77 protein-coding genes, 1 tRNA gene and 1 pseudogene are annotated in these 81,090 nt (G+C 61.1%); 32 read left to right on the forward strand and 47 right to left on the reverse strand.

Annotated features, from left to right (window positions below; translation table 11 throughout):
• Window positions 1-240: 240 nt before the first annotated feature.
• The 4 genes and pseudogenes from AC1RT4_RS13670 to AC1RT4_RS13685 form a co-directional block, all read right to left on the reverse strand.
• Window positions 241-1,122 carry a methyl-accepting chemotaxis protein gene (locus AC1RT4_RS13670; RefSeq protein ID WP_493086351.1) on the reverse strand — a complete coding sequence of 294 codons (882 nt, stop codon included), beginning with the start codon at window positions 1,120-1,122 and terminating at the stop codon, window positions 241-243.
• 27 nt (window positions 1,123-1,149) lie between these two features.
• A pseudogene (locus AC1RT4_RS13675) lies at window positions 1,150-2,205 on the reverse strand (methyl-accepting chemotaxis protein); the annotation flags it as partial.
• 108 nt (window positions 2,206-2,313) lie between these two features.
• The gene (locus AC1RT4_RS13680; protein ID WP_493085708.1) at window positions 2,314-3,714 is read right to left on the reverse strand and encodes an aminotransferase-like domain-containing protein; all 1,401 of its coding nucleotides are present in this window, start codon (window positions 3,712-3,714) and stop codon (window positions 2,314-2,316) included.
• A 195-nt stretch (window positions 3,715-3,909) separates the two neighbouring features.
• The gene (locus AC1RT4_RS13685) at window positions 3,910-4,671 is read right to left on the reverse strand and encodes an SDR family oxidoreductase (protein WP_007917441.1); all 762 of its coding nucleotides are present in this window, start codon (window positions 4,669-4,671) and stop codon (window positions 3,910-3,912) included.
• Window positions 4,672-4,899: 228 nt separating this feature from the next.
• Here AC1RT4_RS13685 and AC1RT4_RS13690 point away from each other — a divergent pair, with 228 nt between their 5' ends.
• Window positions 4,900-5,904, forward strand: coding sequence for an NADP-dependent oxidoreductase (locus tag AC1RT4_RS13690; RefSeq protein ID WP_493085711.1), 1,005 nt, complete (start codon window positions 4,900-4,902; stop codon window positions 5,902-5,904).
• A 52-nt stretch (window positions 5,905-5,956) separates the two neighbouring features.
• Here the strand turns inward: AC1RT4_RS13690 and pyrF are convergent, their stop codons facing one another.
• Window positions 5,957-6,655, reverse strand: coding sequence for an orotidine-5'-phosphate decarboxylase (pyrF, locus tag AC1RT4_RS13695; protein ID WP_007960372.1), 699 nt, complete (start codon window positions 6,653-6,655; stop codon window positions 5,957-5,959).
• Window positions 6,656-6,950: 295 nt separating this feature from the next.
• Here pyrF and AC1RT4_RS13700 point away from each other — a divergent pair, with 295 nt between their 5' ends.
• The 3 genes from AC1RT4_RS13700 (at window position 6,951) to xopAW (ending at window position 9,717) form a co-directional block, all read left to right on the forward strand.
• On the forward strand, window positions 6,951-7,700 hold the full coding sequence (locus AC1RT4_RS13700; protein ID WP_064384157.1) for a response regulator: 750 nt from the start codon (window positions 6,951-6,953) through the stop codon (window positions 7,698-7,700).
• On the forward strand, window positions 7,700-8,749 hold the full coding sequence (locus AC1RT4_RS13705; protein ID WP_493085713.1) for a sensor histidine kinase: 1,050 nt from the start codon (window positions 7,700-7,702) through the stop codon (window positions 8,747-8,749). The genes AC1RT4_RS13700 and AC1RT4_RS13705 overlap by 1 nt, the downstream gene beginning before the upstream one ends.
• Before the next feature lie 110 nt (window positions 8,750-8,859).
• Window positions 8,860-9,717 (forward strand): XopAW family type III secretion system calcium-binding effector, encoded by an 858-nt coding sequence (gene xopAW, locus AC1RT4_RS13710; protein WP_493085715.1) that lies wholly within the window; start codon window positions 8,860-8,862, stop codon window positions 9,715-9,717.
• Window positions 9,718-9,930: 213 nt separating this feature from the next.
• Here xopAW and AC1RT4_RS13715 read toward each other — a convergent pair whose 3' ends face one another.
• The 10 genes from AC1RT4_RS13715 to AC1RT4_RS13760 all read right to left on the reverse strand — a co-directional run bounded on the left by AC1RT4_RS13715 (window position 9,931) and on the right by AC1RT4_RS13760 (window position 18,325).
• Entirely contained in the window at window positions 9,931-10,056 is a 126-nt protein-coding gene (locus AC1RT4_RS13715) for a hypothetical protein (protein WP_493085717.1), read from the reverse strand.
• 395 nt (window positions 10,057-10,451) lie between these two features.
• A complete protein-coding gene (locus AC1RT4_RS13720; protein ID WP_179694084.1) occupies window positions 10,452-11,492 on the reverse strand; it encodes an AI-2E family transporter in 1,041 nt (346 codons plus the stop codon).
• 70 nt (window positions 11,493-11,562) lie between these two features.
• Entirely contained in the window at window positions 11,563-12,369 is an 807-nt protein-coding gene (locus AC1RT4_RS13725; protein ID WP_179694083.1) for a DUF4892 domain-containing protein, read from the reverse strand.
• A 127-nt stretch (window positions 12,370-12,496) separates the two neighbouring features.
• The gene (locus tag AC1RT4_RS13730; RefSeq protein ID WP_493085720.1) at window positions 12,497-13,351 is read right to left on the reverse strand and encodes an alpha/beta hydrolase; all 855 of its coding nucleotides are present in this window, start codon (window positions 13,349-13,351) and stop codon (window positions 12,497-12,499) included.
• Complete coding sequence (locus AC1RT4_RS13735; protein WP_085683559.1) at window positions 13,348-14,154, reverse strand: alpha/beta fold hydrolase; 807 nt, start codon at window positions 14,152-14,154, stop codon at window positions 13,348-13,350. Before AC1RT4_RS13735 ends, AC1RT4_RS13730 begins: the two co-directional genes overlap by 4 nt.
• Before the next feature lie 118 nt (window positions 14,155-14,272).
• Window positions 14,273-14,716 carry a hotdog fold thioesterase gene (locus tag AC1RT4_RS13740; RefSeq protein WP_007957810.1) on the reverse strand — a complete coding sequence of 148 codons (444 nt, stop codon included), beginning with the start codon at window positions 14,714-14,716 and terminating at the stop codon, window positions 14,273-14,275.
• 31 nt (window positions 14,717-14,747) lie between these two features.
• Complete coding sequence (locus tag AC1RT4_RS13745) at window positions 14,748-16,403, reverse strand: AMP-binding protein (RefSeq protein ID WP_493085722.1); 1,656 nt, start codon at window positions 16,401-16,403, stop codon at window positions 14,748-14,750.
• Window positions 16,404-16,484: 81 nt separating this feature from the next.
• Window positions 16,485-16,937, reverse strand: coding sequence for a phosphohistidine phosphatase SixA (gene sixA / locus AC1RT4_RS13750; RefSeq protein WP_007957806.1), 453 nt, complete (start codon window positions 16,935-16,937; stop codon window positions 16,485-16,487).
• A complete protein-coding gene (locus AC1RT4_RS13755) occupies window positions 16,934-17,281 on the reverse strand; it encodes a DUF4389 domain-containing protein (protein ID WP_493085724.1) in 348 nt (115 codons plus the stop codon). Before AC1RT4_RS13755 ends, sixA begins: the two co-directional genes overlap by 4 nt.
• A gap of 18 nt (window positions 17,282-17,299) precedes the next feature.
• Window positions 17,300-18,325 (reverse strand): NAD(P)H-dependent glycerol-3-phosphate dehydrogenase, encoded by a 1,026-nt coding sequence (locus AC1RT4_RS13760; RefSeq protein WP_007957803.1) that lies wholly within the window; start codon window positions 18,323-18,325, stop codon window positions 17,300-17,302.
• 196 nt (window positions 18,326-18,521) lie between these two features.
• Here AC1RT4_RS13760 and AC1RT4_RS13765 point away from each other — a divergent pair, with 196 nt between their 5' ends.
• The 6 genes from AC1RT4_RS13765 to AC1RT4_RS13790 all read left to right on the forward strand — a co-directional run bounded on the left by AC1RT4_RS13765 (window position 18,522) and on the right by AC1RT4_RS13790 (window position 25,936).
• The gene (locus AC1RT4_RS13765; protein WP_493085726.1) at window positions 18,522-20,645 is read left to right on the forward strand and encodes a TonB-dependent receptor plug domain-containing protein; all 2,124 of its coding nucleotides are present in this window, start codon (window positions 18,522-18,524) and stop codon (window positions 20,643-20,645) included.
• Window positions 20,646-21,578 carry an ABC transporter substrate-binding protein gene (locus tag AC1RT4_RS13770; protein WP_102688133.1) on the forward strand — a complete coding sequence of 311 codons (933 nt, stop codon included), beginning with the start codon at window positions 20,646-20,648 and terminating at the stop codon, window positions 21,576-21,578. It begins immediately after the preceding gene.
• Window positions 21,575-23,476 (forward strand): ATP-binding protein, encoded by a 1,902-nt coding sequence (locus AC1RT4_RS13775; RefSeq protein WP_493085729.1) that lies wholly within the window; start codon window positions 21,575-21,577, stop codon window positions 23,474-23,476. Before AC1RT4_RS13770 ends, AC1RT4_RS13775 begins: the two co-directional genes overlap by 4 nt.
• Window positions 23,477-23,723: 247 nt before the next feature.
• Window positions 23,724-24,239, forward strand: a complete 516-nt coding sequence (fabA, locus tag AC1RT4_RS13780) for a 3-hydroxyacyl-[acyl-carrier-protein] dehydratase FabA (protein WP_003227150.1) — start codon at window positions 23,724-23,726, stop codon at window positions 24,237-24,239.
• A gap of 11 nt (window positions 24,240-24,250) precedes the next feature.
• On the forward strand, window positions 24,251-25,471 hold the full coding sequence (gene fabB / locus AC1RT4_RS13785) for a beta-ketoacyl-ACP synthase I (protein WP_493085731.1): 1,221 nt from the start codon (window positions 24,251-24,253) through the stop codon (window positions 25,469-25,471).
• A gap of 276 nt (window positions 25,472-25,747) precedes the next feature.
• Window positions 25,748-25,936 carry a hypothetical protein gene (locus AC1RT4_RS13790; RefSeq protein ID WP_007957795.1) on the forward strand — a complete coding sequence of 63 codons (189 nt, stop codon included), beginning with the start codon at window positions 25,748-25,750 and terminating at the stop codon, window positions 25,934-25,936.
• Between the two features lie 90 nt (window positions 25,937-26,026).
• Here the strand turns inward: AC1RT4_RS13790 and AC1RT4_RS13795 are convergent, their stop codons facing one another.
• The 7 genes from AC1RT4_RS13795 to AC1RT4_RS13825 all read right to left on the reverse strand — a co-directional run bounded on the left by AC1RT4_RS13795 (window position 26,027) and on the right by AC1RT4_RS13825 (window position 34,358).
• On the reverse strand, window positions 26,027-26,569 hold the full coding sequence (locus AC1RT4_RS13795; RefSeq protein WP_007957793.1) for a DUF2058 domain-containing protein: 543 nt from the start codon (window positions 26,567-26,569) through the stop codon (window positions 26,027-26,029).
• 26 nt (window positions 26,570-26,595) lie between these two features.
• Window positions 26,596-27,429: a nucleoside triphosphate pyrophosphohydrolase gene (gene mazG / locus AC1RT4_RS13800; protein WP_493086353.1), complete on the reverse strand. Its 834-nt coding sequence runs from the start codon at window positions 27,427-27,429 to the stop codon at window positions 26,596-26,598.
• A gap of 5 nt (window positions 27,430-27,434) precedes the next feature.
• Window positions 27,435-29,678 (reverse strand): GTP diphosphokinase, encoded by a 2,244-nt coding sequence (gene relA / locus AC1RT4_RS13805; protein WP_007957789.1) that lies wholly within the window; start codon window positions 29,676-29,678, stop codon window positions 27,435-27,437.
• A gap of 88 nt (window positions 29,679-29,766) precedes the next feature.
• The gene (rlmD, locus tag AC1RT4_RS13810) at window positions 29,767-31,152 is read right to left on the reverse strand and encodes a 23S rRNA (uracil(1939)-C(5))-methyltransferase RlmD (RefSeq protein ID WP_492620006.1); all 1,386 of its coding nucleotides are present in this window, start codon (window positions 31,150-31,152) and stop codon (window positions 29,767-29,769) included.
• Window positions 31,152-32,054, reverse strand: a complete 903-nt coding sequence (gene cysM, locus AC1RT4_RS13815) for a cysteine synthase CysM (protein WP_085704789.1) — start codon at window positions 32,052-32,054, stop codon at window positions 31,152-31,154. The genes rlmD and cysM overlap by 1 nt, the downstream gene beginning before the upstream one ends.
• A 170-nt stretch (window positions 32,055-32,224) precedes the next feature.
• Window positions 32,225-33,649 (reverse strand): histidine kinase sensor domain-containing protein, encoded by a 1,425-nt coding sequence (locus tag AC1RT4_RS13820; protein ID WP_493085734.1) that lies wholly within the window; start codon window positions 33,647-33,649, stop codon window positions 32,225-32,227.
• Entirely contained in the window at window positions 33,636-34,358 is a 723-nt protein-coding gene (locus AC1RT4_RS13825) for a response regulator transcription factor (protein ID WP_493085736.1), read from the reverse strand. The genes AC1RT4_RS13820 and AC1RT4_RS13825 overlap by 14 nt, the downstream gene beginning before the upstream one ends.
• A 215-nt stretch (window positions 34,359-34,573) precedes the next feature.
• Here AC1RT4_RS13825 and AC1RT4_RS13830 point away from each other — a divergent pair, with 215 nt between their 5' ends.
• Window positions 34,574-37,327 carry a response regulator gene (locus AC1RT4_RS13830; RefSeq protein WP_493085738.1) on the forward strand — a complete coding sequence of 918 codons (2,754 nt, stop codon included), beginning with the start codon at window positions 34,574-34,576 and terminating at the stop codon, window positions 37,325-37,327.
• An 83-nt stretch (window positions 37,328-37,410) separates the two neighbouring features.
• Window positions 37,411-38,400 carry a 2-hydroxyacid dehydrogenase gene (locus AC1RT4_RS13835; RefSeq protein WP_493085740.1) on the forward strand — a complete coding sequence of 330 codons (990 nt, stop codon included), beginning with the start codon at window positions 37,411-37,413 and terminating at the stop codon, window positions 38,398-38,400.
• A 10-nt stretch (window positions 38,401-38,410) separates the two neighbouring features.
• Here AC1RT4_RS13835 and AC1RT4_RS13840 read toward each other — a convergent pair whose 3' ends face one another.
• Entirely contained in the window at window positions 38,411-38,851 is a 441-nt protein-coding gene (locus AC1RT4_RS13840) for a hypothetical protein (RefSeq protein WP_493085742.1), read from the reverse strand.
• Window positions 38,852-38,984: 133 nt separating this feature from the next.
• Here AC1RT4_RS13840 and AC1RT4_RS13845 point away from each other — a divergent pair, with 133 nt between their 5' ends.
• Window positions 38,985-39,419 (forward strand): hypothetical protein, encoded by a 435-nt coding sequence (locus AC1RT4_RS13845; RefSeq protein WP_493085744.1) that lies wholly within the window; start codon window positions 38,985-38,987, stop codon window positions 39,417-39,419.
• Window positions 39,419-39,823 carry an META domain-containing protein gene (locus tag AC1RT4_RS13850; protein ID WP_007957769.1) on the forward strand — a complete coding sequence of 135 codons (405 nt, stop codon included), beginning with the start codon at window positions 39,419-39,421 and terminating at the stop codon, window positions 39,821-39,823. Before AC1RT4_RS13845 ends, AC1RT4_RS13850 begins: the two co-directional genes overlap by 1 nt.
• A gap of 140 nt (window positions 39,824-39,963) precedes the next feature.
• Here AC1RT4_RS13850 and AC1RT4_RS13855 read toward each other — a convergent pair whose 3' ends face one another.
• Window positions 39,964-40,431 carry a TlpA disulfide reductase family protein gene (locus tag AC1RT4_RS13855; RefSeq protein WP_085610707.1) on the reverse strand — a complete coding sequence of 156 codons (468 nt, stop codon included), beginning with the start codon at window positions 40,429-40,431 and terminating at the stop codon, window positions 39,964-39,966.
• A 114-nt stretch (window positions 40,432-40,545) separates the two neighbouring features.
• Between AC1RT4_RS13855 and arsC the strand changes: the two genes are divergently transcribed.
• The 3 genes from arsC to AC1RT4_RS13870 are packed head-to-tail and all read left to right on the forward strand — an operon-like array spanning window position 40,546 to window position 41,919.
• The gene (gene arsC, locus AC1RT4_RS13860) at window positions 40,546-40,899 is read left to right on the forward strand and encodes an arsenate reductase (glutaredoxin) (protein ID WP_011335489.1); all 354 of its coding nucleotides are present in this window, start codon (window positions 40,546-40,548) and stop codon (window positions 40,897-40,899) included.
• On the forward strand, window positions 40,896-41,492 hold the full coding sequence (gene wrbA, locus AC1RT4_RS13865) for an NAD(P)H:quinone oxidoreductase (RefSeq protein ID WP_007957765.1): 597 nt from the start codon (window positions 40,896-40,898) through the stop codon (window positions 41,490-41,492). Before arsC ends, wrbA begins: the two co-directional genes overlap by 4 nt.
• Window position 41,493: 1 nt before the next feature.
• A complete protein-coding gene (locus tag AC1RT4_RS13870; RefSeq protein ID WP_011335491.1) occupies window positions 41,494-41,919 on the forward strand; it encodes a DUF2069 domain-containing protein in 426 nt (141 codons plus the stop codon).
• Window positions 41,920-41,983: 64 nt separating this feature from the next.
• On the opposite strand, the gene AC1RT4_RS13875 is transcribed toward AC1RT4_RS13870, so the two are convergent.
• On the reverse strand, window positions 41,984-42,658 hold the full coding sequence (locus AC1RT4_RS13875; protein WP_085683575.1) for a DNA-3-methyladenine glycosylase I: 675 nt from the start codon (window positions 42,656-42,658) through the stop codon (window positions 41,984-41,986).
• Between the two features lie 69 nt (window positions 42,659-42,727).
• Window positions 42,728-43,552: a tRNA 2-thiocytidine(32) synthetase TtcA gene (gene ttcA / locus AC1RT4_RS13880; protein ID WP_064598661.1), complete on the reverse strand. Its 825-nt coding sequence runs from the start codon at window positions 43,550-43,552 to the stop codon at window positions 42,728-42,730.
• Between the two features lie 289 nt (window positions 43,553-43,841).
• On the opposite strand from ttcA, the gene AC1RT4_RS13885 reads away from it, so the two are divergent.
• Window positions 43,842-44,444: a Yip1 family protein gene (locus AC1RT4_RS13885; protein WP_493085748.1), complete on the forward strand. Its 603-nt coding sequence runs from the start codon at window positions 43,842-43,844 to the stop codon at window positions 44,442-44,444.
• 159 nt (window positions 44,445-44,603) lie between these two features.
• Complete coding sequence (locus AC1RT4_RS13890; protein WP_007957760.1) at window positions 44,604-45,098, forward strand: SprT family zinc-dependent metalloprotease; 495 nt, start codon at window positions 44,604-44,606, stop codon at window positions 45,096-45,098.
• 8 nt (window positions 45,099-45,106) lie between these two features.
• Here AC1RT4_RS13890 and AC1RT4_RS13895 read toward each other — a convergent pair whose 3' ends face one another.
• Window positions 45,107-46,288, reverse strand: coding sequence for a CaiB/BaiF CoA transferase family protein (locus tag AC1RT4_RS13895; RefSeq protein WP_493085750.1), 1,182 nt, complete (start codon window positions 46,286-46,288; stop codon window positions 45,107-45,109).
• Window positions 46,289-46,433: 145 nt separating this feature from the next.
• Complete coding sequence (locus AC1RT4_RS13900) at window positions 46,434-47,768, reverse strand: dicarboxylate/amino acid:cation symporter (protein ID WP_273905002.1); 1,335 nt, start codon at window positions 47,766-47,768, stop codon at window positions 46,434-46,436.
• Between the two features lie 353 nt (window positions 47,769-48,121).
• Here AC1RT4_RS13900 and AC1RT4_RS13905 point away from each other — a divergent pair, with 353 nt between their 5' ends.
• Complete coding sequence (locus AC1RT4_RS13905) at window positions 48,122-49,120, forward strand: AraC family transcriptional regulator (protein WP_493085753.1); 999 nt, start codon at window positions 48,122-48,124, stop codon at window positions 49,118-49,120.
• Between the two features lie 9 nt (window positions 49,121-49,129).
• On the opposite strand, the gene AC1RT4_RS13910 is transcribed toward AC1RT4_RS13905, so the two are convergent.
• The 4 genes from AC1RT4_RS13910 to AC1RT4_RS13925 all read right to left on the reverse strand — a co-directional run bounded on the left by AC1RT4_RS13910 (window position 49,130) and on the right by AC1RT4_RS13925 (window position 53,896).
• Window positions 49,130-51,028 (reverse strand): hypothetical protein, encoded by a 1,899-nt coding sequence (locus AC1RT4_RS13910; RefSeq protein WP_493085755.1) that lies wholly within the window; start codon window positions 51,026-51,028, stop codon window positions 49,130-49,132.
• A 137-nt stretch (window positions 51,029-51,165) separates the two neighbouring features.
• Window positions 51,166-52,512 carry an ATP-binding protein gene (locus AC1RT4_RS13915; RefSeq protein ID WP_493085757.1) on the reverse strand — a complete coding sequence of 449 codons (1,347 nt, stop codon included), beginning with the start codon at window positions 52,510-52,512 and terminating at the stop codon, window positions 51,166-51,168.
• Window positions 52,509-53,186, reverse strand: coding sequence for a response regulator transcription factor (locus AC1RT4_RS13920; RefSeq protein ID WP_007957754.1), 678 nt, complete (start codon window positions 53,184-53,186; stop codon window positions 52,509-52,511). The genes AC1RT4_RS13915 and AC1RT4_RS13920 overlap by 4 nt, the downstream gene beginning before the upstream one ends.
• A gap of 104 nt (window positions 53,187-53,290) precedes the next feature.
• On the reverse strand, window positions 53,291-53,896 hold the full coding sequence (locus tag AC1RT4_RS13925; RefSeq protein WP_007957751.1) for a hypothetical protein: 606 nt from the start codon (window positions 53,894-53,896) through the stop codon (window positions 53,291-53,293).
• Window positions 53,897-54,036: 140 nt separating this feature from the next.
• Between AC1RT4_RS13925 and AC1RT4_RS13930 the strand changes: the two genes are divergently transcribed.
• Window positions 54,037-54,828: a dienelactone hydrolase family protein gene (locus tag AC1RT4_RS13930; RefSeq protein ID WP_102688145.1), complete on the forward strand. Its 792-nt coding sequence runs from the start codon at window positions 54,037-54,039 to the stop codon at window positions 54,826-54,828.
• A gap of 180 nt (window positions 54,829-55,008) precedes the next feature.
• The gene (locus AC1RT4_RS13935) at window positions 55,009-55,734 is read left to right on the forward strand and encodes a 4'-phosphopantetheinyl transferase family protein (RefSeq protein ID WP_493085760.1); all 726 of its coding nucleotides are present in this window, start codon (window positions 55,009-55,011) and stop codon (window positions 55,732-55,734) included.
• Window positions 55,735-55,740: 6 nt separating this feature from the next.
• On the opposite strand, the gene AC1RT4_RS13940 is transcribed toward AC1RT4_RS13935, so the two are convergent.
• Both AC1RT4_RS13940 and AC1RT4_RS13945 read right to left on the reverse strand, forming a co-directional pair.
• Window positions 55,741-57,351, reverse strand: a complete 1,611-nt coding sequence (locus AC1RT4_RS13940) for an ATP-binding protein (protein ID WP_011335503.1) — start codon at window positions 57,349-57,351, stop codon at window positions 55,741-55,743.
• Window positions 57,348-58,070 carry a response regulator gene (locus AC1RT4_RS13945; protein WP_273901749.1) on the reverse strand — a complete coding sequence of 241 codons (723 nt, stop codon included), beginning with the start codon at window positions 58,068-58,070 and terminating at the stop codon, window positions 57,348-57,350. The genes AC1RT4_RS13940 and AC1RT4_RS13945 overlap by 4 nt, the downstream gene beginning before the upstream one ends.
• Before the next feature lie 735 nt (window positions 58,071-58,805).
• Between AC1RT4_RS13945 and AC1RT4_RS13950 the strand changes: the two genes are divergently transcribed.
• Complete coding sequence (locus AC1RT4_RS13950; RefSeq protein WP_096818053.1) at window positions 58,806-61,700, forward strand: ribonucleoside-diphosphate reductase subunit alpha; 2,895 nt, start codon at window positions 58,806-58,808, stop codon at window positions 61,698-61,700.
• A gap of 227 nt (window positions 61,701-61,927) precedes the next feature.
• On the opposite strand, the gene flgE is transcribed toward AC1RT4_RS13950, so the two are convergent.
• The 6 genes from flgE to AC1RT4_RS13980 form a co-directional block, all read right to left on the reverse strand.
• Window positions 61,928-63,253 carry a flagellar hook protein FlgE gene (flgE, locus tag AC1RT4_RS13955; RefSeq protein ID WP_493085763.1) on the reverse strand — a complete coding sequence of 442 codons (1,326 nt, stop codon included), beginning with the start codon at window positions 63,251-63,253 and terminating at the stop codon, window positions 61,928-61,930.
• Between the two features lie 30 nt (window positions 63,254-63,283).
• Complete coding sequence (flgD, locus tag AC1RT4_RS13960) at window positions 63,284-64,012, reverse strand: flagellar hook assembly protein FlgD (RefSeq protein WP_493085765.1); 729 nt, start codon at window positions 64,010-64,012, stop codon at window positions 63,284-63,286.
• 15 nt (window positions 64,013-64,027) lie between these two features.
• Window positions 64,028-64,471, reverse strand: coding sequence for a flagellar basal body rod protein FlgC (gene flgC, locus AC1RT4_RS13965; protein WP_007960329.1), 444 nt, complete (start codon window positions 64,469-64,471; stop codon window positions 64,028-64,030).
• Window positions 64,472-64,474: 3 nt separating this feature from the next.
• Entirely contained in the window at window positions 64,475-64,882 is a 408-nt protein-coding gene (gene flgB, locus AC1RT4_RS13970; protein ID WP_007960328.1) for a flagellar basal body rod protein FlgB, read from the reverse strand.
• A gap of 239 nt (window positions 64,883-65,121) precedes the next feature.
• Window positions 65,122-65,949 carry a protein-glutamate O-methyltransferase CheR gene (gene cheR, locus AC1RT4_RS13975; RefSeq protein ID WP_493085767.1) on the reverse strand — a complete coding sequence of 276 codons (828 nt, stop codon included), beginning with the start codon at window positions 65,947-65,949 and terminating at the stop codon, window positions 65,122-65,124.
• 47 nt (window positions 65,950-65,996) lie between these two features.
• Window positions 65,997-66,929, reverse strand: a complete 933-nt coding sequence (locus AC1RT4_RS13980) for a chemotaxis protein CheV (RefSeq protein WP_007960326.1) — start codon at window positions 66,927-66,929, stop codon at window positions 65,997-65,999.
• A gap of 82 nt (window positions 66,930-67,011) precedes the next feature.
• Between AC1RT4_RS13980 and flgA the strand changes: the two genes are divergently transcribed.
• From flgA to AC1RT4_RS14000, 4 genes are all read left to right on the forward strand, one after another.
• Window positions 67,012-67,773 carry a flagellar basal body P-ring formation chaperone FlgA gene (flgA, locus tag AC1RT4_RS13985; protein WP_493086356.1) on the forward strand — a complete coding sequence of 254 codons (762 nt, stop codon included), beginning with the start codon at window positions 67,012-67,014 and terminating at the stop codon, window positions 67,771-67,773.
• A 207-nt stretch (window positions 67,774-67,980) separates the two neighbouring features.
• Entirely contained in the window at window positions 67,981-68,307 is a 327-nt protein-coding gene (flgM, locus tag AC1RT4_RS13990) for a flagellar biosynthesis anti-sigma factor FlgM (protein ID WP_007960324.1), read from the forward strand.
• 48 nt (window positions 68,308-68,355) lie between these two features.
• Window positions 68,356-68,823, forward strand: a complete 468-nt coding sequence (locus AC1RT4_RS13995; protein WP_221615379.1) for a flagella synthesis protein FlgN — start codon at window positions 68,356-68,358, stop codon at window positions 68,821-68,823.
• Window positions 68,824-68,918: 95 nt separating this feature from the next.
• Window positions 68,919-69,653: a flagellar brake protein gene (locus AC1RT4_RS14000; RefSeq protein ID WP_493085770.1), complete on the forward strand. Its 735-nt coding sequence runs from the start codon at window positions 68,919-68,921 to the stop codon at window positions 69,651-69,653.
• A 59-nt stretch (window positions 69,654-69,712) separates the two neighbouring features.
• Here the strand turns inward: AC1RT4_RS14000 and AC1RT4_RS14005 are convergent, their stop codons facing one another.
• The 4 genes from AC1RT4_RS14005 to AC1RT4_RS14020 all read right to left on the reverse strand — a co-directional run bounded on the left by AC1RT4_RS14005 (window position 69,713) and on the right by AC1RT4_RS14020 (window position 74,894).
• Window positions 69,713-71,071: an MFS transporter gene (locus tag AC1RT4_RS14005; protein WP_493085772.1), complete on the reverse strand. Its 1,359-nt coding sequence runs from the start codon at window positions 71,069-71,071 to the stop codon at window positions 69,713-69,715.
• 68 nt (window positions 71,072-71,139) lie between these two features.
• Window positions 71,140-72,381 (reverse strand): glutamine synthetase family protein, encoded by a 1,242-nt coding sequence (locus AC1RT4_RS14010; protein WP_162831797.1) that lies wholly within the window; start codon window positions 72,379-72,381, stop codon window positions 71,140-71,142.
• Window positions 72,382-72,600: 219 nt separating this feature from the next.
• Window positions 72,601-73,293, reverse strand: a complete 693-nt coding sequence (locus tag AC1RT4_RS14015) for a sensor histidine kinase (RefSeq protein WP_085668006.1) — start codon at window positions 73,291-73,293, stop codon at window positions 72,601-72,603.
• Window positions 73,290-74,894, reverse strand: coding sequence for a response regulator (locus tag AC1RT4_RS14020; protein ID WP_493085774.1), 1,605 nt, complete (start codon window positions 74,892-74,894; stop codon window positions 73,290-73,292). The genes AC1RT4_RS14015 and AC1RT4_RS14020 overlap by 4 nt, the downstream gene beginning before the upstream one ends.
• A gap of 158 nt (window positions 74,895-75,052) precedes the next feature.
• On the opposite strand from AC1RT4_RS14020, the gene AC1RT4_RS14025 reads away from it, so the two are divergent.
• A complete protein-coding gene (locus tag AC1RT4_RS14025; RefSeq protein WP_493085777.1) occupies window positions 75,053-76,480 on the forward strand; it encodes a lysozyme inhibitor LprI family protein in 1,428 nt (475 codons plus the stop codon).
• A gap of 69 nt (window positions 76,481-76,549) precedes the next feature.
• Here AC1RT4_RS14025 and AC1RT4_RS14030 read toward each other — a convergent pair.
• A tRNA-Arg gene (locus AC1RT4_RS14030) sits at window positions 76,550-76,626 on the reverse strand.
• A gap of 284 nt (window positions 76,627-76,910) precedes the next feature.
• On the opposite strand from AC1RT4_RS14030, the gene AC1RT4_RS14035 reads away from it, so the two are divergent.
• Both AC1RT4_RS14035 and AC1RT4_RS14040 read left to right on the forward strand, forming a co-directional pair.
• Window positions 76,911-77,138: a hypothetical protein gene (locus tag AC1RT4_RS14035; protein ID WP_085701582.1), complete on the forward strand. Its 228-nt coding sequence runs from the start codon at window positions 76,911-76,913 to the stop codon at window positions 77,136-77,138.
• Window positions 77,139-77,158: 20 nt separating this feature from the next.
• Window positions 77,159-77,338, forward strand: coding sequence for a PA3371 family protein (locus tag AC1RT4_RS14040; protein WP_493085779.1), 180 nt, complete (start codon window positions 77,159-77,161; stop codon window positions 77,336-77,338).
• On the opposite strand, the gene phnN is transcribed toward AC1RT4_RS14040, so the two are convergent.
• Window positions 77,313-77,882 carry a phosphonate metabolism protein/1,5-bisphosphokinase (PRPP-forming) PhnN gene (phnN, locus tag AC1RT4_RS14045; protein WP_493085781.1) on the reverse strand — a complete coding sequence of 190 codons (570 nt, stop codon included), beginning with the start codon at window positions 77,880-77,882 and terminating at the stop codon, window positions 77,313-77,315. The genes AC1RT4_RS14040 and phnN overlap by 26 nt on opposite strands.
• Window positions 77,883-78,271: 389 nt before the next feature.
• Between phnN and AC1RT4_RS14050 the strand changes: the two genes are divergently transcribed.
• The gene (locus tag AC1RT4_RS14050; RefSeq protein WP_003178899.1) at window positions 78,272-78,598 is read left to right on the forward strand and encodes an Arc family DNA-binding protein; all 327 of its coding nucleotides are present in this window, start codon (window positions 78,272-78,274) and stop codon (window positions 78,596-78,598) included.
• Between the two features lie 115 nt (window positions 78,599-78,713).
• Here the strand turns inward: AC1RT4_RS14050 and mgtE are convergent, their stop codons facing one another.
• On the reverse strand, window positions 78,714-80,156 hold the full coding sequence (gene mgtE, locus AC1RT4_RS14055) for a magnesium transporter (RefSeq protein ID WP_007960287.1): 1,443 nt from the start codon (window positions 80,154-80,156) through the stop codon (window positions 78,714-78,716).
• A gap of 320 nt (window positions 80,157-80,476) precedes the next feature.
• Between mgtE and AC1RT4_RS14060 the strand changes: the two genes are divergently transcribed.
• Entirely contained in the window at window positions 80,477-80,995 is a 519-nt protein-coding gene (locus tag AC1RT4_RS14060; protein ID WP_493085784.1) for a cell envelope protein SmpA, read from the forward strand.
• Window positions 80,996-81,090 lie beyond the last annotated feature (95 nt).

The raw sequence follows: 81,090 nt of genomic DNA on the forward strand, positions 1-81,090 counted from the left end.
GCATCGAGAGGAGGTGCAGCGAAGCAAACCGTAGGCGATGCCCCCGGATGAATCCCGGAACGAAGGAACACCGAGCCCAAGCGAGGGGCCGAACGCCGGGGCCCAGCCTTTTGGTTCCTTTTTGGCGTTTGAAAAAGGGACTCGCCGTAAGGGCGAAACCGCCAGCGGCAGCACCCGCAGAAACGGATATGAACGCAATAAAACGGGAACCTGGTCGGCCCAAAGGCCGCCAAGTCCAAATCAAAGCCGAAAATGCCCAACCATCCCCCGCAACTCACTCCCCAACTGCGCCAGCTCAACACTCGAAGCCGCATTCCCCCGCATCGCAATCGAAGACTGATCCGCACTCGCCCGAATACTCGTCACACTGCGATTGATCTCCTCAGCCACCGAACTCTGCTCCTCAGCCGCCGCCGCAATCTGCTGATTCATTTGTTGAATCAACGAAACCGCCGCCGCAATACTCCCCAACGCACTTTCGGTCTGCAACGCATCACTCACCGCCAGCTTCACCAGTTCGCCACTGCTCTGAATCTGCTGCACTGACGAATGCGCCGCCGAACGCAAGGCACTGACCAGCCGCTCGATCTCCTCGGTCGACTGCTGCGTGCGCCGGGCCAGCGCCCGCACTTCATCGGCGACCACCGCAAAGCCCCTGCCCTGCTCGCCCGCCCGCGCCGCTTCGATCGCCGCGTTGAGCGCCAACAGGTTGGTCTGCTCGGCGACACTCTTGATCACCCCCAGCACCGTGCCGATGTTCTGGATTTCCGCACTGAGGCTTTCGATACTCGAACTGGCCGACGTCGCCGAATCCGCCAGTTGCTCGATCCGCGCCATGCTCTGGCGCACCACCTGCTGGCCACTTTCGACTTTGCCATCGGCAGTCTGCGCCGCGAGCGCCGCTTCTTCTGCATTACGCGCAACATCGTGCACGGTGGCGGTCATCTGGTTCATGGCCGTGGCGACCTGTTCGGTTTCCTCTTTCTGGCTGCTGACCTCAAGGTTGGTCTGTTCGGTCACCGCCGACAGCGATTGCGCCGAACTCGCCAGCTGTTCGATCCCCGCCTGCAACCCGCTGACAATCGCGCTCAAGCCCGCGCCCATCTGCTGCATGGCCAGCATCAGCTGGCCGATTTCGTCACGGCGGGAGACCTCGATCGTTGCGCTCAGATCACCGGCCGCAATCTGTTGCGCCACGTGAATCACGCTGCGCAACGGTGCAACGATCAGCCGGGTAATCACCCACGCCGCAATCAGCCCGACCAGCAACGCCAGCGCCGATGAGCCAATGATCAGCACCGAATTCTTTTTCAGTTCGCCCTGCATCGCGCCGTCTTGCGCGACATACGCCTGATCGACCCGCGCCACGACTTCATCGGCCCGTTGGTGCAACTGTTGATAGACCGTTTTTTCCTGAGCCAGCAACCCGGTGTACTCGGCAAGCTTGTCGCTGAAACCGGCAATGTGCCCGGAGACCTCATTGAGCACCGTCAGGTAACCCTCGTCCTTGACCGTGGATTTGAGCTGCTCGGCCTGGGCCTGAGCCTGGGCAGCCTGCTCGATATTGCCCTGGCCCGCGCTGTCATCACCCTTGCGGCTTTGATCCAGGCGTACCCGCGCTTCGTTCATTGCCTGCAACATCAACCGCGAAACCTGGCTGACCTGACCGGCCTGTTCGATGAATTGCGCCCCATCCTTGCCTTCGCTGTCTTTCAGGGTGTAAGCGCCGTCGTCGGCCAGACCGGCCTGCAACACATCGAGATTGTTGGCGACGCTGGACACCGACCAACTGGCCATTTCCAGCGCCAGATCCTTGGCCTGGGACAACGAGACGAATTCATCGAACGCCTTGCGGTACGCGCCCAATGACTGTTGGACGTCGTTCATGACCGACTCATTGCCCGGCGACAAAATCTTGAGTTGGTCGGCCATGGCGATCAGACCGTCGACACCTTCGTGCAAGGCATCGACGGTTTTCGGGTTGCCGTGCAGGGCGTAGTCCTGCTCCAGCAAACGCACCTTGAGCAAGCCACTGTTGAGCGATGACATCTGCTTGAGGCCGTCGAAGCGCTGACTGATGGTTTGCAGGGACCAGACGCCAATCGCCGCCACCAGTGCAGTCAGCAACAACACCAGCACAAACCCGATACCCAGTTTTTTTGCCATACCGAGGTTGGCAAAACGTCCTTGCACGGCCGAAATCATTGCGCGTAGTCCCCTGCCATAGTCTGTTGTCGAAGATTCGCAACGGCCTTGAACCAGCACAAGTCTCTGGCGTCGGAATAATGGCAAAAAGCTACGCACGCGTCGTTTTCAGAACGTTCGAGGTCGATCCATGGCTGTATCGCAAAAAAACTGCCGTGCCCGTGGATCACAGGCGTAAGCAACGTTGATCCGCTGCCAGTCGCACGCTTCGCCACTGGGGCTGAACGAGGTTGCACAAGACAGCTGCACCCCGCAGCGCGAGGCATGCCTGCGCAAGTGCGCTTCATCGGCCAACGGCGCGCGCGCCCAGATGAACAGGCCGCCCGTGGGCTTGCCGAACACTTCCCAGTCGGCATCCTCCAGGGCCTGCAACGCAGCCGCACGATCTGTATTAAGCCGCTGGCGCTGTCGCTGCACCAGCTTGCGATAGGCGCCACTGGCGAGCATTCCGGCCAGCACCGCCTCACAGAACCTCGAGGTCCCCATGCAACTGATCATCTTGACCCGCGCCATCCGCTCGATCAGTTCGCCATCGGCCAGCACGAAACCCACCCGCAGCGAGCTGCTCAGGGTCTTGGAAAAACTGCCGAGGTAAATCACTCGCCCCTCGTCATCCAGCGCTGCCAGGCGAGTGCCGTTGCCGTTGTGCAGGTCGGCGTAGACATCATCTTCTATCAGGCGCAGATCGTAGATCCTGCTCAACTCCAGAATACGTCGAGCGACCGCCGGCAGCAGGCAACTGCCCGTGGGATTGTGGTGGTGACTGTTAATGAATAGCGCGGTGGGCCGAAATTGGTGCAGCAACGCCTCGAGCGCCTCGAGATCCGGCCCGCCCGGTGTGCGGCGAACCTCCAACATGCGCACGCCGTGCAAACGCAGCAGTTCGAAAAGCGGCGCATAACCGGGGGTCTCGACCACGACACAATCACCGGCCTTGAACAGGGTACGCACGATCAGGTCCAGTCCGTGGCTCGCGCCGGCGGTGGTCATCACCTGTTCTTCAACAGCCTTGATACTCAGCAATCCCAGGCGCTTGACGATCTGCTCGCGCAACGCCGGCAGCCCCAGAGGCGTGCTGTAGTTGAACAGGCTGGCCATGTCGGCGCGCGTCACCTCGCGGATCGCATAACCGAGATCATCGGGCTCGCGCCAACTCTCTGGCAGGACGCCACTTCCCAGCGTCAAACCGACGCGCCATCGGGACGCTGGATCGCCCCCGCTGCGCTCCCCTTCACACCCTGAGCCATCAATCGCCTTGCAGCAACCGGGCAACGAAGCCGCCACCATGAATCCCGAGCCCTGACGCGAGGCCAGAACCCCTTGCGCCACCAGACGCTCGCAAGCCTCCATCACGCATGACTGGCTGAGCAGATTGCACCGTGCGATCTCTCGCACGGAGGGCAGACGCGTCGTCGGCGGCACCTGCCCCTGCATGATCCACTCGGTCAACCCGTCGACAATCTGCTGTACGACCGGCACCATTGCCAGTCGGTCAATTCTCAATTCCATGAGCACGCAAACTCCTGTCCGTTTTTGCTGGCGGCAGTAAATCACAGCCAAGCCCTTGAGGCTGTGCGACAAAACCGCCAAAAGCCTCCGTTCTCACCATTTGAAACACATTGTTTAGCGGATTCACGAAACCACTCCCGAGGCGAAAAAAACCCGCCGGTGGGCGGGTCCTTTTTTGTATCAGCCGACGCCACCTCAGAAAGCGGTCACGCCACCGTCCACGGCCAGCGAGTGACCGGTGGTAAATGCCGCACCATCGCTGCACAGGTACAGCACGGCGCTGGCAATTTCCTCGACCTTGCCGATGCGCCCGACCGGGTGCATGGCGTTGGCGAATTCGCCTTTCTTCGGGTCCGCTTCATAGGCGCGACGGAACATGTCGGTGTCGATCACTGCCGGGCATACGGCGTTGACGCGGATTTTCTTCTTGGCGTACTCGATGGCGGCAGATTTGGTCAGGCCGATCACCGCATGCTTGGAAGCCGCGTAGATGCTCATCTTCGGCGCGGCGCCCAGTCCTGCCACCGAAGCGGTGTTGACGATCGCCCCGCCGCCCTGGGCCAGCAGCAACGGCAGTTGATATTTCATGCACAGCCACACGCCCTTGACGTTGACGCCCATGATCGCGTCGAACTCATCCATCGAACCTTCGGCCAGTTTGCCCTTCTCGATCTCGATCCCGGCGTTGTTGAAGGCATAGTCGAGACGGCCGTAGGTATTGATCACCTCGTCCATCAGATTTTTAACTTCGCTTTCGACGGTCACGTTGCAGCGCACGAAGGTCGCTTCGCCACCGGCTGTACGAATCAGCGCCACGGTGCCCTCGCCCCCGGCCGCATCCAGATCGGCCACCACCACTTTCAGACCTTCGGCGGCGAATGCCTGGGCCGTCGCGCGGCCGATGCCGTTGGCCGCGCCGGTGACGACGGCTACCTGACCGGAAAACGTCATGCTCATTGTTATGTCCTCGAATGCGGGGGGATTGATGAAGGCAGCATAGCCACAGGGGCCTGAGTGACGTCAGCACTATCAAAAGGCCGGTTAGGCTTTCATGAATCGCAGTGATGAAACCCCGCCGGGGACTATCACCGTACTGGATCAACCTGCATTCGCCCCATGAGCCGACCTTGCGGCATCGCGCCTGAAGGTCTATCAACAAGGCTTCATTCAATTCGAGTGCCTGTCATGACCAACCAGACCAATCGCCAGTTCCTGCTCGCCAAACGCCCGGTGGGCGCCGCCACCCGCGAGACCTTCACCTATCAGGAAGTACCGGTCGGCGAGCCGGCGGCGGGGCAGATTCTGGTCAAGAACGAATACCTGTCCCTCGACCCGGCCATGCGCGGCTGGATGAACGAAGGCAAATCCTACATTCCGCCGGTGGGTCTGGGCGAAGTCATGCGCGCGTTGGGCGTAGGCAAAGTCGTCGCGTCAAACAATCCGGGGTTTGCCGTCGGCGACTACGTCAACGGTGCCATTGGCGTGCAGGATTATTTCCTCGGCGAGCCAAGAGGTTTCTACAAGGTCGATCCGAAACTGGCACCGCTGCCGGTTTATCTGTCCGCACTGGGTATGACCGGCATGACCGCCTACTTCGCCCTGCTCGATGTCGGCGCACCGAAGGCCGGCGACACCGTGGTGCTGTCCGGCGCTGCCGGCGCGGTGGGTAGCATCGCCGGGCAGATTGCCAAGATCAAAGGCTGCCGGGTGATCGGCATCGCCGGTGGCGCCGACAAGTGCAAGTTCCTGATCGATGAACTGGGTTTTGACGGCGCCATCGACTACAAGAGCGAAGACGTGCTCGCCGGCCTCAAGCGCGAGTGCCCGAAAGGCGTGGACGTGTATTTCGACAACGTTGGCGGCGACATCCTCGACGCGGTGCTGAGCCGTCTGAACTTCAAGGCGCGCGTGGTGATCTGCGGCGCCATCAGCCAGTACAACAACAAGGAAGCGGTCAAAGGCCCGGCCAACTACCTGTCGCTGCTGGTCAACCGCGCGCGAATGGAAGGTTTCGTGGTGATGGATTACGCCGCGCAGTACGCCGGTGCCGCCCAGGAAATGGCCGGCTGGATGGCCAAGGGTCAGCTCAAGAGCAAGGAAGACATCGTCGAAGGCCTGGAAACCTTCCCGGAAACCCTGGGCAAACTGTTCAGTGGCGAGAACTTCGGCAAACTGGTGTTGAAGGTCTGAAAACAAAGAAGGGAGCCATCGGGCTCCCTTCTTTGATGCTTCAGCTGTTCGCTCAGGCCAGTTCGGCAACCACCGAGGCCAGTGCCTTGGCCGGATCCGCCGCCTGGCTGATCGGACGGCCGATCACCAGATAGTCGGAACCGGCATCCAGCGCCTGACGCGGGGTCAGGATGCGACGCTGGTCGTCCTGGGCGCTGCCGGCCGGACGAATTCCCGGGGTCACCAGTTGCAGCGACGGATGCGCGGTTTTCAGCGCCGTGGCTTCCAGCGCCGAGCACACCAGACCGTCCATCCCGGCCTTCTCGGCCAGTGCCGCCAGACGCAACACTTGCTCCTGCGGCTCGATATCCAGACCGATTCCCGCCAGATCCTCACGCTCCATGCTGGTCAACACGGTCACGCCGATCAGCAACGGCTGCGGGCCGCTGCGCTTGTCCAGCTCTTCACGGCAGGCCGCCATCATGCGCAGGCCGCCGGAGCAGTGAACGTTGACCATCCACACGCCCATCTCGGCAGCGGCCTTGACCGCCATCGCCGTGGTGTTGGGAATGTCGTGGAATTTCAGGTCGAGGAATACTTCGAAACCTTTGTCACGCAAGGTGCCGACGATTTCCGCGGCGCAACTGGTGAACAGTTCCTTGCCCACTTTGACCCGGCACAGTTTCGGGTCCAACTGGTCGGCCAGCTTCAGTGCGGCGTCACGGGTAGGGAAATCCAGGGCGACGATGATAGGAGTCTGGCAGGCGGACATGGATGGGCTCTCAGGCAAGTCGAAATCGGCGCGCATTGTAGCGGAACCGGCGACGGCGCGGCACCCGATGATCGGTAAATCGTCGCGCCAACCGTGATCAGCATAGCCTTGCAGGGTATTGTGTCGAACCCGATACACAACCGACACGCCGGCAACATGCGCCCGCGCTAGCCTCGCCAGCCGCAACAAGTCCTTACAGCAGCCCTTCCCGCCTCACGGCCGGACGCCTATGCTGAAACCACAACCTCGCAGCCTATCTTTGTGGTTGGCGGCCTACTGGCAGATGAACAGCCTCATGCACAACTCCCAAGTCTCCGTGAACGACGAGCAGAAAGACGACAAGCGCTGGAGCATCCGTGCCCTGATCGTCGACGATGACGTGCCGATCCGCGAACTGATGATCGACTACCTGGCCCGCTTCAACATTCACGCCAGCGGCGTCACCGACGGTGCGGCGATGCGTCAGGCGATGCAGGCCGAACATTTCGACGTGGTGGTGCTCGACCTGATGCTGCCCGGCGAAGACGGTCTGTCGCTGTGCCGCTGGCTGCGCGCTGAATCGGACATCCCGATCCTGATGCTCACCGCCCGCTGCGAACCCACCGACCGGATCATCGGCCTGGAACTGGGCGCCGATGACTACATGGCCAAACCGTTCGAACCTCGTGAACTGGTGGCGCGGATCCAGACGATTCTGCGCCGGGTGCGCGACGATCGCACCGAACAGCGTGCGAACATTCGCTTCGACAACTGGCGCCTGAACAGCGTCCTGCGCCAGTTGATCGCCGACGATGGCCTGGTGGTGCCGCTGTCCAACGCCGAATTCCGTCTGCTCTGGGTGTTCATCGAACGTCCGCGCCGGGTGCTCAGCCGCGAACAGTTGCTGGACGCTGCCCGTGGCCGCTCGATCGAAGCCTTCGACCGCAGCATCGACCTGCTGGTCTCGCGCCTGCGGCAAAAACTCGGCGACGACCCGAAAGCCCCGCAACTGATCAAAACCGTGCGCGGTGAAGGCTACCTGTTCGACGCGCGAGACATCGGCTGATGCGGGCGCGCTTCGACACGCTGTTCGGCCGCCTGTTTGGCGTGCTTTTAGTGGCGATCGTCCTGGCGCACTTGCTGGCCTTCGCCTGGTTCCGCCTCTACGGCCCGCCGCCCCCGCCACCGCCGCCGGAGTTCTCGCAAAGCCTCGACGGCAAACAGCCACCGCAGGATCCACGCTACCCGCCCCGTCCGCCGCGTCCCTGGTTCGGCGGGCCGATCGTGCCGCTGACCTTCCAGTTCATCTCGCTGATCATTGCCGCCTGGTACGGCGCCAAGCTGCTGACCCGGCCGATCCAGCGCCTGAGCGATGCAGCCGAACGCCTGAGCGAAGACCTCGACAGCCCGCCGCTGGACGAAACCGGCCCCCGGGAAGCCCGGCAGGCCGCACACACGTTCAACCTGATGCAACACCGCATCCGCGAACAGGTGCAGCAACGCGCGCGGATGCTCGGCGCCGTCTCCCACGACCTGCGCACCCCGCTGTCGCGGCTGAAACTGCGCCTGGAAAACATCAACGACGACAAGCTGCAGGGCCAGATGCGCCAGGATCTGGACGACATGATCGGCATGCTCGACGCCACCCTCACCTACCTGCACGAACAACGCACCAGCGAAGCCTTGCAGTTGATGGACGTCCAGGCGCTGGTCGAATCACTGTGTGAAAACGCCCAGGATCAAGGCGCCGACGTGCAGGTCAGCGGCCACTGCGCCCCGATGCAGGTGCAACCGATGGCATTGCGCTCGTGCATCAACAACCTGATGGACAACGCCTTACGCTACGCCGGCCAAGCGCACATCGAACTGCAGGACCAGCGCGAACAACTGCTGATCCGCGTCATCGACCACGGCCCGGGCATCGCGGCGGACAAGCGTGAAGCCGTGTTCGAACCGTTCTTCCGCCTCGAAGGCTCACGCAACCGCAACTCCGGCGGCGTCGGTCTGGGCATGACCATCGCCCGGGAAGCGGCGCAACGCCAGGGCGGACAACTGACCCTGGCAGAAACACCCGGCGGCGGCCTGACCGCCGTGATCCAACTGCCCCGCCACTGATCCCGACTGTGTACCGGCCGGTACAAACCCCACATACCCACGACACCTTGCGCCTCGAGGCTGCATAAGCCGGTACACCCACCGGTTTTCCAGTCCAAGGAGTGAGCCCGATGATCGGTAGCGTCAGCAACTACACGAGCTATACCAGCACCAGCAGCACCTCCACCCAAAACGCCCGCAGCCAGCAACTGCAAAAGGAACTGTTCGCCAAGCTCGACAGCAACGGCGACGGCGCGGTGGATCAGGACGAACTGGGCAGCGCCCTGTCACAAAAGTCCAACGACGGCCTGCTGGTCAGCCTGAGCAAACAATTCGGCGATCTGGACAGCGATTCCAGCGGCAGCCTCAGCGCCGAAGAAATGACCGCCATGGCCCCACCCCCACCGCCCCCTGGCGACCAGGCCCCCAACACCGAACTCGCCGACGCCCTGATCAGCGCCCTGGACGCCGACGGCGACGGCGCCATCAGCAGCGACGAACTGAGCAACGGCCTGACCAGCGCCGGCAGCACCGCCGACAGCAGTAAAATCTTCTCGGCCCTGGACAAGAACGAAGACGGCGTCGTCAGCCAGGACGAACTCGCCGCCAGCCTCACCCCACCGCCACCCCCACCACCGCAAGCCTCCAGCGACGAACTGTTCAGCCAGCTCGATGCAGACGGCGACGGCACTGTTACCGCCACCGAACTGAACAGCGCGCTGCAGACCAACGACAGCACCTCCTCAAACAACACCGACACCGCCGCCGCCCTGCTCAAGGTGCTGGACAGCGACAGCAGCGGAGGCGTCAGCAGCGACGAACTGAAAGCTGCACTGCATGCAGGTCGCGAACGCCCGGATGACGAACAGACCGCCAGCAATACTCAAACCACCACCGAAGCGCTGAACCGGATGATTGCCAATCTGAGCAAGCAGTACTCGCTCGAAAACACTGCGTCGGTGGGCAAGTATTTGAATGTGGCGACTTGAGATTGGGTGAAGAGGATCGCTCTCGGGTCAAGACTTAAGGGGCGATTAACTCTGGCTGGGTGAGTGGTTTGCTTTGGCTCTGCGGTGTGTCATCAAAGCGGCCCTCACCCTAGCCCTCTCCCAGAGGGAGAGGGGACTGACCGAGGTGATTGGGAGAGATACGCCGACGTGAGATACCGAGGTGAACTCAGGTTTTGAAGCACATAAGTCCACTCATACCTGCGCGCCAACACCAGCGCCAACACCAACACCAACACCAACACCAACATCGGCATCGGCATCGGCATCGGCATCGGCATCAGCATCCACTTCCGCACCAGCACCAGCACCAGCTTCCACATAAACCTCCGCTTTCGCTTCGGCTTCTCACCACTCAACACAATGAGCGTTAGCTCGAGTACCGCTTTTGACGTACCGGCCCCGTTGGAAGGCTGAGTGGAGGGATTTATCCGGGGGTGGGAGCGCAGCGACCGTGCGGCGCAGCCGCATGCATCGAGAGGAGGTGCAGCGAAGCAAACCGTAGGCGATGCCCCCGGATGAATCCCGGAGCGAAGGGACGCCGAGCCACAGCGAGGCGCCGAACATTGGGGCAAGCCCTTTTGGTTCCTTTTGGGGCGTTTGCCAAAAGGGACTCGCCGTAAGGGCGAAACCGCAAACCGCAACACCCGAAGCAACGGATATTCACCCCAAACAACCAACAACCTGGTCGGCCCAGAGGCCGCCAAGGCAAAGCCTCAAACCCGAGCCTGACTCTTGCTCCAATCCGTCAACAAACTATAAGCAACAGCCAAAAGCGTAGGCCCAATAAACAACCCGATAAACCCAAACGCAATCAACCCGCCAAACACCCCAAGCAACACAATCACCAACGGCAGATTCCCGCCCCGGCTGATCAGATACGGCTTGAGCACGTTATCCACACCACTGATGACGAACGTCCCCCAGATCCCGAGAAACACCGCCATCCCATACTCGCCCTTCCAGGCCAGCCACGCCGTGGCCGGAATCCACACCAGCGGCGGCCCCATCGGAATCAGGCTGAGCAGAAACGTCACGATCCCCAGCACCAGCGCCCCCGGCACCCCGGCAATCAGGAACCCGATCAGCGCCAGCACCGCTTGCGCCGCCGCCGTACCGATCACCCCGTTGACCACCCGCTGCACGGTACCGGCCACCAGATCGATGTAGTACCCGGCCCGGTCACCGATCAGGCGCTCCAGCAGACTGTGCACGAACGCCGCCAATCGCGGCCCGTCACGGTAGAAAAAGAACACGAAGACAATGCTCAGGGTCAGTTCGAGAATCCCGCTGCCGATCTGCGCACTGCGCGCCAGCAACCAGTTGCCGACCTGCCCCAGATAAGGTTTGACCGTCACCATCAGGGCCGCGCCCTGCTGATCGATGCTGTTCCAGATCCCGACAAGCCGTTCGCCCACCACCGGCACGCCGCCCAGCCAGCTCGGCGCCTCGGGCAGTCCGTCGACCTGCACATCCTTGATAAACGCTGTGGCATCACGCACGTGATCGGCCAAGTTAAAGCCGAGCCACACCAGCGGCCCCGCCACCAGCAACATCCAGCCCATGGTCAGCAACAGCGCCGCGAGGGATTCCCGGCCATTGAGCCAGCGGGTCAGCAGGCGCATCAGCGGCCAGCTGGCAAACGCCAGCACCGCGCCCCAGAACAGCGCCGACCAGAACGGCGCCATCACCCAGAAACTGGCGCCAAACAACACCAGCAACAGGATCTGCACCAGCAGACGATCATTATTGGGCATGTGAAATCTCGAAAAAAATCAGTCAGGCAAAGAGTAGGCGAACACGCCGAGCGTGTCCGCCAAAGACACCTTATCGCAACAGATCGATGCGCAGACCTTCGCCGTCGACACTGCCGGTTTCCATTCGCGCGGCGCGCACGCCCTGCCCGATCAGCGCTTGACGCCAGGCCTCGGCCTTGGGCCCGGAGACCGTCACCCGCAAGGTGGTGTCGAGGTTCAAACCACGAGACAGCAAACGCAGCCAGGTGTCATCCGGATCGCCGGCGAGCTTTGGAAAGTCCAGCTCGCCGGTGCTTTTCAATTCCCGCAGCAGCGTGGCCGAGGTCGGCAGCAGGTCACCGAGCGGTGCCAGCGCCTCGAACTGTTCGACGTGCAGATAGGCTTTGCGATTACCGCGGGTGATGCTGTACAGCGCCACCAGCGTGTTGTCACGCGGAGCCGCGAGCCTCAGCAGCAAATAGGCCTGCTGCTCGTCGGCACCGTACAGTTTGGCATTACCGAACACCTCATTGGCCCACAGGCTGCTCTCGCCGCAATCCCGGGCCTGGCACCAGAACAACAGCTGCGCATCCTGCTTTTGCAGGGCTTCGCGAGCGAGAGTGAAGGCTTCAGTAGCGGAATGTTCCGGCGGCAACTCGTAGGTCACCGAGGTGGTTTGCCCCCGGGCGCTGACCTGGCCGTCGAAACGCAACTGGCCGCTGATCTTGCGGATCGAGCCGAGCGGGTAGATCCGCTCCAGCTCCATGGCGGGGCGATAGTCGACGATCTGCGCATCGGCCACACGCGGCACGATCGGCAGATCCTGACTGCCCGGCAGATCGGCAGCGAATAGAAAGGGACTGAAACAGCACAGCGCCAGCAGACTGATAGATCGCATGGACAGGCTCATCGCAGGGGCATGGCCTGGGTGCCTTTGGGGCAGTTCGAAGTCGCAGCGGTGTAGAAATCCATCTTGGTTGTCTCCCATTTCAACCTGCCCAGCCTCGACAGTTGCCGGGAGCAAGTCAAGGAATGGCGAAGAACCGATTGAAACAGTCTGCGACAAGGTCGGCCCCGGCCTCATCATTCAGGTGCAGATGATGCCCGCCCGGCAGCTGTTCCCGGTCAAAGGGTAGACGCTCCAGCAGCTCCGGATGTTTGGCCAGCATGCCGTCGGCGGCGACCACCAATTGCGCGGGACAGGCAATGCGCTGCACGAACGCCATCGCCTGTTCCTGGGTAAGACGCAGCGGCGACGGCAACGTCAGACGATTGTCGGTGCGCCAAGTGTAACCACCGGGCACCGGCATCAACCCACGCTGCGCCAACAGTTCGGCGGCTTCACGACTGACCGCCACCAGCCCTTTCATCCGCGCCTCGATGGCCCGGTCGAGGGTGTTGTAGACCGGTTTGCGCTTTTCCCGAAGATCGAGTTGCGCCTGTAAGGCCATGCCCATGCGCTCGGCGGCGTTTTCGCCTTTGTCGGTAGGAGGAATCACCCCGTCGATCAACGCCAGATGGGTGATGCGTTCGGGCAACGATCCCGCGAGCACCAGCGAAACAATCGCACCCATGGAATGCCCGAGCAGGCCGAAACGTTTCCAGCCCAATTGCTCGGCGACCTGCAGCACGTCATGGGCGTAATCCCACAGTGCGTAACCGGCGCCGTTCGGGCGGTGCCCGGAATGCCCGTGACCGGCCATGTCCAGCGCCACGATGCGCAAGCCTTTGAGCTTCGGTGCCAGACGCGCGAAGCTGTTGGCGTTGTCCAGCCAGCCGTGCAGGGCGATCACCGGCAACCCGTCTTCCGGGCCGAACAGGTGCGCCGCCAGTTCGATATGCGGCAGGCTCAGGCGCACTTCTTCGACGGCGGGCTTCATGCGCAATCCTTGTCTTGCCGGCGCTCCCAGCGATCGAACAGGTTTTTCAGTAATTGCGCAGTGTCCTGTGGGCGCTCAAGCGGAAACATATGGCCGCCAGGCACGGTCAGCGACTCGCCCTGAGGCAGGCGCCCGACGAAGCGGGTGTGATGGTTCATCACCACACGGCTCTTGTGCCCGCGCACCACCGCCAGCGGCACTTTCAATTGCCGGGTATGCGCAGGACTGGTATGCGGCACGCCGCGATAGATGCTGATCTCGGTCGCAGGATCGAAGCGCAGGCGCAGCTTGTCGCCGACCTTGTGCAGACCGTGTTGCAAGTAGGCATCGAAGCATTCCGGATCAAAGCTGCGGAACAGGGTTTTGCCGGCGAAATAACCACGGGCACTGTCCAGGTCGGCAAACTCTTCGCGGCGCCCCAGCGTGCGGCCGGCCGGGGTCAGTTTGTCGATGAAACCAAAGCGCTTGGCGGCGCGGATCACCCATTGATCAGTGCGGGTCAGCACCGGCGAGTCGAGCATCACCACCCCTCGATACAACTCAGGGCAACGCAGTGCGGCGTGCAGATGCAGCATGCCGCCGAAGGAATGGCCGACGCCCCACACCGGTTCATCTTGCTGTTGCAGGTGATGGATGAGTTCGTCGACCAGGTGGTACCAGTTGTCACCCGCCGGGAAACGCGGGTCATGGGCGTGTTGTTCCAGATGCGCGACCCGGTACTCGGGCGCCAGCGCCGCGAACAGTTTGCCGTAGGTGCCCGAAGGGAAACCGTTGGCGTGGGCGAAGAAGATCGGTTGCGACATACCGGCAAATCCATGAGCGGAAAACAGGCGTTGATTGTCCGTAAGACCGCGTCCCACAGCAATGACCGTAACTGCCAGGAATGATGACAGTCCGGTCAGGGCTATGACGCTTCGGCCATCAACGCGCCGGCGGTTGTTCTCCCAGCGGCACCACTGCCATGGTCAGGCGCGACACACAACTGGCCTTGCCTTCATCGCTGGTCAGGCGAATGTCCCAGACGTGGGTGGTGCGGCCGATGTGGATCGGTTTGGCCACCGCCGTCACCCGTCCGCTGCGCAGTCCGCGCAAGTGGTTGGCGTTGATTTCCAGGCCCACGCAATAGAACTTGCTGGCGTCGATGCACAGGTAACTGGCCATCGAGCCGACCGTCTCGGCCAGCACCACCGAGGCGCCGCCGTGCAGCAGGCCGTAAGGCTGATGGGTGCGATGGTCGATGACCATGCTGGCCGTCAGCGATTCCTCGTCGAAGGACTCGAAGCGAATGTCCAGCACTTCGCCGATGGTGTTTTTCTGGATTGCGTTCAACTGCTCGATGTTCGGAGTGGTGCGCCACAAGGTCATCGCAGGCTTCCTTTGTTGTTTTGATCGACGCTCAATCCTGCCACAGCACCGCCTCGCTGCGCTCGCTCCATTCTTCGAAACGTGCCCCGTAGGTGTCTTCGATGATGTTGCGTTTGATTTTCAGGGTTGGTGTGAGGAAGCCGTTCTCCACCGCCCAGCTGTCTTTGACCACCACCAGCCGGCGCAGACGCTCGTGCTTGTCGAGGACGGCGTTGACCTCCTCCAGCAATTTTTCCAGGCTCGAATGCAGCGGCGCGCGGGCCTCTTCCCGGCCCACGGCCGACAGCACGCACAACCCCAGCGGCGCGCTCAGGCCATCGCCGACCACGCAGACCTGTTCGATCCGCGAATGCACCGCCAGACGATTTTCGATCGGCGCCGGGGCGACGTACTTGCCCTTGCTGGTCTTGAAGATTTCCTTGAGCCGCCCGGTCAGGCGCAAACGCCCTTCGGCGTCCTGCTCACCTTTGTCGCCAGTGCGCAGGAAGCCGTCTTCGGTGAGAGTCTCGGCGGTTTTCTGCGGCTCCTTGAAGTAACCAAGCATGTTCGCCTGGCTGCGCACCTGCACTTCGCCGGACTCATCGATGCGCACTTCCACGTCAGGGCATGGCCGGCCGATCCAGCCTTCCTTGTATTGCCCCGGCAGGCAGATGTGCGAATAACCGCAGCTTTCGGTCATGCCGTAGACCTCCAGCACGTCGAGCCCGAGTTTCTGATACCAGCGCAACAGGGTCAGCGGCACCGGCGCCGCACCGGAAAGCGCGACGCGCAGAGCATCCAGCCCCAATCCGGCCAACACCTTGTGACCGATCCGCTTGCCGATGAAGGGCAGACCGAGGAGGAAATCCAGGCGTTTCGCCGGGATCTTGCTGTAGACGCCCATCTGGAATTTGGTCCAGATCCGCGGCACACCGAACATCGCCGTCGGCCGCGCCCGCTTGAGATCGGCGAGGAAGGTGTCGAGGCTCTCGGCGAAAAACACTGTCTGGCCGGTATAGATCGACGCCAGTTCAACGAACATCCGCTCGGCGACATGACACAGCGGCAGATACGACAGCAGCCGGTCGTTCTCATTGAGCCCGAACAACTGCGTGCCGCGCGTCGTCGCGAACCCGAGATTGGCGAAGCTGTGCATCACGCCCTTGGGCAGGCCGGTGGTGCCGGAGGTGTAAATGATTGTCGCCAGCTGCTCGGCGGCGGGACGCGGATCGTCCTGGATCGGCGAGCTGCGCTGCACATCGTTCCAGTTGAAATCGAACGTGCCCGGTGGGTGCAGCGGCAGGCTGACGGTGGTCAGGCCGTCCGGTACACCCGGCGACATGCCCGGCCAGTCATCGAGTTTGCCGATGAACGCCAGCACGCTTTCCGAGTGGGTGAGCACCTGATTCACCGATTCGGCAGTGAGGTTCGGATAGAGCGGCACCGAAACGTGTCCGGCCATCCAGATTGCCAGGTCGGCGATGATCCAGTGCGCGCAGTTTTTCGAGATCAGGGCGATGTGGCTGCCTTGCGGCAATTCCCGGGAGCGCAGCCAGTGCGCGGCGCAGCGGGCCTGATGGCCGACATCGGCCCAGGTCAGTGTCTCGACCTGCCCGCCACCGATCGGCTGCACCAGAAAACGCTGACGCGGGTGCCGGGCCTCGCGTTCGTAAAACACGTCCAGCGGCAAACGGAAGGCGGAAGACATTCGACTCGCTCCTGTTTTTTGGTCTGGAGCAAGCGTAGTCAACCAAGCAAGTGCTTGGTTGACTATTTCGTACAAAAAATTTCAGGGATGTTTAAGGCTGTTGAGCGTCATCGAACCGATCAGCAATTCGCTGTGTTCAAGCTCGGCCAGCCCGGCGGTGCTGACTTTTTCCGGCGGGTAGCCCGCACCGTGTTGCAGGTAGCTGAGCAGATTGCCTACCAGCGGATTGTGGCTGACCAACAGCACGTTGCTCACCGAGACCAGTTGCTCGGCCACACGGTCCGGGTCAACTTCCGGGGTCAGCCACTCGACTGTACGGATCTCCGGCTCGAAGCCGAGAGCTTCGCGCACCAGTTGCGCCGTCTGCTGCGCCCGCAGGTACGGGCTGGCGTAGATGGCGGTCAGCGGCTGGCCCATCAAACGGGCCGCGCTGCTCAACACTTCCTTGCGACCGTGGGCGGTGAGTTCTCGCTCGGAGTCGGGGCGCGAGCCATAGGGCTCGGCCTCACCGTGACGCAATACCCAGAGTTTCATAGCTTGGGTTCCTCATCCCGGGCCGGATGCGGTGCCGGCGCGACAACGTGTGGCGCTTCACCTTCCGGGGTACGCGGCGTCGGCCAGTCGGCGAACGGCCAGGGTTTCTGGTCGCTGTGGAAGCTGCCGAAACGACCGATCTGCGCCAGAAACTGGCTCAGGCTGTCGCCGAAATTCATCAGGCTGGCGCTCGGGGCGCCATAGATCAAACGATAGATCAACTGCACCAGCACCACCGCGCCGAGGATGAACTGCGCTACCTGCCAGACCAGCACGTAGACGATCATCCACAACACCCGCAGGAGGATGGATTCATATTTGGCTTCGGTTTTCGGATCGCTCATGCCCTGCTCCCTGCTGAATCAGTTGAAACCACTGGTGGAAATAAAGTCGACGTCGGTTTTCGGCTCGCCTCTCATCAGAAGACCGATTACCTGCTCAAGCGTGCGCCCTTCGAACAGGATCGCATGCAATCCGGCGACCAGCGGCATGTACACGCCGACGTCCTGGGACTTGGCCTTGAGCACTTTCAGGGTGTTGACCCCTTCGGCGACTTCACCGAGGCGCGACACCGCTTCGTCCAGGCTCAAGCCCTGGCCGAGGGCGAAACCGACCTGATAGTTGCGGCTTTTCGGCGACGAGCAGGTAACGATCAGATCGCCGACCCCGGCCAGACCGAGGAAGGTCATGGGGTTGGCGCCCTGATTTACCGCAAACCGGGTCATCTCGGCCAGGGCGCGGGTGATCAGCATGCTCTTGGTGTTCTCGCCCATCTCCAGCGCCACTGCCATGCCGGCAATGATTGCGTAGACGTTTTTCAGGGCCCCGCCCAGCTCCACGCCGAAACGGTCGGCGCTGGCGTAGACGCGGAAAGTGCGGCCATGCAATGCGGCCTGCACGGCTTTGCAGAGTTCTTCGTCTTCGCTGGCGACCACGGTGGCAGTCAGCGCGTGCTCGGCGATTTCCCGAGCAAGGTTCGGCCCGGACAGCACGCCAATGCGCGCCTGCGGAGCGATCTCTTCGAGAATCTGGCTCATCAGTTTGAACGTGTGGGCTTCGATGCCCTTGGTCAGGCTGACCAGCATCTTGCCGCTCAGGCGTTCGGCGTGCGCCGCCAATACCGTGCGCAGCGCGCTGGACGGCAACGCGACGAAACACAAATCGCAGGCGTCGAGGGTTTCCTGCAGGTCGGTGACCGCAGTCACGCCCGGCAGAATCTTGATGCCTTTGAGGTAACGCGGGTTCTCGCGATTGACCCGGATGGCCTCGGCCTGTTCGGGGTCACGCATCCACTGCCGGACTTGATGGCCGTTCTCGGCCAACAGATTGGCCACGGCGGTACCAAAACTTCCGCCTCCCAGGACCGCAATCGGGCGCTGTTCAGTCATATGTAATCCGTTAATCCATACCAGTGGCGATGCCGGCATTATACGGAGCGTCCCCTTCTCGGACAGCCCCGGCGTCAATTACCCGCACTTGTCAGAAGAAGACCAACAAAACCGAGGAAAATGCCTGCAACGTGACTGGAAAAGTGGTCGACCTCGGTTAACATGCGCGCCAATTCTTTGCTATCAAGGCTGCGTCGTGTTTTCTGGCCCCCCTTCCCCGCGTTCGTCCCTGCTGCTGGCGCTGCTGTTCAGCCCGGTGCTGCTGGCGGACGACCTGTTTGTCGACAGTGAGGCCTTGCCGCAGATCCTGACCGCCACGCGCCTGAAACAGTCGCCGGCGGAAGTCCCGGGCAGCATGACCGTACTCGACAGCGAACTGATCAGCGCCAGCGGCGCCCGGGACATCAGCGAACTGTTGCGGCTAGTGCCGGGGATGATGGTCGGCAATATCAGCGGCAATCAGGCAGTGGTGAATTATCACGGGACCAACGCCACTGAAGCCCGGCGCATGCAGGTGTTGATCGACGGCCGCTCGGTGTACCGCGCCGGCCTGGCCACGGTGGACTGGAGCGACATCCCGGTGGCCATGGAAGACATCGAGCGCATCGAAGTCTTTCGCGGCCCGAACACCGTCAGCTACGGCGCCAACGCGCTGATGGCGGTGGTCAACATCATCACCCGCAACCCGGCGGACAGCCATGGCACACGGCTGAAGCTGACGCGCGGCCAACGCGGCATCAACGACTTCTATGCCAGCCAGAGCACCGGCTGGAATGGCGGCGACCTGCGTCTGTCGCTGTCCGGCCAGGAAGACGACGGCTTTGACAGCGACCGTACCGGCGCCGATTACCGCGACAGCCGCCGCTTGAACCGCTTCAGCCTCGCGGTCAGCCAGACACTGAGCGACAACCAGAGCCTGGACTGGCAGGTCAACGCCAAGGACGGGACCAATCAGCGGCCTTATACCTACCGTCCGGTGTTCTCCGGGATTACCGCTGCCGGGAACAATTCCGACGTGGTTGCCAAGGACTACGCCGGTTCGGTGCGCTGGAACCTGGACCTCAATCCCGATCACAGCCTCTATGTGCAAGGCTCGGCACAACACTGGGATCGTCAGCAGACCTGGCGCGCCTGTGACGCCGAAGTGTCGTTCAGCCCGCAACTGACGGAGCTGTGGCAGCTCAACCCGAACTACACCGAACGCCTGGCCCGCAACATGACCCTGTTCACCGGCCCCGGTGCACCCGCCGGCACGCCGCAGGAAATGGCCCTGGCCAATCAGGTGCTGGACCAGTGGCGCAATGGCGCGCGCCAGACCCTGTGCGGCGACATCGACCAGAGTGCCCGGGAATCGCGCTACGACCTGGAGTTGCAGGACACCCTCAGCCTGTCCGATAGCCTGCGTCTGGTCAGCGGCCTGAACTATCGTTACGACCGGGCCGATTCCGAGACCTATTTCAATGGCACGCTGGACGACACCACGTGGCGCGCCTTCAGCCAACTGGAATGGCGCGCCAGCGAACACTGGCTGTTGCAGGGCGGCGCCATGTTCGAAGACACGCAACTGATCGGCAGTTCGCTGACGCCCCGGTTTGCGGTCAACTACCTGTTCAACCCGCGCCACAGTCTGCGCGCGGTGTATTCGGAGGCCATCCGTTCGCCGGACATGTTCGAGAACAACGTCAACTGGAGTTATCAGGTGACCAACCTGCGGCCCGCCGCCTATGGCCAGTCTTCGGCCCGCTACTTCGTCAAGACCCGGGGCCCCGGCGATCTGGACCAGGAACACATGCGCTCGCGGGAACTGGGCTACAACGGCTATTTCCCGGAATGGGGCCTGGCGCTGGACGTGAAGCTGTTCTACGACGAAATCACCGGGATGATCAGCGAGCCGCTGCGCAACAATCAGTACATCGCCAGCAACGCCAACGATTCGCGGTTTCGCGGCACCGAGACGCAACTGGACTGGCGCCTGAGTGCGGCCGACCGCCTGCGCCTGACCTACGCCTTCGTCGACGCCGAGGCGAGCAATCCGCTGGACCAGCAATTCACCGCACGCAACAGCGGTTCGGCGGGCTGGCTGCGCGATTGGGGCCACGGCTGGAACAGCGCCCTCTTCTATTACGGTGACAACGCGCTCAACGGATACCGCTTCGAGCGGGTCGACACGCGCATCGCCAAACGCATCGCCCTGGGCAAGGCTCAACTGCAACTGGCCGGGGTGCTGCAACAGCGCCTCGATCATGAGCCGACCACGTTCGTCGACAACAATTACGACGAACGCCGCGTGGTGTATTTCAGCGCCGAGCTGGAGTTCTAGATGCGTTACGCCATGTCACGGAAGATGCCAACGCTCGGCCAATGGCTGGCCGGGCTTTGTCTGTTCCTGACAGCGTGGCTGCATGGCGTGGCGGTGCAGGCGGCCGACATTCTGCTGACCGGCGCCGAAGAAAGCCCCGGCGTGCAGTCCTTCGTCCAGGCCCTGAGCGAACTGCGCCCGACCGACCGCGTGCATTTTCAGCCACTGGCCAGCCTGCCAGCGCCGGGCAAGTTGCCGTCGAGCCTGCGCCTGATCCTGCTGGATCTGCCGAGCCTCGACTGGCGCATGCAGGAAAGCCAGGGCCCGGCGACGCTGGTCCTGCGCATCAGCCGCTTGCAGGCCCGGCAACGCTTCGGCGACGCGCAACCGCCCCACTTGAGCCTGCTGTGGGCCGATCCGCCGCTGAGTCGTCAGTTGCAACTGATCCGCCGGATCCTGCCCCAGGCCGGGCGAGTCGGCGTGCTGTTCGATCAGCACAGCGAGTTCCTGCTCAAGGAGCTGCAATCGGCGGCCCAACCGCTGAATCTGCAAATCGTCCCGCAACGCTGGGACAACACCCACGACAGCCGGCCCTTGCAGACCGTGCTGAAAAACAGCGACGTGCTGCTGGGCCTCGACGACCCTGACCTGTACAACCCGAAAACCGCGAAGAACCTGTTGCTCAGCAGTTACTCTCGGCAACTGGCGCTGGTCGGGCCGAATGTCTCGTTCGTTCGCGCCGGCAGCCTGGCCAGCACCTACAGCGATCAGAACGACTGGCTGGCCGTCCTCGACGAACTGCTGGACCGGCCACCGGCCACCTGGCCGCGCACGCTCTATCCCGGCCGCTTTAAAGTCTCAAGTAATGCGCAGGTGGCTCGTTCCTTAGGGATAGAACCGATGAATGAAGCGTCTGTCGCCGCAGAGCTGGCCGAAGGAGAGCGCCGCCCATGATTTTCCGCCGTTGGGACATCAACACCCGCACCCAGTTGATCAGCCTGGGCCCTGCGCTGTTGCTGACCTTGCTGCTGATCAGCTTTTTCACCTTCGTGCGCATTCAGGATTTGCGTCAGGAGCTGAACCACACCGGCCAGTTGATCGCCAACCAGCTCGCACCGGCCACCGAGTACGGGGTGATTTCCGGCAACAACGAAGTGCTGGAAAGCCTGCTCAAGGCCACGCTGGCCACGCCGAACGTACGGTTTCTGGAAGTGCAGGACAGCGCCAACCGGATTCTGGCCTATGTCGAACAGCCGGCAGATGCGCACAACCGTCCGCATCAGGTCGAGGTGTTCCAGGCGCCGGTGCGGCTGCAACGCATCGCCTTGCACAACGATTTCTTTCAGGACGGCAAGAGCAATCCCGGCGTGGCCAGCGAGGACTATCTGGGACGGGTGATTGTCGGTCTGTCGAATGACGCCTTCAGTCAGCGCCAACAGGAAATTTTGCTCAAGGCAGGAATTCTGGCGTTGTTCGCCCTGCTCTTCACGTTTGTCCTGGCGCGGCGGCTGGCCGGCAGTATTTCGCAGCCGATTCGCGATATCGGCAATGCGGTCAAGGCGATTCAGGACGGCGACTACAAGACCCCGCTGCCGATTGTCGATGACACCGAGCTGGGCGCCCTGTCCCAGCACATCAACAACCTGGCCCAGGCGCTGGAACAGGCCAGCCGCGAACAGCATCAGGCGATGGCGCAACTGATCCAGACCCGCGAGGAGGCGGAGAAGGCCAACAACGCCAAATCGGATTTCCTGGCGATGATGAGCCATGAACTGCGCACCCCGATGAACGGCGTGCTGGGCATGCTGCAATTGCTGGAAACCACCGAAATGACCGAGGAGCAGGTCGAATACGCAGCGCTGGCTTCCGAGTCCACCGAGCATTTGCTCAAGGTGATCAACGACATCCTGGATTTCTCGCGCATCGAGCGTTCGGAACTGGAGCTGGAGCACATTCCGTTCAACCTCGCCGAAGTGATCGGCGCCTGCGCCCAGTCGTTCCAGCACAGTGCGGCGCAACGCGGGCTGGCCCTGCAACTGCGGATCCCCGAAGACATGCGCGACTTGCAGGTACAGGGCGATCCGACGCGGATCCGGCAGATTCTGGTCAACCTGGTCGGTAACGCGCTGAAGTTCACCGAACAGGGGCGCGTCAGCATCGAGGCGCAGTGGCAGTCGCTGGATCACGAATTGCTGTGGTTCACCTGCGCGGTGCGTGACAGCGGCATCGGCATTTCACCGGAGAGCCTTGAGCTGATGTTCAACGCGTTCCAGCAGGCCGACAGTTCGATTTCCCGTCGTTATGGCGGCACCGGTCTGGGCCTGCCGATTGCCCGCACCCTCGCCGAGCGGATGGGCGGCACCTTGCGCGCTCAGAGCGAAGAAGGTCGCGGATCGGTATTCACCCTGGAAATACCCCTGGCTTTATATAAGCAGGCACTGCCCGCGCTGGCGGCACCGCGCACGCTGAACGGCGACAGTCACGGCGAAGGACGCAATGTGCTGCTGGTCGAGGACAACCCGGTGAACCAGACAGTGATTGAAGCGATGTTGCGCAGCCTGGGCTTTACCGTCAGCGTCGCCACCGATGGCGTGCAGGCGGTGCGCAGCGCCGGGGACAGTCGTTTCGAAGCGATCCTGATGGATTGCCGCCTGCCACTCATCGACGGTTACGAGGCGACCCGACAGATCCGCCGCCTGCCCGGCTGCGGACATGTGCCGATCATCGCCCTGACCGCCAATGCATTGCAGGGCGACCGGGAAAACTGCCTGTCGGCGGGCATGAACGATTACCTGGCCAAGCCATTCAAACGCAATGATCTGCAGCAGATTCTGCAGCGCTGGGTGCAGTAACGGGGCCCTTTCGAGCATCTGCGACTGGCGTGAAAAGCGAAAGTGCGGCAGTCTTAGGCACCCGAACGGGCCTCAAAAGGGGCTTGAATAAAAATTTCAGTGCACAAGTGTACATTCATGTCCTTGGTGCTGTGACTTTCACCACAACGCAATAGTCTATGAGTAGGCTGCCGGTACGAGGCATGAACGCGTCGATCGGCCGGGAAGATTTGCCCCACCTGCCGCATGGGATTATTGAGGAGCTCGCATGACCAAACAAAACGCCTTTACTCGGGAAGACCTGCTGCGCTGCAGTCGCGGTGAGCTGTTCGGCCCAGGTAACGCGCAACTGCCCGCCCCGAACATGCTGATGGTGGATCGCATCACCCTGATCAGCGAAGAAGGCGGCAAGTACGGCAAAGGTGAATTGGTCGCCGAGCTGGATATCAACCCCGACCTGTGGTTCTTCGCTTGCCACTTCGAAGGCGATCCGGTGATGCCGGGCTGCCTGGGTCTGGACGCCATGTGGCAACTGGTCGGTTTCTTCCTGGGCTGGCAAGGCCTGCCGGGCCGTGGCCGTGCGCTGGGTTCGGGCGAAGTGAAATTCTTCGGCCAGGTCCTGCCGACCGCCAAGAAAGTCACCTACAACATTCATATCAAGCGCGTCCTCAAGGGCAAGCTGAACCTGGCCATTGCCGACGGTTCGGTAACTGTCGACGGTCGCGAAATCTACACCGCCGAAGGCCTTCGCGTCGGCGTGTTCACCTCCACTGACAACTTCTAAGGGTTATTCGCATGCGCCGCGTCGTTATCACTGGTCTGGGCATCGTTTCGTGCCTGGGCAATGACAAAGAGACCGTCTCCGCTAACCTGCGTGCAAGCCGCCCTGGCATCCGGTTCAACCCGGAATATGCCGAAATGGGTCTGCGTAGCCAGGTTTCCGGCTCCATCGACCTCAACCTTGAAGAGCTGATCGATCGCAAGATCTATCGCTTCGTCGGCCACGCAGCGGCTTACGCCTACCTGGCCATGAAAGACGCCATCGCTGACTCCGGTCTGACCGAAGAGCAGGTGTCCAACCCGCGTACCGGCCTGATCGCAGGTTCCGGCGGCGCGTCGACCCTGAACCAGATGGAAGCGCTGGACATCCTGCGCGAGAAAGGCGTCAAGCGCGTCGGCCCATACCGTGTAACGCGGACCATGAGCAGCACCGTTTCGGCTTGCCTGGCCACTCCGTTCAAGATCAAGGGCCTGAACTACTCCATCGCTTCTGCCTGCGCCACCAGTGCTCACTGCATCGGTACCGCCATGGAACAGATCCAGATGGGCAAGCAGGACATCGTGTTCGCCGGTGGCGGTGAAGAGGAGCACTGGAGCCAGTCGTTCCTGTTCGACGCAATGGGCGCATTGTCCAGCAAGCGCAACGACACCCCTGAGCAAGCCTCCCGCGCCTACGACGCCGACCGTGACGGTTTCGTCATCGCCGGCGGTGGCGGCATGGTGGTGGTCGAGGAGCTGGAACACGCTCTGGCCCGTGGCGCGAAGATCTACGCGGAAATCGTTGGCTACGGCGCGACGTCCGACGGCTACGACATGGTGGCCCCAAGCGGCGAAGGCGCAATCCGCTGCATGCAGCAGGCGCTGTCCACCGTCGACACCCCGATCGACTACCTGAACACCCACGGCACTTCGACTCCGGTCGGCGACGTCGCGGAAATGAAAGGTGTGCGTGAAGTGTTCGGCGACAAGGCCCCGGCCATCAGCTCCACCAAGAGCCTGTCGGGTCACTCCCTGGGCGCCGCCGGCGTTCACGAAGCGATCTACTGCATGCTGATGATGGAAGGCAACTTCATCGCCGGTTCCGCCAACATCGACGAACTGGACCCTGAAGTGGCCGATCTGCCGGTGCTGACCAAGACCCGCGAGAACGCCACCATCAACACCGTGATGAGCAACAGCTTCGGCTTCGGTGGCACCAACGCCACCGTCGTGCTGAAGCGCTGGGAAGGCAAGTAATTCCCTTCCGCTGAGCCGCACATGAAAACGCCCCGACTGGTTCGGGGCGTTTTTTTTCGCCTTGAGAAAGGCATTTTCAGCGGCGCCAAGATGAAACGTTTGTCATGCAACTTACCGCCCTGCGACTGAATGTCGCGGATTCAGCGGGCTCCAGCGCTGTTGCAGATTTCGCAAGAATACATTGCACGAATCGGGCGTTTACTTAGCAGGCTAACAAATTCTATAACAGAGGCCTGCACACGCCTTGCTGCAGATAACAGAGATTGGAGCTAGCAGATGACTGTAAAAGTAACTGAACGCGACGATTCACACATGTCCCATGAAGGCGTAGCCGCCGGCGTACGGATCTGGGATGTGCATCAACAAGACTTGCTGGTCGGCATGTTCCACAACGAGATCGACGCCCACAACTACAAGGCCGAACTGGAACTGCAAGAACGCCAGCGGGATCTGAAATCCGCCTGAAGCAAAATCACAGCATTGAAAACGACAAACCCCGCCATGAGCGGGGTTTGTCGTTTTACCTCAGGGCCACTTCGCGGCCAGCTGAAGTCTTTACCACATCAGATCATCAGGGATCACATAGGCCGCGTACGGATCGTCCTCGGCATTGACCTCTTCGACCTTCTCGTTGAGCTGGACGATGCGCTGTGGATCGCGCTCCTGAATCTTCAGGGCCGCCTCACGAGGAATCACTTCGTAACCGCCGGCATGGTGCACGATCGCCAGCGAACCGCTGCTGAGCTTGTTGCGCATCAGCGTGTTGACCGAGATGCGCTTGACCTTCTTGTCGTCGACGAAGTTGTAGTAGTCCTCGGTGGTCAGCTTCGGCAGACGCGAGACTTCGATCAACTGCTTGACCTGCGCAGCGCGGGCCTTGGCCTCAGCCTTCTCCTGCTGCTGACGGTTCAGCTCCTGGTCGCGTTTGACCTTCTCGGCCTGGGCTTCCTGGGCAGCACGCTGCTGGGAGTCGTCCAGTTCGATCTGGCCCTTGTGGGCCAGGCGCTGTTGTTTCTGTTTGTCTTTGCTGACCTGCTTGGCCTGCTTTTGGTTGACCAGCCCTGCTTTGAGCAACTGGTCGCGAAGGGAAAGGCTCATTGATGCTTACTCACTTAGGCAACGGCTCAGCCGCAGCTGGGCAAATTCTTTTCCTGACGTTTGGCTTCGCCCCACAGGGCGTCCAACTCTTCGAGGGTGCAATCTTCTATGGGTCGGTGGGTGTCGTGCAATGCCTGTTCGATAAAACGGAAACGTCGTTCGAACTTGCCGTTGGCGCCACGCAACGCGGTTTCCGGATCAACCTTCAGATGCCGGGCCAGATTCACCACGGAAAACAGCAGATCGCCGATCTCGTCAGCCACCGCTTGCGGGTCATTTTCGGACATGGCTTCGAGCACTTCATCGAGCTCTTCACGGACCTTGTCCAGCACCGGCAGCGCATCCGGCCAGTCGAAACCGACCTGCCCTGCGCGCTTCTGCAACTTGGCCGAGCGTGACAATGCCGGTAACGCGGCGGGCACATCGTCGAGCAGTGACAGTTGCTGCGGCTCGGCGGATTTCTCGGCGCGTTCTTCGGCCTTGATCTCCTCCCAGCGCTGCTTGACCTGCTCTTCGTTCAGACGCGGCACGTCCAGCGGCGCATACAGATCTCCGGTCGGGAACACGTGCGGATGACGACGGATCAGTTTGCGGGTAATGCTGTCGACCACGCCGGCGAATTCGAACCGCCCCTCCTCCCGTGCCAGCTGGCTGTAATACACCACCTGAAACAGCAGATCGCCCAACTCGCCCTGCAAGTGGTCGAAGTCGCCGCGCTCGATGGCGTCGGCGACTTCGTAGGCTTCTTCGAGGGTGTGCGGGACGATGGTCGCGTAAGTCTGCTTGATGTCCCACGGGCAACCGTACTGCGGGTCGCGCAGACGGTTCATCAGGTGCAGCAGGTCTTCAAGGCTGTAGATCGGTTTCATGGAGTCCGGTTACGCCGCGTTTCGATGATGTTCGGCAACTGGGAAATCCGCCCCAGCAACCGCCCCAGCGCGTCCAGACCCGGAATCTCGATGGTCAGGGACATGAGCGCGGTGTTGTCCTCCTTGTTCGAGCGGGTGTTGACCGCCAGCACGTTGATCCGCTCGTTGAGCAGCACCTGCGAAACGTCACGCAGCAGACCGGAACGGTCGTAGGCGCGGATGACGATGTCCACCGGATAGGTGAGCACCGGCACCGGCCCCCAGCTGACCTGGATGATCCGCTCCGGCTCGCGCCCGGCCAGTTGCAGCACCGAGGCGCAGTCCTGACGGTGAATGCTCACGCCACGGCCCTGGGTGATGTAGCCGACGATTGCATCGCCCGGCAACGGCTGGCAGCAGCCGGCCATCTGGGTCATCAGGTTGCCGACGCCCTGGATCTGAATGTCGCCGCGCTTGCCCGGTTTGTAGCCGGTCGCCTTGCGCGGAATCAGTTCCAGCTGTTCGTTGCCGCGTTCCGGCTCGACCAGCTGTTGCGCCAGGTTGACCAGTTGCGCCAGACGCAGGTCGCCGGCCCCGAGGGCGGCGAACATGTCTTCGGCGGTTTTCATGTTGGCCTTGTCGGCCAGCTTGTCGAAATCCACCGCCGGCAGGCCGAGGCGATTGAGTTCGCGCTCGAGCAGGGTCTTGCCCGCCGCGACGTTTTGGTCGCGCGCCTGCAACTTGAACCAGTGCACGATCTTCGCCCGCGCCCGGGACGTGGTGACGTAGCCGAGGTTCGGGTTCAGCCAGTCGCGGCTCGGGGTGCCGTGCTTGCTGGTGATGATCTCGACCTGCTCGCCGGTCTGCAGGCTGTAGTTGAGCGGAACGATGCGCCCGTTGATCTTCGCGCCACGGCAGTTGTGACCGATTTCGGTGTGCACGCGGTAGGCGAAGTCCAGCGGCGTCGCGCCCTTCGGCAAGTCGATGGCGTGACCGTCCGGGGTGAAGATGTAGACCCGGTCCGGCTCGATATCGACCCGCAGCTGTTCGGCGAGCCCGCCGATGTCACCCAGCTCTTCGTGCCACTCGAGGACCTGACGCAGCCAGGAGATTTTCTCTTCGTAGTGGTTCGAGCCGGACTTGACGTCAGTGCCCTTGTAGCGCCAGTGCGCGCAGACGCCGAGCTCGGCCTCTTCGTGCATCGAATGGGTCCGGATCTGGACTTCCAGCACCTTGCCTTCCGGGCCGATCACCGCCGTGTGCAACGAGCGGTAGCCGTTCTCTTTCGGGTTGGCGATGTAGTCGTCGAACTCTTTCGGGATGTGCCGCCACAGGGTGTGGACGATGCCGAGCGCGGTGTAGCAGTCGCGCATTTCCGGCACCAGCACGCGCACCGCACGCACGTCGTAGATCTGGCTGAATTCCAGACCCTTGCGCTGCATTTTGCGCCAGATCGAATAGATGTGTTTGGCCCGGCCGCTGATGTCGGCTTCGACGCCGGTGGCCTGCAATTCGTCCTTGAGCTGGGTCATCACGTCGGCGATGAAACGCTCGCGATCCAGCCGCCGCTCATGCAGCAGCTTGGCGATCTGTTTGTATTGATCGGGTTCCAGGTAACGGAAGGACAAGTCCTCCAGTTCCCATTTGATATGACCGATGCCGAGTCGATGCGCGAGCGGCGCATAGATGTCGAAGACTTCCCGGGCGACCCGGTTACGCTTTTCATCGTCGGCGGTTTTCACCGCGCGAATCGCGCAGGTACGTTCGGCAAGCTTGATCAGCGCGACACGCACGTCGTCGACCATCGCCACCAGCATCTTGCGCAGGTTTTCCACCTGGCCCTGGGTACCGAGCACCATCGACTGGCGAGGGCTGAGGCTGGCACTGATCGCCGCCATGCGCAGCACACCGTCGATCAGTTTGGCGACCACCGGGCCGAAGCGCTGGCTGACCGCCGCGAGTTCGATCTGGCCTTCGCGCACGCCGCGATAGAGAACCGCAGCCACCAGCGAATCCTGATCGAGCTTGAGGTCGGCGAGGATCTCGGCGATCTCGAGGCCGGTGCTGAAACTGCCGCTGCCTTCGGACCAGAGGTTCTTCGCCGCATTGGATTGTTGCTCGGCCTGGCGAGCGTACTCGCAGGCCTCTTTCAAGGCTTCGCGATCCAGTGCCAGATCGACACTGACCGCATGATCGAGCCAAGCCTCGAGATTGATACTGCCGTCAGTGTTGATCGGCTGGTGTGCTCTCACCTGTACCATCTTGCTTTACCTTCCCTACGACGCAGATTCAATGCGTCAAATCACTGACCTTCAATGCCCGTTCGCGCTCGCGGGGCCAATGCGAGCGCTACGGACGACCAGTCGGATCAGACGAGCCATCCTGGCTCGCTTCAAATAACGCCATGGCCTCGACATGTGCCGTCTGAGGAAACATATCGAGAATCCCGGCACGTTTTAACCGGTAGCCCTGCTTGATCAATTCGACCGTATCGCGCGCCAGAGTTGCAGGGTTGCACGACACGTACACCAACCGTTCGGCGCCCAGGGTCGCCAGCTTGCGCACCACCTCGAAAGCACCGTCACGCGGTGGATCCAAGAGTACCGCAGAAAAGCCGTTTCCGATCCACTGAGCATCGGTCAAAGGCTGGGATAAATCGGCCTGAAAAAACTTTGTGTTATGCAAATTGTTGCTGGCGGCATTCGCCGCCGCGCGATCGACCATGGTCTGCACACCTTCGACCGCCACCACTTCACGCGCAGCTTTCGCCAGCGGCAGTGCGAAGTTGCCCAGACCGCAAAACAGGTCGAGCACGCGCTCATCGCTCGTCGGTTTCAACCAGTCCAGCGCTTGCGCCACCATGGCCTCGTTGACCCCGGCGTTGACCTGGATGAAATCCCCCGGCCGGTAGGCCAGTTGCAGATCCCATTGTTCCAGGCGGTAACCGAGCGACTGTGCATCATCCACCGGCTGCGGTTCGCCTTCGCCATGCAGCCAGAGTTGCGCTTCATGGAACGCGCAGAAATCCTTGAGGATCGTCAGATCAGCTTCGGACAGCGGCGCCATGTGACGCAGCAGAACGGCGAGTGACGAGCCACTGAACAATTCGACATGCCCCAGCGCCTGAGGTTTGCTCAAGCGACGAAGCATCTCCGGCAAGCGGGTCATGATCGGCTGCAAGGGCTGTACCAGCACCGGGCATTCGCTGATCGCGACGATGTCCTGGCTGCCGGCGGCACGGAAACCGACTTCGAGCTTTTTGGCTTTGCTGTCCCAGCGCACGGCGATCCGGGCGCGGCGACGGTAGCCGAATTCGGGACCGGTCAACGGCGCCGCCCACTCCTCGGGTTCGGCACCAGCGACTCGCGACAACTGCTCGGCGAGCATGCGCTGTTTCAGGGCAAGCTGTTCGTTGTGGGGCAGATGCTGGACGCTGCAACCGCCGCAACGGCCGGCGTGCTGGCAAGGTGCGGGACGACGCAATTCACTGGCGCTGAACACGCGCTCGGTGCGCGCCTCGACCACTTTGCCGTGGGCGCCGAGCACTCGGGCTTCGACCTCTTCACCGGCGAGGGCGCCGAGGACGAACCAGGTTTTACCTTCAAAAAACGCGATGCCGCGACCGTCATTGGCCAGGCGCTCGATGCTCAAGCGCTGCTTTTTGCCGGTCGGGATTTGCGGGGCCTTGCTGCCGCCGGTGGGCTGGAAGCGCAGGCCTCTCTCGTGCTTGGCCATCAGTTGGGCGCGTCGAAAATGCCGGTCGACAGGTAACGGTCGCCACGGTCGCAGATGATCGCGACGATCACCGCGTTTTCAACTTCTCTGGACAGGCGCAGCATCGCTGCCACCGCACCGCCCGAGGACACGCCACAGAAGATGCCTTCTTCGCGGGCCAGACGACGGGTGACGTCCTCGGCTTCGCTTTGCGCCATGTCGACGATGCGGTCGACGCGCTCGGCCTGATAGATCTTCGGCAGGTATTCCTGCGGCCAGCGGCGAATGCCGGGAATGGCCGAGCCTTCCATCGGTTGCAGGCCGACGATCTGCACGTTGTCGTTCTGCTCCTTGAGGTAGCGCGACACGCCCATGATGGTGCCGGTGGTGCCCATGGAACTGACGAAATGGGTGATGGAGCCCTGGGTCTGACGCCAGATTTCCGGGCCGGTGGTGGTGTAGTGCGCTTCAGGATTGTCGCCGTTGGCGAACTGATCCAGCACCTTGCCACGGCCTTCGGCTTCCATCCGCTGGGCGAGATCGCGAGCGCCTTCCATGCCCTCTTCCTGGCTGACCAGAATCAGCTCCGCGCCGTAAGCGGTCATCGCCGCTTTACGTTCGGCGCTGGAGTTGTCCGGCATGATCAGGATCATCTTGTAACCCTTGATCGCGGCGGCCATCGCCAGGGCGATCCCGGTGTTGCCCGAGGTCGCTTCGATCAGCGTATCGCCTTCGTGGATCTGCCCGCGCAACTCGGCACGGGTGATCATCGACAGCGCCGGACGATCCTTGACCGAACCCGCCGGGTTGTTCCCTTCGAGCTTGAGCAAAAGGGTGTTGCTGGTGACACCGGGCAGGCGCTGCAAACGCACCAGCGGCGTGTTGCCGACGCAATCGGCGATGGTTGGGTACTGCAAGGTCATGGCGTTTTTCGCAATCCGGACAGCGGGGGCGCCTATCATACCGGCAAACCTGCGCAGGCCATATCACGCAAAGTGTGGTGCTTATGGTTTCTTGGAATAAGCAATAAAAGTCGCGCCAGTGGTGCGACTTTTAAAAGAGTGTCAGCAGCGCTGACACTTTCTTGTGCAGCTCAAACCATCTGCGGGCGGCCCATGTCCACTGAGGTCGGCGACTTGCCAGCGAAGGCATCGGGAGCGACAGCACTGTCATCCGCCACCAACCGCAGATTCAAGCGCAATCCCGATGGCCCATTCTCGGCCCACAGGGCTCCGCCCTGGCGTTGCACCGCGTTCCTCGCGATGCTCAGGCCCAGACCAAATCCACCGTCCCCCGGCCGCGAGCCGTCGAGGCGGATGAAGGGCGAGAAGATCCGCTCAAGATCCGCTTCGGCCACGCCGCCGCCCTCGTCCTCCAGCCACAGGTGCCAGTAATCGCCATCCCGTCGACCGTCGAGCCGCACGATACCGCCCGGTGGCGAATGGCGAATGGCGTTGCGCAGAATGTTTTCCAGAGCCTGGGCCAGGGTGTTGAGATTGCCGCGTACCCAGCAGGAAGCTTCCACCCCGCACTGCAACTGCCCGATCGGACAGCAGCTTTCGTAGCAGGCGTTTTCGGTGAGCATTTCCCATAGCGCCTGAATCTGGATCGCTTCGTCCGGCAACGGTGCGCGCTCGGTATCGAGCCAGGCCAGTTGCAGGGTGTCTTCCACCAATCGCTGCATCACGTCGACTTCGCGACCGATGCGTTCGCGCAACGGTTGCAGCTGCTGCTCGCTTTCGCTGGCGACCCGCAGCCGGCTCAGGGGCGTGCGCAGTTCGTGGGACAGGTCGCGCAGCAGTTGCTGTTGCAGGGCCACGGTGGATTGCAGGCGTTCGGACATCGAATCGAAGGCGCGGGCCAGTTCTCCGAGTTCATCGGGGCGCTGGGTGATGCCGCTCGACAACCGCACATTCAGTTGATCGGCGCGCCACGCATTGGCCTGCTCGCGCAAATTGTTCAGCGGTACCACCAGCAGGCGATACAGGCCGACGCACAGCAGCAAGGTGAACAGACCGGGAATCACACCGTTGGTGATGACCCGCCAGAACACCCGGTATTTCCCCGGCAGGAATCGCTCGGGCAACTCGATGACCAGACTTCCGGCCGTCGGGTCAGTAGGGAACGGAACCCGCAGCCACGGGCGGCCCCTTTTATGAATCGGCCAGTCAAGGCCTCGCAGGAAGGTCAGGTGCTGAAGCTCTTGAGCGTTGAACGGTTCACTGCTCAGCGACTGCAGGCTGCCGCCGATCACGCCGACCCAGCCGGCCTCGCGCAACTCCATGCTCTGCAACCAGCTATCGATGCCTTTGCGTTCGCCCTGCTGCCATGCACGCTCGGCCTCGGCGGCATAACGGCTCAGGGTGTGCCGGGCGTCGTCGGAGAGGAACTGATTGCGCTGTTCCATATACCGGCCCCAGGACCAGCTCAGCCAGATCATCAGCAGACAGAACGCCACCAGCAGGCAGGCGAGTTTCCAGAACAGCGAGTGCCGGCCCGGCAGGTCAGACACTTTCATCGGCGGCGCTCAAGACGTAACCCTTGCCCCACACCGTGCGCACCTCCCGCTCGGTGTAGCCGACCGACATGAGTTTGCGGCGGATCTGGCTGATGTGCATGTCGAGGCTGCGGTCATGGGCGGCGTAACCGCGTTGCAGGACATGCTGATAAAGAAAGGCCTTGCTCAGCACCTCCTCGTCATGGCGATTGAGCGTTTCCAGCAGACGGTATTCGCTGCGGGTCAGGCCGGCAGACTGATCGCGATAGAACACATCGCATTGCCTGTCATCGAAACGCAGTCCACCGACCGGTACGACAGGCGAAACGGTAACCGGACGACGGTCGAGGGCGACCCGCCGCAGGATTGCCTCGATCCGCACATGCAGCTCGGCCATGCTGAAGGGTTTGGGCAGGTAGTCGTCGGCACCGAGGCGGAACCCGCTGATACGGTCGGCCTCGGCACCCAGTGCCGACATCAGCAATACCGGCGTTGAGTGGCTCTGGCGCAGTTGGGTCAGGACATTCAATCCGTCGAGCCCCGGCAACAGAATATCCATCAACACCACATCGAACGGCTGGCGCCGGGCGACGTCAAGGCCCTCGCTGCCGTCCTGGCACCAGGTGACCTGGAAGCCGCTGCGGCCCAATTGCTCGTGAACATAGGCACCGAGTACGGGATCGTCCTCGATGGAAAGAATGCGTGGTGGGCCAACAGAGACAAGATTCATGAGTATCTGCAAATAATTCTCAGTTGTGTGATTATTCAAGATTGCCGCTCGCCCGGCAACCCAAGCTTGACCTGTCGGACAGATGACCACCCCCCGCACGAACAACGACGACATCATTTTCCCAAGATTGCCCGCAAGCAAATCGCTACACTGCGCCGATACCGCGTGCCGGACGCACGTGTGAGTCAACGATCAGCGGGATGCAGGAGAAAGGCGTGCTCAAGAAACTGGGAATCAAAGGTCGCGTATTGTTGCTGACCCTGTTGCCGACCAGCCTGATGGCACTGGTGCTGGGCGGGTATTTCACCTGGACGCAGCAGTCCGACCTGCAAACCCAACTGATGCAGCGCGGCGAAATGATCGCCGAGCAACTGGCCCCGCTGGTGGCTCCGGCCATGGGCCACGGCGATGCCGAACTGCTCGAGCGCATCGCCACCCAGTCCCTCGAACAACCGGACGTGCGCGCCGTGACGTTCCTCGCGCCCGACCGCTCGCCTCTCGCCCACGCTGGCCCGACCATGCTCAATCAGGCGCCGAGCGGCGACAGCGCGCATTTGCTGCGACGCAGCGGCAACGATGCCACCCGCTATCTGCTGCCGGTCTTCGGCAAACACCGCAACCTCGCCGGCGAGCTGATCCCGCAAGAGTCCGACCGGCTGCTCGGCTGGGTCGAACTGGAGCTGTCGCACAACGGCATGCTGTTGCGCGGCTATCGAAGCCTGTTCGCCAGCCTGCTGCTGATTGGCGCGGGTCTGGCCGGCGCCGCGTTGCTGGCCTTGCGCATGGGCCGCACGATCAACCGCCCGCTGAGCCAGATCAAACAGGCCGTCGCGCAGCTCAAGGACGGTCACCTGGAAACCCGCCTGCCGCCGCTGGGCAGCCAGGAACTGGATGAACTGGCGTCCGGCATCAACCGTATGGCCGGCACCCTGCAAAACGCCCGCGAAGAATTGCAGCACAGCGTCGATCAGGCCACCGAAGACGTGCGCCAGAATCTGGAAACCATCGAGATCCAGAACATCGAGCTGGACCTGGCCCGCAAGGAGGCGCTGGAAGCGAGCCGGATCAAATCCGAATTCCTCGCCAACATGAGCCACGAAATCCGCACGCCGCTCAACGGCATTCTCGGTTTCACCCACCTGTTGCAGAAAAGCGAGCTGACCCCGCGCCAGCTCGACTATCTGGGCACCATCGAAAAATCCGCCGACAGCCTGCTGGGGATCATCAACGAGATCCTCGATTTCTCGAAGATCGAGGCCGGCAAACTGGTGCTCGACCATATTCCGTTCAACTTGCGCGACCTGTTGCAGGACACCCTGACCATCCTCGCCCCCGCCGCCCACGCCAAGCAGCTGGAACTGGTGAGTCTGGTGTACCGCGACACGCCGTTGTCGCTGGTCGGCGATCCGCTGCGCCTCAAGCAGATCCTGACCAACCTGGTGAGCAACGCGATCAAGTTCACCCGCGAAGGCACCATCGTCGCCCGCGCCATGCTCGAAGAAGAAAACGACGACAGCGTGCAGTTGCGCATCAGCATTCAGGACACCGGCATCGGTTTGTCGAACCAGGACGTGCGCGCGTTGTTCCAGGCGTTCAGCCAGGCTGACAACTCACTGTCGCGCCAGCCCGGTGGCACCGGTCTGGGGCTGGTGATTTCCAAGCGCCTGATCGAACAGATGGGCGGCGAAATCGGTGTCGACAGCACGCCGGGCGAAGGTTCGGAATTCTGGATCAGCCTGAACCTGCCCAAGACCCGCGACGACGCCGAAGACCTGCCTTCCGCGCCACTGCTCGGGCGCCGGGTGGCGGTGCTGGAAAACCACGAACTGGCGCGCCAGGCCCTGCAGCATCAACTGGAAGACTGCGGCCTCGATGTCACGCCGTTCAATACCCTGGAAAGCCTGACCAATGGCGTCACCGGCGCCCATCAGACCGATCAGGCCATCGATCTGGCGGTGCTCGGCATCACCAGCAACGACATGCCGCCGGAGCGTCTCAATCAGCACATCTGGGACCTTGAGCACCTCGGTTGCCGGGTGCTTGTGTTGTGCCCGACCACCGAGCTGACGCTCTATCACCTTTCGGTGCCCAACCCTCACAGCCAGCTGCAATCGAAACCGGCCTGCACCCGCAAACTGCGCCGGGCCTTGTCGGACATGGTCAACCCGCGCCAGCCGCGCAGCGAACCGGGCGAACCGTTGTCGAGCCGCGCGCCGAAAGTGCTGTGTGTCGACGACAACCCGGCCAACCTGTTGCTGGTGCAGACGCTGCTCGAAGACATGGGCGCCAAGGTGCTGGCCGTGGAAAGCGGCTACGCCGCGGTCAAGGCGGTGCAGAACGAAACCTTCGATCTGGTGCTGATGGACGTGCAGATGCCCGGCATGGACGGACGCCAGAGCACCGAAACGATTCGCCAGTGGGAAAGCGAGCGGCACTGCACGCCGTTGCCGATCGTCGCCCTCACCGCCCACGCCATGGCCAATGAAAAACGCGCGCTGCTGCAAAGCGGCATGGACGACTACCTGACCAAGCCGATCAGCGAGCGGCAACTGGCGCAGGTAGTGCTGAAGTGGACGGGCCTGGCGTTACGCAATCAGGCGCCGGACCGTGGCGGCGAAAGTCTGCTGGGCAATCAGGAACTGCCGATTCTCGATCACGAAGAAGGTCTGCGCCTGGCCGCCGGCAAGGCGGATCTGGCGGCGGACATGCTGGCGATGCTGCTGGCCTCGCTCGAGGCCGACCGCGAAGCCATCCGCACCGCCCGCGACAATCAGGATCAGAACAGTCTGCTCGAACGGGTGCATCGCCTGCATGGCGCCACCCGTTACTGCGGCGTGCCGCAATTGCGCGCCGCCTGCCAGCGCAGCGAAACCCTGCTCAAGCAGCAGGATCCCAAGGCCTCGACCGCGCTGGACGAGCTGGAACGGGCGATCAATCGTCTGGCGGCCCAGGCGAAGATCAGCGCCTGATCCACGGCAATGCCGGTCATCGCCGACGCGGCTAAAGTTGTCGCGGGTGATTTGCGCCCGCGTCGATGCTCCAGGAGGATTTCATGCGCACGATCGTTTTCAGCAGCCAGACCTACGACCGCGACAGCTTCCTCGCCGCCGACTGCCCGGCCGGGATCGAACTGCACTTTCAGCCAGCCCGGCTCAGTCTCGATACCGCAGCGCTGGCCGAACATCACGAGGTGGTTTGCGCGTTCATCAACGATGACCTGAGCGCCCCGGTGCTCGAACGTCTGGCGGCCGGCGGCACTCGCCTGATCGCCTTGCGCTCGGCCGGCTACAACCATGTGGATCTGGTCGTCGCCAAACGCCTCGGGCTGGCCGTCGTGCGCGTACCGGCCTACTCGCCCCACGCGGTGGCCGAGCATGCGGTGGCGTTGATCCTCGCCCTCAACCGGCGCTTGCATCGTGCCTACAACCGCACCCGCGAAGGCGATTTCAGCCTGCACGGGCTCACCGGTTTCGATCTGGTGGGCAAAACGGTCGGCATCGTCGGCACCGGGCAGATCGGCGCGACCTTCGCGAAAATCATGCACGGCTTCGGCTGCGAACTGCTGGCCTACGACCCTTACCCGAACCCTGCCGTCGAAGCGTTGGGCGCGCGCTACCTGAGCCTGCCGGACCTGCTGTCGCAAGCACGGATCATCAGCCTGCACTGCCCGCTCAACGAACAGAGCAAACACCTGATCAACCGCGATTCGCTGGCGCACATGCAACCGGGGGCGATGCTGATCAACACCGGGCGCGGCGGTCTGGTGGACACGCCGGCGCTGATCGACGCCCTGAAGGACGGCCAGCTCGGTTATCTGGGACTGGATGTGTATGAAGAGGAGGCGCAGCTGTTCTTCGAAGATCGCTCCGACCTGCCGCTACAGGACGACGTGCTGGCGCGGCTGCTGACGTTCCCGAATGTGATCGTCACCGCGCATCAGGCGTTCCTGACCCATGAGGCCTTGGGCGCGATTGCCGCGACCACCTTGCACAACATCGCGACCTGGGCGGCAGGTACGCCGCAGAACCAGGTCGAAGGCTGAATGATCGGACTCAGACCGGAGGCGGCGTCGGGGTAATCGCCACGCACAAGATCAACAGCGCCAGCCAGCCGAACCCCAGCAAACGTTGCTTGAGGGAGTGCCCGCTGCGCAGCAGGAACCAGACAAACACCAGCGGCATCAGAAACGCCATGATCTTCAGCCAGCCCTCCACCGGGCGCGAACCGTCCGGGTTCAACACCGGCTCGACAGGTTGCGAACGACGGCGTCGCCCCGCCGCGGCCGGCATGATCTTCGGCCGCTCGGGAGCCGGCGGCGGAACGTGGGCCTCGGGCACGGCCTTGTTACGCGGCAGGCTGCCAAAGGAAATCGTCGACGCGCCCGTTTCGGCGTGAGGCGCCTGTACATCTGCCAGCGGAGCCCCGCAATGAATGCACGCCGTCGCTTCGGAACTGATGCTCCGCTTGCATTCATAACATTCGATCAGCGCCATGTTCCGTTCCTTGAAAATGAAGGCGGCAGTTTGCCACGACTGCGGTGTTGATTTGAACCGGATCGAAGGTCGCACGCGCGCATCATTCTGCAATCAAGCCCGTGCTAGCATGTCGCGCATATTTGGAGGACCCATGGTCGAACACGATTTCCGCTACACCCTGATGAACCCGCAACACACCCTCACCGAATGCCGCGCCCTGGTTCCGGGCCGTTATCAGGTCACCGGCAACGGTGGCTCGATCCGCATCGGCGACGTGCTGGTCGTGACCCTCAAAGGCAGCAAGGACTTGTCCATGCGCCTGACCGTCGACACCGTCCGCCACCTGATCAACCCGCCGGGTCAATGGACTGCCATGACCACCGGCCCGGTGTTCGGTGAACTGGCGATCCACACCTGGCAGGTCAACTGCGACAGCTGCGCCAAGGAGCTGAGCTTCGAATTCGCGGTGGACGCCAAACTGGGCAAGCCTGCGGAAAAACCGGCCGCCACGGCACGTATTGCGGAGCTGGGCTGGAAAGTCGTCGGCGACAAGCACCTGTGCCCGAAATGCCAGGAGCCGGCGTGATGAAACACCTGGCCCTGACCGCCGCTGTCGGCGCCGGCCTGATGGGTTGCGCCGCGGAGCCTGTGCAACTGCAACAGAACCGCAGCTACATTCTGGAGTGGATCGGCGAGCGTCCGCTGATGGACTACAGCCACCTGACCGTGACCCTCGGCGATGATGGCCGGGCCTATGGCAATGGCGGCTGCAACCACTGGTTCGCGCCCTACACCCTGGAAGGCGACAAGCTGAGCTTCGGCAAGATCGGCAAGACCCGCAAACTCTGCGCACCGGCGCTGATGGAGCAGGAGCAACGCTTCCTCCAGGCGCTGGAGCATGTGGAGCGCTGGGACATCTCGCCGATCGAGCAGATGCGCTTCTGGCCTGCCGAAGGCAAGCCGTTGCGCTGGTGGCTGGAAGAAGGCTGATCCTTTACATCGCCAAGCCTCTGTGATCGTTCCCACGCTCTGCGTGGTAACGCCGCCCCGGACGCTCCGCGTCCGCTGTGACGCAGAGCGTCACGGGATGCATTCCCACGCAGAGCGTGGGAACGATCAGCGAAGGTGGATCAGTTGGTCGCCTGCAACGCCTCAAGCTTCGCCATCACCCCCGCCGCCGTCTGCTCCCCCATCAACTGTTCCCGCACCTTGCCCTTGTTGTCGATGATGTAAGTCACCGGCAAGGCTTCACTGCGCGGCAGTTCGAACAGTTCCGACGGATCCTGCGCCAGCACGGTGAATTTGATGCCCAGTTTTTCGCTGGCGCTCTTCAGCTCTTCACCCTGCACGTTGTCGAAATTGACCCCGAACACGCCGATCTTCTTGCCCTTGAGCTCTTCGGCCAGGTGATTGAGTTCCGGGATTTCCGTGCGGCACGGGCCGCACCATTCGGCCCAGTAGTTGAGCACGACCCATTGTTTGTCGAGGCGCTCGGACGCCACTTTCTGCCCGTTCTGGTCGATGCCGTAGTCGTTACCGCAGCCCCCCAGCATCAACGCCCCGATGATCGTCAATGCCGCTGCCAGTGCCCGTGTCATGTCGTGTTCCTTGTGAAAAATTGAATGCGCCTGCGACCCATCGCCTCCCAAGGTTCTGGATTGCGCGCTGCACAGTTAGAATAGCCGCCACTCTACGCAAGAAGCGACCCGCCCATGACCGATCTGACGCTTTATCACAACCCGCGCTGCTCGAAATCCCGCGGTGCGCTCGAACTGCTCGAAGCCCGTGGCCTGACACCAAACGTGGTGCGCTACCTCGAAACCCCGCTGGACGCCGCGCAGATCAAGGCCTTGCTCGGCAAGCTGGGCATCAGCGCACGGCAACTGCTGCGCACCGGCGAAGACGAGTACAAGACCCTGAACCTGGCCGATGCCAGTCTCACCGAGAAACAATTGATTGAAGCGATCGCGGCGCATCCGAAGTTGATGGAGCGACCGATTCTCGAAGCCGGCGACAAGGCCGTCATCGGCCGTCCACCGGAGCAGATCCTGGAGCTGCTGCCGTGAGTGCGCCGTACATTCTAGTTCTGTATTACAGCCGCAGCGGCTCGACCAACGAGATGGCCCGGCAGATCGCCCGTGGTGTCGAGCAGGCCGGCCTCGAAGCGCGCCTGCGCACCGTGCCGGCGATCTCCACCGAGTGCGAAGCCGTGGCACCGGACATTCCGGATGAAGGCGCGCTGTACGCCACCTTGGATGACCTGAAGAACTGCGCCGGCCTGGCCCTCGGCAGCCCGACCCGTTTCGGCAACATGGCCGCGCCGCTCAAGTACTTCCTCGACGGCACCAGCAACCTGTGGCTGACCGGCGCGCTGGTCGGCAAACCGGCCGGGGTGTTCACGTCCACCGCCAGCCTGCACGGCGGTCAGGAAACCACCCTGCTGTCGATGATGCTGCCGCTGCTGCACCACGGCATGCTGATCACCGGCCTGCCCTACAGCGAATCGGCGCTGCTGGAAACTCAAGGCGGCGGCACGCCGTACGGCGCCAGCCATCACGCCGGGGCCGACGGTAAAAGCGGTCTAGATCAGCACGAAGTGGCGCTGTGCCGCGCACTCGGCGCACGCCTGGCCAAGACGGCCCAGAAACTGGGGAACTGAGATGGCCAGAAAGCCGAAAGTCCTGCCCGCCGTCGAGTGGCTGGAGCCACGAGTGCGGGCAATGCGGGTGATCAGTCTGCTGTGCTTTTTCGGCCTGGCCGGACTGCTCGCCGCTTATTACCTGGTGTTCGCCGACCTGCACGGCGCGCGGCCGTGGGTGATTTTGCTGATCGAGCTGATCCCGTGGATCGTGCTCGCACCGGGCATGATCATGGGCAGCGCACGGGGGCATTCGTGGATGTGCTTTGTGGTGAACCTGTATTTCATCAAGGGCGCACTGGCCGCGTATGACCCGAGCCGGCAACTGTTCGGTGTGCTGGAGATGATCGCCAGTCTGGCGGTGTTCTGCTCGGCGCTGTTGTATGTGCGGTGGCGGTATCAGTTGAATCGCAAACTGGCGGGCGAAGGCGAAGTTTCCGTCGCCTGACAGCGCTCCAACTCCAAGATCGTTCCCACGCGGACGCCTCGACGTGGGAACGATCGCTCTGAGCTCAATGGTTGACGGTGTAAGCCAGCATCATCGAGATCTGGCTCATCGGCCGTCCGCCACTCTCTTCATGCCACTGGTTGAACGCGTTCTGCACCGTCGCCAGATCCCGCAGACTGCTCGGCACCTTGTCGACGATCTTCTGCGCATTCAGCGCCGCGACCACGTCGTAGCTCGGCACGAACGTGTCCTTGCCAACCATCCGCAAGAACCGTGGCGCCGACAACCCGCCCAATTGATGACCGTGCTTTTTCAGATAGGTCCACAGGCCGACAATATCGGTCACCGGCCAGTCGGCGAGCAACGCGCCGAAACTGCCCTTTTCTTTCTCGACATCCAGAATGAACTGCGCATTGCGCGGCACGCTTTTGAGCTTGCCCAGGTGGCGGATGATCCGCGCATCCTGCATCAGCCGCTCAAGGTGTTCGGCGCTCATCAGCACGACTTTTTCCGGATCGAACTTGAAGAACACTTCCTCGAAGGCCGGCCACTTGGCGTCCACCAGACTGTGCTTGAGCCCGGCACGAAACACCCGCAGGGCCATGGTCGAGAGATAACGGTCGTCGCTGATCTTGCGCAGTTGCGCCGGGGTCTTGGGAACGGGCAGATGGGCTTCCAGTTCAGCCGCCGAACCGAAGCGGTTCAGACAGTATTCGTGCAGCCACTTGTAGTCGCGCATGCCCTCTCCTAAAAAACGAATTGAAAACGGCGCCCGCGAGCGCCGTTTTTTTTCAAGCGATCGGATCGCTTACAGGTTCACCACATTGACGAAACGCGAAGCCGCCGTCTCGTCGATCTTCAAGCTGGTGAAATCAAACAGGTTACGGTCAGCCAGCTGCGACGGGATCACGTTCTGCAGGCTGCGGAAAATGCTTTCGGTGCGACCCGGGGTCTTGCGCTCCCAGTCCACCAGCATTTCCTTGACCACCTGACGCTGCAGGTTTTCCTGAGAGCCGCAGAGGTTGCACGGAATGATCGGGAATTGCTTGAAGTCCGAGTAGGCCTGGATGTCTTTCTCGTTGCAGTAGGCCAGCGGACGGATCACCACGTTGCGCCCGTCGTCAGCGCGCAGCTTCGGCGGCATGGCCTTGAGGCTGCCGTTGAAGAACATGTTGAGGAAGAACGTCTCGACGATGTCGTCGCGGTGATGACCGAGGGCCATTTTGGTCGCGCCGATTTCGTCGGCGAAGGTGTACAGCGTGCCGCGACGCAGGCGCGAGCACAGCGAGCAGGTGGTCTTGCCTTCCGGGATCAGCTCCTTGACCACCGAGTAGGTGTCCTTCTCGACGATGTGGTACTCGATGCCCAGCTCTTTCAGGTAGGCCGGCAGCACGTGTTCGGGGAAGCCCGGCTGTTTCTGGTCCATGTTCACGGCGACGATCTCGAACTTGATCGGTGCAACCTTCTGCAGGTGCATCAGCACGTCGAGCATGGTGTAGCTGTCCTTGCCCCCGGACAGGCAGACCATGACCTTGTCGCCGTCTTCGATCATGTTGAAGTCGGTGACGGCTTCGCCGGCCAGGCGGCGCAGGCGCTTTTGCAGTTTGTTCTGGTTGACCGTAAGAGTGCCCATGACGCGAAATCCGTGAGGTGTGACGAAAGGCGGGCATTTTACGCAAAAACACTTCGCTTGTGGCCACAGGTTGTCGCCGCTTTCAGCGCCCGTCTGCACAGACCCCGACGCGATTACCCCGCGGTTTTACAGCGCGATTTGCTCTAAGCCCCTATCACCTGTGCGGTTAAGACCTTTCTATACTGCGACATAAGGTCGCACACAATCTGAAGACCTGTATTTGCTCGGCCGCATTGGCCCGTAGGCGCTCCGCTGGGGGGCGATGGCAATAACGAGAGGAGTGACTGGCATGATCCATCACGTAGTGGGACTTTTTACCCACCCCGATCAGGAATGGAAGGAAATCCGTGGCGACCAGGAAGAAAGCATCAGCCAGATGTATCTGACGCACACGCTGATTCTGGCGGCGATCCCCGCTGTTTCGGCATTTATCGGCACCACTCAGGTCGGCTGGGTGATCGGCAACCGCGCACCGGTGATGCTCACCGTCGAAAGCGCGTTGTGGATGACGATCATGTCTTATCTGGCAATGCTCGGCGGGGTCGCGGTCATGGGTGCCTTCGTGCACTGGATGGCCCGCACCTATGACGCCAACCCGAGCCTGGCCCGTTGCGTGGCATTTGCCACATACACCGCGACACCGTTGTTCGTCGGCGGGCTGGCGGCGCTCTATCCGCACATGTGGCTGGGGATGATCGTCGGCACGGCGGCCATCTGCTACACGGTTTACCTGTTGTATGTGGGGCTGCCGACCTTCATGAACATTCCGTCCGACGAGGGTTTCCTGTTTTCCAGCTCGGTGCTGGCGGTGGGGCTGGTGGTGCTGGTCGCCATCATGGCCTTTACCGTGATTGTCTGGGGACTGGGCGTGGGGCCCGTCTACACAAATTAGCTGGCTGCACTGCCGAGAAGAACAAGATCCGCCAACACAGGCCGCCGCGAGGCGGCCTTCTCGTGCCGGTTGAAAAGGAGCGACGACCATTCGGCAGCTCGACGATTCGCAACGCTGCGGGGTTGCGGCATACTCGACGCCTCTGGAGATCCATCAAGCATGCCCGAGCAACTCAATACCCGCGTCGAAGACTGTTTCCAACTCGCTGAATCCTTTTTCAAACGTCCCTTCAAACGCCCCGTGGTGAGCCTCAAGCTGCGCGGGCAAAAAGCCGGGGTCGCGCATCTGCACGAGAACCTGCTGCGCTTCAATCCGCAGCTGTACCGGGAAAACACCGAACATTTCCTCAAGCAGACCGTGGCCCACGAAGTCGCGCATCTGATCGCCCATCAACTGTTCGGCGACCGCATCCAGCCCCACGGCGAGGAGTGGCAACTGATCATGCGCGGGGTCTACGAATTGCCGCCGGACCGCTGCCATACCTATGAAGTCAAACGCCGCAGCGTGACCCGCTATATCTATAAATGCCCGTGTGCGGATAGCGATTTTCCGTTTTCGGCGCAGCGCCATAGCCTGGTCCGGCAGGGGCGGCGGTATCTGTGCCGACGCTGTCGGAACACATTGGTGTTCAGTGGCGAGATGCGGGTCGAGTAACCCACAAGCTACGCGACGACTTTCGCGGCACGTAATTCGGCAATCCGCTCAGCACTCAACCCCAACTCCGCCAACACCTGATCCGTATGCTGCCCCAGCGCCGCGCCGACATGCCGCGGCGCCGGCAATGCCTCGGAGAACTTCAGCGGACACGCCATCTGCGCCTGCGACGAGCCATCTCCACGCGGCACCTGGGTCACCAGTTCCCGCGCCTGCAATTGCGGATGCTGCACCGCCTCGTCCAGGTTCAACACCGGTTCGACACAGGCATCGATCCCGGCGAACAGCTCGCACAGCTCGGCAAAGTCATGCTTCTCGAACTCGACCTTCAAGGCGTCCTTGAGCGCCCTCTGCTGCTCGGGCTTAGGTGACAAACCCTGCGCCGCCAGTTCCGGCCGCCCCAGCGCCGCACACAGTTGCTGCATAAAGGCCGGCTCGAGACTGCCCACCGACATCCAGCGCCCGTCGCGGGAGCGGTAGTAATCGTAAAAGCTGCCGCCATTGAGCATCTGATCCTCCCAGCCCGGCTCCTCGCCGCAGGCCAGATAACCGGCACCCGCCATGGCGTTCAGGCTGAATGCGCAGTCGGTCATGCTCACGTCCAGATGCGTGCCCTGCCCGGTCTGCTGGCGGGAAATCACCGCCGCCAACAGGCCGATCACCCCGTGCAACGAGCCGCCAGCCACATCCGCTACCTGCATGCCCAGCGGCAACGGCCCGCTGTCGGCGCGGCCGGTGTAACTGGAGAGCCCGGCCAGCGCCAGATAGTTGATGTCGTGGCCGGCGCGATCCTTGTACGGGCCGGTCTGGCCGTAACCGGTGATCGACACATAAATCAGCTTCGGATTGATCGCCTTCAGCGCCTCGTAACCCAGCCCCAGCCGCTCCATCACACCGGGGCGAAACTGCTCCAGCACGATGTCGTAATCCGCCAGCAACTGCTTCACCAGCTCCAGCGCCTCGGGCTGCTTGAGATCCAGCGCCAGGCTGCGCTTGTTGCGGTTGAGATAAGCGTGACTGGCCGAGATCCCATGATCGTGGGGCGGCAACACCCGCACCAGGTCGAGACGGGTCAGCGATTCGATGCGCAACACCTCGGCACCCATGTCCGCCAGCAGCAGCGAGGCGAACGGCCCCGGCAGCAAGGTCGAGAAATCCAGAATCTTCAGTGAGGCCAACGGTGCAGACATGGGCGATCTCCATCAACGATGCATGCAGCCTAGGCAGCCATCGGCGATGGGGCAATTACCGGATCCATCAGTTGCGCTGACCGTTGCGCTCAAACAGCAGACAAGAAAAAACCCGCCGAAGCGGGTTTTTCCATTCAAGCGATGCTTACTTCACATTGCTCGGGGTTGCGCCTTCGGCCACACCCAGGTCGTCTTCCGGACGGGTATCGATGATGCCACGGCCGCCCGAGGCCAGCTCGGTCTGCAGCACGTCGGTGTCCAGCTCTTTCACCCACTTGGCCACAACGATGGTGGCAACGGCGTTGCCGACCAGGTTGGTCAGGGCACGGGCCTCGGACATGAAGCGGTCGATACCCAGGATCAGCGCCAGACCGGCCACCGGCAGGTGACCTACGGCCGACAGGGTGGCCGCCAGTACGATGAAGCCCGAACCGGTCACACCGGCTGCGCCTTTGGAGGACAGCAGCAACACCACCAGCAGGGTGATCTGGTGAGTGATGTCCATGTGGGTGTCAGTCGCCTGAGCGATGAACACGGCCGCCATGGTCAGGTAGATCGCGGTGCCGTCGAGGTTGAACGAGTAGCCGGTCGGGATCACCAGACCCACTACCGATTTCTTCGCGCCCAGACGCTCCATCTTGATCAGCATGCGTGGCAGTACCGATTCCGAGGAGGAAGTACCCAGCACGATCAGCAGTTCTTCACGGATGTAGCGGATCATTTTCAGCACGCTGAAGCCGTGCATGCGGGCGATACCGCCGAGCACGATCAGGATGAACGCCAGGCAGGTGATGTAGAAGCAGATCATCAGTTGACCCAGCTGCACCAGCGAACCGACGCCGTAGGCACCGATGGTGAACGCCATCGCACCGAAGGCACCGATTGGCGCGAGCTTCATGATCATGTTGATGATGTTGAACATCACGTGGGCGAAGCGATCGATGAAGTCCAGGATCGGCTTGCCGTAGGCACCCAGGCGGTGCAGGGCGAAACCGAAGATCACCGAGAACATCAGCACTTGCAGGATGTCACCGGTGGCGAACGCGCCGACGATGGTGGTCGGGATCACGTTGAGCAGGAAGCCGACAACGCTCTGGTCTGCGCCTTGAGCAACATAGGTCGCGACTTTCGAGGCGTCGAGGGTGCTGACGTCGATGTGCATGCCGTTGCCCGGTTGCACGATGTTGACCACGATCAGGCCGACCAGCAGGGCGATGGTCGAAACGATTTCGAAGTACAGGAGTGCGTAACCGCCGGTCTTGCCGACCGATTTCATGTTCTGCATGCCGGCGATGCCGCTGACCACGGTGCAGAAGATGATCGGGGCGATGATCATTTTGATCAGTTTGATGAACCCGTCACCCAGCGGCTTTACGGCCACGCCGAACTGCGGGTAGTAGTGGCCGAGCGCAATACCGATACAGATTGCGACGATCACCTGGAAATACAGGGATTTGTACAGTGGCTGACGAGTCGTCATTGCAAAGTTCCTCAAGAGTCCCGCGTGGCAACATCCATCTGTTGTACGCGACACTTGAATTGCGAACCCTCCTGCACTGGAGGGATTTGTTGTGTCGAACGGCGCTTTTCCGGACCGGCTCGGCGCACGCTTCTGTCGCTCTTATCGCAAACGTCGTGCCACTTTGGTGCAAATCGCTGCAAGCCTTTTGATATCAGGGGATACGGCTTTTTCTGTGTCACCGTTCGGTTACTCAAGTGTGGCGGATTTCCGCCAACTCGCCCGACCTCGTCCTACAATTTGGCGGAAATCCGCCTTGTTACCGATCAAAGGCAGCCGCTACCATCGGTCGCCAGAGGAAGGATCTGCCGCTCATGCGCGAACGCACCATCGCCAGTCACTTTGCCCGCGCCGCCCTCGGTGGCGCACGGCGCTCGGGTTACGAATATTCGGACCTGCTGCAGCAACTGGGCATCAGCCCCGAACTGCTCGACGAGCCGCGCGCGCGAATCGCCCCGGAGCAATTCACCCAACTGATCCAGAACCTGTGGCTGGCCCTGGACGACGAATACCTGGGTTTCGGCAATGCGCCGAGCAAACCCGGCAGCTTCGCCATGATGTGCCACGCCATCATTCATTGCCGCAGCCTGGAGAAGGCTCTGCAACGCGGCTTATTGTTTTATAGCCTATTCCCCGAAGCCCCGCGCCTGACCCTGACCCATGAAGACGAATGGGTGCGCCTGAGCCTCGACGATGCGCAATTGTGGGATCCGGATCACTTTCTCAGCGAAAGCCTGCTGGTGATCTGGCATCGCCTCGGCAGTTGGCTGATCGGCCAACGGATTCGTCTGGAACAGGCGAGCTTCAGCTATCCGAAACCGGCGCACGGGGCGGAATACGATCTACTGTTTTCCTGCCCGCTGGAATTTTCGGCAACGCAAAGCAGCCTGGTGTTTCACAGCCGCTATCTGCACATGCCGCTGTTGCAGGACGAACGCACCCTCAAGCATTTCCTCGAACGCTCCCCCGCCGACCTGCTGTCCCGCCCCGACGACGGCAACAGCCTGAGCAGCCGACTGCGTCGCTTGCTCAGCCACGACAGCGCACGCTGGCCGGACCTCGAAGCGGTTGCCGCGCACCTGCATATCAGCCCGCAAACCCTGCGCCGGCATTTGCGCGAGGAAGGCACCAGTTTTCAGGAATTGAAGGATCAGTTGCGCCGGGACATCGCGATTTATCACCTGGGGCGGGCGGATCTGTCGTTGCAACAGATCGCCGAACAGCTCGGGTTTTCCGAGCCGTCGGCGTTTCATCGGGCGTTCAAGAAGTGGACGGGGCTGACGCCGGGGGCTTATCGGGCGCAGGAGCTTTGAGCTCGAGCTTCAGGGCCAAAATGTAAATTTATCGAACCCACACCAGTCATTTCCCGTTGGGGAAAGTGTAATCAGGCTGATCCCGACTACTGAAAAATCCGTCATGAAGTAAATTGAACCGCTCGCTATGTGCGGAATTGGCCGCGTCCCCAGCTTTACGCCAGAGGCGTTGTAAAAGCTTACGGTGGCAGGTGCGCTGACAGACCCGCTGTAAAAGGTCACTCGAGAACAGGGCATTTTCAACCTGAGCTGGATTTGCACGGGGCTGGTATACGTAGTTTCTATACCGTAAGACGGCTGCAATGCCTGACCTCTGATCTCGCCCTGGTTAACACCAGCGGCGAACGCAATTCCAACCGGACCGGAACTTCCCCCTCCGAGATTGTAAATGTCGAAAAAAGGCGTGCCGGCAATACCACCAGGATTAAGGAACGCGGTGGGAACAGTCTCAAAATCCTCCACATGAATCTTGGTAAAACTCCGCGGCGCCGACACATTCCCACTCCCGTACAAGGCTTTGACCGTAAGCGAATGCGCACTGAAGGCCAGATTGGTCAGCGTAACCCTCCAAAGCCCGTTGATGACTTTTGCCGTACCCCTTGAAGTAGCGCCATCGAAAAGCTCTACATCCTTGCCTTCCTCCCCGGTTCCCACCACATTCGCCGTGATGTCAGCGGTTTCACCGCCATGGGAAATGACTTGTCCTTTTGTGTCCGTCACGGTGGTGATTGCAGCAGGCTCATCGACCAGCGGTTCGCCAATGACCTGTGCCGTGGCGACTTTCGAAAGGCCAATAACCTGGCCGCTCCTTTCTTGCTCGTACTCAACAGAGATCAGACCGCCCTTCAACACCTTCACGGCGGGAACCGTCGGCTCATATTGAAAAGGGACGCGGGAAACCAAAACCGTTTCATTGTGCGTCACTGCCGATCCGGTCGGAGGCACGCAGCGGTAGCTCATCAGGATTTTGTCACCCGGCTCCCAGGCAGGGCGGGTAACGTAAATCAGCGCAAAGAGAAAGTCCTGCAACTTGCGTAAGTCGACAGTCTCAGGGACATCATCGAGTTCTCGCGGGTCTTCACTCAAGATCGCGGGATCATAAATGTTGCGCTCGGTATCAACGTGCGCCTTGATCACCGCCGACCAACGCCGCTTGTCCGTCGGGTCATTGGTTTGCCTGACAACAGTGAAAGAAAACGGCATCGCCGGGTCACTGCCGACTTGCTCGAACATCGATCTCGTCATCGTGAACACATACGGCTGCCCTACTTGATTTGGTTGCAGAGTGAATGAAAACCGGGTGGTTTTGGCCTCCAGAGTGATCCTGTCGTAAGGCTCCATGAACGAATAAAACAGCGTAAGAGGTACACCCTTGTCGACTTCATCCTTGCCGAAAGAAGGGTTATCGCCGGCCTGGGGATCAAACTGGATGGACAGGGCCGGGTGCGGACCATTGCCTGGAACATCGTTGCCTCCCGGCAGTTCGCGGTAATACAGCGGCCAATGTTCCGTAGAAGGTCCGCTGTTGCCGCTGTCACGTTCCACTTCGTAAAAAAACACATGCACGCCGTTGGTCAGCAGCGACTGGAACACATAAAAAACGACCTGTTTGTTCGGATCTGTCGGATCGACAGGCCTGCGCTCGATCAATTGCGGCTGCGTGTCCGAAGGCCCTTTCATGTACAGCGCGATGTTCCGATAAGGCTCCGCAGGAGGATCCACGATCGCCTGTACTGCACCTTCACGACTGCCATCGCGTTTGGTAACAACAATGAAACTCGAATGGGGAAGCCCTTCCACCGGCACTCCGGACGGTGGCGGCGGGTTGACGATCATGTTTGGAGTAGCCCCGGCGAACCTCAACGGATAGAGAACCAGCACACCGGGAGTTGATTGCTGACCAGTCATGAATTGCTCTCCTCGAACAAGGGCTGGCGATCCAGCTCGCTTGTTGCGATCAAACACCTCAAGGCTGCGTTGCGGCTACTGTCAGAACTAACAGGTAAGAAGGTCTTTCAGACGAGCGGCGCTTCTATCCAACGCTTTCACGTCGCCGGAAAATGAATCCTGAACGCCGCCCCGCCCATCGGCGAATCCCCCAAGGTCAGCTTGGCGCTGTAGCTCTCGATGATGTCCTTGACCACTGCCAGCCCGATCCCCTGCCCCGGATGCTGGCGATCCAGGCGTTCGCCGCGTTCGAGAATCCGTGCGCGCTGATCCGGTGGTACGCCGGGGCCGTCGTCTTCGATGCACAGTTCGCTTCCGGAATGGCTTTCGCGCACGCTGATGCGCACTTCGCCCAGGCACAGGCGATAGGCGTTTTCCAGCAGGTTGCCCATCATTTCCAGCAAGGCGCCCTGCTCGATCGGCACGTAACAGTGCTCGGGCAGATCGAAGGCGACGCGCACGTGTTTGTCGCGGTAGACCTTGTCCAGCGTGTCGCACAGGCTTTGCAGCACCGGGCGCAGGCGCACCTGATGGCGCACCAGACCGCTTTTGCGCAGGCTGGCGCGTTGTAACTGGTAGCCGATCTGCTGGCTCATGCGTTCGATCTGGGTTTGCAGCACCCAGGCCTGATCGCGGTCTTCGGGGCGCTGGGCCATGTCTTCGCTGACGCCTTGCAACACCGCCAGCGGGGTTTTCAGGCTGTGGGCCAGATCGTCGAGGGAGTCGCGGTAACGGCTGCGCTGCTGGCGTTCGCTGTGCAGCAGGCGGTTGAGAGAACCGGTCAGGCGCAGCAGTTCGCGCGGGTGTTGTTCGCTGAGGCTTTCGAGGGTTCCGCCTTCGATTTCGTCGAGTTCCTGACTGAGCCGGCGCAAGGCTTTCAGGCCCCAGGTCAGGCCGATCCACAGCAGCGCGAGCAGCACCAGCAGCGCCGCGCCAAAACCGAGGTAGAGATTTTCCCGCAGACCTTCGAGGGTGGTTTCGTATTCGCGCACCGGTTGCAGGGCCACGATACTGAAGGCCGCGCTCTTGCCGCCGAGCAGTTTGACTTCGACGTCGTAGACGAAGAATTCCTGACCGTTGGCCTCGCGGATCCGCGCGAACTCGTTGCCGAGGCCGTCGTAGCGCGGCGTGTAGTTGATCTTCTCTTCCTGGGTGCCCTTCGAGCGCCAGACCAGATGCCCTTCGCGGTCATAGATGTAGCCGAGCAGGCGATTGTCCGTGAGGTTGAAGCGCTCGTCGGGCAACTGTGCCGGCATCATCAGGCGGTTGTTTTCAACCCGCGCGGCGGAGATCAGCGTGGTGACGTCGGACGCCAGCCGCTGCTCGATCGAGTCCTGCAGCGCCAGGCTGAACGCGCCCTGCATCGCCGGGAGCAACGCGAGCATGAACAACACCGCCAGGGTGGTGGCGGCGAGCATCAGCCGGACGCGAAGGGAACGGATCAAGTGCAGCGCTCATTGAACAGGTAGCCGAGGCCGCGCACGGTGTCGATCGGCTTGAATCCGGCCGGGCCTTCGAGCTTGCGGCGCAGACGGCCGACCAGCACTTCGATCACGTTCGGATCGCGCTCGTCGTCGTCCGGGTACAACTGCTCCATCAACCGATCCTTGGGCACCACTTGCTGGTGATGACGCATGAGGTATTCGAGGATCCGGTACTCGTAGGCGGTCAGCGCCAGCGGTTGCTCGTCGAGGGTCGCCTGCTTGCGATTGAGGTCCAGCAACAGCGGGCCGGCGACGATGGTCGACTGGGTGAAACCGCTGGAGCGGCGCAACAATGCATTGAGCCGCGCTTCGAGTTCTTCGAACTGGAACGGCTTGACCACGTAATCGTCGGCGCCGGCGGCCAGGCCTTCGACCTTGTCCTGCCAGTTGCCGCGCGCGGTGAGGATCAGGATCGGAAAGGTCTTGCCGCCCGAGCGCAACTGGCGGATCAGGTCGAGCCCGCCCATGCCCGGCAGGCCGAGGTCGATCACCGCCAGGTCAAAGTTGAATTGCCCGGTCTGGTACAACGCCTCTTCGGCGTTGGCCACGGACTCGACCACGTGACCGCTCTCCGTCAGGCGGGTTTGCAGGTGATGGCGCAACAGCGCTTCATCTTCGACGACCAACAGTTTCATGACGCTCTCCCGGGTAAATCGACAACTCCAAAGGCTTTCGCCTCACGTGGCTGCGCCGGGTCGCCCCTCGAAGGACGACCCGGCGCGGGCCTGACGCCAATCGCTTAGAAAGCGTAGTTGGCCGACAGGTAAGTCTGGGCGCTGCTAGTCAAATCCAGCGAGCCTTGCTTGCTGCCGCCGCTCTCTTTCATCTCGGTGCTGGCGTTGCTGCGCAGGTAACGGTAACCGAGTTCGACCGAGGTGTTCTGCGAGACTTGCTGCAGCACACCGAACTGGCCGCCGACGGCGTAACCGATGTCGCTGTCGCGACTGTAGCTCGGCGAATCCTGGGTCAACTTGGTCAGACCGGCCGTGGCGCCACCGAACAGCTTGGTGCTGCTACCCACCGGGTAGAACAGATCGTAGCTGCCCAGCAGGTTTTCCTGGCGCAGTTTAATGCCATTGTGCGAGCCGGACACGTTGTCGTAGGTGGCGTAGTAGCGACCCTGGCTGTTTTGCTGGCCCAGGCGCAGGCCGTAAGTGTTGTTGCCATCGATGGCCGCCGTGGCGTCCGGATGGCCGAGGTTGTCGTTCAGGGCGTTGGATTTCTTGATCTTGTCGCTGGTCTGGCCAAAGGTCAGGCCGGCGAAGTTGGTGGTGGTGTCGGCATGGGCGGCGATGCTTGCGCTCATGACGGTGAAAGCCAGCAGCAGTTTGTTCAAACGAGTCATTGAGTGTTCCTCAGTTGTGCTCTTCGGGTATGGCGCAAGGTTACTGACCCTCCCCTGTACCGCCCCTGAACGCTCTCTGAACCTCGCCTGAATGAAATGAACTAGGCTGTTTTGACCCTTTATTGTCAGGAGACCCGATCATGCGCCTGCTTCTAACCCTCGCCCTCCTTGTCTTCAGCGGCCTCAGCCAGGCTGCGATCAAGACCGAGGAAATTCCCTACCAGAGCGCCGACGGCACCAAGCTGATCGGTTACTACGCCTACGACGATGCGATCAAGGGCCCGCGCCCCGGCGTCGTGGTGGTGCATGAATGGTGGGGCCTGAACGACTACGCCAAGCGCCGCGCCCGGGATCTCGCCGGGCTCGGTTACAGCGCGCTGGCGATCGACATGTACGGTGAAGGCAAGAACACCGAGCACCCGAAAGACGCGATGGCGTTCATGCAAGCCGCCACGCAAAACGCCGATGCGGCCAGCAAGCGCTTTCAGGCCGGGCTGGATCTGTTGAAGAAACAGCCACAGACCGACAAGGATAAAATCGCCGCCATCGGTTACTGCTTCGGCGGTGGCGTGGTGCTGAATGCGGCACGTCAGGGTGTGCCGCTGGCCGGCGTGGTGAGTTTCCACGGTGCGTTGGCCACCAAGACGCCGGCTACGCCGGGCAGCGTGAAGGCGAAAGTCCTCGTCGAGCACGGCGCGCTGGACAGCATGGTCACGCCGGACAACGTCGCGGCGTTCAAGTCGGAAATGGACAAGGCCGGCGCCGACTATCAATTCGTCAGCCTCGACGGTGCCAAGCACGGGTTCAGCAATCCTGACGCGGATCGCTTGAGCCACGGCGATCACGGTGGCCCGGATATCGGCTACAACAAGGCCGCCGATGAAAAATCCTGGGCGGACATGCAGGCGTTCTTCAAGAAAATCTTCGGCTGAACCCGGCCGCCCCCAAACGCTGATCGTTCCCACGCTCCGCGTGGGAATGCATACAGTGACGCTCCGCGTCACACAGCGAAGGGACGCGGAGCGTCCCGGGCGGCATTCCCACGCGGAGCGTGGGAACGATCACTTCCTCTGCACTATCCAGCCCGAAGACAACCCGGCAAAATGCCCGACATGACTGCCAGCCCTTTCCTCCCCGCCTGCTGCACCCCGCTCGATGCCCATTGGCCGCTGCCGACGGTGTTGCCCGACACCGTGCTGCTGAGCACCCATTTCGATCCGTCGCAATTGCTCGGCGATGATTTCCGCCGCAGCGCCATCGAGCCGCCGCCGACCATTCAGCGTTCGGTGGCCAAGCGGCAGGCGGAATTCCTTGCCGGGCGGATTTGCGCCCGGGCGGCGTTGCAGCAGCTGGAAGGCACAAGCAGTGTTCCGGCGATCGGCGAGGATCGCGCGCCCATTTGGCCGGCGCACATCTGCGGCTCGATCACCCACAGCACCGGCCGCGCGGCGGCGATTGTCGCCAACAAACAGCACTGGCGCGGGCTGGGCATGGATCTTGAAAACCTGCTCAATGCCGAGCGCGCCGAGCGGCTGGCCGGAGAGATCCTGACCCCGCCGGAAATGCTGCGCATGGCCGCCGGCTCCCGGGATCAGATCGCGCTCTGGGTGACCCTGACCTTTTCGGTGAAAGAAAGCCTGTTCAAGGCGCTGTACCCGATCGTGCAGCAGCGCTTCTACTTCGAACATGCCGAGGTGCTGGAGTGGAATGAACAGGGTCAGGTGCGGTTGCGGCTGCTGACGGATCTGTCGAGTGAATGGCGCAACGGCACGGAGCTCGATGCGCAATTCGGCATGCAGGACGGGCAGTTGCTGAGCCTGGTCAGCATCCAGGCGTAAGCGGCTTCAGCGCCGCTCCTGATTCCTCGGCCAGCTCAGGCTGAAACACGCCCCACCCAGACTCTTGCTCTTGCCGATCAGCGCCCGGCCGTCGTGCCAGTGGATGATCCGCCGCACGATCGACAGGCCCAGCCCGTGTCCACCGGACGCCCGGGTGCGGCTGTCATCCAGGCGCAGGAACGGCGTGAAGATTTTCTCCCAGGCGGTTTCCGGCACACCGGGACCGTCGTCCTCGACATCCACCCGGCAACGCATCTGCCCGACCTGATAACTGACCGTGACCTTCGAACGCGCATGGCGCATGGCGTTGCTCACCAGATTCTGCAGGGCGCGGTGCAGATAACGCGGCTCGGCCTCGACCCAGGCGTCATCGCAATCCGCCGCCGACAGGCACAAGCCGCGCTGTACCGTGACCTCGGCACGCAGAGGCGCCAACTCTTCGATCACCTGATTGACCAGCGCATCAAGATCGATGCGCTGGAAGGTCAGCGCCGGCGAGCCCTGCTCCAGCCGGGCGTACGTGAGCATTTCGTCGACCAGCTTGTCGAGGTCCTCGATGTCGTGGTCCATGCCCTCGCGGTATTTTTCCAACGCCTGCGGGGTGGTGGCCGAGCCGATCATCTCCAGACCGAAACGCAGGCGTGCAACCGGTGTGCGCAGTTCGTGGGACACCGCGCGCACCAGTTCACGCTGGATCGCGAGCAACTGCTGCAAGTGCTCGGCCATGCCGTTGAACGCCGCCGCCAGCTTGCCCACCGAGTCGGCACCACGGGCCGGCACCCGGGTTTCCAGACTACCTTTGGCGATGCGCGTGGCGGCAGCTTCGAGCCCGCGCAAACGCCGTTCGAGCTGGCGCACCAATAGATAGACGATCAGGCCGATCAGGGTCAGGCCGAGGGCGGCGATCAAAACCAGCCATTCCGGCGGGTACGGGTTCATCTGATACAGCGGCCCGATTTCCAGCACCCACGGCGTGCCGACCATCCCGGCAAACACCCGGATCGAATCGCCGCCCTTGCCCAGCGCCATCACCGTATCGCCCTCGGACACCCGACGGCTCTGGTCTTCGTCCATGTCGGCATCGCTGACGGTGACCAGCCGTAAATCGAAGCCGAAGCCTTTGTCTTCCTTCAACTGCGCCAGCCGTTTGGGCTGCTCGCCCACCGGCACCCGCACCAGTTCATCGGCCAACAGGTAGATGGTCGCCCGGGCCAGTTGCTCGCTGATCTGCTGCACCTCGCCCACCAGCACCAGTTGATCCTTGTCGCTGACCAGTCGATAGACCTTGGCCGCGTGCGGGCCGGTCTGCTCGACCAGCGCCTGGCCGCGCTGCACCCGGGTGCGCTGGGTCAGGTCGAGGTCGGTCTGGGTGAAGGTCTTCAGCGCCAGCGGAATCCCGAGCAGCCGCTCCCACACCAGCAAGGCGCGATGGCGCTCGGTTTCGTTCATCGGTTGCAGGTTGTCGGCCATCAGCGAAAACGTGCCGTGGGCCAGACGCTCGCGGTATTGCTCGCTGCGTACCTGGTTGAGCAGGTGCAGCGCCAGCACACCGAGCACCGCCACCAGAATCAGTGCCGCGCACATGCCGCCATAGATGCGCAGGAAGATCGAATTCACAGCGGCAGTTCTACGCAGGCTTCCGGCACGAACAGATAACCTTTGCTGCGCACGGTCTTGATCAGGCGCGGGTGATCGGGGTCATCGCCGATCTTCGGGCGGATGCGCGAGATGCGCACATCGATCGAGCGGTCCTGGCCGTCGTAGCCGATGCCGCGCAATGCGGTGAAGATTTCTTCCCGTGACAGGATCCGTCCGGCGTTGGACACCAGCAGCCAGAGCAGATCGAATTCGGCGCTGGTCAGCTCGATGCCGCTGTCGCTGAGCCAGGCTTCGCGCAAGGCGTTGTCCACCACCAGCGGGCCGAATTGCAGCCGACGCGGATTGCCCGCCGGCGGCTCCGGTGTGTCACTGCGTCGCAGCAACGCCTGGATGCGCGCCAGCAACAGCCGCGGGCGCACCGGTTTGCAGACATAGTCGTCGGCACCGAGGTCGAGGCCGAGGATCTGGTCGGCATCGTCGGTGCGCGCGGTGAGCATCAGGATCGGCCCGTCGTAGCGATCACGCACCTTGCGGCAGATGCTCAGGCCGTCTTCGCCGGGGAGCATCAGGTCGAGGATTACCAGGTCCGGCTGTTCCTTGATGATCCGCGCCGCCGCCAATGCACCATTGCCTTCGATCTCCACGCGCAATCCGTTGGCTTGCAGGTATTCACGGGTCAGTTCGGCCAGACGCTGGTCGTCCTCGACTATCAATACCTGCCAGGCTTCTTGCTCCACGGGTGACCTCTGCTTGCCGATGCTGCTTATAAAGGAAGGATCCTCCCGTCTTTTTGTCATCTTTAAGGAGGATAAGAATGCGTGCGCATGGGCCGATTGTATAAACGGCGTACAGCCAGAACACAAGTCGGTAAATGCGTTCGGACAAGGCGGATTTTTGTGATAGGGTTCGCGCCCTCAAAATTCCGCCGCGGCATTTTTTTGCGGTGGAAAACAGTGACAAACGGTCTAGCTCAGCAGGTTCGCGGCCTACACGTGAATTCGACATTTCGCACACAATTTACGCACAGGGTTATCCACAGGCTGTCCGTTGCAATCCTCCCCCAAAACGCATTATCTTGTAGCCCGCGCTTGAAAAAACCCTACATGTAGGGGTTGAGGCCAAAAAACCAAACACAAACCGGACAGTGAATTCAAGGCTTTTTATTGCCATTGTCGGGTTGAACCAAACGTATTTTCAGAAGCCCAAACCGCGCCTGCGGATGGCTACCGTTTTTCAGCCGATCACGGCGTAAACGGTACGGGTGTTGCAGTCCGAAACTGCTCCCCGAATGGAATGCGGTTTCACGCGTATCGCGCGAACCGAAGACTTCGGCATGGAAGCGGCGCCCACAAGGCCCCCTTCCTGAACTGTCCCGAAGTCGTTACCCGGCAACTGCCGGTTGTAGTGCTTCAGGACGGAACGGTGGGCACCGTGATGGTGCCCAAACAAACATAGAGAACGTGGAGACACCCATGCAAACCGACACAACTCGCGAGAACCCGCAGGGCACCTTGCCGCAGGCCGCCGATTCGAATTCGGATCTGGCTGCCACCGCGCCTGGCCAACTGCGTGTGATCAAGCGTAATGGCACTGTCGTTCCTTACACCGATGACAAGATCACCGTCGCTATCACCAAAGCGTTTCTCGCAGTTGAAGGCGGCACCGCTGCCGCTTCGTCGCGAATCCACGACACCGTTGCCCGCCTGACCGAACAGGTCACCGCGACCTTCAAGCGTCGCATGCCATCGGGTGGCACCATCCACATCGAAGAAATCCAGGACCAGGTCGAACTGGCCCTGATGCGTGCCGGCGAGCAGAAAGTGGCTCGCGACTACGTGATCTACCGTGACGGTCGTTCGAAAGAACGCGCTGCACACGCTCCGGCCGAAGCCGCGGTCAACGCTCACCCGTCGATCCGCATCACCCGCGCCGACGGCAGCCTCGCGCCGCTGGACATGGGCCGCCTGAACACCATCGTCACCGAAGCCTGCGAAGGCCTGGCTGAAGTCGACGGCGATCTGATCCAGCGCGAAACCCTGAAAAACCTGTACGACGGCGTGGCCCTGAACGACGTCAACACCGCCCTGGTAATGACCGCGCGTACCCTGGTCGAGCGCGAGCCAAACTACTCGTTCGTGACCGCCCGCCTGCTGATGGACACCCTGCGTGCCGAAGGCCTGGGCTTCCTGGGCGTGGCCGAGAGCGCCACTCACCACGAAATGGCCGACCTGTACGCCAAGGCACTGCCGGCCTACGTCGCCAAAGGTATCGAGTTCGAACTGCTGAACCCTGTGCTGGCCTCCTTCGACCTGGAAAAACTGGGCAAGGCGATCAACCACGAGCGCGACCAGCAATTCACCTACCTGGGCCTGCAGACCCTGTACGACCGTTACTTCATCCACAAGGATGGCGTGCGTTTCGAACTGCCGCAGATCTTCTTCATGCGCGTGGCCATGGGCCTGGCGATCGAAGAGAAGCAGAAAGAAGACCGTGCGATCGAGTTCTACAACCTGCTGTCCTCGTTCGACTACATGGCTTCGACCCCGACCCTGTTCAACGCCGGTACCCTGCGTCCACAGCTGTCGAGCTGCTACCTGACCACCGTGCCGGATGACCTGTCGGGCATCTACCACGCGATCCACGACAACGCCATGCTGTCGAAATTCGCTGGCGGCCTGGGCAACGACTGGACTCCGGTTCGTGCACTGGGTTCGTACATCAAGGGCACCAACGGCAAGTCGCAAGGCGTGGTTCCGTTCCTGAAAGTGGTGAACGACACCGCCGTTGCCGTTAACCAGGGTGGCAAGCGCAAAGGCGCTGTCTGTGCCTACCTGGAAACCTGGCACATGGACATCGAGGAGTTCATCGAACTCCGCAAGAACACCGGTGATGACCGTCGTCGTACCCACGACATGAACACTGCCAACTGGATCCCTGACCTGTTCATGAAGCGCGTCTTCGATGACGGCAAGTGGACCCTGTTCTCGCCGTCCGAAGTACCGGACCTGCACGACCTGACCGGCAAGGCCTTCGAAGAGCGCTACGAGTACTACGAAGCCCTGACCGAGTACCCGGGCAAGGTCAAACTGTTCAAGACCATCCAGGCCAAAGACCTGTGGCGCAAGATGCTGTCGATGCTGTTCGAAACCGGCCACCCATGGCTGACTTTCAAAGACCCGTGCAACCTGCGTAGCCCGCAGCAGCACGTCGGCGTCGTTCACAGCTCGAACCTGTGCACCGAGATCACCTTGAACACCAACAAGGACGAGATCGCGGTCTGCAACCTGGGCTCGATCAACCTGCCGAACCACATCGTCGACGGCAAGCTGGACACCGCCAAGCTCAAGCGCACCATCGACGTCGCCGTGCGCATGCTCGACAACGTGATCGACATCAACTACTACTCGGTACCGCAGGCGAAGAACTCCAACTTCCGCCACCGTCCGGTCGGCCTGGGCATCATGGGCTTCCAGGACGCGCTGTACCTGCAGCACATCCCTTACGGTTCCGACGCTGCCGTCGAGTTCGCCGACAAGTCGATGGAAGCGGTCAGCTACTACGCGATCCAGGCGTCCTGCGACCTGGCCGACGAGCGCGGCTCGTACGAGACGTTCCAGGGTTCGCTGTGGTCCAAAGGCGTACTGCCGCTGGATTCGCAACAGATCCTGATCGAAGCACGTGGCCAGAAGTACATCGACGTAGACCTGACCGAGTCCCTGGACTGGGCACCGGTTCGCGCCCGTGTACAGAAAGGCATCCGTAACTCGAACATCATGGCCATCGCACCGACCGCCACCATCGCCAACATCACCGGCGTATCGCAGTCGATCGAACCGACCTACCAGAACCTGTATGTGAAATCGAACCTGTCGGGCGAATTCACCGTGATCAACCCGTACCTGGTTCGCGACCTGAAGGCTCGCGGTCTGTGGGACTCGGTCATGATCAACGACCTGAAGTACTACGACGGTTCGGTTCAGCAGATCGAGCGCATCCCGCAAGAACTCAAAGAGCTCTACGCGACCGCGTTCGAAGTGGACACCAAGTGGATCGTTGACGCCGCCAGCCGTCGTCAGAAGTGGATCGACCAGGCCCAGTCGCTGAACCTGTACATCGCCGGCGCATCGGGCAAGAAGCTGGACGTGACCTACCGCATGGCCTGGTACCGTGGTCTGAAAACCACCTACTACCTCCGTGCCCTGGCCGCGACCAGCACCGAGAAGTCGACCATCAACACCGGCAAGCTGAACGCTGTTTCCAGCGGCGGCAACCACGGTGACGATTCGGTCCTGGCAGCCCCTGCCGGCCCGGCTCCTGTGCCGAAGGCTTGCGCCATCGACGAGCCGGATTGCGAAGCTTGCCAATAAGCTGAGCTGAATCGGGCGTTGCGAAACGCCTGATCCGAGAAGCCCCCGACAGACTTCTGGTTTGTCGGGGGTTTTCTTTTGGCCGCAAGAAAAAGCTCCAGCCCGCTCCTGCCAGGGAGAAAAAGGAACGACCGAGTCGCCTGTTCGAGTGGTACAGATACCCACCCAAAACCCGGACACAAAAAAGCCCCTCAAAGAGGGGCTCCTTGTACTACCAGATACCGGAATCAGGTCATCTGAATGATGGTCTGCATGATGGTGCTCTGGGTCGAGATCGTCTTGGCGTTCGCTTGATAGTTGCTCTGGCCCTTGATCAGGTCCACCAGCTCGTTGGTCAGGTTGACGTTCGACTCTTCCAGCGAGTTGGACACCACTTCACCCAGGGTACCGGTTTTCGGCGCGTCGTAACCCGGAACACCCGAAGCGAATGTCTCTTTCCAGCTGGTGCCACCGACCGGCTGAAGGCCTTGCTCGTTGGTGAAGCTGGCCAGTGCAACCTGGCCGATGGCCTTGCTCTGGTTGTTGCTGAAGTTGGCGAACAGCGTGCCGGTGCCGTCGATGGTCAGGTTGGTGATCTGGCCAGTGGCGTAACCATCCTGAGTCGGGATCGAACGCGCGGTGTCAGCGTTGTATTGAGTGGTCTTGGCCAGGGAAATGGTCACACCTGCCGGGTTTGCTGCTGCGCCGTTAGGCGTGAAGGTGCCGTTGGTCACGGTGCCCGGTACCCAGCCAGTCAGCTTCAAGTCGCTGCTGATGATCGGGTTGGTCGGGTCGGCCGGGTTTGGCGTACTGACCTGAAGCAACTTGCCGGCGCTGTCGAACGTCAGGGTCGACGCGACAGGAGGAGTAGTGACCGGGTTGCTGCCGGTTGCGTCCGGGTTGCGCCCGTCTACCAGGGTGTAAACCTTCCAGGTGTTGTCGGAGGTTTTCACCATGTACTGATCCATGACGTGGGAGTTGCCCTGGGTGTCATAGATCGGCGTGCTGAACGACTTGGTGTAGGACTCGAGCTTGGCCGGATCGAACGGGTAGGTCGTCTGGTTGATCGGCTTTTCCGACGAGTTCAGGTTGATCGTCGAGGTCACCGACGAAGTGGACTTCGGCGCCAGGTTCGAGGTGTCGATCTTCAGGTCGGTCAGCACGCCGTTGATGATCTTGCCGTTGGAATCCACACCGTAACCCTGCAGACGCGAGGTGTAGTCGGTATTGGTGATGTAGCCGTTGTTATCGACCTTGAACGTACCGGCACGGGTGTACGAAATCGAGCCGTTGTTGCTCATGGTGAAGAAACCGGAACCGTTGATCCCCATGTCCAGCACGTTGCCGGTGTTGTTGATGTCGCCCTGGGTGAACTGTTGGGAAACGTTGGCCAGGCGCACACCGTTACCGATGACCTTGCTGCCGCTGCCCAGACGGGTCGACGAGTAAACGTCTTCGAATTCCGCGCGGGAAGATTTGAAACCGGCGGTCGCGACGTTGGCGATGTTGTTGCCGGTCACGTCCAGTTGCTTGTTGGCTGCATAGAGACCGCTAAGGCCGATATTGAAAGACATATTCCACTCCTTTGTGCCGGTTAGTCGGCTCTATATACCAATGGTTTGTACTTTGGACAGGGCAACGGTGCCCTTGCCGGACAGGTTGAGCATCAGCTCGCCACCGGTCTGGCTGATCGTCACGCTGGTGACCGTGGCCGGCAGGTAAGTCGCCAGATCCGTCGCGGTACCGTTGATCGACGCGTTGGCCTTGAAGGTGTAAGTACCCACCGGCACCAGGGTGCCGGACGAGTCTTTGCCGTCCCAGGTAAAGCTGGCAGGGCCGGCGGCGCGACTGCCCAGATCGATGGTGCGTACGGTTTTTCCGTCCTTGTCGGTGATGGTCACCGTGCCGCCAGCGATGGAAGACGGGACATTCGCCGTACCGGTCAGCCCCTTGCTCGGATCATCGAGCTGTGCGGTATTGGTCTGCACGATCACGTTGCGGCCAACCAGCGAGGAAGCCTGCAGGGCTTGCGACGAGTTGTAGTTGCCGGCCAGCGAGCTGACGGTACTGTTGAGGGTGGTGATCCCCTCAAGGCTGCTGAACTGCGCCAACTGCGCAACGAATGCGCTGTTGTCCTGCGGATCGAGCGGGTTCTGGTTCTTCAGCTGGGTCACCAGCAATTGCAGGAACGCGTCCTTTCCAAGCGCCTGACCGCCGGTCGCGCTGTTGGTGGCCGAAGCAATGCCGCCGGTGGTGGTGCTACTGGTCTTCTTCGAAGAGTTGGCCAGTATGTCCTTCATCGTCAGGCTGCTGGTGGTATCGGAAACACTCATGGCAGTCGCCCCTTATCACTGACCGAGGGTCAGTACTTTCTGCATCATGGTTTTGGCGGTGTTCATCATTTCGGCGTTGGTCTGGAACGACCGGCTCGCGGAAATCATGTCAGCCATTTCTTCCACCACGTTGACGTTCGGGTAGTAGACGTAGCCCTTGGCGTCGGCCGCCGGATGGTTCGGCTCGTAGCGCGCTTCGAGGTTGCTCTGGTCTTCGACCACGCCCATGACCTGCACGCCCTGGCCGGCTGCGTCCTGGTTCTGGAACAGCGAATTGCTGCCGCCGCTCTGGCCGCCCTGAAACATGGTGGCGAACACCGGGTGACGGGCACGGTAAGTCTGGTCGATGCTCGACGAGACGGTCTCGGCGTTGGCGATGTTCGAAGCCACGGTGTTGAGACGGGTGGTCTGGGCGCTCATGCCGCTGCCGGCAATGTTGAAAACGCTGGACAGGGACATGGATTACTCTCCGCGCAGGGCTGACACCAGCCCTTTGAATTTGCTGTTGAGCAGGGTGAAGCTGGCCTGGAAGCCGACGGCGTTTTCCGCGTAGTTCGACTGTTCCAGCTGGGCATCCACGGTGTTCTGGTCGATCGACGGCTGCATCGGCGTGCGATACATCAGCGACTCGTCGCCATTGCCCAGGCCTTCAGCTTCGATGTGACGGCTGTTGGTCATGTTCAGGGCGATGGTGCCGTTGGCGTTCTTCTGGCTCTGTGCTTCGAGCACTTTGGAGAACTCCAGATCCCGCGCCTTGTAGTTCGGGGTGTCGGCGTTGGCGATGTTGTTGGCCAGCACTTCGGCACGCTGGGCGCGGAAGCCCAAAGCCTTTTCGTGAATGCCGAGCGCTTTATCGAAGCTGATGCTCATGTCGGGAACCTTCAGGTGACCGGATTTTTCGTAACAGGGTTATAGCAAGCGGCGTGCCAGTTTGAGAAAGCCCCGGATTACGGGGCTTTGCTCGGAACCGGCAACGCGGCAATGCCAGAAAAGCGGCAACCGGTTTCCGCCGGATGCCGCTTTTCTGCCGCCTGCCACCCGGCAAAACCTTCAGGCATAAAAAAACGGGAGCCCCTGAGGGCTCCCGTTTCTTGTGTTGCCGGTCTTGATCACTTCGCCTGGTAGATGATCCCCGGGCTGCACTGAACCATCTGGTAATGATCCGGCAGACCGTTCAGCGCCTCGGAAGCGCCAAGGAACAGATAACCGCCCGGCTTCAGCGTGCTGTGGATGCGCAACAGGATGTCCTTCTTCACCTCGGCGGAGAAGTAGATCAGCACGTTGCGGCAGAACACGATGTCGAACTTGCCCAGGCTTGCGTAGCTGTCGAGCAGGTTGAACGAGCGGAATTCCACCCGGTTCTTGATCGGCGCCTTGATCACCCAGCGCCCCGGCCCTTTCGGGTCGAAGTAGCGCTGCAGACGATCGGCGGACAGACCGCGACCGATCGCCAGGCTGTCGTACTCGCCGGTCTTGCAGTTGGTCAGCATGCTGCCGGACAGATCCGTGGCAACGATCTGCACGCCCATCTTCAACTGGCCGATGTTGGACCGCTCGAACTCGTCGATCGACATCGACAGCGAATAGGGTTCCTGACCCGACGAGCAGGCCGCCGACCAGATCCGCAGACGCTGGTTGGGAGCGGCCTTGATCGCCTCGGGCAGCACCTTGTTCTTCAAGACTTCAAACGGATAGGTGTCGCGAAACCACAGGGTTTCGTTGGTCGTCATGGCATCGACCACCTGCTCGCGCAAACCGCTGCGCGGCTGGGTCTGGATGCGCTGAACCAGCTCACCCAAGGACTTGATGCCTTGCTGCTCCATCAGTTTGTTGAGACGGCTCGACACCAGGTACTGCTTGTTTTCACCGAGCAAAATGCCACAGGCTTTTTCCAGGAAGACCCGGAACTGTTCGAAATCCAAATTACCCGTAGACAAATGATGCCGCCTCTTAAATCGTGTTGAACGCCAGGGGCAGAAGGCCCTTAGCTGATATCTGCTGCTTTGATCCGGTCGACTACCCGGGATGCCAGGTCATCAGGACGGAACTTGGCCAGGAAGTCATCGGCACCGACTTTCTTGACCATCGCCTGATTGAACACACCCGACAACGAAGTATGCAGGATGATATGAAGCTTTTGCATGCGAGGGTCGCTGCGGATCTCGGCCGTCAGGGTGTACCCGTCCATCTCCGGCATTTCGATGTCGGAGATCATCATCAGGAACTCTTCTTCCGGCTTCTTGCCCTCGTCGACCAGCTTGCGCAGGTAATCCAGCGCCTGCTTGCCGTCGTTCAACGCCACCACTTCGACCCCGACCGTCTGCAGGCAACGCGTCACCTGCTTGCGCGCCACCGACGAGTCATCGACCGTCAGCACCCGCAGCGACAACGCCTTGCTCTGGGTCTCGACATCCACTACGCCGACCGAAATCGCTTCCGGGGTCGGCGCCACTTCCGCCAGCACCTTCTCGACGTCGATGATTTCGACTAACTGATTGTCGACCCGAGTCACAGCGGTCAGGTAATGATCGCGTCCGGTGCCCTTGGGCGGCGGATGAATCTCTTCCCAGTTCATGTTCACGATACGTTCCACCGAGCGCACCAGGAAACCCTGGGTCTTGGTGTTGTATTCCGTGATGATCACGAACGGACTGTTCTTGTCTTTCAAAGCACCGGAGCCGGTCGCCATCGCCAGATCAAGGATCGGAATGGTCGCCCCCCGGATATTCGCCACCCCGCACACGACAGGACTGGACTTGGGCATCAGCGTCAGTTGCGGGCATTGCAGCACTTCCCGAACCTTGAACACGTTGATCCCGTAGAGCTGCTGGCCGTCGAGACGGAACAACAACAGCTCCAGGCGATTCTGCCCCACCAGTTGCGTGCGCTGGTTCACCGAATCCATTACACCAGCCATGCCCAGACTCCTACACCAACGCCAAGTGTTGTTGCGACGCACATTCATTGCTAAACGGCACGGCGCTTGCTTTTTAACTCGTATGAACGCTCAAACGACATTTTTCCGACGCCTGACACCTCCCCTCCGCAGAGGGCTTTGTGCGATGTCCGCCGTTTGCCTTTTTTTCGCTGGCAGCCCTGCCGGTGCTGATGCGGTTACCTTGCCTGACATGCTTATCGGCGTCACTCAGGGCTTTCTTGAATTCACCGTAGAAGACTATCTGGCTACCAGTCAAACGGAAGGCCGTTATGAAATCGAGGTCAACCAGCTCGACCCACGCATGCGCATGCCTATGTGCGACAAGGAATTGACAGCGACACTGGAGAGTCCGGCACGTCCTCTGGGCCGTGTCACGGTCAAGGTCCGCTGCGAAGGTGCCTCCCCCTGGACGGTGTTCGTGCCCGCTCAAGTCCGCCTGTTTCGCGAGATTGTCACCACCACGCGGCCACTCAAACGCGCCGGCATCATCGAGCCTCAGGACGTGACCTTGCGCGAGCGCGACGTCAGCACGATCAATCAGGGTTTCCTGACGTCGGTGGATGAAGCCATCGGACAGAAATTGACCCGACCAACGGTCGCCGATCAGGTCATTACCCTGGTGCATCTGGAACAGGCGGAAGTGGTTCGCAAGGGCGATCAAGTGGTGATCACTGCCCGCAGCGGCACCCTCGCCGTGCGGATGCCGGGCGAAGCGCTGGCCAACGGCGGCCTGAAAGAACAGATTCGGGTGAAGAACCTCAACTCCCAACGGGTCATCAAGGCGCAGGTTGTGGCGCCCGGCCAGGTAGAAGTGGCCATGTAAGCGGCGATGTGAGCGGCGGCATGAACGGATATTTGAAAAGCCCCTGAGTACTCAAGCAGAAAACTGGCGCTGACCAGAGCTGTTCCCTAAACTGTGCCGCAGCAGGATCTGCTACGGCGCATGCAAGCTCATTGCTAAATGAGCCTAAAGTTTTCCAGGGGATGGCCGAGAACATGGCAAGCGTCCAAATTCCCAGAGGTTTTTAACATGGTCATCGATTTCAGCCGTTTGAACAGCTCCTCGTCACTTACGGGCAGTACGCGTACCAGCAACGCCAAGGAAACCGCCGAAACCGGCACCTCCGCGCCGCTGAATACCCCGGCCGAACAGGCCAGTACCGCAAAAAGCGGGGAATCGGTACACCTCAGCAATGAGGCTCAACAGTTGCAGAAGGTCACTGACAAGCTGCGCGATCAGCCTGCCGTCGACAAAGCCCGCGTGGCCGAGTTGAAAGCAGCGATTGCCGATGGCAGCTACAAGGTCGACAGCAACCGTGTAGCCAGCAAACTGCTCAATTTCGAAGCCCAGCGCTAGGCCTCGGTCAGCGCCAGGCTTTTGGACGCTTAAAACCCAAGGCCAGCCATGCACGACACTAATTTATTGCAACTGATCACCGACGACTTTGCTCCAGCTCAACAATTGCTGGAGTTACTGCAAACCGAGTCCCTCGCCTTGCACGGTCGCGACATGCCTCTGCTGGAAGAAATTCTGGCGAACAAGCAGGCATTGATCATTCTGCTCGAACAGCATGGCCGCAAACGCAGCGAAATCCTCGCCAGCCTCAATCTGTCGATCGACCGCGCCGGCCTGGAGCAACTGGCCAGCCAGTCGAGCATCGGCGACCAGTTGCTGAGCCAGAGTGATGTCCTGACCGACCTGATCGCCCAGTGCCAGGCAGCCAACGCCAGGAATGGCCAGTCGATCGTGATGCAACAGGCCGCCACGGCCAATCAGCTGAAAATCCTCACCGGCGGCGAACCTCCAGCGCTCTACGATGCCAGCGGCACCTTCTCCAAACTGCAGAAACCGCGCGCGCTCAGCCAGGCGTGATGCTTTCTTCTATGCTTGCGCCCTATCAACGTGCGAAACATGCTGGCAAAATACTGGCCAGCCGTAGTCAAATTTTGTCTGGAGATTGATTTAACGTGTCCAACGATGACGCTCCGCAGCCCCCAAAGGTGCTCACCACGCCCCTGGAGATCTCCAGCAATCTGCGCCAGCTGCAAGAGAGCCACGATCCGCTGATCATTACGTTCCACGAGCGCAGCCAGCGCTTCCAGAGCTACCTGATTGAAGTCGATCGCGAGAACGGTTCGATCAAGCTTGATGAAATGATCCCGCGCGACGGCGAACGTTTTCTGGAAGCAGGCGAACCGTTCAAGGTTGAGGGCTTTCATGATGGCGTGCGCATTGCCTGGGAATGCACAGGGACGCTGAGCATCAAGGATTCCGACGGCGACCGCTTCTACACCGGCGACCTGCCCACCGAAGTGGTTTATCACCAGCGCCGCAATGCCTTTCGCGCCGCACTGAAACTGACCGACCTGGTCAGCGTGGTGCTCAGCGGCGAAAAGCTCAAGGCACCGCTGGATGGCAAATTGCTGGACATCTCGGCCACGGGTTGCAAGCTGCGCTTTGAAGGCGATATCACCGACCGCCTGCAATTGGGCCAGGTCTATGATCGCCTGATCGCCGTACCGCTGTTCGGCAACCAACCGGTGTCGGTCGAGCTGCGTTACCTGCACTTCGAAGAAAAACTCAACATCACCTTCGCCGGCCTGCGCTTTCACAACATCAGCGGCCCGGCGGCCCGCAACGTCGAGCGCTTCGTTTATCAACTGCAGCGCGAAGCGCGTCGGTTCGATAAAGACGATCTCTGATCGGCAGGCATAAAAAACGGGCAGTCATTTTAGTGACTGCCCGTTTTTTTATGCCCGGATCAAGGCTTGGCGGGAGTGATGTCCGGCCCTTCGCCCTCGACTGTCGGCTCGGTTGGCACAACAGGTTCTGGTTCCGGCTCGGGTTCCGGAGCGACCGTATTCTGCATCTGCTCCTGCACCACCTGCTCGTCAACCCGCGGGTCAAGCGCTGCCACCAGCGGCGAACTGGACATGCTGTCCGGCATCGCCACGTGATGCAACGGCGCATCGTCGACCTGGTGCAGATTGGTCACGGCTTTCGGCCGGATCCGCCACACCAGCACCAGCGCGAAAAAGGTGAAGAACGCATACAGGCTTTGCGGCCCGAACAGCTTCATCAGCACCCCGGCCGCCAGCGGCCCGATACTCGCCCCCACGCCGTAAGTCACCAGCAACATCGCCGTCAGCGACACCCGACGCTCGCCTTCGACGTGGTCGTTGGAGAACGCCACCGCCAACGGGTACAGGCAAAACTGCACCAGCGAGCAGAGGAAGCCGACCACGAACAACACCTCCAGCGGCACCTGCGGCAGGATCGCCAGCGGCAACGCGGCAATCGCGAGGAACAACGCAAAGCAGCGAATCAGCAGCGCCCGGTCATAGCGGTCGGACAACCAGCCCAACGGCCACTGCACCACCAGCCCGGCAAAAATGCAGCTACCCATGAACAGACCGACCTGCTCGGTGGACAGCCCCTGCTGCGAGGCATACAGCGGCGCCAGACCGTAGAACGAACCGATGATCAGCCCGGCCCCGAGCACCGTACTCAACGACTGCGGCACGCGCTTGATAAAGAAGCGCGGCTCCATCGGCGCCGGATGCAGCGGCGCCGGGTGAATCCGCCGGGTCAGCGCCACCGGCACCAGGCACAGCGCAAAGCACAATGCGACCAGCATCAGCAGTTCCAGGCCAAGGCCCGGGTGCATGACCAGAATCAGCTGACCGAGCACCAGCCCCAGATACGACGCGATCATGTAGCCGCTGAACACCAGCCCGCGCTGATTGGCGTCGGCCTGCTCGTTCAGCCAGCTCTCGATCACCATGTACTGACACATCATGCCCAGACCAACGATGGTCCGCAGCACCAGCCAGGCCGGCAGCCAGTCCACCAGACCATGACCGAGCACCGCCGCGCCGACGATCCCGGCACACGCCGAGTAGGCGCGGATATGCCCGACCCGGGCAATCAGGCGGTGACCGATCTTGCCGCCCAGCACCAGACCGAAATAGTTGGCCGCCATCAACGCACCGACCCACAACCCGTCGACATGGTCGGCAGCCAGACGCAAAGCCAGATAAGTAGAAAGAAGGCCCGAGCCGATCAACATCATCAGCGAGGCGAAATACAGCGCTCGAAAGGATTTCCAGATTTGGCGCATCGGCGTTCCGAGCGGCTCCTTGCGGTAAGTATCGGGCTATCAAACGATAGCCCGACGGCGACATTTCGTCAGGCCTGGGCTGCTAGAACACGGCGTTCCCAGGGAGTGATTTCATCAAAGAAACTGGTCAACTCCATGGTCTTCGAAGCGATGTAGCCTTCGATGAACTCCGTGCCGAACAGTTCCTTTGCAAGCTGGCTGCGCTTCAGACGTTCGAGCGCCGCGTGCAGAGTGCACGGCAGCGAAAGATGGTCCGGCACGTCGAACTCGCCCTGAATCGCTTCGCTTGGCTCAAGCTCATGCTCGATGCCGTACAAGCCGGCAGCCAGGCTTGCGGCAATCGCCAGATACGGGTTGGCATCGGCGCCCGGCAAGCGGTTCTCGACCCGACGCGCAACCGGCGAACTGGCCGGAATACGCAGGCCGGCAGCGCGGTTGTCGTGGGACCAGCAGGCATTGTTCGGCGACGCAAACGGATGGCACAGGCGCTGGTAGGAATTGACGTTCGGCGCAAACAGCGCGGTGAAGTCGGCCATGCCCGCCTGCTGACCGCCGATGAAGTGGCGGAACATCGCAGTCGGCTGACCGTCCGCGTCGCTGAACACATTCTTGCCGCTGCCGATTTCGACGATGCTCTGGTGAATGTGCATCGAACTGCCCGGCGTGTGCGCCAGCGGTTTGGCCATGCAGACCACGGTCAGGCCATGCTTGAGTGCGACTTCCTTGAGCAGGTGCTTGAACAGGAAGGTCTGGTCGGCCAGCAGCAGCGGATCGCCGTGCAGCAGGTTGATCTCGAACTGGCTGACGCCCATTTCGTGCATGAAGGTATCGCGCGGCAGGCCGAGGGCCGCCATGCACTTATAGACTTCACTGAAGAACGGCCGCAGACCGTTGTTGGAACTGACGCTGAACGCCGAGTGACCGTCCTCGCGACGACCGTCGAGGCCGACTGGCGGCTGAAACGGCTGGGTCGGGTCGGTGTTCGGAGCGAACACAAAGAATTCAAGTTCGGTCGCCACCACCGGCGCCAGACCGAGGGCTGCGTAGCGGGCAATGACCTTCTTGAGCTGACCCCGGGTCGACAGGTTGGAGCTTTCGCCGGTCAGCTCGTCGGCATCACAGATTGCAAAGGCCCGTGGCTCTTCACTCCATGGCAACGGGTGAATCTGCGCCGGGTCAGCCACCAGGGCCAGGTCACCGTCATCGCTGCCATAGAATTTCGCAGCGGGATAACCGCCCATGATGCATTGCAGCAGCACCCCCCGGGCCAACTGCAAACGCCGCCCTTCGAGGAAGCCCTCGGCGGTCATTACCTTGCCACGTGGCACGCCGTTCAAATCCGGCGTGACACATTCAATCTCATCAATGCCCGTCAATCGCTGCGCGAGTGAACGCTGGCCATCGGTTGTCATGACGCAATCCTTGTTATTGTGCGAGCCGCGAACGGCGACCCGGACAAAATAGGCTTCGGCTGTTCGGAATATCAAGCAGCAGCCAACAAAAAGAATTCCGGTCGATGAATCCGTGATTCAGGGCAGGTAAATACTGAACACACCGCCGCCCAACGGGCCGCCATTACGGATCTCGGTCCGGCCGCCAACACCGTTACGCTGATGCAGCGCCGCGATGCGCCCGGCGAAGTACAGACCGAGGCCGGTACTGCCGCTGCTGTGGTTGATGCCCTGCACGTAATCGGCCTGGCGCTCGAGCATTTCGGCGGGGTAACCGTCGCCGTCGTCATTGATGCTCAGCACCAGTTGACCGGCTTCGTCGCTGACGGTAATCAGCAGCGATTCACGGGCATAACGGATCGCGTTGTTGATGCAGTTGCCCAGCACCGAGGCGATCAGTTCACGGTCGAAAAAACCCAGTGGACTGAGCGGATCGACTTCGTAAGTGGCGATGATTCCACGGCTGGCGAACACTTCCTGATGCGCCGCCAGTTGCGCCTCGATGAAATCGTCCAGCTCGTGATAGGCCGGCTGCAGCGGCATCTGATTGACCCCGAGCTTGTACAGCCCGAGCAACTGCACCAGCATGCCGTTGAGGTGGGCGAACTCGAAGTCGATCACGCCCTGCTCCGCCCCTTGGCGCTGTGCCTCGGGCAGACGCGCCAGCCATTGGCTGTGGGCCTGCATCAGCATCGCCAGAGAGTTCTTCATGTCGTGCACGGTGGAGGCGATCACCGTGGAAAAATCCAGTGCCTGCTCGTCTTGGTTCATTCGCCAAACGCCTTGCTTTTCAGCTTCTGATAACGCGGATAACGCGCGTCGGTGTCGGGCATCAGGCCCACCAGTTTCAGGCAGGCCCGACATTCTTCCAGCTCCGCCGACGGCACATTGGTGTCGGTGCCGTGCAGCAGCGACTGGGCCATGTTCAGCGCGATACTGATGTTCTTCGGTTGCATCTTCAGCGCCTTGCGGAACACCTCGCGGGCCTCCACCAGGTTGCCGGTCTTGTACACGCGCACGCCCTGACGGTTGAGGTCGGCGGCGGCATTGCTGGAGCTGAGAATAGTCGGGTCGTCGGTGAGCTTGGCGATGTCTTTCATCACCGTCGGGTCATCGCCGTAGATTTCCGCGCAACTCTTGAGCATCGAGGTGCCCGCCTCGGCCTGGCCGAGCATCTGCAATTGCTTGGCGACCAGCAGCGCGGCTTCGGGGCTCATGAACTGCTCCATGCCGTCGAGGCGCATCAGCGCTTGTTCGGTGAGTTTTTCGGCGGTCTCGGCATCGTTGAGCAGCAGGCTCGTGGCCTTCATCAGACGCGCGCGAATCTGCAGGCCCGGATCGGTCGGGTTTTCTTTCGCCACCGCACTCAGTGTGGTGTTGATCTCCAGACGCGTGCGGGTGTCGAGCCCGCGCTCGCTGCCCTTGCTGATCAAAGCATGGGCCAGGCCCAGATTGCTTTCCGGATCCTTGAACCGCGATTGCGCGCCCTGAGTCACCGCCTGACGATAAGCCCGGGAAGCGGTGTCGAAATCTTCGTTGGCCATCGCCAGTTTGCCCAGCAACGCCTGACGGCGCACCGCCAGCGGCGACAGGCGAATCGCCTCCTCCAGCACTTGCTGCGCGCCTTTGGTATCGCCTTCGGCGACCAGCACGTCGGCCATGCCGTCGTACAGCGCCGGCATCATCGGGAACACCTTCAGGGCTTTTTCGTAAACGCCTTTAGCCTGGCTGACCTGCCCGCGCTTGAACAGCAATTTGCCCAAACCGGCAAACGCCCACGGCAACGGCCGGTCAGCAATGATGCTGTCGTAAAGGCGCTCGAGCGCTTCGTTCTGGTTCATGTCGCGCAACGCATCGGCGCGATAGCGCAGGCACAGCGGCGAATAACGGATGTCCTGCTTGCACAGGGCGATACAGGCGTTGAGCACCTCGACCGGTTTGCCACGGTCGAGGGCTTGCAGAATCGGCTTGAGCAGGGTCTTGCGCTGCTCCAGACGCTCCAGCCGCTGAGCCAGGCCGGAGCGATTGAAAGGTTTGGTCAGGTACGCGTCCGGCTCGTGCTCCAGAGCACTGAGCACCATCGCCTGGCTGGTCTCGGCCGTGACCATCACGAACACCGCTTCGTGACTGATCAGCTTCTCCATCATCAGGTCTTCCAGCACCTGCTGACCGTTCTTCTTGCCGTCACCGAGGTGGAAGTCCTGGAGGATGAAATCGTAGGACTTCTGCGCACACATTTTCAGCGCCTGCTCACCGGTGTCGGCGGTGTCCACATCCTTGACGCCCAACTCGCGCAACATCGAACGCACGGAACTGCGGAAATCCGAGAAATCATCGACGATCAGAAAACTCTTTTGGTGATACGACAGCATCGAGGATTTCCAGGCAATTGAAGAGGATGGACCATTTCCAGGCGCGCAGATGATAGCTGCCGGCCAAATGCTATCAAGCGATTTCGCGCGACTCTGAAGTCACCGAACGGGTTATCGGCCGGATCAGCGGTTCTCTTGAAGCGAGGGTTCAAGATTCATTGCGCAAGGATTACCCTGCGCGGCGCTTCTCACCTTCCAACGACAAAGGATTCATCGTGTACATCAAGGGACGTTACATCGTGTCGGCCTGTGCGCTGCTATTTTTTCAGCAGGCACTGGCGAGCGGAATGGACTGCACAAAGGCTGTGAGTGTTGTGGAGAAGGCGATTTGCGCGGACAAGCCGTTGCATGAGCTGGATGCGCAGATGGGGGCGGCTTATCGGAAGTTGATGAAGGCTGCACCGGCGCAGGCCGACGCGAAAAAGGCCCAGCGTCAGTGGCTGAAGGAGCGTGATCGATGTGGCGAGGAGGTCAGCTGTCTGAGCCAGCGTTATCAAAATCGCTTGCAGATTCTGAACGCGCAGTGGATTGCTGCACTGGCTTACCAGCCAGACGAGACTGATAAACAGGCAATGGCCGATCTGCAGCAACGAATTCAGGAGATGAGCAAGAACCATCCCGAGTTTGCGCTGGAACTGACCCTTGAATCTCTGCGGACCAAAACCACTGAGACTTCATTCTCTGGCGAGACCGGTGAAGATGACCAAACCCTCTTTCCCAAGACCCGGCCCACAGATGTCACGAAGGACGAGTGGAAGGCGCTGACCGCCTCGGATATCACCGGAGCGGTTGATTTCGGTCAGACCTCCTACACCCTGATGGATCTGGATGGCGATGAGCAGCGCGATCTGATCGTGTCGACTTATGCCGGTGGCACGGGGTTGTTCACCTACACGGAAACTTACCGTCGCACTCAAGACCGTTTCATCCGAAGAGCCGTTGCGCTCGGCCCCGAAAAGAGCGCCGAAAGTTATCTTTTTTACACCAATGATCGAGGCGCAAACCAATCCAACGAATGGATCAAGCTCAACGGCAAAGTGTATGCGGCCTATCGCAACGGAGCCTACGGTGTTGATCAGATCTACTTGCTCAACCCTTTAAATATCAACAGCGACGTTCCTACCTTAACGGTTGGTTATCGGTATGACCTCGATGTGCCCCACATCCAGCACAAAGAAGATGGTGCAACTGCCTACGAGCTCGAACCGACTCTGCGCCAGACGCTCAACCAGGCATTGGCAAAACTGAACGAAGGCGATTCCGCGAAAGCCACTACTCAGAAGAGTCCGCTCTGCCCCATTCCTCCAGAGGGAGCCGGAGAAAACGATTACTACAGTTATGGCCCCACGCATTACACCATCGAAATGGTGGCCGATTTACCCGTGATCATCGGAAGCGATTGCTACATCGGGGCATTGGTTGACTGGTTTGGCAATTACAGCGAAAACGGAGGGCTTTCAGCACAGCTGGCACTGCGTAAACCGGATTCAGACGAGGGTGGGCGCACTTACGAAGTCAATGGGCGTCGACATCTGACCGGAGTGAGCACTTCGATTGGAAAAGTCGAGCCGGATGACGGGATCTAGCCTTTGGCGTCCTGGACCGGCCAGCAAAAAAGCCCCGCCAGATCACTCTGCGCGGGGCTTTTCAATAGATGGTGTCCCAGGGCAGGTTCGAACTGCCAACCTTCCCCTTAGGAGGGGGATGCTCTATCCAATTGAGCTACTGGGACACGGGACTGTCGATGCGACAGACGGCGTGCATGTTAACGGCCGGGCCCTGATTTGTCATGTCGTCCGCAGGGCTTTTTAAGTGTAGGCAGGCGCCTTGCAAGGGTGCCGGACATTTTACCGTGCAATTTGCATCGCCGCAAAAAGCCATCATTGCAAAATGCAATGCGCCATCTTCGAAAAACCCTGTTAAATGCTTGTTTTTAAAGGACTTAACAGCGGTTAGACTATTGGCACGACGGCTGCTTTACCGGTTCTTATACAAGAACAATCGGAGACTCGTCTCATGAACAGCGCCCTCGTGTTCGCAAACGCAATCGCACTGGCCGTCCTGGTGGGCTTTCACTTCGTCCCCGAGGACAACGAGAAAGTGGCCGGGCGCATGCCGCATTACCTGCAAGTGCAGAAGGCGCCGCAATGGGCGGTGTTGAGCGATCAGAGCTTCGCCCCGCAAGCGGTCAGCGAGTCTGAACAGGCGTTACCGGCGCATTCGACTGAACGTCTGGTTTTTTGAAATATCTTCAGGAGTACAGCATGTCCAAGTCAGCTGCAGGATTTCTGATCCTCGCCTTATTGAGTGGCCTCGGGCATCTTTCGCTGTTCGAGGAAACCGAAATATCCCTGCCCCTGATCGGTTGCGGCGTCTTTTCGGCGCTGTTCGTATTGGCGCTGGTGGCCGGTCGCAAGATCAAGTTTGATCCGGTATTGCGCTGACCCTGACCAGCTCCAGCAGATGATTGACGGCATCGGCGAGGTCGCCCGAGTTATCGATCAGGTGCACAGGGCTATCGGTTGAACGCCTGTCCTTGAACAGCGTGTTGCGGGCCAGCCTTGCATCGATCTGCTCAAGCGTCTCCCGGCCACGTCGGAGCAGGCGCTCACGCAAGACGTTATCTCGCACCGTCAGCAACACCGGCACCAACGTCGGATAGCTTTCCAGCGCTTGCCGAAGGTTCGCCCGAGAACCGTTCACCAGGACGTGTTTACCGGCTTTTAACCATTGGTCCATTTCCACCGGAATCCCGTAGGCGAGACCGTTGGCCTCCCACGCCAGCGAAAACTCGCCGGCGCGCTGACGTTGCTCAAACTCCTGGGGCGTCACGCCGATCGCATCCTCGCCCACGGATTCGGCCGAGCGGGTGATCACTCGCCTGATGATTTCGCAGTTCAACGCTTGCAAGGGTTCCCGCGCAGCCTCGATCAGACTGTCCTTGCCGGAGCCGGAAGGTCCCATGAGGTAAATCAGCCTGCCATCCATCCTGAAAACGCCCTCCGGCGGGCATTTGCCCCTAGTAAATCGGCCATTTGCCACTATCCTGTACAAGGTAAGGAACAACGATTCAACCCGCATAGCATGCACGTTCTGACGCCTTCGGGCATCAGTCGACGTGTTTCAGGACGCGGTCAGCGATACGGGCCGATGCTTTCTTTTCAAACCAGTCCGCATTTCTGATAATTGGTGCTGGCATTACGCCTTTACCCGGATCAATATTTGTCACAGAATTGACGCCAATGATCTGGCAATTTTGAGGCATGATGCGCGCCTCATGACAATTCAGGTTGAACCATTTGGCGCGGATACTTGTCCTACCACACATCCTGCGGCCAATCCCGAGAACCGCTCCCCTGAACTAACCGGTTAAATATATGCGCCCATTGAAACAGGCAATTTATTCCAGCCGTACGGCTGACAAGTTCGTCGTACGTCTGCCAGACGGAATGCGTGAACGCATTGCCGAAGTGGCTCGCAATCATCATCGCAGCATGAACTCCGAGATCATTGCGCGCCTTGAGCAGAGTCTTATTCAGGAAGGTGCACTGGGCGAAGAGCTGAGCATGCGCCTGGACAGCCCGGAGCTGTCGCTGCACGAACGCGAGTTGCTGCAACGCTTCCGCCAACTCTCCCATCGCCAGCAGAACGCGCTGGTTTCTCTGATCGCCCACGACGCCGAAATGGCCGCAGACGCATCCTGAGTCAAACCGAACATCTCAAGCCAGCATGAATGCTGGCTTTTTTTTGCCTGCGATTCGGGCTTCTCACAGGCAAAAAACAGCCCGCCAATTGGCGGGCTGTTTTTTTTGCAGTCGGTCAGAGCAGGAAAATCGTCGCCAGCCCCAGGAAGATGAAGAAGCCACCACTGTCGGTCATGGCCGTGATCATCACACTGGCGCCCATCGCCGGATCGCGGCCCATCTTGGCCAGGGTCATCGGGATCAACACCCCCATCAAAGCTGCAAGTAGCAGGTTCAATGTCATGGCGGCGGTCATCACCACGCCCAGCGACCAGCTGCCATAGAGCAAGTAAGCGACCACACCGATCACCCCGCCCCAGACCAGGCCATTGATCAACGCCACGGCCAGCTCTTTGCGCATCAGGCGCGAGGTGTTGCCGGTGCTGACCTGGTCGAGCGCCATGGCGCGAACGATCATGGTGATCGTCTGGTTGCCGGAGTTGCCACCAATGCCCGCCACGATCGGCATCAGCGCCGCCAGAGCCACCAGCTTCTCGATCGAACCTTCGAACAGGCCGATCACCCGCGATGCGACGAACGCCGTGATCAGGTTGATCGCCAGCCATGCCCAACGGTTGCGCAAGGATTTCCAGACGGAGGCGAAGATATCTTCCTCTTCACGCAGACCCGCCATGTTGAGGACTTCGCTTTCGCTCTCCTCACGAATCAGGTCGACCATTTCGTCGATGGTCAGACGGCCGATCAGCTTGCCGTTCTTGTCGACCACCGGGGCCGAGATCAAGTCGTAACGTTCGAACGCCTGAGCGGCGTCGTAGGCGTCTTCATCCGGGTGAAAACTCACCGGGTCACTGGCCATGACTTCGGAAACCTGTTTCTCCGGGTCATTGACCAGCAAACGCTTGATTGGCAGCACGCCCTTGAGCACGCCGTCGTAGTCGACCACGAACAGTTTGTCGGTATGGCCCGGCAGCTCTTTCAGGCGACGCAGGTAACGCAGAACCACTTCGAGACTGACATCCTCACGGATGGTCACCATCTCGAAGTCCATCAGCGCACCGACCTGCTCCTCGTCGTAGGAGAGGGCCGAACGCACACGTTCGCGTTGTTGCTGATCCAGAGTCTCCATCAGCTCATGGACGACGTCTCGCGGCAGCTCGGAAGCCAGGTCAGCAAGTTCGTCGGCATCCATGTCCTTGGCTGCTGCCAGGAGCTCGTGATCGTCCATGTCGGCGATCAGCGTTTCACGGACGGAATCGGATACTTCGAGAAGAATGTCGCCGTCGCGATCGGCCTTGACCAGTTGCCAGAGCGTCAGACGATCGTCCAGCGGCAAGGCTTCAAGAATATAGGCGACGTCGGCGGAGTGCAGATCATCGAGCTTGCGTTGCAACTCGACGAGATTTTGCCGGTGGACCAAGTTCTCGACCCGGTCATGATGCGGGCCTTCCTGGCGATGAGTCAGGTCTTCGACGACCCGCTGGCGCTGCAGCAGCTCGACGACCTGAGCCAGGCGATCCTGCAGGCTTTCCTGTGTTTTCTTTACTTCGATTTCGGACATAGGCGAACTCCACTCCCAGCAGCGGGGCACGCCGGAAGGATCAATCAGTCAATTCATGATTGGTGAAACGGGTTACTGAATAACTACTGGGTAAGTCCATGGAGGTTTTCCATAAGCCCCGGCGAGGCTGACGGGCGCAATGATACACCGCCTGACGGTTTTAAACGTTAAAAAATCGCGGCTGAAACAAGCGCTTGCGAGACAAAGCTGAGCGCTGTCCTGATCCTTCACACTGCGACGACTCATCCTGAAAAGAAAACACACCGGCGGTGAAAAAACTGCCGACTACGCTTGAGGAAGATCGTCATGGAGGACGCCGAATGCCATCGAAAACATCCCGATTCATGCTGACCACCCTGCTCTGCCTGCCCACCATAGGGAACGCAACGACACTTCATCGCTGCGAAGCTTCTGATGGTAGCGTCACGTTCACCACATTGAGCTGCGCGAACGATGAGCACCTTTCACTGCAGGAAGTTCGCCCCTACTCACCTGGCTCGACGGTCACCCTGATACCCGAAGCCCGGCACGAAGAAATATCCGGTATGAATATCAGAAAACGAGAAATGGCCGTCGTCGGGCGCACCCAGGACAAATGCGGAGATCTGATCGACGCGCGGCAGAAACGCGAGGCGATCATCAATCAACGAATCATCGCCGGCATGAGCCAACAGGATGTTGAAAGCGCTCTGGGCAAACCCGACAAGGTGAGCATCCGAAATTCGGCAACGAGTTATCGTTACGACCTCAAACGAGGCCGCAGTGCTCAAATCGATTTTGATGAGAAAGGATGCGTGACGGGAAAAGCCAAATCCCGGACAGCAAAAAGCCCGCGTTAAACGCGGGCTTTTCGGTATATGGTGCACTCGACAGGATTCGAACCTGTGACCGCTCGGTTCGTAGCCGAGTACTCTATCCAGCTGAGCTACGAGTG

The organism is Pseudomonas sp. GW821-FHT11D10, from assembly GCF_058808435.1.

Bases quoted from the DNA above. Each gene is read 5' to 3' on its own strand.
- flgD (WP_493085765.1), bottom strand. From the start codon at position 64,012: ATGAGTGTTTCCGATACCACCAGCAGCCTGACGATGAAGGACATACTG.
- AC1RT4_RS13890 (WP_007957760.1), top strand. From the start codon at position 44,604: ATGCCCGAGCAACTCAATACCCGCGTCGAAGACTGTTTCCAACTCGCT.
- AC1RT4_RS13905 (WP_493085753.1), top strand. From the start codon at position 48,122: ATGCGCGAACGCACCATCGCCAGTCACTTTGCCCGCGCCGCCCTCGGT.
- AC1RT4_RS13700 (WP_064384157.1), top strand. From the start codon at position 6,951: ATGCACAACTCCCAAGTCTCCGTGAACGACGAGCAGAAAGACGACAAG.
- AC1RT4_RS13685 (WP_007917441.1), bottom strand. From the start codon at position 4,671: ATGAGCATGACGTTTTCCGGTCAGGTAGCCGTCGTCACCGGCGCGGCC.
- xopAW (WP_493085715.1), top strand. From the start codon at position 8,860: ATGATCGGTAGCGTCAGCAACTACACGAGCTATACCAGCACCAGCAGC.
- fabA (WP_003227150.1), top strand. From the start codon at position 23,724: ATGACCAAACAAAACGCCTTTACTCGGGAAGACCTGCTGCGCTGCAGT.
- AC1RT4_RS13980 (WP_007960326.1), bottom strand. From the start codon at position 66,929: ATGGCTGGTGTAATGGATTCGGTGAACCAGCGCACGCAACTGGTGGGG.
- AC1RT4_RS13760 (WP_007957803.1), bottom strand. From the start codon at position 18,325: ATGACTGAACAGCGCCCGATTGCGGTCCTGGGAGGCGGAAGTTTTGGT.
- pyrF (WP_007960372.1), bottom strand. From the start codon at position 6,655: ATGTCCGCCTGCCAGACTCCTATCATCGTCGCCCTGGATTTCCCTACC.
- AC1RT4_RS14015 (WP_085668006.1), bottom strand. From the start codon at position 73,293: ATGAACCAAGACGAGCAGGCACTGGATTTTTCCACGGTGATCGCCTCC.
- sixA (WP_007957806.1), bottom strand. From the start codon at position 16,937: ATGAAACTCTGGGTATTGCGTCACGGTGAGGCCGAGCCCTATGGCTCG.
- AC1RT4_RS13755 (WP_493085724.1), bottom strand. From the start codon at position 17,281: ATGAGCGATCCGAAAACCGAAGCCAAATATGAATCCATCCTCCTGCGG.
- AC1RT4_RS13775 (WP_493085729.1), top strand. From the start codon at position 21,575: ATGATTTTCCGCCGTTGGGACATCAACACCCGCACCCAGTTGATCAGC.
- AC1RT4_RS13855 (WP_085610707.1), bottom strand. From the start codon at position 40,431: ATGACACGGGCACTGGCAGCGGCATTGACGATCATCGGGGCGTTGATG.
- AC1RT4_RS13835 (WP_493085740.1), top strand. From the start codon at position 37,411: ATGCGCACGATCGTTTTCAGCAGCCAGACCTACGACCGCGACAGCTTC.
- AC1RT4_RS14060 (WP_493085784.1), top strand. From the start codon at position 80,477: ATGCCATCGAAAACATCCCGATTCATGCTGACCACCCTGCTCTGCCTG.
- flgC (WP_007960329.1), bottom strand. From the start codon at position 64,471: ATGTCCCTGTCCAGCGTTTTCAACATTGCCGGCAGCGGCATGAGCGCC.
- AC1RT4_RS13770 (WP_102688133.1), top strand. From the start codon at position 20,646: ATGCGTTACGCCATGTCACGGAAGATGCCAACGCTCGGCCAATGGCTG.
- AC1RT4_RS13885 (WP_493085748.1), top strand. From the start codon at position 43,842: ATGATCCATCACGTAGTGGGACTTTTTACCCACCCCGATCAGGAATGG.
- AC1RT4_RS13795 (WP_007957793.1), bottom strand. From the start codon at position 26,569: ATGAGCCTTTCCCTTCGCGACCAGTTGCTCAAAGCAGGGCTGGTCAAC.
- AC1RT4_RS13740 (WP_007957810.1), bottom strand. From the start codon at position 14,716: ATGACCTTGTGGCGCACCACTCCGAACATCGAGCAGTTGAACGCAATC.
- AC1RT4_RS13825 (WP_493085736.1), bottom strand. From the start codon at position 34,358: ATGAATCTTGTCTCTGTTGGCCCACCACGCATTCTTTCCATCGAGGAC.
- AC1RT4_RS13930 (WP_102688145.1), top strand. From the start codon at position 54,037: ATGCGCCTGCTTCTAACCCTCGCCCTCCTTGTCTTCAGCGGCCTCAGC.
- AC1RT4_RS13870 (WP_011335491.1), top strand. From the start codon at position 41,494: ATGGCCAGAAAGCCGAAAGTCCTGCCCGCCGTCGAGTGGCTGGAGCCA.
- ttcA (WP_064598661.1), bottom strand. From the start codon at position 43,552: ATGGGCACTCTTACGGTCAACCAGAACAAACTGCAAAAGCGCCTGCGC.
- AC1RT4_RS13705 (WP_493085713.1), top strand. From the start codon at position 7,700: ATGCGGGCGCGCTTCGACACGCTGTTCGGCCGCCTGTTTGGCGTGCTT.
- cysM (WP_085704789.1), bottom strand. From the start codon at position 32,054: ATGACCTTGCAGTACCCAACCATCGCCGATTGCGTCGGCAACACGCCG.
- AC1RT4_RS13680 (WP_493085708.1), bottom strand. From the start codon at position 3,714: ATGGAATTGAGAATTGACCGACTGGCAATGGTGCCGGTCGTACAGCAG.
- AC1RT4_RS14050 (WP_003178899.1), top strand. From the start codon at position 78,272: ATGCGCCCATTGAAACAGGCAATTTATTCCAGCCGTACGGCTGACAAG.
- arsC (WP_011335489.1), top strand. From the start codon at position 40,546: ATGACCGATCTGACGCTTTATCACAACCCGCGCTGCTCGAAATCCCGC.
- AC1RT4_RS13925 (WP_007957751.1), bottom strand. From the start codon at position 53,896: ATGACTCGTTTGAACAAACTGCTGCTGGCTTTCACCGTCATGAGCGCA.
- AC1RT4_RS13730 (WP_493085720.1), bottom strand. From the start codon at position 13,351: ATGAAGCCCGCCGTCGAAGAAGTGCGCCTGAGCCTGCCGCATATCGAA.
- relA (WP_007957789.1), bottom strand. From the start codon at position 29,678: ATGGTACAGGTGAGAGCACACCAGCCGATCAACACTGACGGCAGTATC.
- AC1RT4_RS13840 (WP_493085742.1), bottom strand. From the start codon at position 38,851: ATGGCGCTGATCGAATGTTATGAATGCAAGCGGAGCATCAGTTCCGAA.
- AC1RT4_RS14010 (WP_162831797.1), bottom strand. From the start codon at position 72,381: ATGACCGCCGAGGGCTTCCTCGAAGGGCGGCGTTTGCAGTTGGCCCGG.
- flgA (WP_493086356.1), top strand. From the start codon at position 67,012: ATGAACGCTCAAACGACATTTTTCCGACGCCTGACACCTCCCCTCCGC.
- AC1RT4_RS13790 (WP_007957795.1), top strand. From the start codon at position 25,748: ATGACTGTAAAAGTAACTGAACGCGACGATTCACACATGTCCCATGAA.
- AC1RT4_RS13845 (WP_493085744.1), top strand. From the start codon at position 38,985: ATGGTCGAACACGATTTCCGCTACACCCTGATGAACCCGCAACACACC.
- phnN (WP_493085781.1), bottom strand. From the start codon at position 77,882: ATGGATGGCAGGCTGATTTACCTCATGGGACCTTCCGGCTCCGGCAAG.
- AC1RT4_RS13670 (WP_493086351.1), bottom strand. From the start codon at position 1,122: ATGCTGGCCATGCAGCAGATGGGCGCGGGCTTGAGCGCGATTGTCAGC.
- flgB (WP_007960328.1), bottom strand. From the start codon at position 64,882: ATGAGCATCAGCTTCGATAAAGCGCTCGGCATTCACGAAAAGGCTTTG.
- AC1RT4_RS13690 (WP_493085711.1), top strand. From the start codon at position 4,900: ATGACCAACCAGACCAATCGCCAGTTCCTGCTCGCCAAACGCCCGGTG.
- AC1RT4_RS13820 (WP_493085734.1), bottom strand. From the start codon at position 33,649: ATGAAAGTGTCTGACCTGCCGGGCCGGCACTCGCTGTTCTGGAAACTC.
- fabB (WP_493085731.1), top strand. From the start codon at position 24,251: ATGCGCCGCGTCGTTATCACTGGTCTGGGCATCGTTTCGTGCCTGGGC.
- AC1RT4_RS13950 (WP_096818053.1), top strand. From the start codon at position 58,806: ATGCAAACCGACACAACTCGCGAGAACCCGCAGGGCACCTTGCCGCAG.
- AC1RT4_RS13745 (WP_493085722.1), bottom strand. From the start codon at position 16,403: ATGTCTTCCGCCTTCCGTTTGCCGCTGGACGTGTTTTACGAACGCGAG.
- mgtE (WP_007960287.1), bottom strand. From the start codon at position 80,156: ATGTCCGAAATCGAAGTAAAGAAAACACAGGAAAGCCTGCAGGATCGC.
- flgE (WP_493085763.1), bottom strand. From the start codon at position 63,253: ATGTCTTTCAATATCGGCCTTAGCGGTCTCTATGCAGCCAACAAGCAA.
- AC1RT4_RS13910 (WP_493085755.1), bottom strand. From the start codon at position 51,028: ATGACTGGTCAGCAATCAACTCCCGGTGTGCTGGTTCTCTATCCGTTG.
- AC1RT4_RS13720 (WP_179694084.1), bottom strand. From the start codon at position 11,492: ATGCCCAATAATGATCGTCTGCTGGTGCAGATCCTGTTGCTGGTGTTG.
- AC1RT4_RS14040 (WP_493085779.1), top strand. From the start codon at position 77,159: ATGTCCAAGTCAGCTGCAGGATTTCTGATCCTCGCCTTATTGAGTGGC.
- AC1RT4_RS14005 (WP_493085772.1), bottom strand. From the start codon at position 71,071: ATGCGCCAAATCTGGAAATCCTTTCGAGCGCTGTATTTCGCCTCGCTG.
- AC1RT4_RS13735 (WP_085683559.1), bottom strand. From the start codon at position 14,154: ATGTCGCAACCGATCTTCTTCGCCCACGCCAACGGTTTCCCTTCGGGC.
- AC1RT4_RS13935 (WP_493085760.1), top strand. From the start codon at position 55,009: ATGACTGCCAGCCCTTTCCTCCCCGCCTGCTGCACCCCGCTCGATGCC.
- AC1RT4_RS13850 (WP_007957769.1), top strand. From the start codon at position 39,419: ATGAAACACCTGGCCCTGACCGCCGCTGTCGGCGCCGGCCTGATGGGT.
- AC1RT4_RS13895 (WP_493085750.1), bottom strand. From the start codon at position 46,288: ATGTCTGCACCGTTGGCCTCACTGAAGATTCTGGATTTCTCGACCTTG.
- AC1RT4_RS13995 (WP_221615379.1), top strand. From the start codon at position 68,356: ATGCACGACACTAATTTATTGCAACTGATCACCGACGACTTTGCTCCA.
- AC1RT4_RS13875 (WP_085683575.1), bottom strand. From the start codon at position 42,658: ATGCGCGACTACAAGTGGCTGCACGAATACTGTCTGAACCGCTTCGGT.
- AC1RT4_RS13900 (WP_273905002.1), bottom strand. From the start codon at position 47,768: ATGACGACTCGTCAGCCACTGTACAAATCCCTGTATTTCCAGGTGATC.
- rlmD (WP_492620006.1), bottom strand. From the start codon at position 31,152: ATGGCCAAGCACGAGAGAGGCCTGCGCTTCCAGCCCACCGGCGGCAGC.
- AC1RT4_RS14035 (WP_085701582.1), top strand. From the start codon at position 76,911: ATGAACAGCGCCCTCGTGTTCGCAAACGCAATCGCACTGGCCGTCCTG.
- AC1RT4_RS14020 (WP_493085774.1), bottom strand. From the start codon at position 74,894: ATGCTGTCGTATCACCAAAAGAGTTTTCTGATCGTCGATGATTTCTCG.
- AC1RT4_RS13920 (WP_007957754.1), bottom strand. From the start codon at position 53,186: ATGAAACTGTTGGTCGTCGAAGATGAAGCGCTGTTGCGCCATCACCTG.
- AC1RT4_RS13725 (WP_179694083.1), bottom strand. From the start codon at position 12,369: ATGCGATCTATCAGTCTGCTGGCGCTGTGCTGTTTCAGTCCCTTTCTA.
- flgM (WP_007960324.1), top strand. From the start codon at position 67,981: ATGGTCATCGATTTCAGCCGTTTGAACAGCTCCTCGTCACTTACGGGC.